We start from the raw sequence: 114,944 nt of genomic DNA on the forward strand, positions 1-114,944 counted from the left end.
GAGGACGCCTTCGAGCAGATCTGGCGCGGCAACGCGGAGAACGACGGCTTCAACCGCCTGGTGCTGGGCGCCAAGCTCAACTGGCGCCAGGTCGCGATGCTGCGCGGCTACTGCAAGTACCTGCTGCAGACCGGCGTGTCCTTCTCGCAGGCCTACATGGAGGATGCGCTGAACCGCTACCCGGGAATCGCCGGGCTGTTCGTAGAGCTGTTCCACGCCAAGTTCGACCCGCGCCGCGAGGCGCTTTCTCCCGGCGAACTCGCCACTGCGCGCGAGCTGCTCGACGCGGAAATGCGCGTGCTCATCCCGGGCAACGTGCAGGCTGCGCAGCCGGGCCTGGTCGAGGGCCTGGTGGGCATGCTGTCGCGTCCGCGCGCCGAGCAGGTAGCGGTGGTCGAGGACGCGATCGCCGCCCTGCTGGAGAACGTGTCCAGCCTGGACGACGACCGCATCCTGCGCAGCTTCCTGGGCGTGATCCGTGCCACCCTGCGCACCAGCTTCTTCCAGCAGTGGGACGGCGCCTACCGGCCGTACATCAGCTACAAGTTCGATTCGCACAAGGTGCCCGACCTGCCCAAGCCGGTGCCGTACCGCGAGATCTTCGTCTACGCCGCGCGCGTGGAGGGCATCCACCTGCGCTTCGGCGCGGTGGCGCGCGGCGGCCTGCGCTGGTCCGACCGCCGCGAGGACTTCCGCACCGAGGTGCTGGGCCTGGTCAAGGCGCAGATGGTGAAGAACACCGTCATCGTGCCGGTCGGCTCCAAGGGCGGCTTCTTCGTCAAGCGTCCGCCCGTCGGCGGCGACCGCGACGCGCAGCTCGCCGAAGGCGTCGCCTGCTACAAGATGTTCATCAACGGCCTGCTCGACATCACCGACAACCTGGTGGAGGGCAAGGTGGTGCCGCCGCATGACGTGGTCCGCCAGGACGCCGACGATCCGTACCTGGTGGTGGCGGCCGACAAGGGCACGGCCACGTTCTCCGACATCGCCAACGCGATCTCGATCGGGCACAACTTCTGGCTCGGCGACGCGTTCGCCTCCGGCGGCTCCAACGGCTACGACCACAAGGGCATGGGCATCACCGCCCGCGGCGCGTGGGAGTCGGTCAAGCGCCACTTCCGCGCGCTCGGCCGCAACTCGCAGACCGAGGACTTCACCTGCGTGGGCATCGGCGACATGTCCGGCGACGTGTTCGGCAACGGCATGCTGCTGTCGGAGCACATCCGGCTGCTCGCGGCGTTCGACCACCGCCACATCTTCCTCGACCCGAATCCCGACGCGGCGCGCTCCTTCGCCGAGCGCCAGCGCATGTTCAAGCTGCCGCGCTCCAGCTGGGAGGACTACGACAAGTCGCTGATCTCCGAGGGCGGCGGCGTCTACCCGCGCAGCGCCAAGTCGATCCCGGTCTCGCCCCAGGTGCGCGAGGCGCTGGGCATCAAGGGCGAGGTCACGCACCTGACGCCCGCCGAGCTGATGAGCGCGATCCTCAAGGCGCCGGTGGACCTGCTGTGGAACGGCGGCATCGGCACCTACGTCAAGGCCGGCAGCGAGACCAACGCCGAGGTCGGTGACCGCGCCAACAACGCGCTGCGCATCAACGGCGCGGAGCTGCGCTGCAAGGTGGTGGGCGAGGGCGGCAACCTGGGCCTGACCCAGAAAGGCCGCATCGAGGCGGCCCAGCACGGCGTGCTGCTCAACACCGACTTCATCGACAACTCCGCGGGCGTGGACACCTCCGATCACGAGGTGAACATCAAGATCCTGCTCAACGACGCGGTGCGCCGCGGCGAGCTGACCGAGGAGGGCCGCAACACGCTGCTCGCCGCGATGACGGACGAAGTGGCGCAGCTGGTGCTGTGGGACAACTACCGCCAGAACCAGGCGATCACGCTGATGGAGCACCAGTCGGTCAAGCGGCTGGGCTCGATGGCGCACTTCATCCGCCAGCTGGAGGCCGAGGGCCTGCTCGACCGCCAGGTCGAGAACCTGCCGTCCGACGCGGAGCTGGCCGAGCGCAAGGCGCGCCACCAGGGCCTGACGCGGCCGGAGCTGGCGGTGCTGCTGTCCTACGACAAGATCAAGCTGTACCAGCAACTGCTCGAGTCGGACGTGCCGGAGGACCCGTACCTCTCCAAGGAGCTGGTGCGCTACTTCCCCGAGCCGCTGCACGAGAAGTACGCGGCCAACATGCAGCGCCACCGCCTCAAGCGCGAGATCATCGCCACCGCGGTGACCAACTCGACGATCAACCGCATGGGCGCCACCTTCATGATGCGCATGCAGGAGGACACCGGGCAGGGGCCCGCGGCGATCGCCAAGGCCTATACCGCCGCGCGCGAGATCCTCGATGCCCGCGAGCTGTGGGCCGAGATCGAGGCGCTCGACGGCAAGGTGGCCGAGGACACCCAGATCGACGCGATCATGCAGATCTGGGCGCAGCTGCGGCACATGACGCGCTGGCTGCTCAACCGCCCCGGCGGCACCCTGGACATCGCCGCCAACGTCGAGCGCTACCAGGCCGGCGTCAGCGCGCTGCGCCAGGCGCTGCCCGACGCGCTCACCGAGACGGGCCGCGCGGATTTCGAACTCAGCTGCGAGAAGTGGGAAGGCCTGGGCGTGCCGACCGAGCTCGCCGTGCGCCTGGCCCGCATGCCGCGCCTGCGTGCGGTGCTCGACATGGTGGAAGTGGCGCGCCAGAGCGACCACTCGGTCGCCACCGTCGCCCAGGTGTTCTACGAACTGGGCGAGGCGCTGGACCTCGAGTGGCTGCGCGGCCAGATCGAGGCGCTGCCGGTCGAGGGCCACTGGCACGCCCAGGCCCGCGGTTCGCTGCTGGACGAGCTCAACCTGCAGCACCGGGCGCTGGCCCAGCAGGTGCTGGCGCTGGCCGGCGGCAACCGGGAGGTTTCGCCGGTACGGGCGTGGCTGGAGCGGGACGACCCCACGCTGCAGTACACCCGCGCCATGCTGTCGGAGATCCTGACCCAGAACGCGGACTACCCGATCGCCTCGGTGGCCGTCCGCCGCCTCGCGCAGCTGGCGCAGGTGCCGGTGTGATGGAAGCGTAGGAACGGCGTCCGGCTGCCGCCGGCGCCGGACCGCCTTGGGAGCGGGCTTGCCCGCGATGCTCCTGGTCCGTGCGGACAGAGGCATCGTGAGCGCTCCTACCTTCGTGGCCAGCCCATCGCGAGCAAGCTCGCTCCTACACGGGGCGTCGGGGCCGTCGCCTCGGTCCGTGCCGGTGGGCTAAGCTGGCCGCCTTCCTCCCTGGGACCGGCCCGACCATGCGCCTCGCCTTCGTCGCCAGTGACACGCCCGTCGCCCAGCAGGCCCGCCGCAAGCTGGCCGAGCGCTACGGCGACCTGCCACCGCTGGAGGCCGAGGTGATCGTGGCGCTCGGCGGCGACGGCTTCATGCTGCGCACCCTGCACGCGCACCGCGCGCTGAACCTGCCGGTGTACGGCATGAAGCTCGGCCGCGTCGGCTTCCTGATGAACAAGCACCACCTGGAGGACCTGCCGGGACGGATCGCGCGTGCCCATGCGGCCGTGCTGTACCCGCTGCAGATGCGTACCACCGATGGCGACGGGCAGGAGCAGTTCGCGCTGGCCTTCAACGAGGTCTCGCTGCTGCGCCAGAGCAACCAGGCCGCGCATCTGGAGGTGAAGCTCAACGGCGAGGTCAAGCTGACCAATCTGGTCTGCGACGGCATCCTGGTGGCCACGCCGGCCGGATCCACCGCGTACAACCTCTCCGCGCACGGCCCGATCCTGCCGCTGGACGCCAACGTGCTGGCGCTCACCCCGATCAGCGCCTTCCGTCCCCGCCGCTGGCGCGGCGCGATCCTGCCGCACCGCACCCAGGTGACCCTGCGCGTGCTCGATCCGGGCAAGCGTCCGGTCAGCGCCACCGCCGATTTCCACGAGGTCCGCGACGTGCGCACCGTGCACGTGTGCCAGGCCGAGGAATGTGGCGTGAAGCTGCTGTTCGACCCGGAGCACAACCTGGAGCAGCGCATCCTGGACGAGCAGTTCGCCGCGGAATAGGGCAGCAGGCGAAGGGCAGGGGTGTGCGGCGAGAGCGTACTCCCCGCACGAGGGCAGCACGCGAGGTCGGTTTGCCCGCGTCATGCGCCCGGCCTCGTCTCGCGACGCCCTCCGCGCTCGCCCCTTTTGCTAGATTTCTCCCATGGACCCGGTCCCGATCAACGCCCACGACCCCCGCGCCAGCACCGACAACCGCCTGGTCGTGGCGATCTCCTCGCGTGCGCTGTTCGACCTCGGCGACAGCCACGCGCTGTTCGAGCGCGAAGGGCTGGATGCCTACCGCGCGTTCCAGATCGAGCACGAGAACGAGATCCTCAAGCCTGGCGTCGCCTTCCCGCTGGTGCAGAAGCTGCTGGGCCTGAACCGTCTCGCGGGCGACGTGCCGCCGGTGGAGGTGATCCTGCTCTCGCGCAATTCCGGCGACACCGGCCTGCGCATCTTCAACGCGATCCAGCACTACGGCCTGGAGATCAGCCGTGCCGCCTTCACCAGCGGCGCGCCGACCTCCGACTACATCGCGCCGTTCAAGGCCGACCTGTTCCTCTCGGCCAATGCCGAGGACGTCGGCCGCGCGCTGGCCGCGGGCGTGGCGGCGGCCACCATCCTGCCGTCCAGCGCCCCGCCGCGCGCCAGCGAGCAGTTGCGTATCGCCTTCGACGGCGATGCGGTGATCTTCGGCGACGAAGGCGAGCGCGTCTCGCGCGAGGAAGGCCTGGACGCTTTCCACCGCAGCGAGGTCGAGCGGGCGCAGGAGCCGCTCTCGGTCGGTCCCTTCCGCGGCTTCCTCACCGCGTTGCACCGCTTGCAGGCCGCTTTCCCGGCGGAGGATTCGCCGATCCGCACCGCCCTGGTCACCGCCCGCTCCGCGCCCGCGCACAAGCGGGTGATCCTCACCCTGCGCCGCTGGGGCGTGCGCATCGACGAGGCGCTGTTCCTGGGCGGACGCGACAAGGGACCGTTCCTCGACGCCTTCGGCGCCGACATTTTCTTCGACGATTCGCCGGCCAACGTCGAGTCGGCGCGCAAGCACGTCGCCACGGGGCACGTGCCGCACGGGGTCAGCAACCGCTGACGCCCGTGCCCGGGTGCTAGGCTGCGGTGGGCAACGCGGAGGGGACGACGGTGGTCAGGCACACGATGGGCACCTGCGCCGTCTGCGGCAAGCCCTTTCCGGCACGGGAACTGGTACCCGGCGAACTGGTGCGTCCGGAGGTCGCCGCGGAGCTGACCAAGCTGGCGCCGGCCTGGCGCCCGGCGCAGCCGGTCTGCCGCGCGGATCTGGCCAAGGCCAGGGCGGCCTACGTGCACGATCTGCTCGAGTCGGAGAAGGGCGAGCTCAGTTCGCTGGAGAACGACGTGCTGCGCAGCCTGCGCGAGCACGAGTTGGTATCGACCGATATCGAGCGGGAGTTCGATCGCCAGTGGAGCTTCGGCGAGCGGCTGGCCGATCGCATCGCGGCTTTCGGCGGCAGCTGGACGTTCCTGGCCTGCTTCGGGCTGTTCCTGCTCGCCTGGGTGGGCATGAACTCGTTCGTGCTCTGGCGCCACCCGCCGGATCCGTACCCCTACATCTTCCTCAACCTGCTGCTTTCGTGCCTGGCCGCCATCCAGGCGCCGGTGATCATGATGAGCCAGAACCGGCAGGAGGCGAAGGACCGCCTGCGCTCGCAGCACGACTACAAGATCAACCTGAAAGCCGAGTTGGAGATCCGCCACCTGCACGAGAAGGTCGACCACCTGTTGTCGCACCAGTGGGAGCGGCTGGTGCGGATCCAGGAACTGCAGGTAGAGCTGCTGTCCGACCTGGGGCGGCGCCGATAGCGCGGTCCCGGCCTCACGGCACCAGCCGGGCCCGCCGCCACCAGGCGGTCACTTGCTCCTCGCGCACCAGCGTGAACAGGCCGGCGCCCAGGATCATCGCGATGCCGACCAGCATCGGCCAGTCCAGCGTATCGCCGAACAGCCAGTAGCCGAAGCCGATCGCCCACAGCATCTGGCTGTACTGGGTCGGCGCAACGCGATTGGCGGGAGCGTTCTGGGTGGCGAGCATCAGCAGCACGCCGGCCAGTGCGGCGAGCAGGCCGTAGCCGGCGAGCAGCCACCACTGCTGCAGCGTCGGCCAGGCAAAGGAGGGCAGCATCAGCGCGCCGCCGACCACCAGCGGACCGATCACGCCGGCGCCGTACAGGCTGACGCGCTTCTCGTGCGCGCCGGCCAGGCGCAGCGCCACGACCGACACCGCCCCCGCCATGCCGCAGGCGATCGCGGCGAAGTGGCCCAGGCCCAGGTGGCGGAAGCCCGGCCGCAGTACCACCAGCACGCCGACGAAGCCGGCGACGACCGCCGACCAGCGCCGCCAGCCCACGTGTTCCTTGAGGAACAGCACCGACAGCACCGTCACGAAGATCGGCATCAGGAAGATCAGTGCGAAGGTCTCGGCCATCGGCAGGTGGGTGAAGGCGACGACCGCCGACAGGTTGCTGGCCGCGCCCGTCACGGCGCGGATCCACCACAGCGACGGCCGCCTGGCCCTGAAGACCTCGTGCCAGCGGTCGCCCGGCTTGCGGATGAAGGGAATCGCCGCCAGCCCCAGCACCGCGCCGAAGAACACCGCCTCGTAGGCCGGCAGCGAGCCGTGCAGCGATTTGACGAAGGCGTCGCTGATCGCATAGGCCGCATAGCAGGCGAAGCCGAGCAATACACCCTTGAGCATGTGTTCTCCCGGGAAGGCGTCGCAGGGTTGGGGCGGGCCCGGCCGATTCAAGCTCGGCCCGGGCGGGCCGGCATGACCGTGCCCCGCCGGCAGCGCTAGAATGCCGGGCTTGTCCCTCCCTACGGAACTTCGCATGGCCGCCCGTCTCGACCCGCTCGACCTGTACGACGTCCGCTCGCTGCTCACCGACGAGGAGCGCATGGTGCAGGACACCGTCGGCCGTTTCGTCGACGAGAAGGTGCTGCCGATCATCGGCGACTGCTTCGACCAGGGCCGGTTCCCGAAGGAGCTGATCCCCGAGATCGCGAACCTCGGCCTGCTCGGCGCGACGATTCCGGAAAAGTACGGCTGTGCCGGTATGAACGGCGTGAGCTACGGCCTGATCTGCCAGGAGCTGGAACGCGGTGACTCGGGCCTGCGCAGCTTCGCCTCGGTGCAAAGCTCGCTGTGCATGTACCCGATCTACGCCTACGGCAGCGAGGAGCAGAAGCTGCACTACCTGCCCAAGATGGCGGCAGGCGAGATCATCGGCTGCTTCGGCCTGACCGAGCCGCACGGCGGCTCCGACCCGGCCAACATGAAGACCAACGCCCGGAAGGACGGCGGCGACTGGGTGCTCAACGGCGCCAAGATGTGGATCACCAACGGCAACATGGCGCACATCGCGATCGTCTGGGCGCAGACCGAGGACGGCATCCAGGGCTTCATCGTGCCGACCGACAGCAGGGGCTTCGCCGCGCAGGAGGTGCACAAGAAGATGAGCCTGCGCGCCTCGGTCACCTCCGCGCTGTTCTTCGACAACGTGCGCGTGCCCGAAGCCAACCGCCTGCCCAACGTGAAGGGCCTGAAGGGGCCGCTGGGCTGCCTCACCCAGGCCCGCTACGGGATCACCTGGGGCCCGATCGGCGCGGCGCAGGCGTGCCTGAAGGAAGTGCTCGACTACACCCAGGAACGGATCCTGTTCGGCCGCCCGCTGGCCGCCAACCAGGCGATCCAGCTGAAGATGGCCGACATGGCCCGGCGCATCACCGCGGCGCAGCTGCTCTCGCTGCAGCTGGGCCGGTTGAAGGACGCCGGCGCCATGCAGCCGACGCAGGTCTCGCTGGCCAAGTGGAACAACGTGCGCATGGCGCTGGACATCGCCCGCGAGTGCCGCGACATCCTGGGCGGCGCCGGGATCACCACCGAGCATGCGGCGATCCGCCATGCGCTGAACCTCGAATCGGTGATCACCTACGAGGGCACCGAGACGGTGCACCAGCTGGTGGTCGGGCGCGAGCTGACCGGCATCAACGCGTTCTGATGTTCCTTCTCCCGCCGGGAGAAGGTGGCGTGAAGCGACGGATGAGGGTTCGGCCGTAGCGCAAGGGCAAGACTTGCGGCAGGCCTCAGGCCCTCGATCCAGCTCTCTCCCGATGGGGGCTTTCAGAGGAGCCAGGCCTTGCACGTTCCGGATATCCGCATCGAAACCGACCGCCTGATCCTGCGCCCGCCGCGAATCGAGGACTTCGATGCCTACGCGGCGAACATGGCCGACCTGGAGGCCGCCCGCTTCATCGGCGGGCAGCAGCCGCGCGCAGTGGCGTGGCGCGGCTTCCTGTCCTCGGCGGGCGCCTGGATGATCCAGGGTTTCTCCATGTTCTCGGTGATCGAGAAGGCCAGCGGCCAGTGGGTCGGCCGGCTCGGCCCCTGGTTTCCGGACGGTTGGCCCGGTACCGAGGTCGGCTGGGGCCTGGCGCGCGCCGCCTGGGGCAAGGGCTATGCGTTGGAAGGCGCCACCGCCGCGATCGACTGGGCGTTCGACAACCTGGGCTGGGACGAGGTCATTCACTCGATCCACCCGGACAACACACCCTCGCAGGCGCTGGCCAGGCGCCTCGGCTCCACCTGCCGCGGCCCGGGCAAGCTGCCGGCGCCCTACGAGGACTCGCCTACCGAGATCTGGGCCCAGACCCGCGAGCAGTGGCGGGCGCGCCGGAAGGCAGGGGCAGCATGATCACGATCTACGGCATGCGCGCTTCGGGCAACTGCTACAAGCTGCAGTTGCTGCTCGACCAGCTCGGTCGCGACTACCGCTGGGTCGAGGTCGACAGCGCGCACGGCGCCACGCGTACGCCCCAGTTCCTGGCCATGAACCCCAACGGCAAGGTACCGCTGCTGGAACTGGAGGACGGCCGCCGCCTGGCCGAGTCCGACGCCATCCTCTGCTTTCTCGCCGAGGGCACGCCGTTCTGGCCGGACGATGCCTGGCTGCGCGCGCAGACGCTGCAGTGGCTGTTCTTCGAGCAGTACAGCCACGAGCCCTGCATCGCGGTGGCGCGCTTCATCCGCGGCTGGCTGCCGCCGGAACACCCGCGCCAGGCCGACGTGCCGGCGCTGATCGAGCGCGGCAAGGGCGTGCTTGCGGTAATGGAGCAGCATCTCGCCGGGCGCGAGTGGTTCGTCGGCGAGCGCTACGGGTTGGCCGACATCGCGCTGTACGCCTACACGCACTGCGCGGGCGAGGGCGGCTTCGATCTGGCCGGCTACCCCAACATCCTGGCCTGGCTGGAGCGCGTGCGCACCCAGCCCGGCCACTCCCCGATGCTGCATTCCCGGTAGGGGCGAGCGTGCTCGCGACGCTTCTGCTCTGGTGGAAGCATCGGAGCCCAAGCGCACCGCGAGCAAGCTCGCTCCTACAATCAACGGGTTCCTACAACCTTCATCGATGCCTTCCATGTCCCTGCCATTCCCGATCACCGCCCGCCACAAGGGCTTCAATCGTGCCGAGATCGTCGACCAGAACTTCAGCGAGTTCGTGAAGCTGTGGGAGGGCGAGGTCCGTAGCGCGCCGCGCGACGACGGGCCGGTGCTTCCGGGCAGTGCGCTCGATGCGCAGGGCTTTCGCGAACTGCTCGAGTCGCAGCTGATCAGCCGCCATCTCGACCTCATGGCGCGCGTGCTGCGTGTACAGAACAAGGTGTTCTACACGATCGGGTCCTCCGGACACGAGGGCAACGCGATGGTGGCGCGGCTGACCCGCCACACCGACCCCGCCTTCCTGCATTACCGTTCCGGCGGCTTCATGGCCGAACGTTTCCGCAAGCTTCCCGGGATGGACCCGGTGATGGATTCGGCGCTTTCCTTCGCCGCCAGCAAGGAAGACCCGGCCTCGGGCGGGCGCCACAAGGTGTGGGGCTCCAAGCCGCTGTGGGTGCTGCCGCAGACCTCGACCATCGCCTCGCACCTGCCCAAGGCGCTGGGCACGGCGATCGCCATCGACCACGCGCGCCGCATCGGCCATGCCCTGCCGGTGCCGGAGGACTCGATCGTCGTCTGCTCCTTCGGCGACGCCTCGTCCAACCATGCCACCGCGCAGACCGCCTTCAACGCCGCGGGGTGGACCGCTTACCAGAAGCTTCCCGCGCCGGTCCTGTTCGTGTGCGAGGACAACGGCATCGGCATCTCCGTGAAAACCCCGGCCGGCTGGGTGGCGAACAACTTCCGCCACCGCGCCGACCTCGATTACTTCTTCGCCGACGGCCTGGATCTGGCCGAAGGCTACGCGCAGGTGCAGCGCGCCGTGGAGCATTGTCGCCACACCCGCCGCCCGACCTTCCTGCACCTGAAGACCACGCGCGTGATGGGCCACGCCGGCACCGACTTCGAGATCGAGTGGCGCAGCATCGAGGAACTGTGTGCGGTGGAGGCGAGCGATCCGCTGCTGCGCTCGGCCGCGATCGCGCTGGAGTCGGGCCTGTACACCAGGGACCAGCTGCTCGGCCTCTACGAGGCGACCCGCAAGCGCTGCTTCGCCGCTGCCGAGGAGGCCGACCGCCGGCCCAAGCTGGAGCGCCTCGAGGACGTGATGGCGCCGCTGGCGCCGTACACCCCGGACAAGGTCAAGGCCGAGGCCGAACGCGCCGACTACGCCGACGCGCGCGTGAAGGCCTTCGGCGGCGAGGACAAGCTGCCCGAGAGGCAGCCGCCCCGCCACCTGGCCATCCAGATCGGCCAGGCGCTGCACGACGTGATGGCGAAGTACCCCGAATCGCTGCTGTTCGGCGAGGACGTGGCACAGAAGGGCGGCGTCTACACCGTCACCAAGGGCCTGTACAAGACCTTCAAGGGCGCGCGCGTGTTCAACACGCTACTGGACGAGACGATCATCCTCGGCCTGGCCCAAGGCTACGCCAACATGGGCATGCTGCCGATCCCGGAGATCCAGTACCTGGCCTACTTCCACAACGCCGGCGACCAGATCCGCGGCGAGGCGGCGAGCCTGCAGTTCTTCTCCAACGACCAGTACCGCAACCCGCTGGTCATGCGCATCGCCTCGCTGGGCTACCAGCGCGGTTTCGGCGGCCACTTCCACAACGACAACTCGATCACCGCGTTGCGCGACATCCCCGGGCTGGTGGTCGGCTGCCCCAGCCGCGGCGACGATGCCGCCACCATGCTGCGCACGCTGACCGCGCTGGCGAAGGTGGACGGGCGCGTCTGCGCCTTCCTCGAGCCGATCGCGCTGTACATGACCAAGGATCTCTACGAGCCCGGCGACGGCCAGTGGCAGTTCGCCTATCCGCCGCCGGGCGAGGCGATGCCGCTGGGCGAGGGCCGGGTCTACGGCGAGGACGCGAACGACCTGGTGGTCTTCACCTTCGGCAACGGCGTGCCGATGGCGTTGCGCGCCGCCCGCACGATCCAGGCGGAGCTCGGCTGGAGGGTGCGCGTGGTCGACCTGCGCTGGCTGGTACCGCTCAACGACGCCTTCATCGCCCGGCAGGCCCGCAGCGCCAGGCGCATCCTGGTGCTGGACGAAGGCCGCAAGAGCGCGGGCGTGGGCGAGGGCGTGATCACCGCGATCGTCGAGGCGGGCCTGGGCGCCACACCGCTGGAGCGCGTGGTGGGCGCCGATACCTTCACGCCGCTGGCCGGAGCGGCCTTCCTGGTGTTGCCGGGCGAGGCCGACGTGGTCGCCGCGGCGCGCCGCCTGGCCGGGTAGGCGCGCGCCACCCGGCAGGTCCTCGGCGGGCCTCCCGGTTTGCCGGCGCTTTACTCGTCCAGTTCGGCGACGCGAGGCCAGGCCTGGGTGGGCAGGTGGCGCTGGCGCTCGAACAGGCGCGCCTGGTTGCGGCCGTTCACCTTGGCCTGGTACATCGCCTGGTCAGCGCGTTCGATCAGCGTCTCGACGGTGTCGCCGGACACCCGCATGGCCACGCCGATGCTCACGCTGAGCATGAACTCGGCGTTGACCGGGATCTCCAGCCGGTGCACGCGCCGGCACAGGCGCGTCGCCACCTGCATGGCCTGCTCCTCCACGACGCCGTCCAGCATGGCGATGAACTCCTCGCCACCGTAGCGGCCGAGCAGGTCGGAGGGGCGCAGTTCAGCGCGCAGGGCCTCGGCCACCTCGACCAGGGCGCGATCGCCGGCGCGGTGGCCCTGCTGGTCGTTGAGCAGCTTGAAGCGATCCAGGTCGAGGAACAGCAAGGCCAGCGGGCGGCCGGCGCTGTCCTCCAGCATGCGCTCCGCCGCTTCGCTCCAGGCGCGGCGGTTGAGCACGCCGGTCAGCGAATCGTTGTCGGCCAACTGGCGGACCAGGTCGCGGTCGCGGCGCATGGTGAGCGCGCGGTCGCCCAGGCCCAGCGACAGCACGATGGCCTCGAACGCGCCGGCGACCACGCTGGCGTCGCTGAGCCAGGGCATGCCCGGCAAGGTGCCGCTGGTCTGGGCGCTGGACAGCGCGGTGAGCGCCAGCAGCGGCGTCCAGCCGATCAGGAAGAACCAGGCGTGCCGCGAACCATGGGCGGCGGCCACCGTCGCCGCCACGAACATCAGCAGCGCCGCCAGGATCAGCAAGGGGTCGACCAGTGCCTGCGCCACCTGCACCAGCAGGCCCACCGGGCTGGTACGCATGAGCACCAGCAGCGGCATGCCGATCGCCAGTGCCAGCACGGGCGCACGCAGCAGCGGGGCGAAACGCTGCAGCTCGCAGAAGCGGGCCATGAACAGCGCCGCGAACGCCACCGACAGCGCGACCGAGGCCGATTCGAGCAGGTCCGCGGAAGGTGCCAGCCAGCCCAGCTCCAGCGGGCTGAACAGGAAACCCGTCTGCAGGCTCTGGATCAGCGCGTAGCAGAAGATGTAGCCGGCATACCAGGAGAACGTGTTGTCGCGCAGCATCAGCGCGAAACACAGCGCCATCAGCGCCATCGTCAGCATCACCGCGAAGCAGGCGCTGAACAGGGTCAGCCAGTGCGCATCGTGGGCGAGGAAGGCGGTGAGTCCTTCGAGATGGAAGCTGACCGGGCGCGACGGGCCCTCGACCGGTTCCAGCTTGAGCAGCATGGGGGCGGCGGCGGGCCGGCTGACCGGGTAGCGGTACGCGAGCCGGCCATGCCCCAGCGTCGCGCCCGGCAGGCTGTCCAGCGCCAGGATGCCCGCCAGGGCCTTGCCGTCGTAGACGGTGATGCGACCCGGCGCCGGCGGGAAGATCGACAGCACCCGCTCCTCCTCCACCCAGGGCGGCTGCGGGCGCAGGACCACCCACGTGCCCAGCCCCCCGCGCGGAAAGCTGTGCGGCAGGCCGGGCTCGAACGGGATCAGGAGTCCCTGGCGGTAGTCCTTGAGCACGCCGGCAGGCGTATCGCCCGGGCGGACCTCGCGCCAGCTGCCGTCCAGCGGTACGGCGGCATGCGCCGCGGACAGGCACAGGCACAGCAAGACCCACGCGACGCCCACCCATGTGCGTGCGCGCAGATTCCTGGTTGTTCCCGCGGCGAGCGCTCGCATCCCCCTGACCCCGCTTGGCGACATGCCGTGTCTAGCACGGCTGCGGCCCCTACCCACCCGGACAGTCTGCCGGCTGTCCGGCCGGTGATCCTGTGCTGTGATGACGATCGTACGCGACCGCCCGGTTGCCCGCTTCCTTTTTTTGGTGTTCCGGGCCGAACGCTTGCCAAGCAGGCTCCGTGCCAACCCGGGGCTCACACGTCCTTTGCGGCGGCTGCGGCAGGCTCGCCGCATCGCGGCCGCCGTTGACCCCGAAGGAGGGTGTGCACCTTCGCATCAGCCCCGGCCTCCATCCCCACATGAATCCGGAGAGCTCCATGAGCATCAAAGTGGCGGTGCTGGTCGGCAGCCTGCGCAAGGACTCGTACAACCGCCGGCTGGCACGGGCGGTCGAAAGGCTCGCGCCGCAGGAACTGGCGTTCGAGCACCTGGAGATCGGCGACCTACCGCCCTACAACCAGGATCTGGACGGCGACTACCCGCCACGCTGGCAGCAACTGAAGCAGCAGATCCAGGCATGCGACGCGCTGCTGTTCGTGACGCCGGAATACAACCGCTCGGTGCCCGGCGTCCTCAAGAACGCCATCGACATTGCCTCGCGCCCGTACGGCACCAACGCCTTCGCCGGCAAGCCGGGCGCGGTGATCGGCGCGTCGGTGGGCGCCACCGGCAGCGCGCTGGCCCAGCAGCACCTGCGCAACACGCTGGCCTACCTGGATGTGCCCTTGCTGGGCCAGCCGGAGGTGTTCGTGCAGTTCAAGGACGACGGCCCGGTGGACGCGCAGGGCGAGATCACCGTCGACAGCACGCGCACCTTCCTGCAGGGCTTCGTCGACCGCTACGTGGCATGGGTCCACACCATCCTCAAGCGCTGAGGGCCCACCCGCACAGGGAGGAGCGAGCTTGCCCGCGATGCCCGGGCCGGCCGCAGAAGCCGCCGGCGTCGCAGACAAGCCCGCCTACCTTGAAGCGTGCAGCCTTGACTCTGGACCTTGGTCCGGGGTCTAGACTCGCTCCATGAACATCCAGGCGCTCCCCCAACTCACCATCGGTGCCGTCGCCAAGCGCGCCGGCGTGGCCATCGACACCATCCGCTACTACGAGCGCGAGGGGCTGCTGCCGGAGCCGCAGCGGCGCCCCTCCGGCTACCGCAGCTACGGCGAAGGCACGGTGGCGCGGCTGCGCTTCATCCGGCGCGCCAAGAACCTGGGCTTCACCCTGGAGGAGATCCGCGACCTGCTGGCGCTCTCCGCCGACGGGCAGCGCGGGGTGAAGGCGGTCAAGCAGCGCGCCCGGCGTCGCCTGGCGGACATCGAGGCGCGCATCGCCGAACTGGAGCGCGTGCGCGCCGGGCTCGCCGAGCTGGTCGAGGCGTGTCCGGGGCACGGGGCGCCCGAAGATTGCCCGATCCTGCGCGCGCTGGGCGGCGAGGAACGGGCATGAGCGGGCGCCACCACCCCGCCACGGCGGGCGCGCGCGACCCGGTTTGCGGCATGGCCGTGGATCCGGCCCGCACGCCGCACCAGGCCGAACGCGACGGGTGGACCTGGTACTTCTGCAGCGCGGGATGCCGGGAGCAATTCCTCGGCTCGCCACGCGAGGACCTCGGCGAGCCGGAACCGAGCGCGGGCGGCTGTTGCCACGGTCCAGCCGCGGCGCCGGCGAACGGGCAGGCGCACACGGTGAAGGATCCGGTCTGCGGCATGGACGTCGATCCACATGCAGCCCGGCATCGCGCCGAGCACGCGGGCCGCACCTGGTATTTCTGCAGCGCGCGGTGCCGGGAGCGCTTTGTCGCCGCGCCGGGGAGCTTCCTCGGCGATCGTCCCGCGCCGCCCGCCGGCCCCGGCGCCATCTACACCTGTCCGATGCACCCGGACGTGCGGCAGGTCGGGCCGGGCGACTGCCCCAAGTGCGGCATGGCGCTGGAGCCGTTGATGCCCGGCACGGAGGACGAGGGCGACGGCGAGGTGCGCGGCCTGGCGCGGCGGTTCGGCTGGCTGGTGGCGGCGACCCTGCCGGTGCTGGTGCTGGCGATGGGGCCGGAGGCGGTGGGCCGTGCCTGGCCGGCCACCTGGGTCGGCGCGACCGGCTGGATCGAGGCACTGCTGGCCAGCGCGGTGGTGCTGTGGGGCGGGGCGCCGTTCTTCCGGCGCGGCTGGCGCTCGCTGAGGCCCTGGTCGCCCAACATGTACACGCTGATCGCGCTCGGTACCGGCGTGGCCTGGTTCTACAGCGTGGTCGCGCTGCTGTTGCCGGGGCTGTTCCCGGCCGGGTTCCGCGCGCACGGGCGGGTCGGCGTGTACTTCGAATCGGCGGCGGTGATCGTCACCCTGGTCACGTTGGGCGACCTGCTGGAGCTGCGTGCGCGGCGGCGTACCGGCGCGGCGCTGAAGGCCCTGCTCGGGCTGGCGCCGAAGACCGCGCATCGCCTGGAACACGGTCACGAACACGACGTGCCGCTGGAGCAGGTGCGCGTGGGCGACCTGCTGCGCGTGCGCCCCGGCGAAAAGGTGCCGGTGGATGGCGTGGCCACCGCAGGGGAAAGCCACGTCGATGAATCCATGCTCACCGGCGAGCCGATGCCGGTCGCCAAGGCGGCGGGCGATCGCCTCACGGCGGGCACGGTCAATCAGGATGGCACGCTGGTGCTGAAGGCGGACAAGGTGGGCGGCGAAACGATGCTGGCGCAGATCGTCGCGCTGGTTGCCCAGGCCCAGCGCAGCCGTGCGCCGCTGCAACGCGTGGCCGATCGCGTGGCCGCCTGGTTCGTGCCGGCGGTGGTGGCGGTGGCGATCCTCGCCTTTGGCGCGTGGATGCTGTTCGGGCCACAGCCGCGGCTGGCGCACGCGGTGATCGCCGCCGTTTCGGTGCTGATCATCGCCTGTCCCTGCGCGCTGGGCCTGGCGACGCCGATCTCGATCATGGTCGCCAGCGGGCGCGGCGCGCAGGCCGGCGTGCTGTTCCGCGACGCCGCGGCGATCGAGGCGCTGCACCGGGTGGACACCCTGGTGCTGGACAAGACCGGCACGCTTACCGAAGGCCGCCCCGCGTTGCGTGGGGTCATGCCCCTCGGCGAGCTGCCGAAGGAGCGCGTGCTGGCGCTCGCCGCGGCGCTGGAGCAGGCCAGCGAGCACCCGCTGGCGCGTGCGATCGTCACCGGGGCGCGAGAGGCCGGCGTGGCGGTGCCGGCAGCCAGCGGCTTCCGGGCACAGGCCGGCGGTGGCGTGCGCGCGCAGGTCGAGGGCAGGGCGCTCGCGCTCGGCAATGCCCGGTGGCTCGAATCGCTCGGCGTCGCGCTGGACGGCGCGGCCGCGTCGCGGGCCGAGCACTTGCGCGCGGGCGGCGCCACCGTGATGTTCCTGGCGGTCGATGGCCTACCGGCCGGCGTGCTGGCGGTCGCCGACCGCATCAAGGCCGACACCCCGGCCGCGCTCGCCACCCTGCGCCGGGAGGGCCTGCGCATCGCCATGCTCACCGGCGACAACGCCACCACCGCGCAGGCGGTCGCGCGCGAGCTGGGCATCGACGAGGTGCACGCGGATGTCTCGCCGACCGACAAGGCTGCCGTGGTCGAGCGCCTCAAGCGCGAGGGTCGTCGCGTGGCCATGGCCGGCGACGGCATCAACGATGCCCCGGCCCTGGCAGCGGCCGACGTCGGCATTGCCATGGGCGGCGGTACCGACGTGGCCATGGAGAGCGCCCAGGTGACCCTGGTCAGGGGCGAACTGTCCGCGATCGCCCGCGCCCGCGCGTTGTCCCAGGCCACCGTGCGCAACATCCGCCAGAACCTGTTCTTCGCCTTCGTCTACAACGCGGTGGGCGTGCCCCTGGCGGCGGGCCTGCTGTACCCGTTCCTCGGCGTGGTGCTGTCGCCCATGGTCGCAGCGGTGGCGATGAGCCTGTCGTCGGTGTCGGTGGTGGGGAACGCGTTGCGGTTGCGCCGCGTGCGTCTCTAGGTGGTTGCTCGCTTACTCGCGCAGCGTTGCGGCTTGGCGCATGTCGGCTGCGGCGGGTGCGCCACTGCCGCAACCCGGGGCTGGCTGGCGCCGTCGGGTTGGTAGGAGCGAGCTCGCTCGCGGCTGCTGCTCTTTTTCGCTCCGCTGGGGGCTTGCTGGGGCGTGTCGTTCTTCTGCGACGCTGCCGCGATCGGCAAGATCATGGAAGAACGACACTCTCCGCGAGCACCCCGGTCGCGGCAAGGCACGGAAGAACGAGACCCTCCGCAAGCAAGCCTTCCGCGAAGCGGGCAAAGAAAGGAGCAAAAGCCTCGCGGGCAAGCGCGCTCCTGCCGAGCATGCGGCGGCGGCAGCGGGCCGTGGCGCGGGAACCCCGCAAGACCGGCCTCGGCGGTAGGCGCACCAGCCACCGCCCCGATGCCTTAAGCTGCGCGCCGCTCCGTCACGAGGGATTTCCATGCCGCGCACGCTCGCCGAATGGCTGGCCTATCAGGAAGGCGTCAATCCACGCAGCATCGAGCTGGGCCTGGAGCGGGTACGCGAGGTGTGGCAGCGAATGGGGGCGCCGGCCCCGGCGCGGCGGGTGATCACCGTCGGCGGCACCAACGGCAAGGGATCGACCGTGGCGCTGCTCGAGGCGATGCTGCGCGCAGGGGGGCGCCGGGTCGGTTGCTACACGTCGCCGCATCTGCTGCGCTACAACGAGCGCGTGCGCATCGAGGGGCGCGAGGCGGACGATGCCGCACTGGTCGCTTCGTTCGAGCGCATCGAGATCGCGCGCGGCGCGCTGCCGTTGACCTATTTCGAGTTCGGCACGCTGGCGGCGCTGGACCTGTTCGCGCGCGCCGACCTGGACGTGGCGGTGCTGGAAGTCGGCCTGGGCGGCCGGCTGGATGCCGTGAACATCGTCGATGCCGATGCCGTGGTCGTCACTACCGTGGACATGGACCACATGGACTGGCTCGGCAACGATCGCGACAGTATCGGTCGCGAGAAAGCGGGCATCGCGCGGCGCGGGCGGCCGGCGATCCTCGGCGAACTTCAGCCGCCCGCCGGCCTGCTCGACGCGCTGGCCACGTGCGGTGCGCAGGTGGAACGGGCGGGGCGCGATTTTCGCGTGGAGCGCCACGCGCAGGGCTGGCGCTGGCAGCACCGCGACGGTACCGCGCTCGACCTGCCCGATCCGGCACTGGCCGCGCCCGTGCAGTACGCCAACGCCGCGGCGGCCGTGGCCGTGCTGCACGCGCTCGACGTCAGCGGCGCGCTGGCGCCCCCGCTCGCCCTCGGGCAGGCGGCCGCGGACGGGCTCGCTACGGTGGCGGTACCCGCACGGTTGCAATCGCTCGGCGGCAACCCGGAGCTGGTGATCGACGTGGGGCACAACCCGCAGGCGGCGCGCGCGCTCGCCGAATGGCTCGCGCAGCGGCGCTACGCGAGGGTGCACGCGGTCTACGGTGCGCTGGCTGACAAGGACGTGGCCGGCGTGTTGCAGGCGCTCGGCCCGCACGTTCACCATTGGCACCTGGCCGGGCTGGATCACGACTCGCCCCGCGGGCTGCCGGTTGGCGCGCTGGCGGCGGCCCTGCGACAGACGCTGCCGCAGGCCGTGTCCGATGCGCACGCAAACGTGGCATTGGCCCTGGCGGCGGCACGGGCGCAGGCGCGGCCCGGTGACGGCATCCTGGCGTTCGGTTCGTTCTTCGTGGCGGGGACGGTGCTGGCTGAACCGCACGCGTGAGCGGACCGTCCGGCCGGGCCGCGCGGTTATAATCCCGGTGTTGCGTGCCGAGCCGCCTTGGAGTTCCCGTCTTGAAAACACGCCTGCTGGGTGCCGCCGTGCTGATCGCACTGGCGGTGCTGTTCGTGCCGATGTTCTTCTCCAGCACGCCGCCCGCCGGCGGCGACCAGGCGGTGAGCCTGGCGATTCCGCCGGCGCCCGATCGCGAACTGCAGACACGCACGATGAGCCTGGATCCCCAGGTGCCCGCGGCCGGCGCCAGCAGCGCGCCGGTGATCCCGGCCCCGGCCCGGTCCGCCGGGGCACCGTCGGACGGGCTGGCCACGGTCGACATCGCGTCGCGCCGGCCGCGTGACGTGGAAACCGAGGCGGCAGCCGCGCCGCCCGTCGCCGAGCCGGCACCAGGCAAGGAACCCACGCCGGCGTCGTCCGCCGCGGCCGCTCCGGACCAGCCCCGGACGCAGGCCGCTGCGGCCACCCCGGTCGAGGGCGCCGGCACCGCTGCGCGCGGCAGCTACACCCTCAACCTCAGCGCGTACTCCAGTGCCGGCGCGCAGCGACTGATCCAGAAGGTGCGCGCGCTCGGCTATCCGGTCGCCGGACAACCGATCAGCCAGGGCGGCAAGACCCTGACCCTGGTCACGGCCGGCCCGTTCGCCTCGCGCACCGCGGCCGAGGCCGCGCGGCTGAAGATCACCCAGAGCATCCCCGGCGCGCCGGCGCACCTTGAAAGCGGCGCCAGCGACCAACATGGTGACGTGGCGGCAGCACCGTCCTCGGCGCGGGCACGCGCCGGCGGCTTCGCTGTGCAGGTGGCGGCGATGGGCAGCCAGGCCGATGCCAACGCGCTGCGCGACAAGCTGCGCGCGGCCGGCTTCGACGGCTTCACCGACTCGGTCAGGGCGAGCGGGCGTACCCTTTGGCGCGTGCGCGCCGGTCCGCAGACGCAGCGCGCCGACGCTGAACGCGTGCGCGACGAAATCAAGGCGAAGCTGGGCCTGGCGGGCAACGTGGTGAACGTGCCGTAAGGCGCGGACGCGAGCGGCAGCAATGAACTGGGTCGACTACACCATCCTCGGCGTGCTGGCCCTGTCCGTCCTGGTCGGGCTGTGGCGTGGGCTGGTGTCGGAGGTGCTGGCGCTGGCCGGCTGGATCGCCGCGTTCTGGGTGGCGTGGACCTTCGGCCCGCTGGTCGCGGCACGGTTCGAGCACAGCGTGTCGCTGCCGGAGGCGCGCATCGTGCTCGGCTACGGCCTGTGCTTCGTGGCGGTGCTGGCGCTGGGCGCGCTGCTGCGGTTCCTCGCGCGGCGGCTGATCTCCGGCATCGGTCTGGGCGGGCTGGACCGGCTGCTGGGCATGCTGTTCGGTTTCGTCCGCGGGGTGCTGCTCGTAACCCTGGTGGTGTTCCTGGCCGGGTTCACCGCGGTCACGCACGAGACCGGCTGGCGGGATTCGGTCCTGCTGCCGCAGTTCCAGGGCGCCGCCGGATGGCTGGGCGAGCGGGTGCCGCAGAGCGTGCGCCGCTACCTGCGTCCGCCGGGCACGCTGCCGCAGCTCCCCGCCGGGCTGCCGGGACTCCCGGCCGGTTCACCGGCACCGGCGCAGACTGTTCCACCGGCCGCGCATGCGGCCACGATCACCTGAACACAGGCAACCATCATGTGCGGAATCATCGGCATCGTCGGTACCACGGAAGTGGCATCGGCCCTTTATGACGGACTCACGGTGCTGCAGCACCGCGGCCAGGACGCGGCCGGCATCGTCACCGTCGATGGTGCGCACCTGCGCCTGCACAAGGGCAACGGCCTGGTGCGCGACGTGTTCGGCCAGGCCTCGATGAGCCGCCTGCGCGGCCGCATCGGGATCGGCCACTGCCGCTACCCGACCGCCGGGTCGGACAACGCCGACGAGGCGCAGCCGTTCTACGTGAACTCGCCCTACGGCATCGCCTTTGCGCACAACGGCAACCTGGTCAACACCGAGGCGCTGCGCCGCGAGATGTTCGAGGACGACCGCCGGCACATCAACACCGATTCGGATTCGGAAGTGCTGCTCAACGTGCTGGCGCACGAGCTGCAGATCCAGGACCGGATGGCACTGACACCCGACCACATCTTCAAGGCGGTGGCCGGCGTGCACGCGCGCGCGCGCGGCGGCTACGCCTGCCTGGCGCTGATCCAGGGCTACGGTCTGGTCGCCTTCCGCGATCCGCACGGGATCCGGCCGCTGGTGCTCGGCGAGCGGGTGACGCCGGAGGGCCGCGAGTACGCGGTCGCCTCGGAGTCGGTGGCGTTCGACGTGCTCGGCTTCAAGCGCATCCGCGATGTCGCGCCGGGCGAGGCGGTATACATCACCGCGGACGGCCAGCTGCACGCGCGCCGCTGCGCCGAGGGCGCGGTGCACGCGCCGTGCATCTTCGAGTACGTGTACCTGGCGCGCCCCGACTCGATGATCGAGGATGTGTCGGTCTACAAGGCGCGCCTGCGCATGGGCGAGAAGCTGGCGCAGAAGATCCTGCGCGAGCGGCCCGACCATGGCATCGACGCGGTCATCCCGATCCCCGACACCGCGCGCACCGCCGCCAGCTCGCTGGCCAACGCGCTCGGCGTGCCGTTCCGCGAGGGCTTCGTCAAGAACCGCTACGTCGGCCGCACCTTCATCATGCCCGGGCAGGGCGACCGCGTGAAATCGGTGCGCCGCAAGCTGAACGCCATCGACCTGGAGTTCCGCAACAAGACCGTGCTGCTGGTCGACGACTCCATCGTGCGCGGCACCACGTCCAAGCAGATCATCCAGATGGCGCGCGATGCGGGGGCGAGGAAGGTGTACTTCGCCTCCGCCGCGCCGCCGGTGCGCTACCCGAACGTCTACGGCATCGACATGCCCTCGGCCAGCGAACTGATCGCCGCCGGCAAGAGCGAAAGGGAAGTCGAGCAACTGCTCGGTGCCGACTGGCTGATCTACCAGGACCTGGACGACCTGGTCTGGGCGGTGCAGGACGGCAACGAGGATCTGAGGCAGTTCGACACCTCCTGCTTCTCGGGCGAATACGTTACCGGCCTGGACCGCGACTACCTGCAGCAGATCGAGATGCTGCGCTCCGACGACGCCAAGGCGGCGCGCCGCAGCGCCTGATGCGTCACCCGATGTTGTGGCCGATGCGCCACAACACGCCGGACGGATCGATCAGGTGGAAGTCGCGCATGCGCCAGGGGCGGTCCGCGGGCGCGGTCATGCGCACGCCGTGATCGCGGTAGCGACCGACGATGTCGAGCGTGGACAGCCGTCGGTGCCAGGCGTCCGCGTCGTCCACGAGCAGGTGCATCATGAAGTTGCCGGCGTGCGCCTCCTGGTAGAACCGCTGCAGCAGGAAGCTGCACTCGCCGAGCGCGAAGTAGGCGATGCCCTCGAAATCCGAGCGCTCCTCGAAACCCAGGTCCGCATAGAAGCGCCGCGACAGGTCATAGTCGCGCGCCGGCACGAACGCCTTGATCTCGATGGCATGCAGTCCGGCCATGTCCGGTCGCTCCCAGGGTGAGGGCGCCACTATGCGCGGCGCCCGTGCCGGCCGCAACGCGGTCGCTCGCCCTCGGGGCGTAGAATCCGCACCATGAACGACCTGCACCATGCGGCCCGGCGCTGTCTGGAGGCCAGCGATCCGGCCGACAAGCTGCGTCTGACCCACGAAACCTGGCAGGCGCTGCAGGCGGGCGAGTTGCGCCCCGACCACGCGGCGCCGCCGCCCGTCCCGATGGGGCCGCCCGGCCGGCCAGCGCGGCCGCGCCTGGTGGAGGCGCGTCAGGTTCCACAGCGAGGGCTCGGCACGCCGGCAGGCCGAGCGGCGCTGGTGCACGCCATCGCGCACATCGAGTTCAACGCGATCAACCTGGCCTGGGATGCGGTGTACCGTTTCCGCGGCTTTCCCGAGGACTACTACCGCGACTGGGCCAGCTGCGCCCACGACGAGGCGCGCCATTTCGCCATGCTGCAGGATCGGCTGGCGGAACTGGGCCACGCCTACGGCGACTTCGACGCCCACAACGGCCTGTGGGAGATGGCCGAGAAGACCGCACACAGCGACCTCGCCCGCATGGCACTGGTGCCACGCGTGCTGGAGGCGCGCGGGCTGGACGTGACCCCGGGCATGATCGAGCGCCTGCGCGGCGTCGGTGACGTGCGCACCGTCGCCATCCTGGAGGTGATCCTGCGCGAGGAGGTCGCCCACGTGGCGGCCGGCACGCGCTGGTTCCGCTGGTGCTGCGAGCGCGACGGGCTGGAACCGCGCGCGACCTTCGTGGGCCTGCTGCGCGACTACATGGGCGGTGGCCTGCGCGGGCCGTTCAACCACCCGGCCAGGCAGGAGGCGGGGTTCGACCCGGAAGAGATGCGGCAGCTGGTGGCATTGGCCGGTTGAAGAGCACCCAAACGAAGAAGGCCACCGCTAGCGGTGGCCTTCTTCGTGTTCTTGGTCGGGGTGACATGATTCGAACATGCGACTTCTACGTCCCGAACGTAGCGCTCTACCAGGCTGAGCTACACCCCGTGGAGCCGCGTATCTTAGTGAGCCGCGGCAGGCTTGGCAACATCCCATCGACAAATTTTCCCGCAAGCGGGCCGGGCGCACGGCGGCCATCTGCTAACCTAGGCGGCTGCCGTCGCGCGGCTCCTCGCCGCCGCTACCGTATACCCCGCAAGCAGAGGATTCCATGGCGCTTACCCCGGCCCGCACCATGCCCGGCGTGCTAGAGCTGCTGCCGCTGGACCAGATCGCGTTCCAGCGCATGCTCGACACCATCCGCCGCAACTTCGAGCGCTTCGGTTTCCTGCCGGTGGAGACGCCGGTGATCGAGTACTCCGACGTGCTGCTGACCAAGACCGGCGGCGAAACCGAACGGCAGGTGTACTTCGTGCAATCCACCGGTGCGCTGGCCAAGGAGGGCACGCCTGAGCTGGCGCTGCGCTTCGACCTCACCGTGCCGCTGGCGCGCTACGTGGCCGAGCACGAGCACGACCTTTCGTTCCCGTTCCGCCGCTACCAGATGCAGCGCGTGTACCGCGGCGAGCGCGCACAGCGCGGGCGCTTCCGCGAGTTCTACCAGTGCGACATCGACGTGATCGGCAAGGACAGCCTGTCGATCCGCTACGACGCCGAACTGCCGGCGGTGATCTACAGCGTGTTCCGCGAGCTGGACATCGGCGCGTTCACCATCCAGCTCAACAACCGCAAGCTGATGCGCGGCTACTTCGAGAGCCTGGGCGTGACCGACCCGGGGCAGCAGATGCTGGTGCTGCGCGAGGTGGACAAGCTCGACAAGCGCGGCGCCGACTACGTGCGCGACACGCTGACCGGCGAGGGCTTCGGCCTGTCCGCCGAGGTGGTCGGCAAGATTCTGGATTTCGTGCAGGTGCGCTCGACCTCGCTGGCCGATGCCTTCGCCAGGCTCGACGCGCTGGGCAGCGGGCCCGAGGCGCTGGAGCAGGGCCGGGCGGAGCTGAAGGAGGTGCTCGGCCTGATCCGCGACTTCGGCGTGCCCGAATCGCACTTCGCGCTGAACCTTTCGATCGCGCGCGGCCTGGACTACTACACCGGCACCGTCTACGAGACCACGCTCAACGACCACCCGCAGATCGGTTCGATCTGCTCCGGTGGACGCTACGAGAACCTGGCCAGCCAGTACACCAAGTCCAAGCTGCCGGGCGTGGGCATCTCGATCGGCCTGACCCGACTGTTCTGGCAGCTGCGCGACGCCGGCCTGCTCGGCGCCGCGTGCAGCACCGTCGACGTGCTCGTGACGCAGATGGATCCGGTGCAGCTGCCAGCCTATCTGGCCATCGCCGGCGAGTTGCGCTCGGCCGGCATCGCCACCGAGGTGGTGCTGGAAAGCGGCAAGCTCGGCAGGCAGTTCAAGTACGCCGACCGCGCCGGCATCCGTTTCGTTCTCGTGCTGGGCGAAGAGGAGCAGGCCAAGGGCGTGGTGACCGTCAAGGACCTGCGTCGCGGCGACCAGTTCGAGGTGGCGCGCGGCGAGCTGGTCAAGGCGCTGCGGGTGGAACTGGAACAGGCGGCGGCGATGGGCTGACCGCCTGCGGGCGGACGGCGAGAGAATCCGGCAAGCGAGGCCAGCGTGAACAAGCAGAATCCCATCGTGCTCGACGGCAACAGCCTCACCCGCGCCCAGCTGGTCGCGGTGGCGCGCCACGGCGCCCAGGTGGCGCTGGACCCCCGGCAGCTCGGCCACGTGCAGCATGCCGCCGACTTCCTGGCCGAGAAGGTCAACTGCGGCGAGCCGACCTACGGCGTCACCACCGGCTTCGGCAGCAACGCGGACAAGCTGCTGGGCGGCCACCGCCTGCGCGACGAGCTGGTCGCCTGCGGCAACGATCCACGGAATCCCCAACGCGGCGGCGCCAGCCTGATGGAGGAGCTGCAGCACAACCTGATCGTCACCCACGCGGTCTGCGTGGGCAAACCGTTCGCGCCGGAAGTGGTGCGGGCGATGCTGGTGATCCGCATCAACACGCTGATGCGTGGCCACTCCGGCATCCGCGTGTCCACGCTCGAGGCGCTCACCGCGATGCTCAACCGCGGCGTGGTGCCGGTGGTGCCGGAAAAGGGTTCGGTGGGCGCCAGCGGCGACCTGGCGCCGCTCTCGCACCTGGCGATCGTGCTGCTGGGCGGCGGCGAGGCCTTCTTCGAAGGCGAGCGCCTGAGCGGTGCCGAGGCGCTCCGGCGCGCGGGCCTGGAGCCGATCCGGCTGTCCTTCAAGGAAGGCCTGGCGCTCAACAACGGCACCGCGCAGATGCTGGCCACCGCGGCGCTGGCGCTGGACGAGCTAGAATACCTGCTGGGCGTGGCCGACCTCGCCGCGGCGATGACGCTGGACGCCTTCGCCGGACGCAGCGGCGCGCTGCGGCCCGAGGTGCACGCGCTGCGCCCGCATCCGGGCCAGGTCGAGACCGCGGGCCACGTGCGCGAACTGCTGGCCGGCTCCTCGCTGCTGGACATCCCCTACCACCTGGTGCCGCGCTTCAAGCCGTGGACCGCCGAGTCCTGGGAGCGGCCCGAAGACCAGGCGCTGTCCTTCGACATCGGCTGGGACTGGGTGCCGGCCAACCAGCGCCACGGCCGCGAAGCGTTCTACCAGCGCTTTCTGCCGTTCAAAGGCGGCAAGAAGCACCAGCCGCAGGACGCCTACTGCCTGCGCTGCATGCCGCAGGTGCACGGCGCGGTGCGCGACGCCTGGGCGCAGGCCTGCCGCGTGATCGACATCGAGCTCAACGCGGTCACCGACAACCCGCTGATCTTCCCGGACGCGGAGACCGCACGGCACATCGAGGAACAGGTGATATCGGCCGGCCACTTCCACGGCATGCCGCTGGCGCTGGCGATGAGCTACGTGAAGGCGGCGATCCCGGTACTGGCCTCGATCTCCGAGCGCCGCCTCAACAAGCTGGTGGATCCGGCGACCAACGACGGCCTGCCGGCCTTCCTCACCGGCAACGAGGACGGCACCGACTCGGGCTTCATGATCGTGCAGTACACCGCCGCGGCGCTGGTCAACGACCTGGCCACCCGCGCGCATCCGGCCAGCGTGTACTCCATCCCGACCAGCGCGAATGCCGAGGACCACGTCTCGATGGGCGCCAACGAGGCGCGCCACGTGCTCGACATGATGGAGGACCTGGCCGACGTGCTGGCGCTGGAGCTCTATACCGCCGCACAGGCGCTGGACTACCGCCGCGAGATGCTCAACGCCGCGCGGCGGCTGGCCGCGCGCGGCGACTGGCAGGCGCTTGCGGCCAAGATCGGCAATGCGCCGCGCGAAGGCCATCCGCACCATGCGCAGTTCGAGCAGGAAGTGCGCCAGCTGATGGCCGCGCTGGCCGCGAGCGACGAATTCCACGCCGGCACCGCCGTGCAGGCCGCCCACGCGCTGCTGCGCGAGCACGTCGCCTTCATGCATCGCGACCGCGCGATGGACGGCGATGTCCGCACCGTCTGCGAGCTGCAGCGCCGGCGCGCCTTCGCCGCCGCCGCGCATCCGTGGCTGGCCGACGTGGTCGATTACCCCTGATTCCCGGAGTCCCCATGAGCCTCATCCAAGTGCCCGTCTCCTACGGCGAGCTGATCGACAAGATCACCATCCTGGAGATCAAGTCGCGCCAGATCAGCGACCCCGCCAAGCTCGCCAACGTGCGCACCGAGCTGGACCTGCTCAACGCCACCTGGTCGAACGATCCGGCCTCGCACACCGACATCGGCGACGAGCGCGCGCGCCTGCTCGCCGTCAACGAGGCGCTGTGGGACATCGAGGACCGCATCCGCCTGAAGGAGAAGGCACAGGCCTTCGACGCCGAGTTCGTCGAACTGGCCCGGTCGGTGTACTTCCGCAACGACGAGCGCGCGGCGGTCAAGCGCGAGATCAACCTCAAGCTCGGCTCGCAGCTGGTCGAGGAGAAGTCGTACCAGGACTATCGCGCGCCGGGCGCGTGAGCCGCGCGCACCAGATCCGCGGCCCCCGTCCTGCAGGGCGCGGCCGTCAGACTCCGGCGTTGCGCGCCTACGTCCAGGACGAACGGTTGCGTGCGGGGCAAACGGTTGCTTGTCGCCGTTCGTGCTGAGCGCAGGCACGGCGAAGTCGAAACGCTTCCTCAGGCTCCACGACCGTAAATCCCCCTCCCTCCGGGTGAGGGTGCGGGGAAAGGCGAGAAGCCGCGGCCATCCGGACCTTCACTCCAACCCTTCTCCGCGGCGAGAGGGCAGCCCCTCAGGCCAGGGTGTGCGACGAGGCGAAGGCCTCGAACCGCTCGATCACGTCGTCGACCGTGATCAGCTCCATCACCCCGGGGCGTTCGATCTTGGTGCCCCAGGGGATCTCGCTGGCCGGCTTGCCCAGGTAGCGCCGGGCCGCCTCGTCGTACCTGTCCACGCACCAGCTGCGGTCCGAGTAGGGGCCGGAGCGTGCCGGATTGCTGGCCGCGTGCAATCCGAGCACCTTGGCGCCGACCGCATTGGCCATGTGCATCGGACCGGAGTCGGGCGTGAGCAGCAGGTCCGCGTGTTCGAGCATCGCCAGCAGGCGCTTGAGCGTGTCCTTGCCGGTGAGGTCCAGCGGCTGGCGCTTGCATGCGGCGAGGACCGCGTCGGCCATGCTGCGCTCGCCGGGCGAGGGGCCGCCGACCAGCGCCACCCGCCAGCCACGCGCCGACGCGTGGTCGATCACCGCGGCGTAGCGTTCCGGTTGCCAGTTGCGCAGCGCATGGCTGGAGGTCGGGCTGACCAGCAGCGTCGGCATGTCGCCCGGCAACTGCGCTGCGGCCCAGGCGTGCGCCTCCTCGGGGATCGGAATGTCCCAGCGCACCTGCGTCTGCTTCAGGCCGAGCGGCTCGCAGAAGCTGCCGATGGCGTCCAGCACGTGCTCGCCGGTGCGCGCGGGAATGCGCTCGTCGACCACCAGGCCGTGCAGGTCCTTGGCGCGGGCGCGATCGTAGCCGACGCGCCGGCGTGCGCGGATGCCCAGGCTCAACAGGTTCGCGCGGAGCGCCACCTGCATCTGCAGCAATGCATCGAAACGCCGACCGCGCAGTGCGTTCCACACCGCGCGCATGCCGGCCCAGCCGGCCGCCTTGTCGAAGGTCACGAACTCCACGCCCGCGATGTCGCCGACCAGCTTGCGCTCGAGCTTGCCCACCACCCACGTCAGCGCGGTTTCCGGCCAGGCCCGCTGCAGGGTGCGCACCAGCGGCACCACGTGAGTCACGTCGCCGATCGCGGAGGTGCGCAGCAGGCACAGCGAGGCGGGGGCGGGCAGGGGGCTTGGGCTAGAATCGTTCGACATGAACCTCTCCTTCGGCCGCCCATGATGAAGCAGGAGCAGATCCGCGAGGAAGCGGGCGGTACCGTGCTGTCCCTCGCCTCGTTGCCGGCGACGGTGGATACGCGCTGGTTCGAGCCCGACTTCTGGCGCGCGCGCGGCGCCTTGCGAGCGCAGGCAGGCGGTCGCGGTGGCGTGGCGGTGGTCGATACGCCGGCGGGCACGGGGGTGCTGCGGCATTACCGTCGCGGCGGGCTGGTGGCCAGGTTCAACCGCGACCGCTACCTGTGGACCGGCGCCTCCCGGACGCGCAGCTTCGCCGAGTTCCGCCTGTTGGCGCACGCCGTGGCGCTCGGCTTGCCGGCCCCGCAGCCGCTGGCGGCGTGCTACCGGCGCCACGGCCTTTTCTACACGGCCGACCTGATCACCCGGCAGATCGCCGGGGCACAGACGCTGGCCCAATGCCTGGCCACGGGGCGGCTGGACGCCGACCTGGCACGCGAGACCGGCGCGCTGGTGGCGCGCTTCCACCGCGAGGGCATCCGGCATGCCGACCTCAACGCGCACAACGTGCTGGTGACGGCCGAGGCGCTGTACCTGATCGATTTCGACCGCGGCGAGCTGCGCGCGCCGGGCGAGGGCTGGCGACTGGCCAACCTGTCGCGCCTGCACCGGTCGCTGCGCAAGCTCGGCGGGGCCGAGCGCATTCCGGACTTCGAGGCGGCGATCTGGCAGCCGCTGCTCTACGGCTACGAACGGACGATGGGCGCATGAGCTGGTCGCTGCATTTCCTCGGTGTCGGCGCCGCGCACGCGGCGGAGCTCGGTTCGTCGGCCGCCGTACTGGAGCGGGACGGCGAGCCGTTGCTGCTGATCGATTGCGGGCCCGACACGCTCGACCGCTATCGCGCCGCCTACGGCGGGCTGCCGCGCGCGATCTACATCACCCACACCCATCTGGACCACGTCGGCGGCATGGAGCGGCTGTTCACGCGGCTGTGGTTCGACGAGGCGCTGCGCGGCACGGTGCGGGTGTTCGTGCATACGACGCTGGTGCCCTGGCTGCACACGCGGGTCGCCGACTATCCAGGGGTGCTGGCCGAGGGCGGGGTCAACTATTGGGAGGCGTTCCGGCTGGTGCCGTGCACGCGTGGGTTCTGGCTGAACGGCTGGTGGTTCGACGTGTTTCCGACCCGCCATCATCGCCCGGAAACTTCCTACGGGATCGCCTTGGCCGGCAGCTTCGCGTTCACCGGCGACACGCGACCCGTTCCCGAAGTGCTGGCGCGCTACGCGGCAACGGACGAGCGCGTGTTCCACGACTGCACGCTGGTCGGCAACCCGTCCCACAGCGGTATCGAAGACATCGAGCGCGAGTACGCGCCCGAGCAGCGTCGGCGCATGGTGCTGTATCACTACGGCAGCGTCGATGACGGCGCAAAGCTCGCCCAGCGAGGCTACGTGATCGCACGATCCGGGGAACGCGTGCCGTTGCCGCCGCCCGCGCCGCCACACCCACACGCCGGGTAGCCCCCGCAGGGACGCCTCCCGCGCGGCTGGCCGTGCCATCGAGCCGGGCGGCCGATTGCACGGCGCACGCCTACGCGACGCGTCCGCTGTTGTGTCCCGGCATGGCTGAGGCTATGCTTCCGCTTCTTTGCCGGCCCGGAGCGGCCTGGCAGGGAAGACCCGGAGAGGTGTCCGAGTGGTTGAAGGAGCACGCCTGGAAAGTGTGTATACGGCTTATCCCCGTATCGCGGGTTCGAATCCCGCCCTCTCCGCCAGTTGAAAGAAGCGTGCCTGGCCCGCAGGTCAGGCAGCTCGAGCAAGTCCATGGTGGCCCCGTCGGTCCCCCCGCGACGATAGTCCGCAAACCCCGCCAGGTCCGGAAGGAAGCAACGGTAGTGGATGATTCGGGTGCCGGGGTGCGGCTGGCGGGGCCGCCGCCATCTGGGACCCGCGATCCGGCATCGGCGCCCGACGCGTTCGCTTCTTCTCCCCGCCGGTGCGAAGCACGGATGAGGAGCCAAGCCCGCGACGGTCCGGCCCCTTTACTGACTTGCCGGCGTCGACTTGGCACAATCGGCCCTCGCCCCTAAGTAGTGCTGACCGAGGGGCTCACGGCCCACGCCCGCACACAGGCTCCAACGCATGTCCTATCAGGTCCTCGCCCGCAAGTGGCGCCCGCGCAAGTTCGTCGAGCTTGTCGGGCAGGAACACGTGGTGCGCGCGCTGACCAACGCGCTCGACACCGGGCGCATGCACCACGCCTACCTGTTCACCGGCACCCGCGGCGTGGGCAAGACCACCATCGCGCGCATCTTCGCCAAGTCGCTCAACTGCGAGCGTGGCGAGTCGGCCGACCCCTGCGGCGAGTGCGCGGTCTGCACGGCGGTGGACGCCGGCCGCTTCGTGGACCTGCTGGAGATCGATGCGGCCAGCAACACCGGCGTGGACGACGTGCGCGAGGTGATCGAGAACGCGCAGTACGCGCCGGCGCGCGGCCGCTTCAAGGTGTACCTGGTGGACGAGGTGCACATGCTCTCCAAGCCGGCCTTCAACGCGCTGCTGAAGACGCTGGAGGAGCCGCCGCCGCACGTGAAGTTCCTGCTCGCGACCACCGACCCGCAGAAGCTGCCGGTGACCGTGCTCTCGCGCTGCCTGAAGTTCAACCTCAAGCGCCTGCTGCCCGAGCAGATCGCCGGGCAGATGCGGCACATCCTGGATGCCGAGCAGATCGCCTACGAGGACGCGGCCATCGCCGAACTGGCCCGGGGCGCCGACGGTTCGCTGCGCGACGGTCTGTCGCTGCTGGATCAGGCGATCGCCTACGGCGGCGGCGTGCTGAAGGCCGACGAGGTACGCGCCATGCTCGGCAGCGTGGCGCGCGGCCAGGTGCTGGGCGTGCTCGACGCGCTGGCCGACGGCGACGGCGCGCGGCTGATGGCCGAGTGCGACCGGATCGCCTCGTTCTCGCCCGACTTCGGCGGCGTGCTCGACGACCTGGCCGCGACCCTGCACCGGGTCCAGCTGATCCAGCTGGTGCCCGGCTACCGCGGCGAGGACGACGGCGACGAGGAGGCGCTGGCTGCGCTGGCCGGACGGCTGCAGCCGGAGGACGTGCAGCTGTACTACCAGATCGCCACCAGCGGCCGCCGCGACCTTGCGCTGGCACCGGATGCGCGCACCGGCTTCGAGATGGCGCTGCTGCGCATGCTGGCGTTCCGCCCGGCCGACGCCGGCGAGGCACCGGCGGAGCGCGTGGCGCGTCCCGTCGCGCCGCCGCGTGCCGCGCCGGCGGCAGTCCAGCAGCCATCGGCACCGACCTCGCCGGCGCCCGCGGCCCCCTCCCGCCCGGCACCCACGACACCGCCCGCGCGCGCGTCCGTGCCGAGCGACGCGCGCGGCCTGCCGCACTGGGAATCGCTGATCGAACAGGCCAACCTGCGCGGCCCGCTGGGCCAGCTCGCGCAGAACGCGGCCTTGCGCGAACGCGACGGTCACACCCTGGTGCTGGCCCTGCAGCCGGCCCACATGCACCTGGCCGTGGAGCCGATGGTCAGCCAGATGGAGGAACGCATCGGCCAGGCGCTGGGCGAGCGCATCAAGCTGCGTTTCGTCAGCGACAGCCAGAGTGCGGCGCAGACGCCGGCCGCGCGGGCCGCATCGGCGCGCGAGAGCGCGCAGGGCGCCGCCGAGCAGGCGATCGAGGAGGACCCGCTGGTGCAGTCCCTCAAGCGCGAATTCGGCGCCCGCGTGGTGCCGCAGTCGGTCAAACCCATCGAACAGTAATCGGAGCAATGCCATGAGAGGCCAGATCGGTCAGCTGATGCAGCAGGCCCAGCGCATGCAGGAAGACATGAAGCGCGCGCAGGAGGAGATCGCCAGGATGGAGGTCACCGGCAGCGCCGGCGGCGGCCTGGTGACGGTGCTGATGACCGGCGCGCACGAGGTGCGCCGCGTGCAGATCGACCGCAAGCTGTTCGCCGACGACCCGGAGATGGCCGAGGACCTCGTCGCCGCCGCGGTCAACGACGCGGTAAACAAGGTCGCGGAGGCGAGCAAGAACAAGCTGGGCGGTCTTACCGCCGGCCTCAACCTGCCGCCCGGCTTCAAGATGCCGTTCTGAAGGAAGGGCGCGGGATGCGCAGCGAGGGCGTGTCGTTGCGAGCCTTCCCTCCGCCGCGTTCGCGCCCTCGCTGTCCGCCATCGCTCGTCCTCCCGATCAAGGCCCCATGACCGGTTCCCCCCTGCTCGCCGACCTCATCGAAGCCCTGCGCTGCCTGCCCGGCGTGGGCGGCAAGAGCGCGCAGCGGATGGCGTTCCACCTGCTCGAACGCGAGCGGACGCGGGGCCTCAAGCTGGCGGGCGTTCTGCGCGAGGCGATGGAGCGCATCGGCAACTGCACGCGTTGCCGCAACTTCAGCGAGGAGCCGGTGTGTTCGCTCTGCGCCAGTCCGGGCCGCGACCGCCACGTGCTGTGCGTAGTGGAGTCGCCCACCGACCTGGCGGCCATCGAGCAGGCCACCGGCTACCGCGGGCAGTACTTCGTGCTGCTGGGGCGGCTGTCGCCGCTGGACGGGCTGGGACCCGAGGAACTGGGGCTGGCGCAACTCAGCGAACGCCTGGCCGAGGGCGAGATCGAGGAGCTGATCATCGCCACCAACCCGACGGTGGAGGGCGAGGCCACCGCCCATTACCTGGCGCAGCTCGCCCACGCCGGGGGCGTACGGCCCACCCGCCTGGCGCACGGCGTGCCGCTGGGTGGCGAGCTCGAGTACGTCGACCGCGGCACCCTGGCGCACGCCTTCGGCAGCCGCCAGGCGCTGGAGTGATCATGGCAGAGCCGCGGCTCGCGCTGGAGCCGTCCACGCCCGCCTAAACCTGAGCTTTGCGGTGGCCGCCGGCCTCGGCGCCACGCACGAGGCCACCGCCGTGACCGGCCTGCCCGCGAGCGGGTGGCCGTCTGCGATCACGAGGAAGCAGGCGTTCCTGCAGGTGGTGGACCGCGGCACGGCCCGACCGCCAGCGGCGCGGACCAGGCCGGGCATCATGGCTGCGTGACGAACAGGCACGCAGGCGGGCGTCCGGCATCGTGATGACCCTGCTGGCCGACGGCGGGCGCACCGGCTCCAGGAACGGCCGGGTTTCCGGCTGAGCGCGCCGCGCGGGTATGCTGCTGCGCTGTGAAACGCGGCAGGAGTCAGGCATGGGCGACACCATCTTCGGCAAGATCATCCGGCGCGAGGTCCCCGCCGACATCGTGTACGAGAACGACGAGGTCCTGGGCTTCCGCGACCTCAATCCGCAGGCGCCGGTGCACGTGCTGTTCGTGCCCAAGAAGGCCCTGCCCACGCTCGACGAGGCCGGGCCCGAGGATGCGGAACTGCTCGGCAAGGTGTTGCTGGCCGCGGCCGACTACGCGCGGCAGCAAGGCCTGGCGGAGCAGGGCTACCGCACCGTGATCAACTGCAACGAGCACGGCGGGCAGACCGTATTCCACCTGCACGTGCACCTGCTGGCCGGACGCCGGATGAGCTGGCCGCCGGGCTGAGCAGACACGGCAGGGCGCGTTTCGGGCGGTGGAAACGGAAACGCCGGCGCGGGGCCGGCGTTCCATGGCGATTACCTGTGGGTCGGCTTGGGTGCCGGTGCGGGCGCGGGGGCCGGCCGCACGATGATCACCCGCGGGCGGTCCCAGAACGGGTCGCCCCAGGGGCCCCAGTACGGACCCCAGCCCGGGCCCCAGAAGGGGTCGTAGAAGCCGGGCGGGTAGCGCACGGTGACCGGACGCTTGGGCCACAGGTAGACCACGTCGGCCTCCACGCGCGGGTACGCGTAGTCGTAGTCGCCCACCTTCTTGGTCACGGTGCCATGCAGGGTGCCGGTGACGGTCAGTTCGCGGCCGCGGGTGAACACTTCAGGATCGTAGAAGCCGTCGTGGCAGGCCACGAAGCGGCCCTCGGTCTCGCCGCTGGTGCCGGTCTCGGGCCGCGCCTGCTTGTCCAGCGGGCGCGAGAGCACGTAGAAGCAGGTCTGCTGCGGACCGGGTTCGGTGCTGATGATCTCGCCGCCCCAGCGTACCTTCGCACCGCCGGCGCCACCCTGCTGGGCGCCGGCCGTGCTGACGTTGGAGTAGTTGCCCTGCAGCGGCTGGGGCACGGTCGCGCAGGCGCTCAGCAGACCGATGGCGGCGGCCAGGGTCAGAGGGCGGTAAGGAAAGGACATGGCGGTTCTCCCGGAAGGACAGCGGCCGCACAAGCGGTCGCGGATGCTCATTTGACCACGCGGCGCGGCCGGAATTCCCGTACCGCCCGCTGGAACCGGCGCGACAGTTCAGGCGCCGGTTCGTCGTGTGCGTAGCGTAAATCGAGATAGCGGTCCATCAGTCGCTCCAGTTCCGCGCGTTGCGCGGGCAGAGCCCGGGCGGCGCGGCGCAGGTAATGTTGCGGCCCCTCGCCGCGACGGCGCGTGACGCCGCAGCGGGCGAGCTTGGCCTCCAGCCGGCGCATCGCCTGGCGCAGCGGGTCGGGCCGCTCGCGGTGCCACAGCGCCCAGCCCACCCCCAGCGCCACGCACAGGCCCATGCCCACCGCCAGCAGCAGGCCCAGCATCGCCGTGCCGGTTTCCTGGATGCCGAACGAGGTCAGCAGGCCGCGCTGGCGCAGCGTGTCGAAACCGATAACGCCCTGGTTCCACCAATGGTTGACCACGTCCCAGCGGTTGCCCAGGGCCTCGATCCAGCCGCGCTGCGTCCAGTCGAGCTGGTCGCCGGCCGCCGCGGTCGCGCCCAGGCTGACGCGCTCCGGGCGCACCGCCGCGGTGGGGTCCACCCGGACCCAGCCGCGCCCCTCCAGCCAGACCTCGCTCCAGGCGTGCGCATCGGACTGGCGCACCAGCAGGTAGCGGCCCATGCCGTTCCAGAAGCCGCCCTGGTAGCCGGTCACCACGCGGGCGGGAATGCCGGCGGCACGCATGAGCACGGTGAAGGCGGACGCGTAGTGCTCGCAGAAGCCTTCGCGGGTGCCGAACAGGAAATCGTCGACGTTGTCGCGGCCCAGCGGTGCGGGCGCCAGCGTGTAGCGGAAGCCGTCGTTGTGAAACAGCGCCAGCGCGGTGCGCACGATGGCGCCGGCGTCGCTCCCGTAGTGCTGGCGCCACGCGCGGCCCTGCGCTACGGCCCGCGGGTTGAAGCCGGCCGGAAGCTGCAGCCAACGGCGGGGTTGCGCATCCGCCTGCGGCTCGAGCCGGTAACGGACCGCCGAATCGAGCGTGTAGTCGAGCAGGTTGTCCACCGGCTTGGCCGCCAGGATCACGTGGTCGCGTCCCATCTGGGCGCCTGCCGGCGCCGCGAGGGGGACGTCCAGCGCGGGCAGGACGTGCCGGTGGGTCGGTTCGAGGGTGACGTGGTAGCGCAGCGCCGCCGCCGGCTCGATCGGGACGGGCGGCTGGCCGGCCGTCTGCGCCGCGTGCCAGGTGAAGCCGTCGAAGTACGACATCACGTAGGCGCGGAAGTAGCGCAGCTGGCGGTCCGGCGGCGCGCCGTCGAAGCTGACCCGCATCGCCGGGCGGTCGTCGGTGAGCAGCTCGGTGAAACGGCCGGGCGACATGGTGTCGCTCAGGCCGGTGCGTGCCTCCGCCTGGTTCGGTGCGCCCCACAGTGGCGAACTCAGCCGCGGTACCAGCACGAAGGCGAGCAGCGCCAGCGGTACCGCGGTGGCGAGCAGCTTCAGCCCGGGAAGCAGGGTCTGCGGCAGGCGGGTGGGGAACTGGGCCGGCTCCAGCGCGCGCAGCGTGGCGAGCGCCGGCAGCAGCCCCAGCGCCACCACGAAGGTGGCGACCAGGCCCTGGTCGAACAGCAGCGCGGCCATCAGGCCGAAGCAGCCGAAGCTGATGCCGACCCGAGCGTCGCGCGCCGTCTCGCTCTCCAGCAGCTTGAGCACCAGCAGTCCTACCGCCAGCGCCGAGCCCGGCTCGCGACCGAAGAGGGTGCCGTAGCGCAGGATGACGGTGGCCGCCAGCAGGCCGATCAGCGGCAGCTTGAGCAGCAGCGGCGCGCGCCTGCCGTCGCGCCGCCGCTGCCACCAGCGCGCCAGCAGCACCAGCGCCAGCAGGAGGGTGAGCCACCACGGCAGGTGCGGCGCGTGCACGCCGAGCACGCAGGCCATGGTGAGGCAGAGCAGGTCGAACGCCCGCGCATCCAGCCGCGTCTCGCCGCCCGCTTGCCGCAGGCCGTTCATGGCAGTGTCGCCAGTGCGCTCATGCAGCGCGCGTAGTGCGCCGGGCCGCTGCCGACCTCGATCGGCTGGCCCGGCAGCCACAGGCTGTGGCGGCGGCCCTGGGCGTGCGCCTCGCCCAGCCAGCGGGCCAGGCGGGCGATGCGGGCCTCGTTGTCCATGCCCTCCAGCTCGCGCCAGTCCAGCCGCCACTCGGGGCGCGACTCCGGCTGCTCGAAATCCTTGCTCAGCAGGTGACCCAGCCGCGCACTGGCCTTCCAGGCGATGTGCTTGCGCGGATCGCCGCTGCGGTAATCGCGCAAGGCGGCCAGGTCCTCGCCGTGGTGCAGGCGCGGGCGCAGGCCTTCGTCGGCCGGCAGGCGCGGCGGCGGGCCGCCGCTCTCCGGTCGTGGCCAGACCAGCACGGACTGCTCCGGATGCAGCCAGCTCCACGCGCGGAACAGCCCCAGCGGCCACGTCGTCCACACGCGCAGCCGCGGCAAGGGCTGCCAGCCCCGCTTGCGGGTGGCCAGCGGCAGGGTGACGTCGGTCTTGCCGGAAGCATCGACGGCGAACGCCTCGGTGTGCTGGCCCAGGTCCACGCGGATCGCGCTGCGTGCGCGCGCCGCCTCGAACTCCAGGGTGAGCGCGAGTGGCTCGCCGGCGATCGCCTGGCCGGCGCGCACACCGGTGAGCGCCAGCCCGTCCAGCGCACGGAAGGCGATCAGCATGCTGGCCGAACCGGCGGCGCCCAGCATGCAGGTGAGCAGCAGCGCGGCGTTGTTGGAATAGTTGAGCGCGCCCACCAGCATCACCAGCAGCAGCACCGTGAAGCCGATGCCGAAGCCGGTCGGCACGATGTAGATGCGCCGGCGGTGCAGGCGGATCGGCAGCGGTTCCGCGCGGCGGAACCGGGTCAGCGCGGGCAGCCGGCGCTCGGCCAGTTGCTGCAGGCGGCGCAGCGCGTCACGCATCAATCGACCGCGGTGTCCGCCAGCAGGGCGCGAGCGAGCGCATCGCCGCTGGCGCCGCGCGAAGGCACCAGCCGGTGCGCCGCCAACGGCACGAACAGGGCCTGGATGTCCTCCGGCAGCACGTGGCCGCGGCCGCTCAGCAAGGCCCAGGCACGCGCGGCGCCGAGCAGGGCGAGGCCCGCGCGGGGCGACAGGCCCACGCGGATGTCGGCATGGCGCCGGCTCGCCATCAGCAGCGCCTGCAGGTAGTCGAGCAGCGCGGCGCTGGCGGTGATGCCCTGCGCCTGCCGATGCAGCGCCTCGAGGCTGGGCGCGTCCAGCTGCGGGGTCAGCTGGGCCAGCAGGTCGCGGCGGTCGCTGCCGGAGAGCAACGCACGCTCCGCAGCGGCGTCGGGGTAGTCCAGCGACACGCGCAGCATGAAGCGGTCCAGTTGCGAGTCCGGCAGCGGGAAGGTGCCGTGCAGGTCGAGCGGATTCTGCGTGGCGACCACGAAGAACGGCTGCGCCAGCGTGTGGGTCTGGCCATCCACGGTCACCTGGCCCTCGGCCATCGCCTCCAGCAGCGCGCTCTGCGTCTTGGGCGTGGCGCGGTTGATCTCGTCGGCCAGCAGCAGGCCGGTGAAGATCGGTCCGGGATGGAAGCGGAACTGGCCCGTCTCGCGCTCGAACACGCTGACCCCGATAATGTCCGAAGGCAGCAGGTCGCTGGTGAACTGCACGCGCTGGAAGTCCAGCGCGAAGGTCGCGGCCAGCGCGTGCGCCAGCGTGGTCTTGCCCACGCCGGGTACGTCCTCCAGCAGCAGGTGGCCGCCGGCGACGAGACAGGTGAAGGCCAGCTTCACCTGGCGTGGCTTGCCGAGCAGCACGCGGTTGACCTGGGCCATCGCCGCTTCCAGGCGCGGGTGGAGGCTTTCTTCGGACAGGGGAGTGGTGGCGGACATGGGTTCCTGGCAGTCGGCACGGGCGGAACGCGGGGAGGGCGGTTCGAGTGTAGCGGCCGGGCTCGCGCGCTGGCGAGGCGCGTTCCTCATCGCTTTCATCGCGCTGCTGGTGCTCAAGGGCATCATCGCCGCCACGCTGTCGCCGTTCGGCGACGAAGCCTTCTACTGGCTGGAAAGCCGTCATCCGGCCTGGGGCTACAGCGACCTGCCGCCGCTCACCGCCTGGCTGATCCGCTTCGGCGAAGCCGTCGCCGGGCACGGCCTGCTCGGCATGCGCTGGCCGTTCCTGTTGCTGGGGAGTCTGCTGCCGTGGGTGGTCGTGGCCTTCGCGCGGCGCGCCTTCGACGCGCGCGCCGGCTGGCAGGCCGGCCTGCTGTGCCTGGCCCTGCCACTGGCCGGCAGCTTCGGGGTGATGGCGATGCCCGACGTGCCGCTGACCCTCGCCATTGCGGTCGCACTGTACGCGCTGCTTCGCGCGATGGAGCAGGACCGCCGGCGCGACTGGCTGCTGCTGGGCGCGGCGCTGGCGGTGGCATGGCTGACCCATTACCGCGCGGCGATGGCGATGCTGGCCGGCCTGCTGCTGCTCGCCTTCGCCCCGCGCGGCCGCGTGCAGTGGCGGCGGCCCGGCCTGTGGCTGGCGCTGGCGGTCGCCGCCCTGGGACTGGTGCCGCTGGCCATCTCGAACTGGCGCCAGCACGGCGCCGGGCTCGCCTTCCAGCTGGTCGAACGCAACCCGTGGCGCTTCCACGCGGACGCGCTGGTGCAGCCGCTGGAACAGGCGCTGGCATGCACGCCGTTGTTGTACGTCGCGCTGCTGTGGGCGCTATGGCGAAGCTGGCGCCGCCGCGGCGAAGGCGCGCCGTGGGACCTGCTGGCGTGGAGCGCGCTGGGCTTCCTGATGCCGTACTTCGTGCTCGGGCTGTTCGCCGATGACGAGCGCTTCCGTGCGCACTGGCCGCTGCCGGGCTACCTGCCCCTGCTGGCGGCGCTGCCGGTGCTGTGCCGGCAGGCCGGTCGCGGCTGGCGCGTCGCCACGCTGGCGGGCGGCGCGCTGGGTGGCGCCGGCACGCTGCTGGGCCTGGCGTATCTCGCGCTGGCGGCGAGCGGGTCCGGGGTCGGCGTGCTGGCGTCGAGCAAGGCGTTCCCGGCGAACTTCGTCGGCTGGCGCGAAAGCGCGACGCAGGCGCAAGCGCTGCTCGCGCGCGAGGACGCGGTGCTGGTCGCGGACAACTTCATGCTGGCCGCCGAACTGGCCTTCCAGCTCGACGGCCGCCGGCCGGTGTATGCCCTGGACAGCACGCTCAACGTCAAGCACGGTCGTGCGCCGCAATTGGCGCTGTGGCGGCTGGACGAGGCCGGCCTGCATGCCTCGCACGCCGGCGCGCCCATGCTGCTGGTGGTGAGCGAGGTGATGCGCGAGCGCGAGAAGCTCGCATGGCTGGGAGCGATCTGCGGACGCATCGAGGCGCCGCGGCTGGTGGCCCGGCAGACCCTGTTCGAGGGTCGCAAGCGGTTCGCCTATTACCGCGGCCGTGTGCCTGCCGTACCGCAGCCGCCGCCGGCCGATCCCGCGCAGTGCCTGTTCTGGCGCAACGCGCAGGCGGCGGCCGCCGCCTCGCCATAGGAGCGCGCATCGCTCACGATGCCCTGTCACCGGGCGCGGGCATCGCGAGCAAGCCCGCACTGACCGGCACCGCTGGGTCAGGGGAGCGCCAGGCCGGCTTCGCGCAGCAGGCGGGCCAGTGCGATCAGCGGCAGGCCGACCAGCGCCGTCGGATCGCTGTTCTCGATACGTTCGAACAGGGCGATGCCCAGGCCCTCGCACTTGAAGCTGCCGGCGCAGTCGAGGGGCCGCTCGCGCTCGACGTAGCGCGCGATTTCCTCGCCGGACAAGGGCCGGAACCACACGCGGGTGACGTCCACGTGCGTGCGTCGCCGGCCGTCACGGGTGTCGAGCAGGCACAGCGCCGTGTGGAAGCACACTTCGCGGCCGGCGCAGGCCGCCAGTTGCACGCGTGCGGCCTCGGCGCTGCCGGGCTTGCCCAGGGCGCGACCGTCGAGCTCGGCGATCTGGTCCGAGCCGATCACCAGCGCGTCGGGCAGGCCCTGCGCGGCCGCGTCGGCCTTGGCGGCGGCCAGGCGCAGCACGCCTTCGGCCGGCGTCTCGCCCGGGCGCAGGGTTTCGTCGGTGCCGGGCGCGCGCTGCTCGAAATCGGCGGTCAGGCGGCGCAGCAGCTCGGCGCGGTAGCGCGAGGTGGAGCCCAGGACCAGGCGGGTCACGTGTCGTGCTCGCGGCGGATGTGTTCGCGCATGGCGTCGTCCAGCTCATGGTGGGCGCGCTCCAGTGCACGCACCAGCGGGCGCAGCCGTGCGCGGGTCTGGCTCATGTCCGCGGCCGCCTCGTCCAGCCCTTCCTGGCTCGCTTCGGGTGCGCAGTCGCGGATCCACAGCCGCTGTTGCAGCAGCGAGCGCAGGCCGGCGTCGATCGCCTGCTTGGCTTCCTTCTCGCCCGCCGCGGGCTGGTCCGGATTGAGCGACATCACCGCATGCGCCTGCTTGAGGCTGCTGCGGCAGGTCTTCAGGTCGGCCTCCAGCTGGTCGGCCAGGTCCAGCAAACGGCGCATGCTGTCGGTACGCCGGTCCAGGCGCCGCCGCCGGCGCAGCAGCACCAGCCAGGTCGCCCCCACCAGCAGCAGGAGCGTCGCAGCGAGGCCGAGGGCGAGGAAAGCGGGCACGAGGGGAACCTGCGGCGGTCGGAAGGGCAGTCTGCCGCAGCACTCTGCGACAGGCAAAGTCGTTGCCGCGCGGTTGACTTGGGTCGCGCGCAACCCTAAGATTTCGCGATTATGTCCGTGACACTGCCAGAGTCCGTGGACGCTTGGCGCATGGTCTCGGCGCGGCGTTCGTTCGCCGGCGCGCTTCCCGTCGCTGCCATGACCCGCCTGAGCGGGGTGCTGGCAGGCAACGAAGGCGCGGCGCAGTACGCGCTGGAATTCGGTCGCGACGAGTTCGGCACGGCCTACCTTCAGGTGCACGTCGAGGCGCCGCTTGCGCTGACCTGTCAGCGTACGCTCGAGCCGTTCGTGCTGCCGCTGACGGTGGACAGCCGGCTCGGCCTGATCCGCAACGAGCGCGAGGAGGCGGCCCTGCCGCCCGGCTGCGAGCCGTTGCTGGTCGACGAGGACGGACGGCTGAGCCCGGCCGACGTGATCGAGGACGAACTGCTGCTGGCATTGCCGCTGGTCCCGGTGAACCCGGACAGCAGCCTGCCGCCCGAAGTGACCGGCGGGGGTTCCCAGGAGCCTTCGCCGGAACGTACCGAAAACCCGTTCGCGGTCCTGCGCGAACTCAAGAAGCGCTGAATTCAAGCTGGAGACACACCCATGGCCGTTGCCAAGAGCCGCAAGACCCCGTCCACCCGCGGCATGCGTCGTTCGCACGACAAGCTCAAGACCGTGCAGCTGGCGACCGACCCGACCAGCGGTGAGGTGCACCTGCGCCACCACGTCACCAAGGACGGTTACTACCGTGGCAAGAAGATGATCGACACCAGCGTGGCCGTCGACGCCGAGTAAGCGTGATCGTCCGGTGGATCACGAAGCGGCGCGGCGACGCGCCGCTTTGCTTTCCGGCGTCCCTGAACGTAACGTTGCGGATTCCGGCATGGCCAGCCATGCCGTTCCGCCCGCTGATGGATAGTCCATGGCAACGACCTACGCCCGCATTATCGGCACCGGCAGCGCGCTGCCCGAGCGCGTGCTGAGCAATTTCGACCTGGAGAAGTTCGTCGAGACCAGCGACGAATGGATCCGCACCCGTACCGGCATCCGCCAGCGCCACGTGGCGGCCGAGGGCGAGACCACCGGCGACCTGGCCTTCCTCGCCGCCGAGCGCGCGCTGGCCGCGGCCGGGGTAAAGGCGTCGGAGCTGGACCTGATCGTGCTGGGCACCACCACGCCCGACCTGATCTTCCCGTCCACCGCCTGCCTGGTGCAGAACCGCCTGGGCGCCAATGGCTGCGCCGCGTTCGACGTCAACGCCGCCTGCTCGGGCTTCGTCTACGCGCTGGGCGTGGCGGACAAGTTCATCCGCAGCGGGCAATCGAAGAAGGCGCTGGTGATCGGCGCCGAAACGCTGACCCGCATGATCGACTGGAAGGAGCGCGAGACCTGCGTGCTGTTCGGCGACGGCGCCGGCGCCGTTGTGCTCGAGGCCAGCGACGAACCCGGCATCTATGCCACCTGCCTGCACGCCGACGGCGGCTACAAGGAGCTGCTGTGGAACCCGGTGGGCGTGTCGGTCGGTTTTCGCGACGAGCCCAACCACGGCGTGCGCATCAAGATGGCCGGCCGCGAGGTGTTCAAGGTGGCGGTCAAGACGCTCGACTCGCTGGTCGAGCAGACCTTGCAGGCCGCCGGAATGGAGGCTTCGCAGCTGGACTGGCTGATCCCGCACCAGGCCAACCTGCGCATCATCGAGGCCACCGCCAAGCGCCTGAACATGTCGATGGATCAGGTCGTGGTGACGGTCGACAAGCACGCCAACACGTCCTCGGGCTCGGTGCCGCTGGCGCTGGACTACGCGGTCCGCTCGGGCAAGGTGCAGCGCGGCCAGAACCTGCTGCTGGAAGCCTTCGGCGGCGGCTTCACCTGGGCCTCCGCGCTGCTGCGCTACTAGGGCGCCGCAGGTCCGACCCGATGCCGCCTGCGGGCGGCATCGTCGTTTCCGGAGACGGAAATACGGCTGCGTACGCCGGCCGCTGCTGGCATCATCGCCTTTTTGCCTTGGATGGACCTACGCCGATGACCGACACCATTGCTTCGCTCGCTTTCGTCTTTCCCGGCCAGGGCTCGCAGTCGGTGGGCATGCTGGCCGAGCTCGCCGCGGCGCATGCCGAGGTGCGGGCCACGTTCGAAGAGGCTTCGCAGGGCGCCGGTGTCGACCTGTGGCAGCTCAGTCAGCAGGGGCCGGAAGAGCAGCTCAACCGCACCGAGCACACCCAGCCGGCGCTGCTGGCGGCGAGCGTGGCGGTGTGGCGCGTGTGGACCAAGCTCGGCGGCGCTCGACCGGCGCGACTGTCGGGCCACAGCCTGGGCGAATACAGCGCGCTGGTCTGCGCCGGCGCACTCTCGCTGCACGATGCCGCCGCGCTGGTCGCCGAGCGTGGCCGCCTGATGCAGGCGGCGGTGCCGCCGGGGGTGGGTGCCATGGCAGCGGTCCTCGGCGGCGACGATGCGCAGATCGCGCAGGTGTGCGAAGAGGTCGCACAGGGCCAGGTCGTCTCTCCCGCCAACTACAACTCGCCGGGCCAGCTGGTGATCGCCGGCAACGCCGAAGCGGTCGACCGCGCGCTGGCGCGGCTCGCCGAGCTGGGCGTCAAGAAGGCGATCAAGCTCGCGGTCTCCGTCCCATCGCACTGCGCGCTGATGCGCGAGGCAGCCGACCGGCTCGGCGAGCGCATGGGCGCGATCGAGTGGCGGCTCCCCGAAGTGCCGGTGATCCAGAACGCCGAGGCGCGCAGCTACGACAGCATCGAGGCGATCCGCGGCGCCCTGCAGCGCCAGCTCTACCTGCCGGTGCGCTGGACCCAGTGCGTGCAGGCGCTCGCCGCCGGCGGCACCACGCGCATGTTCGAGTGCGGCCCGGGCAAGGTGCTCACGGGGCTGGTCAAGCGCATCGACAAGAGCCTCGACGCACGCGCGATCGGCACGCCGGCGGAACTGGAGGCCGCCTTGGCCTGACAGCCGACGGGCAGGAGCGAGCTTGCCCGCAATGCGTTTCGCCTGACCAATCCGGACCGCGCGTCGCGAGCAAGCTCGCTCCTACCTCCTACCGCGCAGGCGTTGGCTCACGAGTTCCCTTTTTGAACGAAGGACACACGACGATGGACAAGATGCTGAAAGGTGAAATCGCGCTGGTCACCGGCGCCAGCCGCGGCATCGGCGCGGCGATCGCCGACGAACTGGCCTCGATGGGCGCCACGGTGATCGGCACGGCGACCAGCGAGGGCGGTGCCAGGGCGATCGGCGAGCGGCTCGCCGCGCAGGGCGGCCACGGTCGCGTGCTGGACGTCACCGACGGGGCCGCGGTGGAGGCGCTGGTCGAGGGCATCGCCAAGGAGTTCGGCGCCGTCTCGATCCTGGTCAACAACGCCGGCATCACCCGCGACCAGTTGCTGATGCGCATGAAGGACGAAGACTGGCAGGCCATCCTGGACACCAACCTCACCTCGGTCTACCGCACCTCCAAGGCGGTGATGCGCGGCATGATGAAGGCGAAGAAGGGACGCATCATCTCGATCGCCTCGGTGATCGGCCTCACTGGCAATCCCGGCCAGGCGAACTACGCCGCGGCCAAGGCGGGCATCATCGCCTTCTCCAAGTCGCTGGCGCGCGAGATCGGCTCGCGCGGCATCACCGTCAACGTGGTGGCGCCGGGCTTCATCGACACCGACATGACCCGCGCGCTGCCGGAAGCCTCGAAAGAAGCGCTGCTCGGCCAGATCGCCCTGGGCCGGCTGGGAGAGGCCTCGGACATCGCCAAGGCGGTCGGTTTCCTGGCCTCGCCGGCGGCGTCCTACATCACCGGCGAAACGCTGCACGTCAATGGCGGCATGTACATGCCCTGACCCGTGATTCCGGTCGCCGGACGGGTAGTCGCCAGCGGTCCCGTTTTAGGCGACAATTGATTCCTTCGCGTCGGTCCCCCAGGGGCTTGGCGTTTCCAACAGCCGGCGAAGCATGGCAGCCGTGCGGATTAGCCACTACAATCCGCCGGCCTTTGCCGGACAGCTTCACCGGCGTCGACAAGCAAAAATTTCTCCTTGGGAGGTTTGGCAACATGAGCACCATCGAAGAGCGCGTCAAGAAGATCGTCATCGAGCAGCTGGGCGTGAAGGAAGACGAGGTCACGGCGAACGCTTCGTTCGTGGACGATCTGGGCGCCGATTCGCTGGACACGGTGGAACTGGTGATGGCGCTCGAGGAAGAGTTCGAGACCGAGATTCCCGACGAGGAAGCCGAGAAGATCACCACCGTGCAGCAGGCCGTCGATTACATCAAGGCCCACACCAAGGACTGATCGTCCGTGGAGGCCGCGACAGGCGTGCCTCCGCTACACGGCGATACCGAGAGCTGCGCCAGATTGGCGCAGTTTTCGTTTACGCGTTTTGAAACGTCCGATGCCGTATGGTTGGCGGACGCAGGCCGTTGCCCGGCAACGTGCCGAGAGAACAGCTAAGGACTCCATTCCATGAGCGAACGACCCATGAGCAAACGACGCGTCGTGGTGACCGGCATGGGCATCATCTCGCCCGTCGGCAACGACATCGCCACCGCCTGGGACAACATCCTCAACGGCGTCAGCGGCATCGGCCCGGTGACCCACTTCGACGCCAGCGGCTATGCCACCCGCATCGCGGGCCAGGTGCGCGATTTCGATCCGACGCAGTGGATGCCGCCGAAGGACGTCAAGAAGATGGACCCCTTCATCCACTACGGCATCGCGGCCGGCACGCAGGCGCTGCGCGATTCCGGGCTGGAGGTGACCGCCGAGAACGCGCCGCGCATCGGCGTGGCGGTGGGCGCCGGCATCGGCGGCCTCAACACCATCGAGGACACCTCGATCGAGCTGCACGAGAAGGGTCCGCGCCGCGTGTCGCCGTTCTTCGTGCCCAGCTCGATCATCAACATGGTTTCGGGCCACCTGTCGATCATGTTCGGCCTGAAGGGACCGAACATCGCCTGCGTCACCGCCTGCACCACGGCCACGCACAACATCGGCCTGGCCATGCGCATGATCCAGTACGGCGACGCCGACGCGATGCTCGCCGGAGGTGCCGAGTTCGCCACCACCGGCACGGCGATGGCGGGTTTCTGCTCGGCCAAGGCCATGTCCACCCGCAACGACGAGCCGACCAAGGCGAGCCGTCCGTGGGACAAGGACCGCGACGGCTTCGTGCTGTCCGACGGCGCCGGCGTGCTGATGCTGGAGGAGTACGAGCACGCCAGGGCGCGCGGCGCGCGGATCTACGTGGAGCTGGTCGGCTTCGGCATGAGCGGCGACGCCTACCACATCACCGCGCCCAGCGAGGGCGGCGAAGGTGCCGCGCGCTGCATGCAGGCGGCGCTGGACGATGCGGGCCTCGAGCCCACCGACGTGCAGTACATCAACGCGCACGGCACCTCCACGCCGCTGGGCGACCTGGGCGAGGTGATGGCGGCCAAGACGGTGTTCGGCGAGCACGCCTACAAGCTGGCGATGAGCTCGACCAAGTCGACCACCGGCCACCTGCTCGGTGCCGCCGGCGGCGTCGAGGCGATCTTCACCATCCTGGCGCTGCGCGACCAGGTGCTGCCGCCGACGATCAACCTGGACCAGCCGGGCGAGGGCTGCGACCTCGACTTCGTGCCGCATACGGCGCGCAAGGCCGAGCTGAGCGTGGCGATCTCCAACTCGTTCGGTTTCGGCGGCACCAACGGCACGCTGGCGTTCCGGCGCGTTTGAGCCGGAGCCACGCACGCACCCTCGGCGGCCGGCGCGATCTGCTCGCGCCGGCCGCCGCCTTTCCGGGGCGTTACCCCTGCCTGTTGCAGAGCGTGGTGCGGGGTACCGCGCAGTCGCGCTACGACATCCTGTTCGCGTTCCCGCAGGAGGAGCTTGCGCTGCAGCGGGATGGCACCCTGCGCAAGGCGTCGCTGACGGAAAGCGCTCCGGGCGACGAGCTGCGGCAGCAACCGACGGGACGTTTCCTCGATGCCCTCGACGCCGCCTGGCGGGCCGAGCGGCGGCCGCCCGAGGACGATGGCCTGCCGTTCCACGGCGGCTGGGTGCTCATGCTGGCCTACGAGCTGGCCGGCGAGATCGAGCCGCGGCTGCGCCTGCGTCCGCCGACGGCGCTGCCGCTGGCGCTGGCGCTGCGCTGCCCGGCGGCGATCGTCGTGGACCACGCGCGCGAATGCACCGTGCTGGTCGCCGAGGACGGGCACGCGCACCTGCTCGATGCGCTGGAAGCCGACCTGGCCGACTCCGCGGACATCGCCCCCCTGCCGGCGCCGGCGTCGGTCGAGGAGGATCCGCCGCAGCACTTCCTCGACGGCGTCGCCCGCATCCACGAGCACCTGCACGCCGGCGACATCTTCCAGGTCAATCTGTCCCGTGCCTGGCGCGCAAGCTACGCGCGGGCGCCGTCGCCGGCCTCGCTCTACGCGGCGCTGCGCACGGCCAACCCGGCGCCGTTCGCCGGCCTGCTGCAGCGGCCCGGCTGGGCGGTGGCGAGTTCCTCGCCGGAGCGGCTGGTCGAGGTCCGCGGCGGCGTGGCACAGACCCGGCCGATCGCCGGCACGCGGCCGCGCCTGGCCGGCGACGACGAGCCGGCACGCATCCGCGAACTGACCGCGCATCCCAAGGAACGGGCCGAGCACGTCATGCTGATCGACCTGGAGCGCAACGACCTCGGCCGCGTCTGCGTGCCCGGCACGGTCGAGGTCGACGAGCTGATGGTGGTGGAGAGCTACGCGCACGTGCACCACATCGTGTCGAACGTGCGCGGGCGCCTGCGCGCCGGCGTCACGCCGGGGCAGGTGATCGCCGCGACCTTTCCCGGAGGCACCATCACCGGCTGCCCCAAGGTGCGCTGCATGGAGATCATCGCGGCGCTGGAGGACGCCCCGCGCGGCGCCTACACCGGCGCCCTGGGCTACCTCGACCGCAGCGGCGAGCTGGACCTCAACATCCTCATCCGCACGCTGACCCAGGTCGGCCGCGATGTCGGCCTGCGCGCCGGGGCCGGCATCGTGGCCGACTCGGTGGCCGAACGGGAGCTGGAGGAGACCCGCGCCAAGGCGCGCGGCCTGCTGCGCGCGCTGGGAGTGCCCGGCTGATGGCCCGCCTGCTGGTGGATGGCCGGGCGGGGGAGACGGTCAGCGCGCTCGACCGCGGGCTCGGCTACGGCGACGGCCTGTTCGAGACCATCCGTTTCGTCGGTGCCGATGCGCCGCTGTGGCCGCGGCACATGCAGCGCCTGCGTGCCGGCTGCGAGCGCCTGCATCTGCCGCCGCCCGACCCGGCGCTGTTGCTGGCCGAGGCGCGCGAGGCCGCCTCCGGCCTGGACCAGGCCGTGGTGCGCATCACCTGGACCCGCGGCGTGGGTGCGCGCGGCTACGCGCCGCCCGCCGCGGTGCGGCCGACCCGCATCGTCGCCGCCTTCGAGCCGCCGCCGGCGGACCCCGCGGCCCAGGCGGACGGCGTGCGCGTGCGGCTTTGCGCGCTGCGCCTGGCCGAGCAGCCGCGACTGGCCGGCCTCAAGCACCTCAACCGGCTGGAACAGGTACTGGCGCGGGCCGAGTGGGACGATCCGGCGATCGGGGAGGGGCTGCTGTGCGACATGGCGGACCGGGCGATCTGCGCCACCGCCGCCAACCTCTTCGCGGTGTTCGACGGCGTGCTCGCCACGCCGGCACTGCACCGGTGCGGCGTGGCGGGCGTGGCGCGGGCCGAGATCCTGGCGGCGCGGCCGGCGACGCAGGTGCTCGACATCCCGCTGGCGGAACTCGCCGGCGCGGACGAACTCTTCCTATCGTCGAGCGTGCGCGGCATCCTGCCGGTTCGCGAACTGGACGGACGCCGCCTCGCGGTGGGGCCGGTCACGCGCGCGATGCAGGCGCATTGGCGCGCCTTGGGTTTCTGAAGGAGTTTCGATGGGGCGCAAGAAAAGGCAGGGCGGCAGGATCCGTCGTACCCTGGCGTGGCTCGTGCTGCTGGCGCTGCTGGCCGCACTTGCCTGGGGCTGGTACGGCTTCGAGCGCTTCGCCCGCACGCCGCTGGCGGTCGGTCCGCAGCGCCAGCTGGTCGAGGTCGAGCGCGGCAGCAGCCTGCGCGGCATCGTGGCCCAGCTGCGCGCCCGCGGCTTCACCGGCGCGCCCGAGCTTTACTGGCGCGCGCTGGCCGAGCGCATGCGCGTGGCCGACCGCCTGCACGCGGGCGAGTACGCGCTCGATCCCGGCGTCACGCCCACCGGACTGCTCACCAGGATGGCGGAGGGCCGCGTGCTGCAGCGCGACTTCACCATCGTGGACGGCTGGACCTTCCGCCAGCTGCGCGAGGCATTGGCCCAGGTGCCCACGCTGCGCCACGACGGCGCGGCGCTGGACGACGCCGAGCTGATGCGCCGCATCAGCGCGCCCGGCGAGGCGCCGGAAGGCCGCTTCCTGCCGGAGACCTACGCCTACGTGAAGGGCGACAGCGACCTGGACATCCTCAAGCGCGCGCACCAGGCGATGGAGCGCACGCTGGCCGAGCTGTGGCCCGGACGCGACAAGGACCTGCCGCTGGCTTCGCCCTACGAGGCGCTGATCCTCGCCTCGATCGTGGAAAAGGAAACCGGCCGTGCCGACGAGCGCGCGCGCATCGCCGGCGTGTTCGTGCGGCGGCTGCAGCACCACATGCTGCTGCAGACCGATCCCAGCGTGATCTACGGCATGGGCCAGGCCTATGCCGGCAACATCCGCAAGCGCGACCTGGTCGCCGACACGCCCTACAACACCTACCTGCGTCCGGGCTTGCCGCCCACGCCGATCGCCCTGCCGGGACGGCCGGCGATCGAGGCGGCATTGCACCCGGCGCCGGGCGACGCGCTCTACTTCGTGGCCCGCGGCGACGGCAGCCACGTGTTCGCCAGCTCGCTGGCCGAGCACAATCGCAACGTCGCCTGCTACCAGCTGAAGCATTGCCATGACTGAAACGCGCACGCGCGGACGGTTCATCACGCTCGAAGGCGGCGAGGGCGCCGGCAAGAGCACGCTGCTGGCCGGGCTGCACCGGCACATCGCCGGCCGCGGTGTCGCGCTGGTGCAGACGCGCGAGCCCGGCGGCACGGTGGTGGGGGAGGCGGTCCGCGCGATCGTGCTCGACCCGGCAGCGCGCGGCCTGGCGGCGGAGACCGAGCTGCTGCTGATGTTCGCCTCGCGCGCGCAACTGGTGCGCGAGGTGATCGGGCCGGCGCTCGCCGCCGGGCAGTGGGTGCTGTGCGACCGCTACGTCGACGCCAGCTACGCCTACCAGGGCGGCGGCCGCGGCCAGCCGGCCGCGCGCATCGCCGAGCTGGAGCGCTGGGCCTGTGCCGGGCTGGTACCGGATCTGACCCTGCTGCTCGACCTGCCGGTCGCCACCGGACGCGCGCGCGCAGCCGGGCGGGGCGAGGCCGACCGCATCGAGATCGAAGCCGATGCCTTCTTCGAGCGCGTGCGGTCGAGCTACCGCGCCCGCGCCGCGGCCGAACCGGGCCGGTTCCGCGTGCTCGACGCGGCCCGCCCGCCCGAGGAGGTGCTGCGCTCGGCCATCGCCGCGCTGGCACCGCTGTTCGCGGAGTCGGCGGCATGAGCACCTGTCCCTGGCACGCCGGACACTGGCAGCGCCTGGAGGCGCGCCGGGCGCGCGGTGCGCTGCCGCATGCGCTGCTGCTGTGCGGCCCGGCCGGGCTGGGCAAGCGGGCGTTCCTGCAGCGCTTCGTCCGTGGCCTGCTGTGCGAGCGGGCGCAGGATGGCGAGGCCTGCGGGCAATGCCGCGCCTGCCAGCTGCTGCAGGCCGGTACCCATCCGGACCTGGTCACCCTCGGCTACGGCATGCGCAAGGACGGTGCGCAGCGCACCGAGATCGTGATCGACCAGGTGCGCGAGCTGTCGGCGCGGCTGGCGATGGCCAGCCAGTTCGGTGGCTGGCAGGTGGTGGTGATCGACCCGGCCGACGCGATGAACGCGGCCGCGGCCAACGCCCTGCTGAAGACGCTGGAAGAACCCACGCCGCAGACCCTGCTGGCGCTGCTGGCCGACGCTCCCTGGCGCCTGCCGCAGACCATCCGCAGCCGCTGCCAGCGGATCGACTTCGTGTTGCCGGCGCACGACGAGGCGCTGGCCTGGCTGCGTGCGCAGGGCGTCGAGGCCGCCGAGGCGGCACTGGAGGCCGCGGGTGGCAACCCCGGTCTGGCCCGGGCCTGGGCCGAGCAGGGCGCGCTGGCGCGGCGGCAGGCGGTACGCAAGGACCTGGCGGCGTTGGCCGCCGGCCGCGGCGAGGCGACGGAAGTCGCGCGCCGCTGGCTCGACGGCGAGCCGGAGCAGTGCCTGTGGTTCGCCGCGCAGGCGGTTGCCGACGAGGTCCGCGCCCGCGCCGCAGGCACGCCCGCGCCGCTCGCCAGTACGCTGGACGACGAGGCCCTGGCCGGCTGGTACGCGTTCGCCAACCGTACGCGCGACGCCGTGCGCGGCCCGCTGCGCGGCGACCTGCTGTTGCTCGAACTGCTGGCCGGCTGGCGCTGAGCCATGCGGACCGGTGCGCCCCGCCTGCCAACCGGACCCGACTACACACCGCGCGAACGTGCGCCGACGCATGCTTCCGGCGACGTCCACCGGCGGCCGAGGCCAAGGTGGTTTCCCCACGCCGGCGCGGGAGGCGCCACGACATGCCGTTGAGCCCGGAGCTGTACAGCCCCGACGCGCGGACCCGCCTGCTGGTGGTGGCGCCGCATCCGGACGACGAAACCATCGGCACCGGCGAGCTGGTGCAACTGGTGCGCGCAGCAGGCGGCGAGGTGCGGGTGCTGCTGCTGACCGACGGCGACGACAACCCGTGGCCGCAACGCTGGCTGGAGCGGCGGATCCGCATCGGCGCGGCCGAGCGGATGCGCTGGGGCCGTCGTCGGCGCCAGGAGGTCGGCGAGGCGCTCGAGCGCCTCGGTCTGCCGCCCTCGGCGTTGCATGCGCTGGGCTGGCCCGACATGGGCCTCACCGCCGGCTTGCGCGAGCGGCCCGAAGCCATGGGTGCGGCGCTGCGCGGGCAGATCGCGGCGTTCGGCCCGACCGTGGTGGCGCTGCCGGCGCTGGCCGACCGCCATCCCGACCACGGCAGCGCGCACGTGCTCGTGCGCCTGGCGCTCGCTGCGTTGCAGTTCCCCGAGTCGCCGCTGCTGCTGGGCTACCTCGTGCACGGGCGGGACGAGCGCCATCCGCCGGGCGTGGCCCTGGCCGCCTCCGCCACCATGCACGCCGCCAAGCTGGCGGCGCTGACGGCGCACCGCAGCCAGATGGCCCTGAGCGCCGGCCGCATGCGCCGCCTGACCGACCGGCCGGAACGCTACCAGCGGATCGCGCCGCGTGCCGGGGAGCCGCGCGGGGTGCTGCCCTGGCGCCCGCGGGCCTGGCGCTCGCAATTGCGCCTGACGCTTGCCGACGCTCATGGCGTGCGCAGCTGGTCATGGGCGCGCGCGCCGCTCGAGCGGGACGGGCAGGGCGGCTATCGCCTGCGCGAGCCGCTCGCCGCCCCGTGCTTCGCGCGGCTGGACATGGACGTGCCAACGCCATGGATCTTCGATCGCTGGGGCTGGTGCGAGCTGTGACCGGGCGCTTTGCGCAGCCGCCTGCGGCTCGCTAGGATGCGCGGGTGCGCCGGCTTTGCGCCGGTGCCAGGAGCAGGCATGACCCCCACCGCCGCCCGCCAGGGCATCATCTCGCTGAAGATCAAGGATGCCGCGTCGCTGTACAACGCGTACATGCCGTTCCTGAAGAACGGCGGCCTGTTCGCTCCCACGGCGCAGCGCTATGCCCTCGGCGACGAGGTGGTGCTGCTGATCACCCTGACCGACGAGACCGAGCGCCTGTCGGTGGTCGGCAAGGTCGCCTGGATCAGCCCGCTCGGTGCGCAAGGCAACCGTACGGCCGGCATCGGCGTGCATTTCAACGAGTCCAGCGATGCCGAGGTGGCGCGCCAGCGCATCGAGAACATCCTCGCCGGCGTGCTCGGTTCGGAGCGTCCCACCCACACGATGTGATCGCGCGCCCCTCGCGGACGCCCCCGGAGAGGTCTCTGCGCGGGCCCGCGGATGCGATCGGCGCGGCGTCGCGCCCGCGTACGTCCCCATCCGCCAGCCACCCGCGCCTTTGCCTGATACCTGTCGCGTTCGCAACCCTTGGCGTTGCCCCCGCACGCGCTGATACAATGCGGCGGTTACACGAACGGATTTCGTGGAATCGGGCGCCCGCGACCCCACACGCGTGCGATCGTGGCCGGATGGCCCCCTGCCGCGCGCGGCCTGCCGAATCGAACTAGCCGGTCGCCTCCGTGGCGATCACTGATGCGCCTATGGCGCGGAGGTACGTTGCATCGTGCTCGCTCAATACTGGCCCATCCTGTTGTTCATCGGCGTCGCCGCCGGCCTGGGCGTGGTGCTCCTGGCCATCGGCATGCTCGCCGGCCCGCGCCGGCCCGAGGCGGTGAAGCTCTCCCCCTACGAGTGCGGCTTCGAGGCCTTCGAGGACGCGCGCATGCGGTTCGACGTCCGCTACTACCTGCTCGCGATCCTGTTCATCATCTTCGACCTGGAAATCGCCTTCCTGTTCCCCTGGGCGGTGGTGTTCCAGCACATCGGCATCGTCGCGCTCGTCGAGATGGCGCTGTTCCTGCTGCTGCTGGTGATCGGTTTCGCGTACGTGTGGAAGAAGGGAGCACTGGAATGGGAGTGATGTCTTCCCTCGACCGGGTGATGCACAACCCGGAGCCGCTGAACCTGGTCGACGACATCCTGCGGCCGGCCGAGGACAATCCGGTCGTGCAGCGCGGCTTCGCCACCACCTCGGTCGACGCGCTGATGAACTGGGCGCGCACCGGCTCCATGTGGCCGATGACCTTCGGCCTCGCCTGCTGCGCGGTGGAAATGATGCACGCCGGCGCGGCGCGCCTGGACCTGGACCGCTACGGCGTAATCTTCCGCCCCAGCCCGCGCCAGTCGGACGTGATGATCGTGGCCGGTACCCTGGTCAACAAGATGGCGCCGGCGCTGCGCCGCGTGTACGACCAGATGCCCGACCCGAAGTGGGTGATCTCGATGGGCAGCTGCGCCAACGGCGGCGGCTACTACCACTACTCCTACTCGGTGGTGCGCGGCTGCGACCGCATCGTGCCGGTGGACATCTACGTGCCCGGTTGTCCGCCGACCGCCGAGGCGCTGATCCACGGCATCCTGCAGCTGCAGAAGAAGATCCGCCGCACCAGCACCATCGCCCGCGGCTAAGGCCTGAGCCATGACCGATACCCAAAACACCTCGCTGGCCGCGCGCCTCGCGGCACGGTTCGGCGACATGCTGTCGCTGGCCGAGTACCACGGCGAGACCACCGCCGAACTCGCCCCCGGCGACCTGCTCAACGTCGCGCTCGCGCTGCGCGACGAGCCCGAGTTCCGCTTCGAACAGCTGATCGACGTCTGCGGCGTCGACTACCTCGGCTACGGCCAGGACGAGTGGGATACCGAGACCGTCAGCGGCACCGGCTTCTCCCGCGGTGTCGAGGGGCAGGCCGTGGGCCGCTTCAACTGGGCCGAGCGCCCGCGCGACGCCAGTATGCCGCGCCGCTTCGCGGTGGTGGTGCACCTGCTGTCGCTCAGCCACAACCGGCGCCTGCGCCTGCGCGTGTTCTGCGACGACGACGCGATGCCGATGGTGCCTTCGCTCACCGGCGTATGGCCGGTGGCCAACTGGTTCGAGCGCGAGACGTTCGACCTGTTCGGCATCCTGTTCGACGGCCATCCTGACCTGCGCCGCATCCTCACCGACTACGGCTTCGTCGGCCATCCGTTCCGCAAGGACTTCCCGCTGATCGGCAACGTCGAGGTGCGTTACGACCCCGAGCAGAAGCGCGTGGTCTACCAGCCGGTGACCATCGAACCGCGCGTGCTGGTGCCGCGCGTGATCCGCGACGATGCCGACCTGGTGCAGGCCAAGGCCGAGGCCGCCGACGACTGGCGGAGGAACTGACATGCAGGAAATCCGCAACTACACGATGAACTTCGGCCCGCAGCACCCGGCCGCGCACGGTGTGCTGCGCCTGGTGCTGGAAATGGACGGCGAGACCGTCGTCCGCGTCGATCCACACATCGGCCTGCTCCATCGCGGCACCGAGAAGCTGGCCGAGTCCAAGCCGTTCAACCAGTCGATCGGTTACATGGATCGCCTGGACTACGTGTCGATGATGTGCAACGAGCACGGCTACGTGCGCGCGATCGAGACCCTGCTGGGGATCGAGGCGCCGGTGCGGGCGCAGTACATCCGCACGATGTTCGACGAGATCACGCGCATCCTGAACCATTTGATGTGGATCGGCTCGAACGCGCTCGACCTCGGTGCGATGGCGGTGTTCCTGTACGCGTTCCGCGAACGCGAGGAACTGATGGACGTCTACGAGGCAGTCTCGGGCGCGCGCATGCACGCGACCTACTACCGTCCGGGCGGCGTCTACCGCGACCTGCCCGACCGCATGCCGCAGTACAAGGAGTCGCCCTGGCACAAGGGCTCCGACCTCAAGCGCATCAACGCCGCGCGCGAGGGCTCGATGCTGGACTTCATCGACGAGTTCACCCGCGTCTTCCCGAGCCGCGTGGACGAGTACGAGGAACTGCTCACCAACAACCGCATCTGGAAGCAGCGCACCGTCGGCATCGGCGTGGTCAGTCCGGAGATGGCGCGCGCCTGGGGCATGACCGGGCCGATGCTGCGCGGCTCGGGCGTGGAGTGGGACCTGCGCAAGAAGCAGCCCTACGCCGCCTACGCGGAGATGGACTTCGACATCCCGGTCGGCGTCAACGGCGACTGCTACGACCGCTACCTGGTGCGGGTCGAGGAGATGCGCCAGTCCAACCGCATCATCAAGCAGTGCGTCGACTGGCTGCGCGCCAATCCCGGCCCGGTGATGGTGAAGAACTTCAAGGTGGCGCCGCCCTCGCGCGCCGAGATGAAGGAGAGCATGGAAGCGCTCATCCATCACTTCAAGCTGTTCACCGAGGGCTACGGCGTACCGGCGGGCGAAGCCTACTGCGCGGTCGAGGCGCCGAAGGGCGAGTTCGGCGTGTACCTGGTGTCCGACGGCGCCAACAAGCCGTTCCGCGTGCACGTGCGCGCGCCGGATTTCGCGCATCTGTCCTCGATGGACGCGGTCGCGAAGGGCCACATGCTGGCCGACGTCGTCGCGATCATCGGTACCTATGACATCGTGCTCGGCGACATCGACCGCTGAGGTCACGGAGATTCCCATGAAGGCCACCGGAAATTACGAGCAGGTCAAGCACGTCGATCCGCTCGTCGTGCTGAGCGAGCACACTCGCCACCACATCGACGAGTGGGTCGCCAAGTTCCCGCCGGACCGCAAGCGCTCGGCGCTGATCCAGGCGCTGTTCGCCGCGCAGGAGCAGAACCAGGGCTTCCTCACCGACGAGCTGATCACGGCGGTCGCCAAGTATCTGGGCCTGCCCGCGGTGTGGGCGTACGAGGTGGCGAGCTTCTACTCCATGCTCGAGACCAGGCCGGTCGGCCGCAACAACGTGGCGATCTGCACCAATATCTCCTGCTGGCTCAACGGCGCCGAGGGGCTGGTGCGCCACTGCGAGGAGAAGCTCGGCATCAAGCTCGGCGAGAGCACGCCGGACGGTCGCGTGTACCTCAAGAAGGAAGAGGAATGCATCGCCGCCTGCGTATATGCGCCGGCGATGACGGTCAATGGCCACTACCACGAGCGGCTCACCCCGGAGAAGCTCGACGAAATCCTGGATGGACTGGAGTAAGCGCATGGCAGTCGGTTCCGCACCCCAGGAGCACCAGGTCGTCTACACCACGCTGCACTTCGACACGCCGTGGTCGATGGACAGCTACGAGAAGGTCGACGGCTACAAGGCGTGGCGCAAGATCCTCGCCGAGAAGCCCGATCCGGCCGCACTGATCGAAGAGGTCAAGAAGTCGAGCCTGCGCGGCCGCGGCGGCGCCGGCTTCCCCACGGGCCTCAAGTGGTCGTTCATGCCCAAGGGCGCGATGCAGAAGTACATCCTCTGCAACTCGGACGAGTCCGAGCCCGGTACGGCCAAGGACCGCGACATCCTGCGCTACAACCCGCATGCGGTCATCGAGGGCCTGGCGATCGCCTGCTACTGCACCGGCTCGACCGTCGCCTACAACTACCTGCGCGGCGAGTTCCACCACGAGCCGTACGAGCACTTCGAGGCGGCGCTGAAGGAAGCCTACGCGGCCGGCCTGCTGGGCAAGAACATCGGCGGCAGCGGCATCGACGTGGACATCTACACCGCGCTGGGCGCCGGCGCCTACATCTGCGGCGAGGAAACCGCGCTGATGGAGTCGCTCGAGGGCAAGAAGGGCCAGCCGCGGTTCAAGCCGCCGTTCCCGGCCAACTTCGGCCTGTACGGCAAGCCGACCACGATCAACAACACCGAGACCTACGCTTCGGTGCCGGCGATCATCCGCAACGGCGCCGACTGGTTCCTCAACCTCGGCAAGCCCAACAACGGCGGCCCGAAGATCTTCTCGGTCTCCGGCCACGTCAACAACCCGGGCAACTTCGAGATCCGCCTGGGTACGCCGTTCAAGGACCTGCTGGCGCTGGCCGGCGGGGTGCGCAACGGCCACCAGCTCAAGGCGGTGATTCCCGGCGGCTCGTCGATGAAGGTCCTGCCCGCGGCCACCATCATGGAATGCACGATGGACTACGACAGCCTGCAGAAGGCCGGCTCCGGCCTGGGCTCGGGCGCGGTCATCGTGATGGACGACACCACCTGCATGGTGCGCGCCTGCCACCGCATCGCGCGCTTCTACATGGCCGAGTCCTGCGGCCAGTGCACGCCGTGCCGCGAAGGCACCGGCTGGATGTACCGCGTGCTCAGCCGCATCGTGGAAGGGAAGGGCACCGAGGACGACCTGCATCGCCTGAAGGCGGTGGCCGGCCAGATCGAAGGCCACACCATCTGCGCCTTCGGCGAGGCCGCCGCCTGGCCGGTGCAGGGCTTCCTGCACCATTTCTGGGACGAGTTCGAATACTTCGTGCGCAACGGCCGCTCGATGACCGACGACAAGCTTGGAGTTGCCGCCTGATGAGTGTGCAGCCGACCACTACCGCTCCCGATCTGCTGAACATCGAGATCGACGGCAAGCCCACGCAGATCCGCAAGGGCGCGATGATCATCGAGGCCGCCGATGCCATCGGCGTCGCCATTCCGCGTTTCTGCTACCACCGCAAGCTCCCGATCGCCGCCAACTGCCGCATGTGCCTGGTCGACGTGGAGATGGGCGGCAAGCTGATGCCCAAGCCGCAGCCGGCCTGCGCCACCCCGGTGGCCGAGGGCATGAAGGTGATGACGCGCTCGGACAAGGCGCTGAAGTTCCAGAAGGACGTGATGGAGTTCCTTCTGATCAACCACCCGCTGGATTGCCCGATCTGCGACCAGGGCGGCGAGTGCGAGCTGCAGGACGTGGCGCTGGGCTACGGCCGCAGCGTGTCGCGCTACACCGAGCGCAAGCGCGTGGTGGCCGACGAGAACATCGGGCCGCTGGTCAACACCGACATGACGCGCTGCATCCAGTGCACGCGCTGCGTCCGCTTCACCAACGAGATCGCCGGTACCTACGAACTGGGCGGCATGTTCCGCGGCGAGAACCTGCAGATCGGCACCTACATCGGCAAGACGGTGGAGACCGAGCTGTCCGGCAACATCATCGACGTCTGCCCGGTCGGCGCGCTCACCAACAAGCCGTTCCAGTTCAAGGCGCGCGCCTGGGAACTCATCGCGCGCCCCTCGATCGCCTACCACGACGCGCTCGGCTCCAACCTGTGGCTGCACACCCGCCGCGGCGAGGTGATGCGCACGGTGCCGCGCGACAACGAGGCGATCAACGAATGCTGGCTGTCCGACCGTGACCGCTTCAGCCACCAGGGCCTGTACGCCGCCGACCGCCTGCACGCGCCGCAGATCAAGCGCAATGGCCAGTGGCAGGGCGCGAGCTGGGAAGAGGCGCTCTCCGTCGCCGCCGAGGCGCTGAAGTCGGTGCCGGGCAGCGAGCTGGGCATCCTGGCCTCGCCGGCGGCCACCAACGAGGAAGGCGACCTGCTGCTGCGCCTCGCCCGCGGCCTGGGCAGCGCGCACGTGGACCATCGCCTGCGCCAGCTGGACCTGTCCGACCGCCCGGTCGCCGTGCGCTTCGAGGTGCCCGTGGCGGAGGTCAGCCAGGTCAAGGCGGCGCTGCTGGTCGGCTCCAACCTGCGCTACGAGATGCCGTTGCTCAACCACCGCCTGCACCAGGCGGTCAAGCGCGGCGCCGAGGTGTATGCGGTCAACCCCGCGCGCTTCAGCTTCAACTATGCGCTGGCCGGCGAGGCGATCGTGTCGCCCGCCGGGCTGGTGGACGCGCTGCTGGCGCTGGCCAAGGCCGTGGTCGCCGACGGCGCTGTGGCACCCGCCGCACTGGCCGATGCCATCGACGGCGCGCAGAGCGACCAGGGCGACCGCGATGCCGTCGCGGCGCTCAAGGCCGGCAAGGCGGTGGTGATCCTCGGCGAGGCCGCCGCCACGCATCCGCAGGCCTCCTGGCTGCGGGCGGTCGCGCGCTTCGTCGCGCAGGCCACCGGTGCGGGCTACGACGAGCTGCCGGTCGGTGCCAACGCGCTCGGCCTGGGGCTGGGCGGCGTGCTGCCGGGCAACGGCGGCCTCGACGCCCAGGCGATGCTGGCGCAGCCGCGCAAGGCGTATCTGCTGTACGGCGTGGAGCCGCCATACGACTTCGCCGATGGTGCGGCCGCGCTGGATGCGCTGCGCGCCGCGCAGGCCGTGGTCGCGTTCAGCCCCTACGCCAGCGATGCGCTGCGCGAGGTGGCCGACGTGATCCTGCCGATCGCGCTGCTGCCCGAGGCCGACGGCACGCTGGTGAACGTGGACGGCCTGGCGCAGAGCGTGGTCGCGGGGGCCAAGGCACCCGGCGAGACGCGCGCGGGCTGGAAGGTACTGCGTGCACTGGGCGGCCTGCTGCAGCTGGCCGGCTTCGAGTTCGACGACCTCGCAGGCCTGCGTGCCGGCATCGCCGAGCGCCCGCTGCCCGCTCCCACGACGGCCCTGGCTCCGCGGCAGCCGGCAGCCGGCGCCCTGGTGCGCCTGGCGACCTGGCCGATCTACCGCAGCGATGCCGTTGTGCGCCGCGCCACCGCGCTCAACGCCCATCCGATCAATCGCCCGCCGGCGGTGCGCCTGAACCCGAACGAGGCGATGCGCCAGGGCGTGACCGGAGGCGCGCAGGTGCGCGTCGGCGACGCACTGCTGCCGGTGGCGATCGATGCCGCGGTGCCGGACGGCGCGGCGTGGATCGAGGCTGCGCACGACCTGACCGCCACGCTGCCTCCGTACGGCGCGGCCATCACCCTGAGCAAGGCGTAACACGATGCTGGATCAACTCATCCATCAAGTGGGACTGCCGGTCCTGTACATCCTGTGCATCGCGGTGCCGCTGATCCTGGCGGTGGCCATGTTCGTGTACTGGGAGCGCAAGGTCATCGGCTGGATGCACGTGCGCATGGGGCCGAACAAGGTGGGCCCCTGGGGCCTGCTGCAGGCCTTCGCCGACGTGGTGAAGCTGCTGCTGAAGGAAGTGATCCTGCCGTCCAGCGCCAACCGCTTCCTGTACTACCTCGCCCCGCTGCTGGCGCTGGTGCCGGCGTTCGCCGCCTGGGCGGTGGTGCCCTTCGGCGAAAGGATGGTGCTGGCCAACGTCAACGCGGGCCTCTTGTACCTGCTGGCGATGACCTCGCTGGGCGTGTACGGCATCATCCTGGCCGGCTGGGCGTCCAATTCGCGCTACGCGCTGCTGGGTGCCATGCGTTCGGCGGCGCAGGTGATCTCCTACGAGCTCGCCATGGGCCTTTCGCTGGTCTGCGTGCTGGTGCTGGCCGGTTCGTTGAACCTGACCGACATCGTGCATGCGCAGGTCGGCGGCAAGGGCCTGTTCGACTGGTTCTGGCTGCCGCTGCTGCCGGTGTTCGTCATCTATTTCGTGTCGGGCGTGGCGGAAACCAACCGTGCGCCGTTCGACGTGGCCGAGGGCGAATCGGAGATCGTCGCGGGCTTCCACGTGGAGTATTCGGGCTCGGCTTTCGCGATCTTCTTCCTGGCCGAATACGCCAACATGATCCTGGTGAGCTTCCTCGCCTCGGTACTCTTCCTGGGTGGCTGGCTCAGCCCGCTGCAGGGCTGGATCCACGCCGACGTGTCGCCGTGGGTGAACTGGATCTGGACCGGCGGCTTCATCTGGCTGTTCATCAAGGCGTTCGTGATGGCGTTCCTGTTCCTGTGGTTCCGCGCCAGCTTCCCGCGCTACCGCTATGACCAGATCATGCGCCTGGGCTGGAAGGTGTTCATTCCCATCACCATCGTGTGGGTCCTCGTCGCCGGCTGCCTGAAGTACTTCGGCTGGGTCGTCATCGGCACGGGGGCATAAGGCAAAGCCATGAATCGCGTCGTCCACTATTTCAAGAGCCTGCTGCTCATCGAGCTGTTCAAGGGCATGGGCCTGACCCTGGGCTACATGTTCAAGCCCAAGTACACGGTGCGCTTCCCGATGGAGCACATCCCGCGCTCGAACCGCTTCCGCGGGTTGCACGCGCTGCGCCGCTACCCCAACGGCGAGGAGCGCTGCATCGCGTGCAAGCTGTGCGAGGCGGTATGCCCGGCGCTTGCCATAACCATCGACTCGGCGCCGCGCGAGAGCGACGGGCAGCGACGCACCACGCGCTACGACATCGACCTGTTCAAGTGCATCTTCTGCGGTTTCTGCGAGGAGAGCTGCCCGGTCGACTCGATCGTGGAGACCTCGGTCATGGAGTACCACTTCGAACAGCGCGGCCAGAACGTCGTGACGAAGGCCCAGCTGCTCGCCATCGGCGACCGCTTCGAGCCCGAGATCGCCGCGGCTCGCGCGCAGGACGCGGCGTACCGCTGAGGGCAGGGACATGAACGATACCAACCTTTTCCAGCTGATCTGCTTCTACGGCTTCGCCGCCGTCACCGTGGCCGCCGCGCTGGCGGTGATCAGCCTGCGCAACTCGGTGCACGCGGTGCTTTCGCTGGTGCTGACCTTCTTCAGCTGCGCCTGCATCTGGCTGCTGGCCGAGGCGGAGTTCCTGGCCATCGCGTTGATCGTGGTCTACGTCGGCGCGGTGATGGTGCTGTTCCTGTTCGTGGTGATGATGCTCGACATCAAGATGGAGCAGGTGCGCGAAGGCTTCATCCGCTACCTGCCGGTCGGGATCATCGTGGCGCTGGTCATGCTGGCGGAGATGCTGGCGCTGATCGGCGTGCGCGCGATGCACGGGCACATGATGGGCGCGGACCCCGCCGCGGCGGCGGGCCTGTCCAACACCGGCTGGCTGGGCCAGGCGCTCTACACGCAGTACCTGCTGCCGTTCGAGATCGCCGCGCTGATCCTGACGGTCGGCGTGGTGGCAGCGGTGGCGCTGACCCTGCGCCACCGCGGCGACCGCCGGCGCGAGTCGGCCAGCGAGCAGGTGCGGGTCAATCCGCGCGACCGCATCCGCGTGGTCAAGATGGCGCCGTCGCGTCCGGACGCCACCGCACAGCAGCCCGGCTCCGAGGAGGCACGCCCGTGATCACCCTGTCGCATTTCATCGTGCTGGGCGCGGTGCTGTTCTGCATCGCCGTGGCCGGCCTGTTCATCAACCGCAAGAACGTGATCGTGCTGCTGATGGCGATCGAGCTGATGCTGCTTGCGGTGAACATGAACTTCGTGGCGTTCTCGCGCTTCCTGGGCGACGTGTCCGGCCAGGTGTTCGTGTTCTTCATCCTCACCGTCGCGGCCGCCGAGTCCGCGATCGGCCTGGCGATCCTGGTGCTGCTGTTCCGCAACCGCAGCACGGTCAACGTCGCCGAAATCGACTCGATGAAGGGCTGAGCCGATGCCATTGTCCACTTCCATCCTGCTGACCATCGCGCTGGCGCCGCTGGCCGGCTGCCTGCTTGCCGGCTTCCTCGGCAAGCCCATTGGCCGCGCCGGCGCACACAGCGTGACCATCCTGGGGCTGCTGGTCTCCTGCGCGCTGTCGTTCTACGTGCTGTACCAGCTCACCGCCGGCGGCGCCCCGGTCTACAACCAGAACGTCTACACCTGGTTCGAGATCGCCCGGCTCAACGTCAGCGTCGGCTTCCTGGTCGACCGGCTCACCGCCATGATGATGGTGGTGGTCACCTTCGTGTCGCTGCTGGTGCACGTGTACACCATCGGCTACATGGCGGAGGACCCGGGCTACCAGCGTTTCTTCAGCTACATCTCGCTGTTCACCTTCGCCATGTTGATGCTCGTGATGAGCAACAACTTCATGCAGCTGTTCTTCGGCTGGGAAGGCGTAGGCCTGGTGTCGTACCTGCTGATCGGCTTCTGGTACAAGCGGCCGACCGCGATCTTCGCCAACCTCAAGGCATTCCTGGTCAACCGCGTGGGCGATTTCGGCTTCCTGCTCGGCATCGCCGCGGTGCTGTACTTCCTCGGCACGCTGGACTACGCCACGGCCTTCGCCGGTGCGCCCAGCCTGGTCGGCAAGACGCTCGCGCTGACCACGCACGTGCGCTGGGATGCGGCGACGGTGATCTGCGTGCTGCTGTTCGTGGGCGCCATGGGCAAGTCGGCGCAGGTGCCGCTGCACGTGTGGCTGCCCGACTCGATGGAAGGCCCCACGCCGATCTCCGCGCTGATCCACGCCGCGACGATGGTCACCGCGGGCATCTTCATGGTCGCGCGCATGTCGCCGATCTTCGAGCTGTCCCAGGGCGCGCTCAGCTTCGTGATGGTGATCGGCGCCACAGGCGCGCTGTTCACCGGCCTGATCGGCATCGTGCAGAATGACATCAAGCGCGTGGTGGCCTACTCGACGCTGTCGCAGCTGGGCTACATGACCGTGGCGCTGGGCGTGTCGGCGTACGCCGGTGCGGTGTTCCACCTGATGACCCACGCGTTCTTCAAGGCGCTGCTGTTCCTGGGGGCGGGCTCGGTGATCATCGCCATGCACCACGAGCAGGACATGCGCTACATGGGCGGCCTGCGCAAGTACATGCCGATCACCTGGATCACCATGTGGATCGGTTCGCTGGCGCTGGTGGCGATCCCGTTCACTTCGGGCTTCTACTCGAAGGACGCGATCATCGAGGCGGTCGGCGAGTCGCACCGCTGGGGCTCGGGCTACGCCTACTTCTGCGTGCTGGCCGGTGCTTTCGTCACCGCGCTGTACACCTTCCGGCAGATGTACCTGACCTTCCACGGCAAGGAGCGCTTCACGGTCGTGCACGACCATGGCCACCATCCGGAACACCGCGACGACCACGGCCACCACGAGGCGGGCGTCATGCACCAGACGCCGCACGAGTCGCCCTGGGTGGTGACGCTGCCGCTGATCCTGCTGGCGATCCCTTCCTTGCTCGTCGGCTTCTTCACGATCGGGCCGATGCTGTTCGGCGACTGGTTCGGCCCGGCCATCCACGTCGAGGAAGCGAACAACGTGCTCGGCGAGATGGGCCACGAGTTCCACGGGGCAGCGGCGATGGCGTTGCACGGGTTCCTGAGCTGGCCGTTCGCGCTGGTCGTGCTGGCCTTCGTCATCCAGACCTACATCTACCTGTTCAATCCGGGCATGGCCGGGCGCATCAGGAACGCCCTGCAGCCGCTGTACCAGGTGCTCAACCACAAGTACTGGTTCGACGCCGTCTACTACGTGGTGTTCGCGCGCGGCGGCGTCGCCCTGGGCCGGCTGTTCTGGAAGGCCGGCGACGCGGCGGTGATCGACGGCGCGCTGGTCAACGGCTCGGCCGGGCTGGTGCAGCGCATCGCCGGCGGCGTGCGCCGCCTGCAGTCGGGCTACCTCTACCACTATGCCTTCGCGATGATCCTCGGCCTGATCCTGCTGCTGGGCGGATTCTGGCTGGCTGGGCAATAAGGAAGACGCTCCATGTTCAATCATCTGCTCAGCCTGCTGATCTGGCTGCCCATCGTCGGCGCGGTGCCCGTGCTGCTGGCCGGTTCCGGACGTCCGGGCCTGGCCCGCTGGATCTCGCTGCTGGTGGCCGTGCTGACCTTCGCCGCGAGCCTGTGCCTGCTGCCGGCGTACAACGCCGCCGACAGCGCCATGCAGCTCACCGAGAGCCACGTCTGGATCGCCTCGCTCGGGGTGCACTACGGCCTTGCCGTGGACGGCATCTCGGTGGCGCTGATCCTGCTCACCACCTTCGTCGGCATCCTGGTGATCGTCGGCGCCTGGGAGGTGATCCAGGACAAGCCGCACCAGTACATGGCCGCGATGCTGGTGCTCGAGGGGCTGATGATCGGCGTGTTCTGCGCCACCGACGCCCTGCTGTTCTACGTGTTCTTCGAGGCGATGCTGATCCCGATGTTCATCCTGATCGGCATCTGGGGCGGCCCGCGGCGCGTCTACGCCACGCTGAAGTTCTTCATCTACACCTTTCTCGGCTCGATCTTCATGCTGATCGGGCTGATCTACCTGTATCTGAAAGCCGGTACTTTCGACCTGCACACGCTGGCGGCGCTGCCGCTGACCATGCGCGAGCAGAGCTGGCTGTTCTTCGCCTTCCTCGCCGCCTTCGCGGTCAAGGTGCCGATGGTGCCGGTGCACACCTGGCTGCCGGACGCCCACGTGGAGGCGCCGACCGGCGGCTCGGTGGTGCTGGCGGCGGTGATGCTGAAGATCGGCGGATACGGTTTCCTGCGCTTCTCGCTGCCGATCGTGCCCGATGCCTCCGAGCACTTCGCCTGGCTGGTGATCCTGCTCAGCCTGATCGCGGTGGTCTACATCGGCTACGTCGCGCTGGTGCAGGACGACATGAAGAAGCTGGTGGCGTATTCGTCCGTGGCGCACATGGGCTTCGTCACCCTGGGCATCTTCATCGCCTTCATGCTGGTGCGCGAGGCGAACAACCCGGATGCCGCCAGGCTCGGCATGCAGGGCGCGATGGTGCAGATGATCTCGCACGGCTTCGTCTCGGGCGCGATGTTCTCGTGCATCGGCGTGATGTACGACCGCCTGCACACGCGCCTGATCAAGGACTACGGCGGCGTGATCAACGTGATGCCGTGGTTCGGCTTCTTCTACGTGCTGTTCGCCATGGCCAATTCGGGCCTGCCGGGCACCAGCGGTTTCGTGGGCGAGTTCATGGTGATCCTGGCCAGCTTCGCCGCCAATCCGTGGATCGCGCTGTTCGCCGCGTTTACCCTGATCATCGGCGCGGCCTACACGCTGTGGATGGTCAAGCGCGTGCTGTGGGGCGACATCACCAATCCGCACGTGGCCGAGATGAAGGAGATCAACGGGCGCGAGACGTTCGTGCTGGCCGCCTTCGCCGCCGCCGTGCTGGCGCTGGGCATCTGGCCGCAGCCGCTGCTCCACCTGATGGACGCCTCGGTGTCGCAGCTGGTGCAGCAGCTGGCCGTTCACAAGATCTAAGCGGGACGCAACGATGAACCTCAACGACATTCTTGTCCTGCTGCCGGAGCTCTACCTGACCGCCGCGGCGTGCTTGCTCCTGCTGCTGGATGCATGGATGAAGCCGGAGCAGCGCAACGTGCTGCACTGGGTCGCGATCCTGGTGCTGCTGGTCGGCATCTACCTGGTGGCGGCGGTACCGGACGTGGCCATGACCGCCTTCGACGGCATGTTCGTGCGCGACGGCGTGGCGAAGGTGCTCAAGGTGTTCGCGCTGCTGTGCACGGCGCTGATCTTCGTCTTCTCGCGGCCCTACCTGGTCGACCGCAAGCTGTTCCAGGGCGAGTTCTACACGCTGATGATCTTCGCGGTGCTCGGCGCCATGCTGCTGGTCTCCGCCGGCAACCTGGTGATGGTGTACCTGGGCCTGGAGCTGATGACGCTGTCCTCGTACGCGCTGGTCGCGCTCAACCGCGATTCGCGGCTGTCGTCCGAGGCGGCGATCAAGTACTTCGTGCTCGGCGCGCTGTCCTCGGGCATGCTGCTGTACGGCATGTCGATGGTCTACGGCGCCACCGGCACGCTGGCGCTGGCGCAGTTGCACGGCGCGGTGGCGCAGGCGGGCATGTCCAACCTCATGCTGTTCGGGCTGATCTTCATGATCGTGGGCATCAGCTTCAAGCTGGGCGTGGCGCCGTTCCACATGTGGATCCCCGACGTCTACCAGGGTTCGCCCACGGCGGTGACCGTGTTCATCGGCTCGACCTCCAAGCTGGCCGCCTTCGGCATGGCCTACCGCCTGCTCGAGGCGGGCATGGGCGGGATGGCGCACCAGTGGCAGCTGATCCTGGCCGTGCTGACGGTGGTGTCGCTGGCGATCGGCAACCTGGTCGCGATCGTGCAGACCAACCTCAAGCGCCTGCTCGGCTATTCGACCATCTCGCACATGGGCTACCTGCTGCTGGGCCTGGTCAACGCCGGCCCGGAAGGCTACGCCTCGGCGCTGTTCTACGCGGTCAGCTACGCGCTGATGAGCACCGCGGCGTTCGGCGTGATCCTCGCGCTGGCCCGGGCCGGCTTCGAATGCGAGGAGATCGACGACTTCAAGGGCCTGAACCAGCGCTCGCCGTGGATGGCCTTCCTGATGCTGCTGGCGATGTTCTCGCTGGCTGGCGTCCCGCCGATGTTCGGCTTCTTCGCCAAGTTGCTGGTGCTGCAGGCGGCGATCCACGCCGGGATGATGTGGCTGGCCATCGTCGGTGCGGTGGCCGCCATCGTCGGCCTGTACTACTACCTGCGCGTGGTCAAGGTGATGTACTTCGACAAGCCGCGCGAAGGCCTGGAACTCAGGCCGCAGGCGGACTGGTCGCTGCGCACCATGCTCTCGCTCAATGCACTGGTGCTGCTCGCGCTCGGCCTCTACTGGGGGCCGCTGCTGGGCTGGTGCCAGCAGGCGTTCGCAGGCTGACCCCGGCGCGGGAACTGTAGGAGCGAGCGTGCTCGCGATGCTTTTCGTCCATCGGAGCCCCGAGCATCGCGAGCAGGCGCGCTGCTACGGAGATCCGAAAAAGGCTTGCAAGAAATCGGCCATGCCGCTATAGTTTGCGGACTCTGATGCGGGGTGGAGCAGTCTGGCAGCTCGTCGGGCTCATAACCCGAAGGTCGCAGGTTCGAATCCTGCCCCCGCTACCAGATCTTTCTTAGAACAAGAAAGCCTCCTCGTGAGGCTTTTTTGTTGGGCGCAAGGATGCGTCGCGCGGCCCGGGCCGGTATGGTGCCCGGTGGCGTGCGGGAAAGAGCCTGGACGAGTCGGCACATCGTCGGGGTGAAGGGAATGGGCCGCTCGAGCCCATTTTTTGTTTCCGCAGCAGGCAGACGGCAACCATGGATACGCAGGCACTGGCACAACGCTTCACCGGGGCCCTGGCCGATCTGGGGCTGGAATGCCTCGGCGTGGAGTTCTCCCCGTCGCAGGGGCAGAGTACCCTGCGCGTCTACCTGGACGTGCTGGACCGTGCCGACGGCCGCGAGGTCACGCTGGACGACTGCGAAGCCGCCAGTCGCGAGCTGTCCGCGCTGCTGGACGTCGAGGATCCGATTCCCGGGCACTACGTGCTCGAGGTGTCCTCGCCGGGGATCGACAGGCCGCTGTTCGCCCCGGCGCAGTTCGCGAAGGTCGTGGGGCAGGAAGTGAAGGTGCTGCTCAAGGCGCCGATCGAGGGGCGCCGGCGCCTGCGCGGCAAGCTGGCCGCAGTGGACGGCGAGCGGCTCACCTTCGAGGCCGAAGGCAAGACGCTCGAATTCGAACACGCCGCCATCGAAAGCGCGCGCGTGGTGCCGGACTGGGCAGCGCTCGGCTACGTGCCGCAGCCCAAGCCGGGCGGCAGGAAGCCGGCCAAGAAAGCCGGCAAGTAAAGAAAAACATGGAGTGCGGCACGGATGGCCGCTTCTGATCCCCGATGCATGGACGAGTATCCAAATGAAGAGTGCGGCCACGGACGGCTGCTTTTCGACTCTCGCATTCACGGATGAATGCAAAAACGGCGGAGTTGCTGCAATGAGCAAAGAACTGTTGCTGGTCGTCGACGCGGTCGCCAACGAGAAGGGCGTGCCGCGCGAAGTCATCTTCGAGGCGATGGAGGCCGCGCTGGCCTCGGCCGCGAAGAAGCGCTATCCGGACGAGGATCCGGACATCCGCGTGGCGATCGACCGCCAGAGCGGCGACTACGAGACCTTCCGTCGCTGGGAAGTGATCGCGGACGACGGCGAGATGGAATCGCCCTTCCACCAGCTGCGCCTGATGGACGCGGTGGACGAGAAGCCGGACGCCCAGGTCGGCGACTTCATCGAACAGCAGATCGAAAATGCCGAGTTCGGCCGCATCGCGGCCCAGGCCGCCAAGCAGGTGATCGTGCAGCGCGTGCGCGAGGCCGAGCGCCAGCAGGTGGTGGATGCCTACAAGGACCGCGTGGGCGAGCTGATCACCGGCATCGTCAAGCGCGTGGAACGCGGCAACGTGTACCTGGACCTGGGCGGCAATGCCGAGGCGTTCATCCCGCGCGACAAGACCATTCCGCGCGAGTCGCACCGCGTCGGCGACCGCGTGCGCGGCTACCTGTACGAGGTGCGCTCGGAAGTGCGCGGCCCGCAGTTGTTCGTCTCGCGCGCCGCGCCGGAGTTCATGATCGAGCTGTTCAAGCTCGAGGTGCCGGAGGTCGGCCAGGGCCTGGTCGAGATCAAGGGCTGCGCCCGCGACCCCGGCGATCGCGCCAAGATCGCGGTGATCGCGCACGACAGTCGTACCGATCCGATCGGCGCCTGCATCGGCATGCGCGGTTCGCGCGTGCAGGCGGTCTCCAACGAGCTCAACGGCGAGCGCGTGGATATCATCCTCTGGCACGAGAACCAGGCGCAGTACGTCATCAACGCGATGGCGCCGGCCGAGGTGCAGTCCATCATCATGGACGAGGAGAAGCACTCGATGGACATCGCGGTGGCCGAGGACAAGCTCTCGCAGGCCATCGGCCGCGGCGGCCAGAACGTGCGGCTGGCCAGCAAGCTCACCGGCTGGCAGCTCAACGTGATGACCCAGGACCAGGTCACCGCCAAGAGCGAGGCCGAGCAGCAGGCCGCCCGCCAGCTGTTCATGGACAAGCTGGAAGTGGACGAGGAGATCGCCAACATCCTGGTGCAGGAGGGCTTCTCCAGCGTCGAGGAGATCGCCTACGTGCCCAGCGCCGAGCTGCTGGCGGTGGAAGGCTTCGACGAGGACATTGTCGAGGAGCTGCGTGCCCGCGCCCGCGATGCGCTGCTGACCGAGGCGCTGGCGGTGGAGGAGGGCATCGACGAGCATCAGCCGTCGGAAGAGCTGCTCGCCCTGCCGGGCATGGACGAGGCGACCGCCTATGCGCTGGCTGCACGGGAAATCAGTACGGTGGACGATCTGGCCGACCTCGCGGTCGACGACCTGATCGACATCGAGGGGATGGACGAAGAGCGCGCTGCGGCGCTGATCATGGCGGCGCGTGCCCCGATGATCGAGCGGCTGGAGAAGGGCGGCTGACCGCGGACGGCGGCGCCTTCGGACGGGCGCGCCGAGGAAGGCTCCCTGTGGGCCTTTCGCCAGGGACGGAGGTGGACGTGCAGGCGGTGCCGCACGGACGTGAGCGCGGGAACGGCGGAGAAAGAACACGATGTCGGATGTAACGATCAAACAACTCGCCCAGGTATTGGGTATGCCGGTCACCAAGCTGCTCGGGCAGCTGGGTGAGGCGGGCATGAATTTCTCCGATCCGGAGCAGGTCATCAGCAGCACCGAGAAGGTGAAGCTGCTGGGCTTCCTGCGCCGCACGCACGGCAAGAGCGATGCCGCCGCAGAGGTCGACGACAGTGCGCCGCGGCAGATCACCCTCAAGCGCCGCAAGGTCAGCGAGCTGAAGGTCGCCTCGCCCGGCGGGCGCGGTGCCGCCAGCAGCGCCAAGACGGTCAACGTGGAAGTGCGTGCCAAGCGCACCTACGTCAAGCGTAGCGTGATCGCCGAAGAAGCCGGTGCCGACACCGAGCGCGAGGAGGCCGCGCGCAAGCTGGCCGAGTCGCAGCAGCAACGCGAGCACGAGGAGCGCGAGCGCCTGGCTGCCGAGCAGCGCCGCCAGGAAGAAGCCCGGCGCGCGCAGGAGGAGCAGCAGCGCCAGGCCGAAGAGGCCCGGCGCCAGGCCGACGAGGCCGCGCGCGCGGAGCGTGCCGAAGCCGAAGCGCCGGTATCCGGGGCCGTCGAGGCGCCGGTCGCCGAGCAGGCCAGGGCGGCTGCACCGGCGCCCGCGCCGGCGGCCGGTGGCGTCACCGACTACAGCGCGTTCGGCATGATCGTTCCGCGCATCCACGAGCCGCGCAAGCGCGAGAAGAAGGTCGTCGCCCCGGCGCCGGCCCCCGCGCCGGCCCCTGCGCCCGCGCCGGCCGAGGCTGCTCGCGGCAAGGCCCGCTACGGCCGTGACCGCGACGAGGGCCCGGGCGGCAAGCGTTTCGCCGGCGGCGAACTGCACCTGTCCGATGCCGACCGTGCACGCCGGTCCAGCAAGCGCGGCAAGCCCGGCAAGGGCGGCCGCGAAGTCGTCCGCAGCGGCGCCGGTTCCGGCGGCGCGCACGGCTTCTCGCGTCCCACCGCGCCGGTGGTGCGTGAAGTGGTGGTCGGCGAGGCCAACGTGGTGGCCGACCTGGCGCAGAAGATGGCGGTCAAGGGTTCGGAGGTGGTCAAGGCGCTCTTCAAGATGGGCGTGATGGCCACCATCAACCAGACCATCGATCGGGACACCGCCACGCTGGTGGTCGAGGAACTGGGCCACACGCCGGTCGAGGCCACCGAGAACAACGCCGAGGCCGCGCTGGCCGCGCACACGCAGAGCGCCGAGCTGGAAGGCGAGAAGACGCCGCGTCCGCCGGTGGTCACCATCATGGGCCACGTCGACCACGGCAAGACCTCGCTGCTGGACTACATCCGCCGCACCAAGGTCGCCGCAGGCGAGGCCGGCGGCATCACCCAGCACATTGGCGCGTACCACGTGGAAACGCCCAAGGGCGTGATCACCTTCCTCGACACCCCGGGCCACGCCGCGTTCACCGCGATGCGCGCCCGCGGCGCGCAGTCCACCGACATCGTGGTGCTGGTGGTGGCCGCCGACGACGGCGTGATGCCGCAGACGGCCGAGGCCGTGCAGCACGCGCGCGCCGCCAAGGTGCCGCTGATCGTGGCACTCAACAAGATGGACAAGTCCGACGCCAACCCGGATCACGTCAAGCAGGGCCTGGCCAATCTAGAAGTCATCCCGGAAGACTGGGGCGGCGACACCATGTTCGTGCCGGTCTCGGCGAAGACCGGCATGGGCATCGACGAGCTGCTCGACGCGGTCTCGGTGCAGGCCGAGGTGATGGAGTTGACCGCCGTGCATGACGGCCCGGCCTCGGGCGTGGTGATCGAATCCAGCCTCGACAAGGGCCGCGGCCCGGTCGCCACCGTGCTGGTGCAGCAGGGTACGTTGAAGCGCGGCGACTTCGTGGTCTGCGGCGTGGAATACGGCCGCATGCGTGCGCTGGTCGACGAGAGCGGCAAGACCGTGCAGGAAGCGGGCCCGTCGATCCCCGTGCAGGTGCTCGGCCTCTCCGGCGTGCCGGAGGCGGGCGACGACTTCGTGGTGGTGGCCGACGAGCGCCTCGCCCGCGAGGTGGCTGCCGAGCGCCAGCAGAAGCGCCGCGAGACGCGCATGGTCAGCAAGGCCAACCGTCTCGAGGACATCATGGCGCAGATGGGCCAGGGGGCCGAGCAGCAGACGCTCAACATCCTGGTCAAGGCCGACGTGCAGGGTTCGGTGCAGGCGCTGCGCGACTCGCTGAGCCAGATCGGCAACGAGAACGTGAAGGTCAACGTGATCGCGGCCGGTGTCGGCGGTATCACCGAGTCCGACGCGACGCTCGCGGCGGCCTCCAAGGCGCTGATCATCGGCTTCAACGTGCGTGCCGACGCCTCGGCGCGCAAGGTGATCGACACGGCCGGTCTGGACGTGCGCTACTTCTCGATCATCTACGACGTCATCGACCAGGTGAAGCAGGCCGCGTCCGGTCTGCTGGGCATGGAGGTGCGCGAGGAGATCATCGGTGTGGCGCAGGTGCGCGAGGTCTTCCGCAGCTCCAAGTTCGGCGCGGTGGCCGGCTGCATGGTCACCGAGGGCACGGTCAAGCGGAACAAGCCGATCCGCGTGCTGCGCGACAACACGGTGATCTTCCAGGGCGAACTGGAATCGCTGCGCCGCTTCAAGGACCTCGTGGACGAGGTGCGCAACGGCATGGAGTGCGGTATCGCGGTGAAGCAGTACAACGACGTCAAGGTCGGCGACCAGATCGAGTGCTTCGAGCGTATCGAAGTGGCCCGCACGCTGTAAGTTGCTTTGCTCCCTCTCCCCTCCGGGGAGAGGGTTTGGATGAGGGGCGCTCTGGCCCCGGCGTTTGCTGTCCTGAGGCGAGCCCGCCCCTCACCCATCCCTCTTCCCGGAGGGGAGAGATGACAACGAGACCGCCGCTGCGCGGCAGCAGCGCTATCTGATTGGAGCCCCATGCCCTCACGCGACTTCAAACGTACCGACCGCGTAGGCGCCGAGCTCCGCCGCGAGCTCGGCCTGCTGGTGCACGCCGCCGTGCGCGACCATGCGCTGCCTTCGGTGAGCGTGTCCGACGTGGAGGTCACCCGCGATCTCGACTGGGCCACGGTGTGGGTCACGGCCTTACAGGCCGAGCGGGCCGCCGAGGCCGTGAAGGCGCTGAACGAACTGGCGGTGGAGTTCCGTCGCGCCCTGTCCCGCAGCATGCGCATCCGGCGCGTGCCGGAGCTGCGCTTCAAGTACGACGACTCGGTCGACAAGAGCGAACGGATCGAGCGTTTGCTGCGCGAGAGCGGGAACCCGCGGGGCGGCGCCACGGAGCGCTGATCCGTGGCCGCAGCGGCCCACCCCGGCTTACCGTCTTCCGTCCCGCACTCGACCATGGCCCGCTTCCGCGACCTGCACGGCATCCTCCTGCTCGACAAGCCGCTGGGCATGAGTTCCAACCAGGCCCTGCAGGCGGCCAGGCGCCTGCTGCGCGCCGCCAAGGGCGGACATACCGGCGCGCTCGATCCGCTGGCGACCGGCCTGCTGCCGCTGTGTTTCGGCGAGGCGACCAAGATCGCCGGCATGCTGCTGGGCTCGCGCAAGGCCTACGAGGCCGAGTGCCGCCTGGGCGCGACCACCCGCACGGCGGACCTCGAGGGCGACGTCGTACAGCGGCGGCCGGTGCCGGCGCTGGACCCGCCGGCCCTCGAGCAGGCGCTCGCCACCCTGCGCGGGTGCATCGTGCAGGTACCGCCTGCGTACTCGGCCCTCAAGCAGGGCGGCGAGCCGCTCTACCTGAAGGCGCGCCGTGGCGAGGCGGTGCAGGTGCCTCCGCGCGAGGTGGAGATCCACCGGCTGGAACTGCTGGAGCATGCGGGCGACCGCCTGCGGCTGCACGTCGAATGCGGCTCGGGCACCTACATCCGCAGCCTGGTGGCCGACCTGGGCGAGCGCCTGGGATGCGGCGCGCACCTGACCGCGCTGCGCCGGCTGTGGGTGGAGCCTTTCCGCGCGCCGGCGATGGTCTCCCTGCATCGGCTGGAGCAGGCCGCGGAGCAGGGTGACACCGCCCTGGACGCGCTGCTGCTGCCGCTGGCGGCCGGCGTGGCCGATCTGCCGGCGTTGCCGCTGGACGGGGCGGCCGCACTGGCGGTGGCGCGGGGACAGCAGATCCCCTGGCCCGGCGCGCCGGGCCAGGGTCGCAGCGCCGCCTTTGCGCCCGACGGGCGCCTGCTGGCCCTGATCGAACCGGACCCGCTGGGCCGCCTGCGCATCGTGCGCGGCTTCAATCTGCCGGCCGCTGGCGCAGCGGCTGGCTGAAAACGCCTCGGAGGCGGGAAACGACCGCCCGATGGCGCTCTTGTTGCCAAGCGGCCCGCATCGCTACAATAGCGAGCTTGTTCCGGAGCTTTACATCCAACCAGCGGAGCTTGTGCGACCTCATCCGAGGGTGAGGTCGCACAAGTTCCGCATCCGCTTTTTCGAAGGAAGAGATACATGTCCCTTACCGCAGAACAGACCAGCAAGATCATTGCTGAATACGGCCGCGTGCCGAACGACACCGGTTCGCCGGAAGTCCAGGTGGCCCTGCTGTCGGCCCGCATCGACCACCTGACCGACCACTTCAAGGAACACAAGCAGGACCACCACTCGCGCCGTGGCCTGCTCAAGCTGGTCAACCAGCGCAAGCGCCTGCTCGGTTACCTCAAGGACCGCGACCTGGCTCGCTACCAGAGCCTGATCGAACGTCTCGGCCTCCGCCGTTAATCCACGAGGAGACCCAACGTGGCGAAAGTAACCAAGTCATTCCAGTACGGTAATCACGAAGTCACACTGGAGACGGGCGAAATCGCCCGCCAGGCGTCCGGTGCCGTCATGGTCAGCATGGGCGGCACCGTGGTGCTGGTCACCGCCGTGGCTGCCCCCAAGGCGCGCGAAGGGCAGGATTTCTTCCCGCTCACCGTCGACTACGTCGAGAAGTTCTACTCCGCCGGCCGCATCCCCGGCGGTTTCTTCAAGCGCGAGGGCCGTCCGACCGAGAAGGAGACGCTGACCTCGCGCCTGATCGACCGCCCGGTCCGCCCGCTGTTCCCGGAAGACTTCAAGAACGAAGTCCAGGTGATCGCCCAGGTCGTCTCGCTCGATCCGGAGATCGACGGTGACATCCCGGCCATGCTCGGCGCCTCCGCCGCGTTGACCCTCGCCGGCATCCCGTTCAAGGGCCCGATCGGCGCCGCGCGTGTCGGCTACGCCAACGGCAAGTACCTGCTCAACCCGACTGCCTCGGAGTTGAAGCAGTCGGACCTCGACCTGGTCGTCGCCGGCACCTCCGGTGCGGTACTGATGGTCGAGTCCGAGGCGAAACTGTTGTCCGAGGACGTGATGCTCGGCGCGGTGATGTTCGGCCACAAGCAGATGCAGGTGGCGATCAACGCCATCGCCGAGCTCGCCACCCAGGCGGCCAGGCCGTCGTGGGACTGGCAGCCGCCGGCCCGCAACGAGCAGCTGATCGCAGCCCTCAAGGGCGCCGTGGGCGACCGCCTCGAGAAGGCCTTCCAGGTGCGCGACAAGCTGCAGCGCCGCGATGCCATCGCTGCCATCAAGGCGGAGGTGATCGAGTCGCTGCAGCCGCAGGCCGAGCAGCATGGCTGGTCCGCGGCCGAGCTGGCCAAGGAGTTCGGCGAGCTCGAGTACCGCACCATGCGCGACAGCGTGCTCAAGACCAAGGTGCGCATCGACGGCCGCCAGCTCGACGATATCCGCCCGATCACCGTGCGCGTGGGCGTGCTGCCGCGTACGCACGGCTCGGCGCTGTTCACCCGCGGCGAGACCCAGGCGCTGGTGGTCACCACGCTGGGCACCACCCGCGACGCGCAGATCATCGACGCGCCCGAAGGCGAGTCGAAGGACACCTTCCTGTTCCACTACAACTTCCCGCCGTTCTCGGTGGGCGAGGCCGGCCGCTTCGGCGCGCCCAAGCGCCGCGAGATCGGCCACGGCCGCCTCGCCAAGCGCGGCGTGCAGGCGGTGAAGCCCTCGATCGAGGAATTCCCGTACGTGCTGCGCGTGGTCTCGGAGATCACCGAGTCCAACGGTTCGTCCTCGATGGCCTCGGTGTGCGGTTCCTCGCTGGCCATGATGGACGCCGGCGTGCCGCTGAAGGCGCCGGTGGCCGGCATCGCGATGGGCCTGGTCAAGGAAGGCGACGACTTCGTCGTGCTGTCGGACATCCTGGGCGACGAGGATCATCTGGGCGACATGGACTTCAAGGTGGCCGGCAGTGCCGACGGCATCTCCGCGCTGCAGATGGACATCAAGATCGACGGCATCACCGAGGAGATCATGCGCGTGGCGCTGGAGCAGGCCAAGCGTGGTCGCCTGCACATCCTCGGCGAGATGAACAAGGTCATCAGCCAGCCGCGTTCGGAGATGAGCGAGTACGCGCCGCGCCTGCTCACCATCAAGATCCACCCGGACAAGATCCGCGAGGTCATCGGCAAGGGCGGCGCCACCATCCGCTCGATCACCGAGGAAACCGGCACCACCATCGACATCAGCGACGACGGCACCGTGGTGATCGCCTCGGTCAACCGCCTCGCCGCCGACGAGGCGAAGAAGCGCATCGAGCAGATCGTCTCCGATGTCGAGCCGGGCCGCATCTACGAGGGCAAGGTCGCCAAGCTGATGGACTTCGGCGCGTTCGTGACCATCATGCCGGGCAAGGACGGCCTGGTGCACGTCTCGCAGATCTCCTCCGAGCGCGTGGAGAAGGTGTCCGACAAGCTCAAGGAAGGCGACATCGTGAAGGTCAAGGTGCTGGAAGTGGACAAGCAGGGCCGCATCCGCCTGTCCATGAAGGCCGTGGCCGAAGACGAAGCCGCCAACGGCTGAGCCCTCGATCCCCCTCTCCCTGCCGGGAGAGGGTCGGGGTGAGGGCTGGGAGCTCGCGACGAGCGTCCCGACCATACGGAAAAGCGGGCCATCGGCCCGCTTTTTTGTTCTTCGCGGATTCGCGGGAAAGAGCGCCTTGACAGGCAAGAGGCTGGAGCGAGGGCGGCAGAGGCTGGACCCAAGCGCTGTCGCCCATGCAGTGGCTGCTGCGCCTGGAGCCCGATGAGCGGTTGGACCCATGCTGCGGACGGTGCCTGGCGCCCTGTGGTTTGATCCACGATCGCTCGCTCGGTGCGCCGGGTGCACGAGCGCGATTTGTTCGACCGGCAGGTGTGGCTGGAGGTGCCCTTGCGGCGCGTGGTGTGCCTGGCCTGCGGGGTGTCCACCGAGCATGTGCCGTGGCTGCCTTCGCGCAGCCGAGTGACGGCCCGGCTGATCGCCCACGTCGAAGCGTTGCTGCGACTGTTGCCCATCCGCCATATCAGCCAACTGATGGGGCCGCACTGGCACACCGTCCGCGCGATCGACGCCCGCCGGCTGGCGCGGGAGGTGCAACCGCCGGACACCGCCGCCACGCCTGCGGTCGAAGCCGATCCCGCGGGTTTTGCTACGATTCCGGCGATTCCCCCGCAAGGCACGCCCGTGACCGCGCAAAACCCCGCCACCGATTTCGAGACCCTGGGCCGACAGGTGTGGGAGGCCTGGAGCCGCCAGTGGACCGGCGCGGCCGCCATGCCCGCGGCCACGTCGTCCGTGCCGGGCATGGATGGCCTCGGAAGCTACCTCGACTGGATGCAGCAGGCCGCCGCCGCCATGGCCGGGCAGGGCGGCCAGGTGCCCCAGCCGGCGCCGTTCTCCGGCTGGACCATGCCCGGCGCAGGCGCGGTCCCGCCGATCGGCCTGGAGGGGCTTCGCGGACTGCTGAACACGCCTGCCTTCGGCTACACCCGCGAGCAGCAGGCCGAGCAGCAGGCGCTGCTGCGGGCGATGCTCGACCACCAGCAGGCCAGCGCGCGCTATCAGCAACTGCTCGCCCGGGCGCAGGCCGAGGGCGCCGAGCGCCTGCAGCGCAAGCTCGCCGAGCCGGGCTTCCAGGCGGGCTCCCTCAAGGCCATGTACGACCTCTGGGTGGATGCGGCCGAGGAAGCCTATGCCGAGATCGCGTTGTCGGACGAGTTCCGCGAGGCCTACGCCGCGCAGGCCAACACGCAGATGCGCCTGCGGCAGCTGCAGCAGCGCCAGGTCGAGCAATGGTGCCGCGAGATGGGGCTGCCCACGCGCAGCGAAGTCGCCACGCTCGGCCAGCGCCTGCAGGAGCTGCGGCGCGAGCTGCGCCGCACGCAAGCGGCCGAGGGTGGCGCAGCAGAGCGCCCGGGCGCAGCCGTAAAGACGGCCGCCCGACGCGCCGCTCCCGCCAAGCCGGCAGCCAAAGCCCCGCCCGCGGCCAAGAATGGCGCCGCCAAGGCCCGCTCCACGGCCAAGGCCCCGCCTGCCGCCAAGGCAACTACCCGTCGCGCACCGCGCCGGTCGCGTTGAGGAACGTCATGCAGAACCCGTGGCCGCTGGATCCCGCCCGGATCCTCGAAGAGATCACCACCTTCCAGCGCAAGCTCGCGGCGGGCGCCGCGAACCTGCAGGGCCTGGCCGAACCCGGCTATGCCGAGACCCCGCGCGAGCTGATCTACCGCGAGGACAAGCTCACGCTCTGGCGCATGCGCGGCGAACACGCGCCGACCTCGAAGACACCGCTGCTGATCGTCTACGCCCTGGTCAACACGGTGTGGATGACCGACCTGCAAAGCGACCGCTCGCTGGTGCGCAACCTGCTCGCGCAGGGCGAGGACGTCTACCTGATCGACTGGGGCTACCCGGACGGCGCCGACCGCTGGCTGACCCTGGAGGACTACATCGACGGCTACCTCGATCGTTGCGTGGACGCCGTCCGCGCACGGGCGGGCGTGGCGGCCATCGACCTGCTCGGCATCTGCCAGGGCGGCGCGTTCTCGCTGTGCTACACGACGCTGCACGCGGCCAAGGTGCGCAACCTGGTCACCATGGTCACGCCGGTGGACTACCACACGCCCGACAACATGCTCTCGCACTGGGCGCGGAACATCGACGTGGACCTGTTCGTCGACACGCTCGGCAACGTCCCGGCGGCGCTGATGAACTGGGTCTATCTCACGCTCAAGCCGGTGCGCCTGCTGCAGCAGAAGTACGTCAATCTGGTCGAGATCCTGGACAACCCGCGGGAGCTCGAGAACTTCCTGCGCATGGAGCGCTGGATCTTCGATTCGCCGGACCAGGCCGGCGAGGCGTTCCGCGAATTCGTCAGGGATTTCTTCCAGGCCAACAAGCTGGTCAGGGGCGGCCTGACGATCGGCGGCAAGCCGGTGGAACTGGGACGTATCACCCAGCCGGTCCTCAATATCTACGCCGAGCAGGACCACCTGGTTCCGCCCGATGCCTCCCGTGCGCTCGGCCACCACGTCGGCAGCGACGACTACACCGAGCTGGCGTTCAAGGGTGGGCACATCGGCATCTACGTGTCCGGTCGCGCGCAGCGCGAAGTGCCGCCGGCGATCCACCGCTGGCTGCGCGAGCACCCGTAGGCCGCCATGCCCAGGTGGGAGCGAGCTCGATCGCGAAGCTTGTCGCTTCCCGCACCTGCGAGGGAAGAGCTTCGCGAGCAAGCTCGCTCCTACCGACGGTCCTCGCGTCCACGCCGCAGGCGGGCGCCGTGCTAGGCTCCGGTTTTTTTCAGACGTACCGCCGATGAACGCCTCCACCGAAGCCTTCCGCGAGCACGACACCATCCGCGCCGTGCAGTGGCGCGGCGACCGCCTGTGCCTGCTCGACCAACGCCTGCTGCCGGCCGAGGAACGCTGGATCGAATGCCGCGACGCGGACCAGGTGACCCAGGCGATCCGCGACCTGGCGGTGCGCGGTGCGCCGGCGATCGGCATCGCCGCCGCATGGGGCGTGGTCCTGGCCGCGCAGCGGGGCGTGCCGATGGAGCCGGTGCTGGCGACGCTGCGTGCGGCCCGCCCGACGGCGGTGAACCTGATGTGGGCGCTGGACCGCATGAAGGCGCGCCTGGCTGCCGGCGCCGATGCCGCCGTCCTCGAGCGCGAGGCGCAGGCGATCCAGGACGAGGACCTGGCCGCCAACCGCCGCATGGGCGAGCTGGGTGCCGCGCTGATCGCGCCGGGTGCCGGCGTGCTCACCCATTGCAACACCGGCTCGCTGGCCACGGCCGGCTACGGCACGGCGCTCGGCGTGATCCGCGCCGGCGTGGCCGCCGGCCGCATCGACGAGGTGTTCGCCGGCGAGACGCGCCCGTGGCAGCAGGGCGCGCGGCTGACCATGTACGAGCTGGTGCGCGACGGCATCCCGGCGCACCTGATCGCCGACTCGGCCGCCGCCCACCTGATGCGCTCGGGCCGGGTGCAGTGGGTCATCGTGGGGGCCGATCGCATCGCCGCCAACGGCGATACCGCCAACAAGATCGGCACCTACCAGCTGGCCATCGCCGCCCGCCACCACGGCGTGAAGTTCATGGTCGTGGCGCCGTCCTCCACCGTCGACATGGCCACGCCCGACGGCGAGGCGATCGAGATCGAGCTGCGCGACGCCACCGAACTCCTTGCCACCGGCGGACGCCGCACGGTGGTCGAGGGCGCGCAGGCCTGGAATCCCGTCTTCGACGTGACGCCGGCCGGGTTGATCGACGCCATCGTCACCGAGCGCGGCGTGATCGAGCGGCCGGGCCCGGTCGCGATGCAGGCGGTGTTCGGACGGTGAGGCTGCGGCGCGAGGCCGCGCTGTTCGCCGTCGGCGGGCTGATCGGCCTGGCGGTCGATGCCGCAGTGGTGCAGGCGCTGGTCAGCGGCGCGCGGTGGAACCCCTACCTGGCACGCGTGCTCTCCTTCCTGCTCGCCGCCACGGTGACCTGGTGGTGGAACCGCCGACGGACCTTCGCCCACCGCGACAGCGGACGCTCGGCACCGGCCGAATGGCTGCACTGGCTGGCGCTGATGGCCGGCGGCGCGGCGGTGAACTACACCGTGTACGTGGCGCTGCTGGTGCAGTTTCCCCTGCTGCACCGCTGGCCGGCCGCAGCCGCCGCGGCCGGTTCGGCGGTCGCGGCGCTGGTCAATTTTTCGGCAGCGCGCGGCGTGCTTTTCCGCCGCGCCAAAACCACGATGTAAGCCATTGATTCGGAAGCCATAAATACGGGCTTTCCGGGCGCGTTCGTGGTACACTTTCACGGTTTCTTGCGGGCCGCGCAAACGCGCGCATCGAGCAGGTGCGCGCACGGCCTTTTTCGTTCCAGGGATACCGATCGGGAAGCCTGATTCATGGCAGAACTCGCCAAAGAGATCATCCGCGTCAACATCGAAGACGAGATGCGCCAGAGCTACCTCGATTACGCCATGAGCGTGATCGTAGGGCGCGCCTTGCCGGATGCGCGCGACGGTTTGAAGCCGGTGCACCGGCGCGTACTGTACGCGATGAACGAACTGGGCAATGCCTGGAACAAGCCGTACAAGAAGTCGGCCCGCGTGGTCGGTGACGTGATCGGTAAGTACCACCCGCACGGTGATGCGTCGGTGTACGACGCGATCGTGCGCATGGCCCAGCCGTTCTCGCTGCGCTACCTGCTGGTCGACGGCCAGGGCAACTTCGGCTCGGTCGACGGCGACAACGCCGCGGCCATGCGATACACCGAGGTGCGCATGTCGCGCCTCACGCACGAGCTGCTGGCGGACATCGACAAGGAAACGGTCGACTTCGGGCCGAACTACGACGAGTCCGAGCAGGAGCCGCTGGTCCTGCCCACGCGCGTGCCGAACCTGCTGATCAACGGCTCGGCCGGCATCGCGGTCGGCATGGCCACCAACGTGCCGCCCCACAACCTCAACGAGGTGATCGCGGCGACCATCGCGCTGATCGACGAGCCGTCGCTGTCGGTCGACGAGCTGATGCAGCACATCCCCGGGCCGGACTTCCCGACTGCCGGCATCATCAACGGCGCCGCCGGCATCGTCGAGGCCTACCGCACCGGTCGCGGCCGTATCCTGGTGCGCGCGCGCACCGAGATCGAGACCGAGGCCAACGGCCGCGAGACGATCATCGTCCACGAGCTGCCGTACCAGGTGAACAAGGCGCGGCTGATCGAGAAGATCGCCGAGCTGGTCAAGGAAAAGAAGATCGAGGGCATCAGCGAGCTGCGCGACGAATCCGACAAGGACGGCATGCGCATCGTGATCGAGGTGCGCCGCGACGCCATGGCCGACGTGGTGCTCAACAACCTGTTCCTGCAGACGCAGCTGCAGGTCACCTTCGGCATCAACATGGTCGCGCTGCTGGATGGCCAGCCGCGCCTGCTGAACCTCAAGGAGATCCTCGAGGCCTTCATCCGCCACCGCCGCGAGGTGGTGACCCGCCGCACCATTTTCGAACTGCGCAAGGCGCGCGCCCGCGCCCACATCCTGGAAGGCCTCACCGTCGCGCTGGCCAACATCGACGAGATGATCGAGCTGATCCGCAGCTCCGCCTCGCCCGCCGAGGCACGCGAGCGCATGCTGGCGCGCAAGTGGCAGCCCGGCATGGTCAGCACGCTGCTGGCCGCCGCCGGTGCCGACGCCTCGCGGCCGGAGGACATGGACCCGCGCGACGGCCTCAAGAGCGACGGCTATCAGCTCTCCGAGGTGCAGGCGCAGGAAATCCTGGCGATGCGCCTGCACCGCCTGACCGGCCTGGAGCAGGAGAAGCTTTCCGACGAGTACCGGCAGATCCTCGACACCATCCGCGGCCTGATCGAGATTCTCGAGAACCCGGAGGTGCTGCTCAAGGTGATCCGCGAGGAGCTGGAGGTCATCAAGGCCGAGTACGGCGACGCGCGTCGCACCGAGATCCAGCATTCGATGGAGGACCTCAACGTCCTCGACCTGATCGCGCCGGAGGACGTGGTCGTCACGTTGTCGCACGCCGGCTACATCAAGCGCCAGCCGGCGAGCACCTACCGTGCGCAGCGGCGCGGCGGCAAGGGGCGCTCGGCCTCGGCACTGAAGGACGAGGATTTCGTCGAGCAGCTGTGGGTGGTCAACACCCACGACACGCTGCTGACCTTCACCAGTACCGGCCGCGTCTACTGGCTCAAGGTCTACCAGATGCCGGAGGCCGGTCCCGGCGCGCGCGGCAAGCCGATCGTCAACCTGCTGCCGCTGGCCGAAGGCGAGAAGGTGCAGGCGGTGCTGCCGGTGCGCGAGTACGACGGTGACCGCTACGTGTTCTTCGCCACGCGCTGCGGCACGGTGAAGAAGACGCCGCTGACCGAGTTTGCCTTCCAGCTGCAGCGCGGCAAGATCGCGATCAACCTGGAGGACGGCGACGCGCTGGTCGGCGTCGCGCTCACCGACGGCAACAGCGACGTGCTGCTGTTCGCCTCCAACGGCAAGGCGGTGCGCTTCGACGAGAGCGAGGTGCGCTCGATGGGCCGCACCGCCACCGGCGTGCGCGGCATGCGGCTGGCCGACGGGGCCGAGGTGGTCTCCATGATCGTCGCCGCCGAGGGCGACATCCTCACCGCGACCGCGCGCGGCTACGGCAAGCGCACGGTGCTGGAGGAGTTCCCCAAGAAGGGCCGAGGCACCCAGGGCGTGATCGGCATCCAGTGCTCCGAGCGCAACGGTCCGCTGGTCGCCGCGGTGCAGGTCACCGAGGCGCACGAGCTGATGCTGATCTCCAACCAGGGCACGCTGGTGCGCACCCGCGTCGCCGAGGTGTCGCAGCTGGGTCGCAACACCCAGGGCGTGACCCTGATCCGCCTGCCCGCCGACGAGACGCTGGTCAGCGTGGTGCGGCTGGACGCGGAGGAGGGCAACGGCGAGGAGGCCGAGGCTGCCGACGGCACCGCGCCGGACGCGAGCGAGGCTGGCGCGGCCTGATTCCCGACCGGCGCGTCGAGAAAGCCCCGGCCAGCGCCGGGGCTTTTCTTTTTCTGGCGCGCCGGAGGGCGGATCACCTGCGGTCGAGCGAATACCTGCCCGGACCGGTCACGCACAACAGCAGCAGGCCGCCGATGATCGAGACGTTCTTGTAGAAGTTGGTCATGTTGGCCATCCGCTCGCCCCCGGCCATGGTCCAGAAGTGGTGGCCGATCAGCGCCGTGCCGAGCGTGTACAGGGCCAGCAGCAGGGCGAGCGGGCGTGTCCAGAAGCCGAGCACGATCGCCAGGCCCACGAAGAACTCCATCAGGATCACCACGGCCGCCGCGAGCGTGGGGAGCGGCAGGCCTTCGGCGGCCATGTAACCCACCGTGCCGGGAAAATCGGTCAGTTTGCTCCAGCCGAACAGTACGAACAGCAGCACCAGCAGGACCCGCGCCACGAGCAGCAGCTCGTTCACCACCTTGTCGAACAGGGTATATCGCATGGCAGCCTCCTTATCGGGGGCATCGCGGCAGAGAGCCTCGGGGCCGTGCCCCCGGGGCTGCATGCTAGGGCTTCCGGCCGCGACCCGCGCGGGAAGGAAGCAAGCCGGGATCTCAGCCGGCGGCCGCGGGGGCGCCGGTTTCCCGTGCCTGCAGGGCCTGCAGCATCGATTCGGCGGTGGAGACGCGGAATTCGCCCGGGGCCTCCACGTGCAGCTGACGCACCACCCCGTCCTCCGCGTACAGCGCGAAACGACGGGCGCGCAACCCCATGCCATAGGCGCTGCCGTCGAACTCCAGGCCCAGCGCCCGGGTGAAGCCGGCGTTGCCGTCGGCCAGCATCTTCAGGCCTGCGGGCACCTGCTGGGCGATCGCCCAGGCCTGCATCACGTAGGCATCGTTCACCGCCAGGCACATCACCTCGACGCCGTGCTCGCGGAAGTCCCGGAAATGCTTGACGTAGCCGGGCAGGTGGCGGTCCGAGCAGGTCGGGGTGAAGGCACCGGGGACGGCGAACAGCACCACCCGGTGGCCGGCAAAGAGGCTGGCGGTGCGAACGCGCCGGATCTCCGAGGCGCCTTCGATGACGGCGACCTCGACGTCGGGCAGGGGCTGGCCGATCTGGATGCTCATGGGGCTCGTCCTTGGTGAGGGGAGGGCATCCTAAACCCGCTGCGGCATCGCTGTCGCCTTGAATCTCGGGTGTCCGTACCTACTTCAGCAGCAAGCGGAGCCTGCCGCGACCCTTTCGGAGGAGGAGGACAGCCATGAGTTCGAACCGCAACCCGATGTGGAACGCCGCCAATGCGTTTCCCGAGGAGATCCGCCACGTCTTCGACCGCTTCTTCCAGCAGGACGAGGCCGATGCCTCCAACGTCGTCACCAGCCAGTGGGCGCCGCGGGTGGATATCAAGGAAGAGGACAAGCGCTTCGTGATCTTCGTGGACGTGCCCGGCGTCGACCCGGCCAACATCGAAGTGAGCATGGAAAAGGGCATCCTCACCATCAAGGGCGAGCGCACCATGGAAAACCGCGAGCAGAACGGCCGCTTCACGCGGATCGAGCGCTCCCATGGCACGTTCCACCGCCGCTTCGCCCTGCCGGACAGCGCCGACCCGGACGGCGTGACCGCGGTCGGCCGCCACGGCGTGCTCGAGATCGTCATTCCCAAGCGCGCGGAAACCACGCCACGGCGCATCTCGATCTCCACCGACCACGGCACGGGCGGCGGCTCGACCGGCACCGGCGGCAACCCGACCACCAGCCACTGAGTCTGCGTCGCGGCTCGTCCCGGGCGGCCTGCGGCGCTGATCCGCCGCGGGCCGCCCGTCCGTGCAGTGTTGCCGAGGAAGGGCAGTGGAATTCAAAGACTATTACGACATCCTCGGGGTGAGGCCCGACGCCAGCGAGGCCGAGATCAAGGCCGCCTATCGCAAGCTGGCGCGGCAGTACCACCCCGACAAGAACAAGGAAGCGGGCGCCGAGGAGCGCTTCAAGGCAATCAACGAGGCCAACGAGGTGTTGCGCGACCCGGAGAAGCGCCGCGCCTACGACCAGCTGCGCGCGGGCGGCTACCGCGGCGGCGAACAGTTCCGTCCGCCGCCGGGCTGGGGCCAGGGCGGCGGCTTCGATTTCGGCGACGTCGGCGACGGCGATTTCAGCGATTTCTTCGAGAGCCTGTTCGGCCGTGCGGCCGGCGGCCACCGCGGGCCGCGGCCGCGTCGCGGGCGCGACGTGCAGGCACAGGTGCAGATCGACCTGCAGACCGCGTTCGAGGGCGGACGCACGCGCCTGGCCCTGCACGACAGCAGCGGTCACGAACGCGTGCTGGAGGTGAAGATCCCGGCCGGCATCCTCTCCGGGCAGGTGATCCGCCTGGCCGGGCAGGGGCAGGCGGGCGTGGCCGGCGGGCCCGGCGGCGACCTGCTGCTCGAGGTGACCATCCGCGAGGACCCGCGGTTCAAGCTGGAAGGCCGCAACGTGCTGCACGTGCTGCCGCTGGCGCCCTGGGAGGCGGCGCTGGGCGCGACCGTGCCGGTGCCGACCCTGGCCGGCACGGTGGACATGCGCATCCCGCCCGGCTCGCAGTCGGGGCGCAAGCTGCGGCTCAAGGGACGGGGGTTGCCCGGAAACCCGGCAGGCGACCAGCTGGTGGAACTGTCGATCCGCACCCCGGCCGCGGAAAACGAGGCGCAACGCGAGGCCTATCAGGCGCTGCGCGGGCAGTTCGAAGGGTACGACCCGCGCGCCTGAGCGGGTCTGGGCAGGTCTCGCGAGGGGGAGCTCGGGCGGGTGAGGCCGGAGGCGCGTGCTCGCCGGGGATGCCCGCCGCCGACCCTCTCCACGCGGGAGAGGGCTTCGATGCAGCTCAGGCCGGCAGCAGCGGCTTGATCGTGGCGACCAGTTCGTCTTCCTTGATCGGCTTGGTGACGTAGGCCTTGGCGCCCTGGCGCATGCCCCAGACGCGATCGGTCTCCTGGTCCTTGGTGGTGACCAGCACCACGGGGATGTGCGCGGTGTCCGGGTCCTTGCTGATGATGCGGGTGGCCTGGAAGCCGTTGAGGTTGGGCATCACCACGTCCATGAGGATCAGGTCGGGACGTTCGCGCTTGGCAGCCTCGACGCCGGCGGCGCCGTCTTCGGCCGTCAGCGATTCATGGCCGAGTTTCTCGACGATGCGCTTGAGGCCCAGTAGCTGCGACGGGGAATCGTCGACGATCAGGATTCGTGCCATGAGGTTGGGGGTTCCCTAGTAGTTGTCGTGGATTCTATGCCGCGCGGGAGGCGCTTCCAAGCGCAGGCTTCACGCCGCGCCTACGCGCACCAGCGTGCGCCCGAAGGAGTCGCCGGCGAGCATCCGGCCGAACACGGCCGGCAGTTCGTCCAGCGTGACCTCGCGGGTGGCGATGCGGTCCAGGTGGCGCGGCTTCCAGTCGTCGGCCAGGTGCTGCCAGATCCGCTCGCGCAGGTCGCGCGCGGTGCCGGCCGAGGCGATGCCGAGCAGGCTGACGCCGCGGATGATGAAGGGCATGACGGTGCCGTCGAAGGCGATGCCGCCGGCGTTGCCGCACAGCGCCACGTTGCCGTAGGGCGCGACCAGCGGCAGCAGTCCGGCCAGCATCGGCCCGCCGACGTTGTCCAGTGCGCCGCCGAAGCGGGCCGAGTCCATCGGCTTGCCGCTGAAGGCGAGCCGGTGGCGGTCGATGCATTCGCGGGCGCCGAGCCCGCGCAGGAAGTCGAAGTGGTCGGCCTTGCCGCTGATCGCGTGCACTTCGTAGCCGGCGCGGCTGAAGATGTCGATCGCGAGCTGGCCGACGCCGCCGCTGGCGCCGGTGACCGCAATGGGCCCGAGGTCCGGCGTCTGCCGGTTGTCCTGCATGCGCAGCAGGGCCAGCGCCGCGGTGAAGCCGGCGGTCCCCAGGATCATGCTCTCGCGCAGGGACAGGCCGGCGGGCAACGGGATGGTCCAGCGCGCCTCCAGCCGGGCGTACTCGGCGTAGCCGCCGTCGCGCGTCTCGGACAGGCCGCTGCCGGTGCACAGCACGGCATCGCCCTCCCTGAACGCGGGGTTGGTCGAGGCGACCACGTGCCCGGCCAGGTCGATGCCGCCGTTGAGCGGGTACCGGCGCAGGATCTTGCCCTTGCCGGTGCCGGCCAGCGCGTCCTTGTAGTTGACCGAGGACCACACCACCTTGACCAGCACCTCGCCCGGGGTCAGCGCGGCAGCGTCCATGCGCTCGATGCCGGCGCGGTAACCGGCCTGGTCGTTGTGGATGCGCATGGCGCGGAACGCGGTGGACGGGCTCATGCTTGCCTCCTTGCCTGCGGTCAGGCGTCGATGCTGCGGTCGTCCACCCACTTGGGCAGGTAGCGACCCTGGTAGCTTGCCATCCAGTCGAACAGCGCGCCCATGTCCTGGCCGAACCAGACGTCCTCGCGCTGTTCGGGGCGAACGAAGCGTTCGGCCACCATGTGGTCCATCATCGCGCGCAACTGCGTGTAGTAGCCGCGTACGTCGAGAAAGGCGCACGGGTAGCGATGCAGACCCAGCTGCGCCCAGGTCAGCATCTCGAACATCTCGTCCATCGTGCCGAAGCCGCCGGGCAACGCGGCGAAGGCGTCGGAGAGCTCGTACATGCGGGTCTTGCGCTGGTGCATGGTCTCGACCACGACCAGCTCGGTCAGCCCCGGGTGGGCGACCTCCAGATCGACCAGTTGGCGCGGGATCACGCCGATCGCCTGGCCACCGGCCGCCAGTACGGCGTCGGCGACCGTGCCCATCAGCCCGACCTTGCCGCCGCCGTAGACCAGCGCGATGCCGCGGCGCGCCATCTCGGTGCCGAAGGCGCGGGCCTGTTCGACGTACTCGGGGTGGCTGCCGCTGCTGGAGCCGCAGTAGACGCAGAGGGCGGTGGGTTGGGGCATGGGTTTCCTGGAAGCAGGGACGGGGTAGGAACGAGCTTGCTCGCGAAGCCGTCGCGCCGAAACGGATATCGACCAGGCAAGCGCGGGCAAGCTCGCGCCTGCATCAGCGGAGAAACGGAAACGGCCCGCCCATGTCGCCACGAGCGGGCCGCGTCGGCCTTGCCAGAGGCGGTCAGTTGCCCTTGTGGATGGCGCGCTTGTCCACCGACAGCGCGGCCTCGTGCACGGCTTCGGACAGCGTCGGATGCGCGTGGACGATGCGTGCCAGGTCCTCGGAGGAACCCTTGAACTCCATCGCCACCACGCACTCGGCGATCAGCTCGGACACGCCCGGGCCGACCATGTGCACGCCGAGGATGCGATCGGTCTCGGCGTGGGCGATCACCTTCACCTGGCCGATGGCCTCGTTCATCGCGACGGCGCGGCCGATCGCGGCGAATGGGAAGGTGCCGACCTTGTACGGCACGCCTTCGTCCTTGAGCTGCTTCTCGGTCTTGCCGGCCCAGGCGATCTCCGGCTCGGTGTAGATCACCCACGGCACGGTGTCGAGGTTGACGTGGCCGGCCTTGCCGGCGATCCACTCGGCCACCGCCACGCCTTCCTCGGAGCCCTTGTGCGCCAGCATCGGGCCGCGCACGGCGTCGCCGATCGCCCACACGCCGTCGACGCCGGTGTGGTTGTGCTCGTCGACCACGATGCGGCCGCGCTCGTCCAGCCGGACGCCGGTGTCCTCGGCCAGCAGGCCGTCGGTGTAGGCGCGACGGCCCACGGCGACCAGCAGCTTGTCGACCACCAGCGACTGCTCGCCCTCCTTGTCGGTGTAGCTCAGGTACACGCCGTCCTTCTTTACCTCGGCCTTGGAGACCTTGGCGCCGAGCTTGATCTGCAGGCCCTGCTTGGTGAATTCCTTCAGCGCGATCTTGGCGATGTCGGCGTCGGCGGCGCCCAGGAAATCGGGCAGCGCCTCGAGCACGGTCACCTCGGCGCCCATGCGCTTCCACACGCTGCCGAGCTCCAGGCCGATCACGCCGGCGCCGATCACGCCCAGGCGCCTGGGCACTTCGGTGAAGTCCAGGGCGCCGGCGTTGTCGACGATGGCCTTGCCGTCGAACTTGGCGAACGGCAGCTCGATCGGTACCGAGCCGGAGGCCAGGATCACATTGGTGGCGGCGAGCGTCTGCTTGGAGCCATCCTTGCCGGTGACTTCGACCTGGTTGCCCTTGAGCAGCTTGCCCTTGCCATAGAAGGCGGTGACCTTGTTGGCCTTGAACAGCTGCGCGATGCCGCCGGTGAACTGCTTGACGATCTTGTCCTTGCGGCCGATGAAGGTGCCCATGTCGACCTTGGCACCTTCCACGCTGATGCCGTGGACGGGGAAGTTGTGCGAGATGTTCCAGAACTGGCGCGAGGAATCGAGCAGCGCCTTGGACGGGATGCAGCCCACGTTGAGGCAGGTGCCGCCCAGCGCCTGCTTGCCGTCCTTGCCGGTGAAGTCGTCGACACAGGCGGTCTTCAGGCCCAGCTGCGCGGCGCGGATCGCGGCCACGTAGCCGGCCGGGCCGGCGCCGATGACGATGACGTCGAATTGTTGGTCACTCATGCGAGGTTCCTTGCTGGCGAGCCCTGCTCGCTGGTGAAGCGAAAGATGGGCGCTGGTGCGCCGGAAACAACCAGGCGGGCGTGCTTTCAGTCGAGTCCGGGCACCAGAGCTTCGTTACCTATTTTCCGATCGCCGGGGCGGCGATCAGAGGCCGAGCAGCATGCGCTGCGGGTTCTCCAGCTGGTCCTTGATGTCGACCAGGAACAGCACCGCGTCCTTGCCGTCGATGATGCGGTGGTCGTAGGAGATCGCGATGTACATCATCGGCGCGGCTTGAACCAAGCCGTTCTCGACGATGGCGCGCTCCTTGATCGTGTGCATGCCGAGGATCGCGCTCTGCGGCGGGTTGACGATCGGCGTGGAGAGCAGCGAGCCGAAGGTGCCGCCGTTGGTGATGGTGAAGGTGCCGCCCTGCAGGTCCTCCAGCGAGAGCTTGCCGTCGCGCGCCTTCTTGGCATAGTCGGCGATGCCCTTCTCGATGTCGGCGAAGCTCATGTCCTGTACGTCGCGCAACACAGGCGTCACCAGGCCCTTGTCGGTGGACACCGCGATCGAGATGTCCTGGTAGCCGTGATAGATGATGTCGTTGCCGTCGACCGAGGCGTTGATGATCGGATGGCGCTTGAGCGCCTCGGCGGTGGCCTTCACGAAGAAGCTCATGAAGCCGAGCTTGATGCCGTGGGTCTTCTGGAACTGCTCGCCCAGGCTCTTGCGCATCTTCACCACTTCGGCGAGGTTCACCTCGTTGAACGAGGTCAGCATCGCGATCGAGTTCTTCGACTGCATCAGGCGCTCGGCGATGCGGGCACGCATGCGGGTCATCGGCACGCGCTCTTCCGGACGGGCACCCGGCGTCGGCCTGGCGGGCGGCGCGGCAGCGGGCGCCGGCGCGGCGCCGCCCTTGCCGTAGTTGACCAGGTCTTCCTTGGTCACCCGGCCGTCGCGGCCGGTGCCGGCGACCTTGGACGGATCGATGTGTTCCTCGGTGGCGACGCGGCGACCGGCCGGGGACAGCTCGTCCATGCCTTTGCCGGCTTGCGGCGCCTCGGCCTTGGCCGGCGCAGGGGCGGCGGCGGCCTTCGGCTCTTCCTTCGCGGCGGGCGCGGGAGCCGGCGCGGCGGCGCCCTCCTCGAGGATCGCGATCACCTGCTGGCTGTTCACCGTGTCGCCGGCCTGGTGCTTGATCTCCTTCAGTACGCCGTCGACCGGCGAGGGCACTTCCAGCACCACCTTGTCGGTTTCAAGGTCGACCAGGTTCTCGTCGCGCTTGACCGCGTCGCCGACCTTCTTGTGCCAGCTGGCGATGGTGGCGTCGGAGACCGACTCGGGAAGGACGGGGACTTTGACTTCGATGGACATGACGGGTCCTTAGGTTTTGGGCGCTCGTCCGTGAGCGCGGCAACTCGCGGCCATCCCGGCCGCGCGATCCGGAAAAGCTTACTCCGCCGAGTGGTCGTCGCCGACCGGCGCGACCAGCGCCTGCTCGACGAGCGCCGTCTGCTCGGCGGTGTGGGTGTTCAAATGGCCGGCGGCCGGGGCGGGCGAGCGCCCGCGGCCGGCATAGGAGAGGCTGTGCTTGGGACCGACGCAGGCCTGCAGGTGGTGGCGGATCTGGAACCAGGCGCCCTGGTTCATCGGCTCCTCCTGGCACCAGACCACTTCCTTGGCGGCCGGGTACCTGGCCAGTTCCTCGACCACCTGCGGACGCGGGAATGGGTAGAGCTGCTCGACGCGGACGATGGCCACGTCGGCGATCCCGCGCTTCTCGGCTTCCTCCAGCAGGTCGTAGTAGACCTTGCCCGAGCACAGCACCACGCGCCTGACCTTCTTGGCGGCGAGGTCGCGATGCTCGCCGATCACCAGCTGGAAGCTGCCTGCAGCCAGCTCGTCCAGCGAGGACACCGCCAGCTTGTGGCGCAACAGCGACTTGGGCGTCATCACGATCAGCGGCTTGCGCACCGGGCGCACCATCTGCCGGCGGATCATGTGAAAGGCCTGCGCCGGGGTGGTCGGCACGCAGACCTGCATGTTGTCCAGCGCGCACAGCTGCAGGAAGCGCTCGAGGCGGGCGGAGGAGTGCTCCGGGCCCTGGCCCTCGTAGCCGTGCGGCAGGAACAGCGCCAGGCCGCACAGGCGGTTCCACTTGGCCTCGCCCGAGCTGATGAACTGGTCGATGACCACCTGCGCGCCGTTGGCGAAGTCGCCGAACTGCGCTTCCCAGATGTCCAGCGTGTACGGGTCGGTGGTGGCGTGGCCGTACTCGAAGGCCATCACCGCCTCTTCGGACAGCAGCGAGTCGATCACCTCGACGTTGGCGCCGGCGCGCACCGCGGCGAGGGGCATGTAGGTGTGGCCGTCCTTCTGGTCGTGCAGCACCGCGTGGCGGTGGAAGAAGGTGCCGCGGCCGGAATCCTGGCCGACCAGGCGCAGGTTGTAGTTCTCGTCGATCAGCGTGGCGTAGGCCAGGTTCTCGGCGAAGCCCCAGTCGGCCGGGTGCTCGCCGCTGGCCATCTTACGGCGGTCGTCGTAGATCTTGGCCACGCGCGGCTGCAGGGTGAGGTCTGCCGGCAGTTCCAGGATGCGGTTGGCCAGTTCGATCAGCTTGGGCTTGGCCACGCCGGTGTCGACGGCGGTGGACAGCTTGCCGCCGACGAAGCGGCTCCAGTCGACGTGCACGTCGCGCTGCGGGCTCGGGTCCAGCGCAGTCATCGAGCCACCGGCCTCGAGGCGGTCGCGGTAGGCGTCCAGCTCCTTCTGCGCCTCGCCCTCGGCCAGCACGCCTTCCTTCACCAGCCGCTGCGCATAGAGGTCGCGCGTGGTCGGGCGCTTCTTGATGATCTGGTACATCACCGGCTGCGTGGCGGACGGCTCGTCCGCCTCGTTGTGGCCGTGGCGGCGGTAGCAGACCAGGTCGATCACCACGTCCTTGCGGAACTGCTTGCGGAACTCGTGGGCCAGGCGGGTGACCTCGATCACCGCCTCGGGGTCGTCGCCGTTCACGTGGAACACGGGGGCGTTGACCATCTTGGCCAGGTCGGTGCAGTACAGCGTGGAACGCGCGTCCTGCGGGTTGGAGGTGGTGAAGCCGACCTGGTTGTTGATCACGATGTGCAGCGAGCCGCCGATGCGGAAGCCGCGCGCCTGCGACATCTGGAACAGCTCCATGTTGACGCCCTGGCCGGCGAAGGCCGCGTCGCCATGGATCAGCACCGCCATCGACTGCGTGCGCTCGCCGTCCTGCCGGCGCACCTGGCGCGCGCGCACGGAACCGGCGACCACCGGATTGACGATCTCCAGATGCGAGGGGTTGAACGCCAGCGCTACGTGCACGCCGCCGCCCCTGGGCGTGCGCACGTCGGCGGAGAAGCCCATGTGGTACTTCACGTCGCCCGAATGCGCCGGGTCGTCCGGGTGCTCGAACTTGCCCTCGAATTCGTTGAACAGGGTCTTGGGCGGCTTGCCCAGGATGTTGACCAGGACATTCAGGCGGCCGCGATGGGCCATGCCGATGACCAGGTCCTTGATGCCGTTGTCGCCGGCCGAGGTGACGATGTCGTCGACCATCGGGATCAGGCTGTCGCCGCCTTCCAGAGAAAAGCGCTTCTGGCCGACGTACTTGGTGTGCAGGTAGCGCTCCAGCCCTTCGGCGGCGGTCAGGCCCGCCAGCACGCGCTTCTTGCCGGCGGCATCCAGCCCGGCGCTGCCGTTGGCCTGCTCCAGCCGGGTATAGATCCAGGCGCGCTGCGCGTGGTCGGAGATGTACATGAACTCCGCGCCGATGGTGCTGGCGTAGATCTTCTTCAGGCGCGCGAGCAGCTCGCGCAGCTTCATGCGCTGGCCGCCGCCGGCGAAGGTGCCGCAGTCGAACTCGGTGTCCAGGTCCGCGTCGGACAGGCCGTGGAAGGCCAGCCCCAGGTCCGGCGCCTCCATCTTGTGGGCCAGGCCCAGCGGGTCGAGATCGGCAGCGAGGTGGCCGCGCGAGCGGTAGGCGGTCAGCAGGCGCAGCACGCCGGCCTGCTTGCGGGCATGGGCATCGTCGACCGGGGCGCCGGCCGCGCGGCGCTGCTTCTGGGCGGCCTCGATGCGGGCAATGGCTGCCGAATGCGGGGTGTCGTTGCCGCGACCCTTGAAGGATTCGAAGTAGCGAGCCCAGTCGGCCGTCACTGCGGACGGATCGGCCAGCCAGGCCTCGTACAGCTGCTCGACGTAGTCGGCGTTGCCGCCGGCGAGTTGGGAGGACTCGGAAAACTCGCGAATCAGGTTCGTGCTCACGTCACCACCGGCAGGGAAGGGAGGCTTGCGGCCATCCGTCGGGGGAAGGGCGAAGGGCCGTATGCAATCTTAACGATTATACGCCGGGCCTGCTGCGCCGCGGCAAGCCGGGCTGTGCCCGAGGAAGTCGCGATGGCGGGCCGGATTTCAAGGGTGCCGGGCCGCCACGCCGCACGGCACGGCGGCTGCCGGGGGCTGCCGCCGGAAGCCGCAGTCGAACCCGCGATCCAGCCGACGTTCAGTTCGCGGCCGGGCGTGCGGGCTGGGCGGGGTACGAGGCCGTGGCGGCCGCAGCGGCGATGGCGTCCTGCAACTGGCCGGGGGTGAACGGCTTGGAGACGACGACGACGCCTTCGGGGGCACCGGAGATCGCGTCCGTATCCGCATAACCGCTGATCAGGACGCCGGGCAGGCCGGGCTTGATCGCGCGCAACTTGCGGATGACCTCCGAGCCGGAGACCAGCGGCATGGCGTAGTCGCTGATGACGAAGTCGATGCCATCCAGCCCGTCCGTGCGGATCAGTTGACCGACGTGCTCGCCGTCGGCGGCGGTGGTGACCTGGTGCCCCAGGTCCTCGAGCATCGCCGCGGTGGTGGCGCGGACGCCCTCGTGGTCGTCCACCAGCAGGATGTTGCGCGCCAGGCCGCGACCGGTCGGGCTGTCCGCGGCCGGGTCGTGCGGCAGGCCGCGCGCCGCCTCGGGCGCGCGCGGCAGCCAGATCTCCACCGTGGTGCCGTGGTCCAGCCGGCTCTCGATGCGCATGGTGCCGCCGGACTGCTGGGCGAAGCCGTAGACCATGCTGAGGCCCAGGCCGGTCCCCTTGCCCACCGCCTTGGTGGTGAAGAACGGCTCGGTGACGCGCTCGAGCATGTCCGGCGGTATGCCGCAACCGGTGTCCGATACGGCGAGCACCACGTAGTCGCCCGGCGCGTCCTCGGTGCCCTCGGGAATGCTGGCATTGCGGCAGGCGATGCAGACCCGGCCGCCCGCAGGCATGGCGTCGCGGGCGTTGATCGCCAGGTTCATCAGCGCCAGCTCGAGCTGCGTCTCGTCCGCGTAGGGCGACCACAGCCCTTCGTCCAGCCGCCACTCGAGCGCCACCAGCCCGCCCAGCGTGTGGGTCAGCAGCTGGGTGACGGTGGCGGAAAGGTTGCGCATGTCGATGCGCGCCGGCTCCAGCTTCTGCTTGCGCGCGAAGGCGAGCAGGCGCGAGACCAGCTCGGCGCCCTGCTGCGCGGCGTGTCGGGTCATTTCCAGCACCTTGCGCTGGTCGTCGGCCAGCGCCACGCGCCGCTCGATCAGGCCCAGGCCGCCCAGCACGGCGGCGAGCAGGTTGTTGAAGTCGTGCGCGATGCCGCCGGTGAGCTGGCCGAGCGCGTCCATCTTGCGCACGTGCAGGAGCTGCGACTCCAGCTCCTTGCGGTCGGTGACGTCCAGCACGGTGCCGGCGTACTCCAGCGGTTGCCCGTCGGCGTCGCGCAGCAGCACGGTCTGGTCGAGGAAGTGCTTGTACTGCCCGTCGGCGCACTGCCAGCGGTACTCGACCGCGTGGACGCGCCCGCTGCGGCGCGCGCGCAGCGCCTGGGCGAGCCGCTCGCGGTCGTCGGGGTGCACCCGGTCCAGCCACAGGGTGGGGGAGGCGACCAGTTCCTCGGCGTCGAAGCCGGTGACCGCCTTGAAGTTGCCGCCGACGAACTTGGGCACGCGTGGCGTCGCGTCGCGCTCTTCCAGGTAGAGGATGATCGGCAGCGACTGGATGATCGCCGCCTGCCGCTGCTCGGCCAGGCGCAGCTCCTGCTCCGCGCGCAGGCGCTCGGCATTGGCGCGCAGGTTGGCGTCGAGCAGCTGCTGCTCCTGCTGCGCCTTGCGGCGCACCTCGCGGGTCATCAGGTAGAGATCGACGAACACCGCGGCCTTGGAGCGCAGCACCACCGGCTCGACCGGCTTGAACACGTAGTCCACCGCGCCCATCGAGTAGCCGCGGATGAGGTGCTCGGTCTCCTTGTTCACCGCCGACAGGAAGATGATCGGGATGCGCTTGGTCTGCTCGCGGGCGCGGATGATCTGCGCGGTCTCGTAGCCGTCCATGCCGGGCATGTAGACGTCCAGCAGGATCACCGCGAACTCGCTCTTGAGCAGATGCCGCAGCGCCTCCTCGCCGGACTTGGCCAGCACCACGTCGGCGATGTCCTCCAGGACCGTGCGGATCGCCAGCAGGTTGCGCTCGTCGTCGTCGACGATGAGGATCCGCGCCCGTTCGGCCGGCTGCACCGGCACGCGCGGGCGACCGGATCGGCCGGAGGCAGGACGGGGATGAGTGATCGGTACGTTCATGGGGGGCGCTCCGCTACTGTGCGACGGCGGGCGTGGTGGGCCGGTCCGGCGAGGTCCGTTCGCGCGCGCGTGCGATCCAGACCCGCAGCAACGCGAGCAGCAGCTCGATGTCCACCGGCTTGGCGATGTAGTCGGAGGCGCCGGCATCCAGGCATTTCTGGCGATCGCCCTTCATCGCCTTGGCGGTCACCGCGATCAGCGGCACGTCCGCCAGCTGCGGCCTGGCGCGGATCTGCTGCATGGTCTCGTAGCCGTCCATCTCCGGCATCATGATGTCGATCAGCGCCAGGTCGATGCCGGGCGTCTGTTCCAGGATCAGGATGCCCTCCCGGCCGCCCTCGGCGTGCAGCACCTCGACGTCGTGGCTTTCCAGCACGCTGGTCAGCGAATAGATGTTGCGGATGTCGTCGTCGACGATGAGGATCTTCGCGCCCGCCAGCTCGGGCACGGTACGCAGGCCGACAGCCGGCTCGACCGGAGGACGCGTGTGCGGCACCTGGGCGATGTGTTCGGCCAGGCGCCTGAACACGGCGGCGAGGGTTTCCGGTGCCGCCGGCTTCTCGGTGACGCCGAACGCGCCCAGCGACAGGGCGGAGCCCAGCTTGTCCGTGCCGGAGATCACCTGGATCGGCATGTGCATGGTCTGCGGGTCGTGCTTGAGCAGGTCCAGCAGCACGAAGCCGTCGATGTCGGAGAGGCCCAGATCCAGGGTGATCGCGTGCGGCTGCAGCTTGCGCGCCAGGGCCAGCGTGCCGGCGCCGGCGGTGGAGACCACGCCCTTGAGGCCCGCCTCGCGGGCGATGTCCAGCAGGATCGAGGCGAAGGTCGGGTCGTCCTCGACGATCAGCACGAAGGGCGAGTCGCCCAGGGCGTCGCGGTCGTCGGTGACCTCCAGCTGCGCCGGCAGCGCGCCCGGCACGTTGGCGCCGCTGTTGTCGTAGCGCGCGGTCACGCCGCCGGGGGGCAGGGCGGCCGGCGGGACGGCCTCCATCGGCACGAACAGGGTGAAGGTGGAGCCTTCGCCGGGGGTCGAGCTCACCTGCAGCTCGCCGCCGATCAGGCGCGCGATCTCGCGGCTGATCGAAAGGCCCAGGCCGGTGCCACCGTACTTGCGGCTGGTAGTGCCGTCGGCCTGCTGGAAGGCCTCGAAGATCAACTTCTGCTTGTCCTTGGGAATGCCGATGCCGGTGTCGGTCACCGCGATCTCGATGGCGCGCTCGGCGTAGCGCAACACCGGATGGTTGGTGCTCCAGCCGCTCGAAGCCGGGCGCACCGCCAGCGTGACGCTGCCTTCGGACGTGAACTTGAAGGCGTTGGACAGCAGGTTCAGCACGATCTGCTGCAGCCGCTTCTCGTCGGTGCGGATCGATGCCGGCAGGCGCGGGTCGAACTCCACCTTGAAGTCGAGGTTCTTGTCCGAGGCGAGCTGGCGGAAGGTGCGCTCCATGTGCTGCTTCAGGCCGCTCAGCGGCATGTCGCCGATCTCGATCGAGACCGTGCCGGACTCGATCTTGGACAGGTCCAGGATGTCGTTGATCAGGCTGAGCAGGTCCGAGCCTGCCGAATGGATGGTGCGGGCGAACTCGGTCTGCTTCTCGCTCAGGTTGCCCTGCGGGTTGTCGGCGAGCAGGCGCGAGAGGATCAGCAGCGAGTTGAGCGGCGTGCGCAGCTCGTGGCTCATGTTGGCCAGGAACTCGGACTTGTACTTGGAGGTGAGCGCCAGCTGCTCGGCCTTTTCCTCCACCGCGCGGCGGGCCATCTCGATCTCGAAGTTCTTGGCCTCCACCTGCTTCTTCTCGTTCTCCAGCAGCTGCGCCTTTTCCTGCAGCTCCTCGTTGGTGGCGTGCAGCTCCTCCTGCTTGGTGGTGAGCTCGGTCTGGCGCGCCTGCAGCTCCTGGGTGAGCAGCTGCGACTGCTTGAGCAGGCCCTCGGTACGCATGGTCGCGGCGATCGTGTTGAGCACGATGCCGACCGACTCCATCAGCTGGTCGAGGAAGTTCTGGTGGGTCTCGTTGAAGCGGTTGAACGAGGCCAGCTCGATCACCGCCTTGACCTCGTCCTCGAACAGCGCCGGCAGGATCGCCACGTTGGCCGGCGGCGCGTGGCCCAGACCGGAGCCGATGCGGATGAAGTTGTCCGGGATGTCGGTCAGCAGCATCGCGCGCTTGTCGGCGGCGCACTGGCCGACCAGGCCCTCGCGCAGCTTGAAGGTGGGCTTGAGCTGGTCGCGGCTTTCGGCGCCGTAGCTGGCGACCAGGTCGAGCACGGTCTCGTTGTCCTCGCGGCGGGCGACGTAGAACACGCCGTACTGCGCGTTCACCAGCGGCGCGAGCTCGGACATGATCAGGTTGGACACCGTGGCCAGGTCGCGCACGCCCTGCAGCATGCGCGAGAAGCGCGCCAGGTTGGTCTTGAGCCAGTCCTGCTCCGCGTTCTTCAAGGTCTGTTCCTTGAGGTTGCGGATCATCTCGTTGATGTTGTCCTTGAGCGCGGCCATCTCGCCCGAGGCTTCCACCGCGATCGAGCGGGAGAGGTCGCCCTTGGTCACCGCGGTGGCCACGTCGGCGATCGAGCGCACCTGGTTGGTGAGGTTGGCGGCGAGCTGGTTCACGTTGTCGGTGAGGTCGCGCCACAGGCCGGCGGCGCCCGGCACGCGCGCCTGGCCGCCGAGCTTGCCCTCGATGCCCACCTCGCGCGCCATGTTGGTCACCTGGTCGGCGAAGGTGGCGAGCGTCTCGATCATGCCGTTGATGGTGTCGGCCAGCGCGGCGATCTCGCCCTTGGCGTCCACAGACAGCTTGCGCTTGAGGTTGCCCTGCGCCACCGCGGTCACCACGTCGGCGATGCCGCGCACCTGGTTGGTCAGGTTGGTGGCCATCAGGTTGACGTTGTCGGTGAGGTCCTTCCAGGTGCCGCCCACGCCGGGCACCTGCGCCTGGCCGCCGAGCTTGCCCTCGGTACCCACCTCGCGCGCCACGCGGGTCACCTCGGAGGCGAAGGAGTTCAGCTGGTCCACCATCACGTTGATGGTGTTCTTGAGCTCGAGGATCTCGCCCTTGACGTCCACCGTGATCTTCTTGGACAGGTCGCCGCGGGCGACCGCGGTGGTGACGTCCGCGATGTTGCGCACCTGGCCGGTGAGGTTCTCCGCCATCAGGTTGACGTTGTCGGTGAGGTCCTTCCAGGTGCCGGCCACGCCACGCACCTGCGCCTGGCCGCCGAGCTTGCCCTCGGTGCCCACCTCGCGCGCCACGCGGGTCACCTCGGAGGCGAACGAATTGAGCTGGTCCACCATGGTGTTGATGGTGTTCTTGAGCTCGAGGATCTCGCCCTTGACGTCCACCGTGATCTTCTTGGACAGGTCGCCCGAGGCCACCGCGGTGGTCACTTCGGCGATGTTGCGCACCTGGCCGGTGAGGTTGGCCGCCATGGCGTTGACGTTGTCGGTGAGGTCCTTCCAGGTGCCGCCCACGCCGGGCACCTGCGCCTGGCCGCCGAGCTTGCCCTCCGAACCCACCTCGCGCGCCACGCGGGTCACCTCGGAGGCGAAAGAGTTGAGCTGGTCCACCATCACGTTGATGGTGTTCTTGAGCTCGAGAATCTCGCCCTTGACGTCGACGGTGATCTTCTTGGACAGGTCGCCACGCGCGACCGCGGTGGTCACTTCGGCGATGTTTCGCACCTGGCCGGTGAGGTTGCCGGCCATCAGGTTGACGTTGTCGGTGAGGTCCTTCCAGGTGCCGCCCACGCCCTCCACGCGCGCCTGGCCGCCGAGCTTGCCCTCCGAGCCCACCTCGCGGGCCACGCGGGTCACCTCGGAGGCGAAGGAGTTCAACTGGTCCACCATCACGTTGATGGTGTTCTTGAGCTCGAGGATCTCGCCCTTGACATCCACGGTGATCTTCTTGGACAGGTCGCCGCGGGCGACCGCGGTGGTGACCTCGGCGATGTTGCGCACCTGGCCGGTGAGGTTGCCGGCCATCAGGTTCACGTTGTCGGTGAGGTCCTTCCAGGTGCCGGCCACGCCGGGCACCTGCGCCTGGCCGCCGAGCTTGCCCTCCGAGCCCACCTCGCGGGCCACGCGGGTCACCTCGGAGGCGAACGCGTTCAACTGGTCCACCATCACGTTGATGGTGTTCTTGAGCTCGAGGATCTCGCCCTTGACGTCCACCGTGATCTTCTTGGACAGGTCGCCCGAGGCCACGGCGGTGGTCACCTCGGCAATGTTGCGTACCTGGCCGGTGAGGTTGGCGGCCATCAGGTTCACGTTGTCGGTGAGGTCCTTCCAGGTGCCTGCCACGCCGGGCACCTGCGCCTGGCCGCCGAGCTTGCCCTCGGTACCCACCTCGCGCGCCACGCGGGTCACCTCGGAGGCGAAGGAGTTCAGCTGGTCCACCATCACGTTGATGGTGTTCTTGAGCTCGAGGATCTCGCCCTTGACGTCCACCGTGATCTTCTTGGACAGGTCGCCCGAGGCCACCGCGGTGGTGACCTCGGCGATGTTGCGCACCTGGCCGGTGAGATTGGCGGCCATCAGGTTGACGTTGTCGGTGAGGTCCTTCCAGGTGCCACCCACGCCCTCCACGCGCGCCTGGCCGCCGAGCTTGCCCTCGGTACCCACCTCGCGCGCCACGCGGGTCACCTCGGAGGCGAAGGAGTTCAACTGGTCCACCATCGTGTTGATGGTGTTCTTGAGCTCGAGGATCTCGCCCTTGACCTCCACCGTGATCTTCTTGGACAGGTCGCCGGAGGCCACCGCCGTGGTCACCTCGGCGATGTTGCGCACCTGGCCGGTGAGGTTGGTGGCCATGGCGTTGACGTTGTCGGTGAGGTCCTTCCAGGTGCCGGCCACGCCCTTCACGGTCGCCTGGCCGCCCAGCTTGCCTTCGGTACCCACCTCGCGCGCCACGCGGGTCACCTCGGAGGCGAACGAGGCGAGCTGCGCCACCATCGTGTTCACCACCTTGCCGATGCGCAGGAATTCGCCGCGCAGCGGGCGCCCGTCGATCTCCACGGTCATCGTCTGCGACAGGTCGCCCTTGGCCACGGCGCCGATCACGCGCGCCACTTCGGCGGTGGGTTGCACCATGTCCTCGATCAGCTCGTTGACCGAACGGATCGCGCTCTCCCAGCCGCCGGTCGCCGCCTTCACCCGGCCGCGCTGGTTGATGCGGCCCTCCTTGCCGACCACGATCGAGAGCCGGGCCAGTTCCTCGGTCAACTGCCGATTGAGGCCGACCACGTCGTTGAAGAGCCGGGCCACCTCGCTGTCGGCGCCGGGCACGTTCTCGGGGAGGCGCACGCTGAAGTCGCCGCTGCGCAGGCTGCGCAGGGCATCGATGAGCTGCGGACGATCCAGCACTTCCTGGCGATTCTCGGCGTTCACATGAATCTCCTGTCGCGACAGTACGCCTTGCTCAGGTCGAATCATGGGTCCCGCTGCAGGTGACTGTCGCTCGGTACGATCGAGGCGAAGCCACCGAGCGTGCGCTTTCCAGGCTGAACCCATGCTTCAAACGCGCCGCGTGGGCGGCAACCGGCAGAGGGGTGATGGTGGGATGGGAAACCGGTGCCGCGCTGCCGGCACGATGCGCAGAGCACCCGGATCGGTGCCTGCGTTCACGCCCCCGGCCGACCTGTCCGGCCCCCGATGCGCACCCGCCCCCCGCGCCGCGCGCACCATAGCACGGTGTCGGGTTGGCTTCGTAGACGAGAGCCCATAGAATCGGACACGCTGATTGCACGCAGTCGCTCCGCTTCCGGAGCGACTTTTTCGTGAGGGGAGGGGGAACCCGCACGGTGTATCCAGACGAGGGGCTGTTCCCGGAATGCCATTGGAGAAGGACGTAGCCGGCTTCCTGCGCTCGACATTCCGTTCCATCTGGTCGATGGAGCTGTTGTTCCTGCTGCTGCGCGATCCCGAGCGCTGCTGGTCGTCTACCGAACTTGTCACCGCGCTGCGCGCCAGCGAGTTGGTGGTCAGTCAGGCGGTGGAGTCGCTCCATGCCGCGGGGCTGATCGTGCGCGAGAGCGACGACCTGGTGCGCTACGGCCCGGCCTCCGACGATCTGCACGAACTGGTGATGGCCTCGCAGGCACTTTATGTGAAGTCGCCGGATGCCGTACTTCGCCTGATCATGCGTTCCCGCTCCGACAACCTGGTCGCCTTTGCCGACGCTTTCCGATTCCGCAAGGATTAGCGCGTGTCCCAATACTTCGCTCCCGCGGTCTACCTGTTGTGCTTCCTCACCAGCACGATCTGCGCGGTGATGCTGGGGCGCAGTTTCCATCGCACGCGGACCAAGCTGCTGTTCTGGAGCGCGCTGTGCTTCCTGCTGCTGGCGATCAACAACCTGCTGCTGGTGCTGGACCTGGTGGTCTTCCCGACCGCCGACCTGGCGCTGCCGCGCGGTCTGGTTTCGCTCGCGGCGGTGGTCACGCTGCTGTTCGGCTTCATCTGGGACGCGGAGGAATAAGATGCTGTACTTCCTCGGCGGCGCCATCGCCTTCGGTTTCTTCATCTCCGGGCTGTTCTTCCTGCGCTTCTGGCGGCGCACGGGCGACACGCTGTTCCTGGCCTTTTCGGCGGCCTTCGGCCTGCTCGGCCTGGCCCAGCTGATCATCGCCACCATCAACATCTACTTCGAGGACAGCAGCGCCGCCTACCTGATCCGGCTGGCCGCGTTCGCGCTCATCATCACGGCGATCGGCCGCAAGAACCGCAAGATCCTGTAGCGGCCGCGGCCCGTTGCGCGGCTACAGGTCGAGCGGCTGCAGCATGCCCGCGCGCTCGGCGCGTTCCCACATCTCGTCGAAACGCTGCCGCAGCGGTGCCCAGCCGGGGCGGTCGGCCAGTGCGGCGCGGCCCTGCGCACGATCGGCATCGGGCTGGAACAGGTAGCCACCGGTGTCGGTGAGCAGGCAGGACGAGGGGTTGCCCAGGTCCACCTCGTCCACCGGCGTGCGTACCCGGATCACGCTGGGCAGCCGCTGCATCAGCAGGATCATCCGGTGGCCGTCGCGCAAGGCGGTGGCCGGGTCGTGCAGCAGCAGGCGGATCTGCGCACCGCGCCCGGCGATGGCCAGCCGGCGCAACTCGGCCAGTTCCCCGGCGCTGGCGTAGATCGTGTCGTCCAGGCGTGGCAGCAGGATGTCCACCTGCCGCCGTGCCGCGGCCAGCAGCGCCAGCCGGGCCGCGGCCAGCGCTTCGGGCGTGCCGGTGGGCAGGTGCTCCGGGTTCATCGCCGCCGCCGCGGTACGGCCAGATGGCCGTCATTGACCAGCGCCAGCAGCAGCGCGAGTTCCGTCCCGGCGGGGGGCGCTCCCAAGGTCAGCGTCCGCTCGGCGCACAGACGCCGCGCCAAGGCGGGCGGGGCAGGGTAGGCCTGGCCGTTGGCGAACACGGTCGCGCCACGCCCCCGGCGGCTCCAGGCCAGCCGCGACCAGGGGTGGCGCAGCAGGGCACCGCCACCCTCCAGGTGCCTGCCCAGCGCGGCCGCGCCCAGCGGCTTGTCCGGCGGCGCCGGCGTCTGCGCATTGCGATAGCGGGTGATGAAGCGTCCGAACCAGTCGCGCAAGGTGTCCTCGTCCAGCGCCGCGGCGAACGGCAGGGCCGCCCGCAGGCGCTGCAGTGCGGCCGCGTCGATCTCGCCGGCGTCGCGCGCGGGGACGAGATCGGGGTCGGTGTAGCGCTGCGACTCGTCCATGCGCTCGGCGAGGTAGTCCGCCAGGTCGCCGGTGAGCTCCGCCTGCGAGGGTGCGCGCATGCCCACCGAGAAGGTCATGCACGGACCGCCGAACGCGACGCCGTCGTGCGGCACGCCGGGCGGCAGGTAGAGCACGTCGCCCGGATCGAGCAGCCATTCGTGCGTGGGCTCGAACTGCACCAGCTGCTTGAGTTCCACGTCGTCACGGACATCCTTCGGCGCGTCCGGGTCGGTGCTGATCGCCCAGTGGCGCCGGCCCAGTCCCTGCACCAGGAACACGTCGTACTGGTCCACGTGCGCGCCGACCCCGCCGCCCGGCTCGGCGTAGGAGACCATCACGTCGTCCACGCGCCAGCTCGGCAGGAAGCGGAAGTGCTCGAGCAGGCGGGCCACGTCCGCGTCCCACTTGTCCACGTCCTGCACCAGCAGGGTCCAGTTGGCGTCCGGCGTGCGCGCGAAATCGGCCTCCTCCAGCGGGCCGGTCTTCACCGACCAGCGGTCGCGCCTCTCGTCGTGCACGATCAGCCGCGACAGCGCGCCGTCTTCGCAGGCCAGCCCGGCCAGGTCGTCCGGCTGCAATGGGGGCTCGAAGCCGGGAAAGGCGTTGCGGATCAGCAGCGGGCGCTTCTGCCAGTAGTCGCGCAGGAATTGCGCCGGCGTCATGCCCAGCGGCTGCCTGGCGGAGCCGCGGATCTCGATGGGAAGGGTAGCAGTCATCCGCGCATTGTACGGCCCGACGGGGTCCCGCCGCGGCGGCGACGATCAGCCGAACGCCTTCACCACGTTGTTCACGCCCAGCCCGAGCACAGCAATCGCCGCGAGCATGGTGGCGACCCGCGCGGGCATGCGCCGTGCGCACACGGCACCGACCGGCGCGGCGAGGACGCCGCCGGCGATCAGCCCCAGCACCGCGCCGCCGTGCTGCAGGCCGATCAGCCACAGGAAGCTCACGCTGGCGGCGACGCTCACCACGCACTTGGCCAGATGGACCGTACCGATCACCAACCGCGGGGTACTGCCGCGCGCGACCAGGGTGGTGACGGTCAGCGCGCTCCAGCCGCCGCCGGCCACGGCGTCGGCGAAGCCCGCGCCCAGGCCCAGCACGGGCGTCCCGCGCGGCACGTCGGGTCCGGGCGGCCGGCCCGCCGCGCCGCGCAGCAGCAGGAACACGCCCATGCCCAGGAGGTACGGCGTGAGCGCCAGCCGCATCCACTCCGGCGGCACGTGCACGACCACCGCGGCGCCGATCACCGCGCCGGTCACGCCGGGAATCGCCAGGGCCCAGAACAGCGGCCAGCGCACGTTGCCGGCCACCAGGTGACTGAGCCCCGAAGCGCCACAGGTGAACGCCTCGGCCTGATGCACGCTCGCGGTGGCGGTCACCGGCGGCACGCCAAGACCAAGGAGCATCGCCGCGGAGGCGACGCCATAGGCCATGCCGAGCGCGCCGTCGACCAGCTGCGCGAGCGCGCCGACGGCGGCGAAGGTGAGGAATTCGACGGTAGGGGTCATCGATGCGTGAAGTCAGGGGGTGGGATCGAGTATCGGGAGCACCTCTCGCGCGCGGAAATAAGGGCTGGGCATATCCACATGCCGAGCCGTCCTTTCCCTGCGCAGGACATGCCCTCTAGCTTGTCCGGACCCACATTTGGACGTCCAAAAGGACAAGACGACGTGAACGCCCTGGTTGCACCGGCACCCCTGCCCGTGACGCTCAGCCCAGAGAAGACCGCCTTGCTCGCGCGGTTGGCCGACGGCCTCGGCCCGCAGGAGCTGTACTGGGTGGCGGCATGGAGCGCCGCCCGTGCCAGTCAGGCGCAGCCGGGCGGGGGATCGTCCGCGCCCGCCACCGCACCGGATGCCGTCCGGCTCACCATCCTCTACGGCAGCCAGACCGGGAATGCCAAGCGGCTGGCCGGGCGGCTCGCGACGCGCAGCCAGGCGGACGGCCTGCCGGTGCGCCTGGTCCGTGCCGATGCCTATCCGCTGCGCGAGCTGACGAAGGAAAGCCATCTGCTGATCGTGATCAGCACGCAGGGCGACGGCGAGCCGCCGGACGATGCGCGTGGCTTGGTCGAGTTCCTGGTCGGCCGCCGCGCACCGCGGTTGCCCGGTCTGCACTACGCGGTGCTCGGCCTGGGCGACTCGAGCTATCCCCAGTTCTGCGCGATCGGGCGCCAGCTCGACGCGCGCCTGGCCGAACTGGGCGCGCATCGCTTCGCGCCGCTGGGTGAAGCCGACGTGGATGTCGATGCGGTCGCCGTGCCGTGGTCGACGCAGGCGCTGGAGCAGGCCCGCAAGGCGCTGGGCCGCCCCGAGCCGGTCCTCGCGCACACTGCCACCGTGCATGCGCTGCCGACGCGCAGCCATTCGCGCGAACAGCCGTTCGCCGCCACCGTGCTGGCCAACCAGCGCATCGTCGCGCGCGATTGCGAGCGTGCCGTGCACCACCTGGAGCTGTCGTTGCAAGGCTCCGGGTTGCGTTATGCGGCGGGCGACGCTCTCGGCGTGTGGCCGGCCAATCCGCCGGCACTGGTCGCGCAGTGGCTGCAGACGTTGCGTCTGGACGGCGCGCAGGAGGTCGCCCACGACGGACGCCGCCTGCCGTTGGCGCAATGGCTGGGGCGCGAGCGCGAACTGACCCGGCTCACCCGCGCCTTTGTCGCGGCCCATGCGGCCGCCGGCGGCGATGTCGAGCTGATGCGGGTACTGCGGGCGGAAAACGCCGCGACCTTCGCCCAACTGCTGGCCAGCCACCAGCCGCTGGACCTGCTGCGCCGCCATCCGGCCGCCTGGTCCGCCGAGGATCTGGTGGCCGCGCTGCGCCCGCTGGCGCCGCGGCTGTACTCGATCGCCTCCAGCCCGCTGGCCGTGGGCGAGGACGAAGTGCACCTCACCGTGGCGCGGGTGCAGTACGAGGCGTTCGGCGTGCCGCACTGGGGCGCTGCCTCGACCTTTCTCTCGGCTCTGGAGGAGGATGCCATCGTGCCGGTGTTCGTCGAGCCGAACGAGCGCTTCCGCCTGCCCGCCGACGGCGCGCGAGACGTGATCATGATCGGCCCGGGCACCGGTGTCGCACCGTTCCGCGCGTTCGTGCAGGAGCGGCGCGAGAGCGGCGCGCGCGGCCGCAACTGGCTGGTCTTCGGCAACCGCCATTTCACCCGCGACTTCCTCTACCAGGTGGAATGGCAGGAGGCGCTGAAGAAAGGCGTGCTGCATCGCCTGGATCTCGCCCTCTCGCGCGATGGCGAACGCAAGGTCTACGTGCAGGACCGCCTGCGTGAACGGGGCCGGGAGCTCTACGCCTGGCTGCAGGACGGCGCGCACCTGTACGTATGCGGCGACGCGAACCACATGGCCAAGGACGTCCACGCGGCGTTGTGCGACATCGCGGTCGCGCACGGCGGCCATTCCCCCGACGCGGCCAGGGCATGGCTGGCCGGCCTCCTCACCCAGGGGCGCTACGCCCGCGACGTGTACTGAACATCTATGCCTGCGCTCTCCGAACTCGAACTCATCAAAGACCGCAGCCGCCAGCTGCGCGGCGGCATCGCCGAGGGACTGGCCGATCCGGTCACCGGCGCCATCGGCGAGGACGACACCAAGCTGCTCAAGTTCCACGGCAGCTACCAGCAGGACGACCGCGACCTGCGCGAGGAGCGCCGCCGCCAGAAGCTGGAGCCGCTCTACAGCTTCATGCTGCGCGCGCGCCTCCCCGGGGGCGTGGTCACGCCGGCGCAATGGCGGGTGTTCGACCGGCTCGCCCGCGACTACGCCAGCAGCGGCCTGCGCATCACCACGCGCCAGACCTTCCAGTGGCACGGCATCCTCAAGCGCGACCTCAAGCCGACCATCGCGGCGATCAACCGCGCGATGGCCAGCACCATCGCCGCCTGCGGCGACGTGCTGCGCAACGTGGTGAGCACGCCGCTGCCGGTGCAGTCGACAGCGCACGCCGAGGCCTACGCCTGGGCGGCCAGGCTGTCCGAGGAACTGGCGCCGAAGACCACCGCCTACCACGAGCTTTGGCTGGACGGCGAAAAGCTGGTCGGCGAGCCGGAGCCCGAACCGCTCTACGGCCGCACCTACCTGCCGCGCAAGTTCAAGATCGGGCTGGCCATTCCGCCGCTCAACGACGTCGACGTGTTCGCGCAGGACCTCGGCCTGATCGCGATCGACGAGGACGGCAAGCTCGCGGGCTTCGACCTCGCCATCGGCGGTGGCATGGGCGTCACCCATGGCGATCCGACGACGTACCCGCGGCTGGCCGAGGTGATCGGCTTCGTGGCGCCCGAGCAGCTGCGCGCCGCGGCCGAGCAGATCATCTCGATCCAGCGCGACTGGGGCGACCGCGGCGAGCGCAAGCACGCGCGGCTCAAGTACACGCTGGACCGGCGCGGCACCGACGCGTTCAAGGCCGAGCTGGAAAGGCGCCTGGGCTTCGCCCTGCAGCCGGCCCGGCCGTACCGCTTCGAGCACAACGGCGACCGCTACGGCTGGATCGAGGGCGCGGACGGACGCTGGCACCTGACCCTGCACATCGAATCCGGGCGCCTGCTGGACCGCGGCGAGCAGCGGCTGCTCACCGGCATGCGCGAACTGGCGAACGTGCACACCGGCGATTTCCGTCTCACCTGCAACCAGAACGTGATCGTCGCCAATGTCGAGGCGGCCGACCGCGAACGCATCGATGGGATCGTCGCCGCCCACGGCCTGGACGGCTATCGCCGTCAGAGTGCGATCCGGCGCCACGCGGTCGCCTGCGTGGCGCTGCCCACCTGCGGCCTGGCCATGGCCGAGAGCGAGCGTTACCTCCCGACCATCCTCGACAAGCTCGAGGCGCAACTGGCGCGCTACGGTCTGCTCGACGCGCCCATCCTGCTGCGCCTGTCCGGTTGCCCCAACGGTTGCTCGCGGCCCTACCTGGGTGAGATCGCGCTGGTCGGCCGTGCCCCCGGCCGCTACGACCTGCGCCTGGGCGCGGACTTCAGCGGCCAGCGGCTCAACCGCCTCTACCGCGAGAACGTGGGCGAGGCGGCCATCCTGGAGGCGCTGGAACCGCTGTTCGCGCGCTACGCGGCCGAGCGTTCGACGGGCGAAGGCTTCGGCGATTTCCTGCTGCGCGCCGGCCTGCTCGCGCCCCCGCCGCCCGCGCGCCGCATCCCGGCGGAGGTGCAGGCATGAGCGCGGTAGGGTTGCAGGAGGCGGCACGCGAGCCGCAGGCGCTGGCCGAGATCAACGCCCGGCTGGCGCGTCTGGACGCCGCGGACCGCGTGGCCTGGGCGCTGGAGCACGTGCCGGGCGAGCACGTGCTGTCCTCCAGCTTCGGTGCGCAGGCGGCGGTTTCGCTGCACCTGGTGACGCGCCAGCGGCCCCGCATACCGGTAGTGCTGATCGACACCGGCTACCTGTTTCCCGAGACCTACCGCTTCGCCGACGAATTGGCCGAACGGCTCGCGCTGAACCTCGTGGTGTACCAGGCGCCGCTCAGTCCAGCCTGGATGGAGGCGCGCCACGGTCGCCTGTGGGAGCAGGGCGTGGAGGGCATTGACCGCTACAACCGCATGCGCAAGGTCGAGCCGATGCAGCGCGCGCTGGCGGAGCTCGGCGCGGTCGGCTGGTTCGCCGGTCTGCGCCGCAGCCAGGCGCGCACCCGTGCCGCGGTGGAGTTCGCCGAACGCCGCAACGGCCGCTGGAAGTTCCATCCGCTGGCGGACTGGAGCGACCGCGACGTGGGCCTGTACCTCAAGCGCCACGGGCTGCCCTACCACCCGCTGTGGAAGCAGGGCTACACCTCGATCGGCGACGTCCACACCAGCCACCGCTGGGAGCCGGGCATGGCCCCGGAAGACACCCGCTTCTTCGGCCTCAAACGTGAATGCGGCCTGCACAGCAACGTCTGAGGTTTGCACTAGCCTTTAGGGGATGAACGACATGAGCCTGACCGCACCCGCCGCCGACGCCGGCGCCGCCGACCTGCTGATCGCCCCGCACGGCGGCGTGCTGAAGGAGCTGCACCTGCCGCCGCAGGAGGCCGAGGCGCTCAAGCAGCGCAGCGGCAGCCTGCCCGCGCTGGACCTGGATACCCGCCAGCTGTGCGACCTGGAACTGCTGCTCTCGGGCGCGTTCTCGCCGCTGGAGGGCTTCCTCTGCCGCGCCGACTACAACCGCGTGGTGGAGGAGATGCGCCTGGCCGACGGCACCTTGTGGCCCATGCCGATCACGCTGGACGTGAGCGAGGCGTTCTCGGCGGGGCTCTCCCCGGGCAGCGAGGTCGTGCTGCGCGACGGCCAGGGCGTGCCGCTGGCCGTGCTGGAGGTGCAGGACATCTACTGGCCCGACCGCCTGCACGAGGCGCAGCGCGTGTTCGGCACCAGCGACCGCACGCACCCGGGCGTGGCCGAGCTGCTCGACCGCACCGGCCCGGTCTACCTGGGTGGCCGCGTGCGGGGCATCCAGCCGCCGGCGCACTACGACTTCACCGAACTGCGCGACACCCCGCGCAGCCTGCGCGCCTGGTTCGCGGCCAACGGCTGGAGCCGCATCGTCGCCTTCCAGACGCGCAACCCGATGCACCGGGCGCACCGCGAACTGACCCTGCGGGCGGCACGGCAGGTCGGCGCCAAGCTGCTGATCCAGCCCTCGGTCGGCCGCACCAAGCCGGGCGACGTCGACCACTACACCCGCGTGCGCTGCTATCGCGCGCTGCTGCCGCAGTACCCCGAGGGAAGCGCCAGGCTGTCGCTGCTGCCGCTGGCGATGCGCATGGGCGGGCCGCGCGAGGCGCTGTGGCACGCGATCATCCGCAAGAACTACGGCGCCAGCCATTTCATCGTCGGCCGCGACCATGCCGGTCCGGGCAAGGATGCGCAGGGCAGGCCCTTCTACGGTCCGTTCGAGGCGCAGCAACTGCTGGAGCGGCACCAGGCGGAGCTCGGCATCCGCATCGTGCCGTTCCCGGCGATGGTCTACGTGGTCAACCGCGACGCCTACCTGCCGGCGGACGAGGTCGGGCTGGACGACCAGGTGCGCGACATCTCCGGTACCGAGCTGCGGCGGCACCTGCACGAAGGCACCGAGATCCCCGCCTGGTTCAGCTTCCCCGAAGTGGTGAAGATCCTGCGCGAGCGCCATCCCGCCCATGCGCCGCGCGGCTTCGCGCTGTTCTTCACCGGCCTCTCCGGCGCGGGCAAGTCCACCCTGGCCCAGGCCGTGGTCGCGCAGTTGCTCGAGCACAGCAGCCGGCCGGTGACGGTGCTCGACGGCGACGAAGTGCGCCGGCACCTCTCGCGCGGCCTGGGCTTCTCGCGCGAGGATCGCGACGCCAACGTCACCCGGATCGGCTATGTGGCCAGCGAGATCGTCCGCCACGGCGGTATTGCCGTGTGCGCGCCGATCGCACCGTACGCCTCGGCCCGCCGGGAAGCGCGCGCCCTGGTCGAGGCGCACGGCGCGTTCGTCGAGATCCACGTGGCCACGCCGCTGGAGGTGTGCGAGGCGCGCGACCGCAAGGGCCTGTACGCGCAGGCGCGTGCCGGTCGCATCGCGCACTTCACGGGAATCAGCGACCCGTACGAGGTCCCGGAGAACCCGGAGCTGCGGCTGGACGGCAGCGCCGCCGATCCGGTGGCGCTGGCGCGACAGATCCTCGCGCTGCTGCGCAACCGGGGGTTGATCGGCGGCTGACACCGCGGGCGTCGGTGGGGCCGGTCGCCTCGCGTGGGGGCGGCGTGTGCCATGTGCTTCCGCCTGTCGCTGGCCGGTCTGCCGGGTTGCTGCCGTGGGCTGGCTGCCGCTGCTTGCTCGAGAGGCCGTACAAGAACAAAACGTCCCATCAAGCACCCTAGCGGAGCGAAAAAAGCAAGCGCATCACGAGCAAGCTCGCTCCTGCACGAGCGCGAGAATGCGTTGCGGCAAACAGGCCGCGGGTGAGTCGCGCCGCTCACCCCGGCGGGGGGAGCCAGCGGCTCGATCAGTGCGACATTCGTGAACAGGCAGCACGCCCATCTCGGGCGAACCCGCTCACGGCAGCGGCGCGGATAGCGCGCCCCATGCCGAGTGCAGCAAAAGTGAACGCGCCGGGCTAGGCGGCATCCGGCAACGCGACCGGCCGCTCCCGCCAGTGCGGCACGTGTGCCCACGCTGGCGGCGGCGCGTCCATGGCCAGTGCGCGTACGACCTCGCGCCGGTCCAGGTGCGGCGCGAACCGGGCGATGAATTCGAGCACGTATTCGCGCAGCACCGTCTCCCGTCGCAGCACGATCCAGGTAGTGCACTGCGGGAACAGGTGGTCGGCCGGCAGTACCTGCAGATCGGCATCCGTGCCGAGTATGGCCATCTCGGCCAGTACGCCGATGCCCAGGCCCGCGCGCACGTAGGTCTTGATCAGGTCGGCGTCGCCGGCGGTCATGGCGATGAGGGGCTGCAGGCCGGCGGTTTCGAAGGCGTGGCGCAGCGAGGATTCGGGGCGCAGCGAGGAGTCGTAGCTGATCAGCGGCTGCGCGGCCAGCTCGGCGAGCGTCGGCGGCAGGCCCCGGCGGGCCAGGGCGTGGCCGGCCGGGGCCACCACCACGCGATGCCAGCGATAGGCGGGCAGGGCGATGCCGGTGGCCGGGGGCGCCCCGGCGGTGCTGATCACCGCCAGGTCCACGCGGCCGGCCTCCAACT

General features: G+C 69.8%; 99 protein-coding genes, 3 tRNA genes and 1 other RNA gene (2 of these 103 cut by a window edge). 78 read left to right on the forward strand and 25 right to left on the reverse strand.

Annotation, left to right across the window (positions count from 1 at the left end; genetic code table 11):
- The 4 genes from WAT24_RS09220 to WAT24_RS09235 all read left to right on the forward strand — a co-directional run.
- Positions 1-3,057, forward strand: the 3' portion of a protein-coding gene (locus WAT24_RS09220) for an NAD-glutamate dehydrogenase (protein ID WP_336807561.1). It extends 1,872 nt beyond the left edge of the window; the window shows 3,057 of its 4,929 coding nt (coding positions 1,873-4,929); its start codon lies off the left edge, out of view; its stop codon occupies positions 3,055-3,057.
- A 227-nt stretch (positions 3,058-3,284) separates the two neighbouring features.
- Positions 3,285-4,046, forward strand: a complete 762-nt coding sequence (locus WAT24_RS09225; protein WP_336807562.1) for an NAD kinase — start codon at positions 3,285-3,287, stop codon at positions 4,044-4,046.
- Positions 4,047-4,188: 142 nt separating this feature from the next.
- On the forward strand, positions 4,189-5,118 hold the full coding sequence (locus tag WAT24_RS09230; RefSeq protein ID WP_336807563.1) for a 5'-nucleotidase: 930 nt from the start codon (positions 4,189-4,191) through the stop codon (positions 5,116-5,118).
- Positions 5,119-5,168: 50 nt separating this feature from the next.
- The gene (locus WAT24_RS09235; protein WP_336807564.1) at positions 5,169-5,867 is read left to right on the forward strand and encodes a DUF1003 domain-containing protein; all 699 of its coding nucleotides are present in this window, start codon (positions 5,169-5,171) and stop codon (positions 5,865-5,867) included.
- Positions 5,868-5,880: 13 nt separating this feature from the next.
- Here the strand turns inward: WAT24_RS09235 and WAT24_RS09240 are convergent, their stop codons facing one another.
- Positions 5,881-6,759, reverse strand: a complete 879-nt coding sequence (locus WAT24_RS09240) for a DMT family transporter (protein WP_336807565.1) — start codon at positions 6,757-6,759, stop codon at positions 5,881-5,883.
- A 133-nt stretch (positions 6,760-6,892) separates the two neighbouring features.
- Between WAT24_RS09240 and WAT24_RS09245 the strand changes: the two genes are divergently transcribed.
- The 4 genes from WAT24_RS09245 to WAT24_RS09260 all read left to right on the forward strand — a co-directional run bounded on the left by WAT24_RS09245 (position 6,893) and on the right by WAT24_RS09260 (position 11,743).
- Positions 6,893-8,062, forward strand: a complete 1,170-nt coding sequence (locus WAT24_RS09245) for an acyl-CoA dehydrogenase family protein (RefSeq protein WP_336807566.1) — start codon at positions 6,893-6,895, stop codon at positions 8,060-8,062.
- Between the two features lie 138 nt (positions 8,063-8,200).
- On the forward strand, positions 8,201-8,755 hold the full coding sequence (locus WAT24_RS09250) for a GNAT family N-acetyltransferase (RefSeq protein WP_336807567.1): 555 nt from the start codon (positions 8,201-8,203) through the stop codon (positions 8,753-8,755).
- On the forward strand, positions 8,752-9,360 hold the full coding sequence (locus WAT24_RS09255) for a glutathione S-transferase family protein (RefSeq protein ID WP_336807568.1): 609 nt from the start codon (positions 8,752-8,754) through the stop codon (positions 9,358-9,360). The genes WAT24_RS09250 and WAT24_RS09255 overlap by 4 nt, the downstream gene beginning before the upstream one ends.
- 106 nt (positions 9,361-9,466) lie before the next feature.
- Entirely contained in the window at positions 9,467-11,743 is a 2,277-nt protein-coding gene (locus WAT24_RS09260; protein ID WP_425605287.1) for a thiamine pyrophosphate-dependent enzyme, read from the forward strand.
- A gap of 50 nt (positions 11,744-11,793) precedes the next feature.
- Here WAT24_RS09260 and WAT24_RS09265 read toward each other — a convergent pair whose 3' ends face one another.
- Positions 11,794-13,482 (reverse strand): GGDEF domain-containing protein, encoded by a 1,689-nt coding sequence (locus WAT24_RS09265; RefSeq protein WP_336807570.1) that lies wholly within the window; start codon positions 13,480-13,482, stop codon positions 11,794-11,796.
- 368 nt (positions 13,483-13,850) lie between these two features.
- Here WAT24_RS09265 and WAT24_RS09270 point away from each other — a divergent pair, with 368 nt between their 5' ends.
- The 7 genes from WAT24_RS09270 (at position 13,851) to purF (ending at position 22,365) form a co-directional block, all read left to right on the forward strand.
- Positions 13,851-14,408: an NADPH-dependent FMN reductase gene (locus WAT24_RS09270; protein ID WP_336807571.1), complete on the forward strand. Its 558-nt coding sequence runs from the start codon at positions 13,851-13,853 to the stop codon at positions 14,406-14,408.
- A gap of 142 nt (positions 14,409-14,550) precedes the next feature.
- Positions 14,551-14,976 (forward strand): heavy metal-responsive transcriptional regulator, encoded by a 426-nt coding sequence (locus WAT24_RS09275; protein WP_336807572.1) that lies wholly within the window; start codon positions 14,551-14,553, stop codon positions 14,974-14,976.
- Positions 14,973-17,492, forward strand: coding sequence for a heavy metal translocating P-type ATPase (locus WAT24_RS09280; protein ID WP_336807573.1), 2,520 nt, complete (start codon positions 14,973-14,975; stop codon positions 17,490-17,492). Before WAT24_RS09275 ends, WAT24_RS09280 begins: the two co-directional genes overlap by 4 nt.
- 457 nt (positions 17,493-17,949) lie before the next feature.
- A complete protein-coding gene (gene folC, locus WAT24_RS09285) occupies positions 17,950-19,230 on the forward strand; it encodes a bifunctional tetrahydrofolate synthase/dihydrofolate synthase (RefSeq protein ID WP_336807574.1) in 1,281 nt (426 codons plus the stop codon).
- 71 nt (positions 19,231-19,301) lie between these two features.
- Positions 19,302-20,258 carry an SPOR domain-containing protein gene (locus WAT24_RS09290; protein ID WP_336807575.1) on the forward strand — a complete coding sequence of 319 codons (957 nt, stop codon included), beginning with the start codon at positions 19,302-19,304 and terminating at the stop codon, positions 20,256-20,258.
- A gap of 22 nt (positions 20,259-20,280) precedes the next feature.
- A complete protein-coding gene (locus WAT24_RS09295) occupies positions 20,281-20,874 on the forward strand; it encodes a CvpA family protein (RefSeq protein ID WP_336807576.1) in 594 nt (197 codons plus the stop codon).
- Positions 20,875-20,889: 15 nt separating this feature from the next.
- Positions 20,890-22,365: an amidophosphoribosyltransferase gene (gene purF, locus WAT24_RS09300; RefSeq protein WP_336807577.1), complete on the forward strand. Its 1,476-nt coding sequence runs from the start codon at positions 20,890-20,892 to the stop codon at positions 22,363-22,365.
- A gap of 4 nt (positions 22,366-22,369) precedes the next feature.
- Here the strand turns inward: purF and WAT24_RS09305 are convergent, their stop codons facing one another.
- Complete coding sequence (locus tag WAT24_RS09305) at positions 22,370-22,747, reverse strand: VOC family protein (RefSeq protein WP_336807578.1); 378 nt, start codon at positions 22,745-22,747, stop codon at positions 22,370-22,372.
- A 93-nt stretch (positions 22,748-22,840) separates the two neighbouring features.
- Here WAT24_RS09305 and WAT24_RS09310 point away from each other — a divergent pair, with 93 nt between their 5' ends.
- Positions 22,841-23,644 carry a ferritin-like domain-containing protein gene (locus WAT24_RS09310; RefSeq protein ID WP_336807579.1) on the forward strand — a complete coding sequence of 268 codons (804 nt, stop codon included), beginning with the start codon at positions 22,841-22,843 and terminating at the stop codon, positions 23,642-23,644.
- Between the two features lie 52 nt (positions 23,645-23,696).
- Here WAT24_RS09310 and WAT24_RS09315 read toward each other — a convergent pair.
- Positions 23,697-23,773: transfer RNA gene (locus tag WAT24_RS09315), tRNA-Pro, on the reverse strand.
- A 163-nt stretch (positions 23,774-23,936) separates the two neighbouring features.
- Between WAT24_RS09315 and hisS the strand changes: the two genes are divergently transcribed.
- From hisS to WAT24_RS09330, 3 genes are read left to right on the forward strand one after another with little or no spacing between them, the layout of a single operon-like run.
- A complete protein-coding gene (gene hisS, locus WAT24_RS09320) occupies positions 23,937-25,310 on the forward strand; it encodes a histidine--tRNA ligase (RefSeq protein WP_336807580.1) in 1,374 nt (457 codons plus the stop codon).
- Between the two features lie 45 nt (positions 25,311-25,355).
- Positions 25,356-27,305, forward strand: a complete 1,950-nt coding sequence (locus tag WAT24_RS09325) for an HAL/PAL/TAL family ammonia-lyase (protein ID WP_336807581.1) — start codon at positions 25,356-25,358, stop codon at positions 27,303-27,305.
- A 14-nt stretch (positions 27,306-27,319) separates the two neighbouring features.
- Complete coding sequence (locus WAT24_RS09330) at positions 27,320-27,724, forward strand: DUF6165 family protein (RefSeq protein ID WP_336807582.1); 405 nt, start codon at positions 27,320-27,322, stop codon at positions 27,722-27,724.
- A 274-nt stretch (positions 27,725-27,998) separates the two neighbouring features.
- Here the strand turns inward: WAT24_RS09330 and WAT24_RS09335 are convergent, their stop codons facing one another.
- Complete coding sequence (locus WAT24_RS09335) at positions 27,999-29,069, reverse strand: glycosyltransferase family 9 protein (protein ID WP_425605288.1); 1,071 nt, start codon at positions 29,067-29,069, stop codon at positions 27,999-28,001.
- A 21-nt stretch (positions 29,070-29,090) separates the two neighbouring features.
- On the opposite strand from WAT24_RS09335, the gene WAT24_RS09340 reads away from it, so the two are divergent.
- From WAT24_RS09340 to WAT24_RS09375, 8 genes are all read left to right on the forward strand, one after another.
- Complete coding sequence (locus WAT24_RS09340) at positions 29,091-29,819, forward strand: 3-deoxy-D-manno-octulosonic acid kinase (RefSeq protein ID WP_336807583.1); 729 nt, start codon at positions 29,091-29,093, stop codon at positions 29,817-29,819.
- Positions 29,816-30,574, forward strand: a complete 759-nt coding sequence (locus tag WAT24_RS09345; protein ID WP_336807584.1) for an MBL fold metallo-hydrolase — start codon at positions 29,816-29,818, stop codon at positions 30,572-30,574. The genes WAT24_RS09340 and WAT24_RS09345 overlap by 4 nt, the downstream gene beginning before the upstream one ends.
- Before the next feature lie 161 nt (positions 30,575-30,735).
- A tRNA-Ser gene (locus tag WAT24_RS09350) sits at positions 30,736-30,828 on the forward strand.
- Positions 30,829-30,887: 59 nt separating this feature from the next.
- Positions 30,888-30,984: signal recognition particle sRNA small type (gene ffs, locus WAT24_RS09355), an RNA gene on the forward strand.
- A gap of 211 nt (positions 30,985-31,195) precedes the next feature.
- Positions 31,196-32,836, forward strand: a complete 1,641-nt coding sequence (dnaX, locus tag WAT24_RS09360; RefSeq protein ID WP_336807585.1) for a DNA polymerase III subunit gamma/tau — start codon at positions 31,196-31,198, stop codon at positions 32,834-32,836.
- Positions 32,837-32,849: 13 nt separating this feature from the next.
- On the forward strand, positions 32,850-33,173 hold the full coding sequence (locus tag WAT24_RS09365) for a YbaB/EbfC family nucleoid-associated protein (RefSeq protein ID WP_336807586.1): 324 nt from the start codon (positions 32,850-32,852) through the stop codon (positions 33,171-33,173).
- 106 nt (positions 33,174-33,279) lie between these two features.
- Entirely contained in the window at positions 33,280-33,879 is a 600-nt protein-coding gene (gene recR, locus WAT24_RS09370; protein ID WP_336807587.1) for a recombination mediator RecR, read from the forward strand.
- 374 nt (positions 33,880-34,253) lie between these two features.
- Positions 34,254-34,598 carry a histidine triad nucleotide-binding protein gene (locus tag WAT24_RS09375; RefSeq protein WP_336807588.1) on the forward strand — a complete coding sequence of 115 codons (345 nt, stop codon included), beginning with the start codon at positions 34,254-34,256 and terminating at the stop codon, positions 34,596-34,598.
- A 71-nt stretch (positions 34,599-34,669) separates the two neighbouring features.
- Here WAT24_RS09375 and WAT24_RS09380 read toward each other — a convergent pair whose 3' ends face one another.
- Genes WAT24_RS09380 through WAT24_RS09395 form a run of 4 tightly spaced genes read right to left on the reverse strand, consistent with a single transcriptional unit; the run spans position 34,670 to position 39,175 of the window.
- Positions 34,670-35,272, reverse strand: coding sequence for a Slp family lipoprotein (locus WAT24_RS09380; protein ID WP_336807589.1), 603 nt, complete (start codon positions 35,270-35,272; stop codon positions 34,670-34,672).
- A gap of 47 nt (positions 35,273-35,319) precedes the next feature.
- On the reverse strand, positions 35,320-37,284 hold the full coding sequence (locus tag WAT24_RS09385; RefSeq protein WP_336807590.1) for a transglutaminase TgpA family protein: 1,965 nt from the start codon (positions 37,282-37,284) through the stop codon (positions 35,320-35,322).
- Positions 37,281-38,234, reverse strand: a complete 954-nt coding sequence (locus WAT24_RS09390) for a DUF58 domain-containing protein (protein ID WP_336807591.1) — start codon at positions 38,232-38,234, stop codon at positions 37,281-37,283. Before WAT24_RS09390 ends, WAT24_RS09385 begins: the two co-directional genes overlap by 4 nt.
- Complete coding sequence (locus WAT24_RS09395; RefSeq protein WP_336807592.1) at positions 38,234-39,175, reverse strand: AAA family ATPase; 942 nt, start codon at positions 39,173-39,175, stop codon at positions 38,234-38,236. The genes WAT24_RS09390 and WAT24_RS09395 overlap by 1 nt, the downstream gene beginning before the upstream one ends.
- Between WAT24_RS09395 and WAT24_RS09400 the strand changes: the two genes are divergently transcribed.
- Entirely contained in the window at positions 39,174-40,802 is a 1,629-nt protein-coding gene (locus tag WAT24_RS09400; protein WP_336807593.1) for a glycosyltransferase family 39 protein, read from the forward strand. The genes WAT24_RS09395 and WAT24_RS09400 overlap by 2 nt on opposite strands.
- Before the next feature lie 77 nt (positions 40,803-40,879).
- Here the strand turns inward: WAT24_RS09400 and WAT24_RS09405 are convergent, their stop codons facing one another.
- Together WAT24_RS09405 and WAT24_RS09410 are read right to left on the reverse strand one after the other, a co-directional pair.
- A complete protein-coding gene (locus WAT24_RS09405) occupies positions 40,880-41,458 on the reverse strand; it encodes a Maf family protein (protein ID WP_336807594.1) in 579 nt (192 codons plus the stop codon).
- Complete coding sequence (locus WAT24_RS09410; protein WP_336807595.1) at positions 41,455-41,913, reverse strand: hypothetical protein; 459 nt, start codon at positions 41,911-41,913, stop codon at positions 41,455-41,457. Before WAT24_RS09410 ends, WAT24_RS09405 begins: the two co-directional genes overlap by 4 nt.
- Before the next feature lie 150 nt (positions 41,914-42,063).
- On the opposite strand from WAT24_RS09410, the gene WAT24_RS09415 reads away from it, so the two are divergent.
- From WAT24_RS09415 to gyrA, 41 genes are all read left to right on the forward strand, one after another.
- Positions 42,064-42,540 carry a YceD family protein gene (locus WAT24_RS09415; protein WP_425605290.1) on the forward strand — a complete coding sequence of 159 codons (477 nt, stop codon included), beginning with the start codon at positions 42,064-42,066 and terminating at the stop codon, positions 42,538-42,540.
- Between the two features lie 21 nt (positions 42,541-42,561).
- A complete protein-coding gene (gene rpmF / locus WAT24_RS09420; protein WP_336807597.1) occupies positions 42,562-42,753 on the forward strand; it encodes a 50S ribosomal protein L32 in 192 nt (63 codons plus the stop codon).
- Between the two features lie 127 nt (positions 42,754-42,880).
- Positions 42,881-43,855, forward strand: a complete 975-nt coding sequence (locus WAT24_RS09425) for a beta-ketoacyl-ACP synthase III (RefSeq protein ID WP_336807598.1) — start codon at positions 42,881-42,883, stop codon at positions 43,853-43,855.
- 125 nt (positions 43,856-43,980) lie between these two features.
- Positions 43,981-44,919 carry an ACP S-malonyltransferase gene (gene fabD, locus WAT24_RS09430; protein WP_336807599.1) on the forward strand — a complete coding sequence of 313 codons (939 nt, stop codon included), beginning with the start codon at positions 43,981-43,983 and terminating at the stop codon, positions 44,917-44,919.
- A gap of 143 nt (positions 44,920-45,062) precedes the next feature.
- Positions 45,063-45,806 carry a 3-oxoacyl-ACP reductase FabG gene (gene fabG / locus WAT24_RS09435; RefSeq protein ID WP_336807600.1) on the forward strand — a complete coding sequence of 248 codons (744 nt, stop codon included), beginning with the start codon at positions 45,063-45,065 and terminating at the stop codon, positions 45,804-45,806.
- 212 nt (positions 45,807-46,018) lie between these two features.
- A complete protein-coding gene (acpP, locus tag WAT24_RS09440; RefSeq protein WP_091336635.1) occupies positions 46,019-46,258 on the forward strand; it encodes an acyl carrier protein in 240 nt (79 codons plus the stop codon).
- A 186-nt stretch (positions 46,259-46,444) separates the two neighbouring features.
- On the forward strand, positions 46,445-47,683 hold the full coding sequence (fabF, locus tag WAT24_RS09445; RefSeq protein WP_336807601.1) for a beta-ketoacyl-ACP synthase II: 1,239 nt from the start codon (positions 46,445-46,447) through the stop codon (positions 47,681-47,683).
- Positions 47,680-49,059 carry an aminodeoxychorismate synthase component I gene (locus WAT24_RS09450; protein ID WP_336807602.1) on the forward strand — a complete coding sequence of 460 codons (1,380 nt, stop codon included), beginning with the start codon at positions 47,680-47,682 and terminating at the stop codon, positions 49,057-49,059. Before fabF ends, WAT24_RS09450 begins: the two co-directional genes overlap by 4 nt.
- Complete coding sequence (gene pabC / locus WAT24_RS09455) at positions 49,056-49,865, forward strand: aminodeoxychorismate lyase (RefSeq protein WP_336807670.1); 810 nt, start codon at positions 49,056-49,058, stop codon at positions 49,863-49,865. Before WAT24_RS09450 ends, pabC begins: the two co-directional genes overlap by 4 nt.
- 10 nt (positions 49,866-49,875) lie before the next feature.
- Positions 49,876-50,916 (forward strand): endolytic transglycosylase MltG, encoded by a 1,041-nt coding sequence (mltG, locus tag WAT24_RS09460; RefSeq protein WP_336807603.1) that lies wholly within the window; start codon positions 49,876-49,878, stop codon positions 50,914-50,916.
- A complete protein-coding gene (tmk, locus tag WAT24_RS09465) occupies positions 50,909-51,556 on the forward strand; it encodes a dTMP kinase (protein WP_336807604.1) in 648 nt (215 codons plus the stop codon). The genes mltG and tmk overlap by 8 nt, the downstream gene beginning before the upstream one ends.
- Positions 51,553-52,488, forward strand: coding sequence for a DNA polymerase III subunit delta' (gene holB / locus WAT24_RS09470; protein ID WP_336807605.1), 936 nt, complete (start codon positions 51,553-51,555; stop codon positions 52,486-52,488). Before tmk ends, holB begins: the two co-directional genes overlap by 4 nt.
- 143 nt (positions 52,489-52,631) lie before the next feature.
- Positions 52,632-53,564 (forward strand): PIG-L deacetylase family protein, encoded by a 933-nt coding sequence (locus WAT24_RS09475; protein ID WP_336807607.1) that lies wholly within the window; start codon positions 52,632-52,634, stop codon positions 53,562-53,564.
- Between the two features lie 78 nt (positions 53,565-53,642).
- Complete coding sequence (locus WAT24_RS09480; protein WP_336807608.1) at positions 53,643-53,996, forward strand: PilZ domain-containing protein; 354 nt, start codon at positions 53,643-53,645, stop codon at positions 53,994-53,996.
- Positions 53,997-54,330: 334 nt separating this feature from the next.
- Positions 54,331-54,687, forward strand: coding sequence for an NADH-quinone oxidoreductase subunit A (locus WAT24_RS09485; protein ID WP_336807609.1), 357 nt, complete (start codon positions 54,331-54,333; stop codon positions 54,685-54,687).
- Positions 54,678-55,235, forward strand: coding sequence for a NuoB/complex I 20 kDa subunit family protein (locus WAT24_RS09490; protein WP_336807610.1), 558 nt, complete (start codon positions 54,678-54,680; stop codon positions 55,233-55,235). The genes WAT24_RS09485 and WAT24_RS09490 overlap by 10 nt, the downstream gene beginning before the upstream one ends.
- A 10-nt stretch (positions 55,236-55,245) precedes the next feature.
- Entirely contained in the window at positions 55,246-55,974 is a 729-nt protein-coding gene (locus WAT24_RS09495) for an NADH-quinone oxidoreductase subunit C (protein ID WP_336807611.1), read from the forward strand.
- Position 55,975: 1 nt separating this feature from the next.
- Positions 55,976-57,229: an NADH-quinone oxidoreductase subunit D gene (locus WAT24_RS09500; protein ID WP_336807612.1), complete on the forward strand. Its 1,254-nt coding sequence runs from the start codon at positions 55,976-55,978 to the stop codon at positions 57,227-57,229.
- 16 nt (positions 57,230-57,245) lie between these two features.
- The gene (nuoE, locus tag WAT24_RS09505; RefSeq protein ID WP_336807613.1) at positions 57,246-57,773 is read left to right on the forward strand and encodes an NADH-quinone oxidoreductase subunit NuoE; all 528 of its coding nucleotides are present in this window, start codon (positions 57,246-57,248) and stop codon (positions 57,771-57,773) included.
- A gap of 4 nt (positions 57,774-57,777) precedes the next feature.
- On the forward strand, positions 57,778-59,088 hold the full coding sequence (gene nuoF / locus WAT24_RS09510) for an NADH-quinone oxidoreductase subunit NuoF (protein ID WP_336807614.1): 1,311 nt from the start codon (positions 57,778-57,780) through the stop codon (positions 59,086-59,088).
- Positions 59,088-61,418, forward strand: coding sequence for an NADH-quinone oxidoreductase subunit NuoG (gene nuoG, locus WAT24_RS09515; protein WP_336807615.1), 2,331 nt, complete (start codon positions 59,088-59,090; stop codon positions 61,416-61,418). The genes nuoF and nuoG overlap by 1 nt, the downstream gene beginning before the upstream one ends.
- A 4-nt stretch (positions 61,419-61,422) precedes the next feature.
- Positions 61,423-62,475, forward strand: coding sequence for an NADH-quinone oxidoreductase subunit NuoH (gene nuoH, locus WAT24_RS09520; protein WP_336807616.1), 1,053 nt, complete (start codon positions 61,423-61,425; stop codon positions 62,473-62,475).
- 9 nt (positions 62,476-62,484) lie between these two features.
- The gene (gene nuoI / locus WAT24_RS09525) at positions 62,485-62,976 is read left to right on the forward strand and encodes an NADH-quinone oxidoreductase subunit NuoI (protein WP_336807617.1); all 492 of its coding nucleotides are present in this window, start codon (positions 62,485-62,487) and stop codon (positions 62,974-62,976) included.
- A 10-nt stretch (positions 62,977-62,986) separates the two neighbouring features.
- Positions 62,987-63,643, forward strand: a complete 657-nt coding sequence (locus tag WAT24_RS09530; protein ID WP_336807618.1) for an NADH-quinone oxidoreductase subunit J — start codon at positions 62,987-62,989, stop codon at positions 63,641-63,643.
- Complete coding sequence (gene nuoK / locus WAT24_RS09535; RefSeq protein WP_091336603.1) at positions 63,640-63,945, forward strand: NADH-quinone oxidoreductase subunit NuoK; 306 nt, start codon at positions 63,640-63,642, stop codon at positions 63,943-63,945. Before WAT24_RS09530 ends, nuoK begins: the two co-directional genes overlap by 4 nt.
- Before the next feature lie 4 nt (positions 63,946-63,949).
- Entirely contained in the window at positions 63,950-65,977 is a 2,028-nt protein-coding gene (gene nuoL / locus WAT24_RS09540) for an NADH-quinone oxidoreductase subunit L (RefSeq protein WP_336807619.1), read from the forward strand.
- 12 nt (positions 65,978-65,989) lie between these two features.
- Positions 65,990-67,498 (forward strand): NADH-quinone oxidoreductase subunit M, encoded by a 1,509-nt coding sequence (locus WAT24_RS09545; protein ID WP_336807620.1) that lies wholly within the window; start codon positions 65,990-65,992, stop codon positions 67,496-67,498.
- A 13-nt stretch (positions 67,499-67,511) separates the two neighbouring features.
- On the forward strand, positions 67,512-68,945 hold the full coding sequence (gene nuoN / locus WAT24_RS09550; RefSeq protein WP_336807621.1) for an NADH-quinone oxidoreductase subunit NuoN: 1,434 nt from the start codon (positions 67,512-67,514) through the stop codon (positions 68,943-68,945).
- A 147-nt stretch (positions 68,946-69,092) separates the two neighbouring features.
- A tRNA-Met gene (locus WAT24_RS09555) sits at positions 69,093-69,169 on the forward strand.
- A gap of 192 nt (positions 69,170-69,361) precedes the next feature.
- A complete protein-coding gene (locus WAT24_RS09560) occupies positions 69,362-69,892 on the forward strand; it encodes a ribosome maturation factor RimP (RefSeq protein ID WP_336807622.1) in 531 nt (176 codons plus the stop codon).
- A 142-nt stretch (positions 69,893-70,034) separates the two neighbouring features.
- Positions 70,035-71,540 carry a transcription termination factor NusA gene (gene nusA / locus WAT24_RS09565; RefSeq protein WP_336807623.1) on the forward strand — a complete coding sequence of 502 codons (1,506 nt, stop codon included), beginning with the start codon at positions 70,035-70,037 and terminating at the stop codon, positions 71,538-71,540.
- 130 nt (positions 71,541-71,670) lie between these two features.
- The gene (infB, locus tag WAT24_RS09570) at positions 71,671-74,406 is read left to right on the forward strand and encodes a translation initiation factor IF-2 (protein WP_336807625.1); all 2,736 of its coding nucleotides are present in this window, start codon (positions 71,671-71,673) and stop codon (positions 74,404-74,406) included.
- A 171-nt stretch (positions 74,407-74,577) separates the two neighbouring features.
- Entirely contained in the window at positions 74,578-74,949 is a 372-nt protein-coding gene (rbfA, locus tag WAT24_RS09575; RefSeq protein WP_336807626.1) for a 30S ribosome-binding factor RbfA, read from the forward strand.
- A 54-nt stretch (positions 74,950-75,003) separates the two neighbouring features.
- Positions 75,004-75,930 (forward strand): tRNA pseudouridine(55) synthase TruB, encoded by a 927-nt coding sequence (truB, locus tag WAT24_RS09580; RefSeq protein ID WP_336807627.1) that lies wholly within the window; start codon positions 75,004-75,006, stop codon positions 75,928-75,930.
- Between the two features lie 177 nt (positions 75,931-76,107).
- A complete protein-coding gene (gene rpsO, locus WAT24_RS09585) occupies positions 76,108-76,377 on the forward strand; it encodes a 30S ribosomal protein S15 (protein WP_336807628.1) in 270 nt (89 codons plus the stop codon).
- Between the two features lie 18 nt (positions 76,378-76,395).
- Positions 76,396-78,501 (forward strand): polyribonucleotide nucleotidyltransferase, encoded by a 2,106-nt coding sequence (gene pnp / locus WAT24_RS09590; RefSeq protein WP_336807629.1) that lies wholly within the window; start codon positions 76,396-76,398, stop codon positions 78,499-78,501.
- A 300-nt stretch (positions 78,502-78,801) separates the two neighbouring features.
- Positions 78,802-80,037, forward strand: coding sequence for a poly(R)-hydroxyalkanoic acid synthase subunit PhaE (locus WAT24_RS09600; RefSeq protein ID WP_425605289.1), 1,236 nt, complete (start codon positions 78,802-78,804; stop codon positions 80,035-80,037).
- A gap of 8 nt (positions 80,038-80,045) precedes the next feature.
- Entirely contained in the window at positions 80,046-81,113 is a 1,068-nt protein-coding gene (gene phaC / locus WAT24_RS09605) for a class III poly(R)-hydroxyalkanoic acid synthase subunit PhaC (RefSeq protein ID WP_336807630.1), read from the forward strand.
- Between the two features lie 163 nt (positions 81,114-81,276).
- Positions 81,277-82,305, forward strand: a complete 1,029-nt coding sequence (gene mtnA / locus WAT24_RS09610; protein ID WP_336807631.1) for an S-methyl-5-thioribose-1-phosphate isomerase — start codon at positions 81,277-81,279, stop codon at positions 82,303-82,305.
- Positions 82,302-82,712: a GtrA family protein gene (locus tag WAT24_RS09615; protein WP_336807632.1), complete on the forward strand. Its 411-nt coding sequence runs from the start codon at positions 82,302-82,304 to the stop codon at positions 82,710-82,712. Before mtnA ends, WAT24_RS09615 begins: the two co-directional genes overlap by 4 nt.
- A gap of 150 nt (positions 82,713-82,862) precedes the next feature.
- Complete coding sequence (gene gyrA / locus WAT24_RS09620; protein ID WP_336807633.1) at positions 82,863-85,454, forward strand: DNA gyrase subunit A; 2,592 nt, start codon at positions 82,863-82,865, stop codon at positions 85,452-85,454.
- A gap of 73 nt (positions 85,455-85,527) precedes the next feature.
- On the opposite strand, the gene WAT24_RS09625 is transcribed toward gyrA, so the two are convergent.
- Together WAT24_RS09625 and WAT24_RS09630 are read right to left on the reverse strand one after the other, a co-directional pair.
- Entirely contained in the window at positions 85,528-85,941 is a 414-nt protein-coding gene (locus WAT24_RS09625; RefSeq protein WP_336807634.1) for a DoxX family protein, read from the reverse strand.
- Between the two features lie 112 nt (positions 85,942-86,053).
- Positions 86,054-86,572 (reverse strand): peroxiredoxin, encoded by a 519-nt coding sequence (locus WAT24_RS09630; protein ID WP_336807635.1) that lies wholly within the window; start codon positions 86,570-86,572, stop codon positions 86,054-86,056.
- A gap of 134 nt (positions 86,573-86,706) precedes the next feature.
- Between WAT24_RS09630 and WAT24_RS09635 the strand changes: the two genes are divergently transcribed.
- Both WAT24_RS09635 and WAT24_RS09640 read left to right on the forward strand, forming a co-directional pair.
- Positions 86,707-87,210 (forward strand): Hsp20/alpha crystallin family protein, encoded by a 504-nt coding sequence (locus WAT24_RS09635; protein ID WP_336807636.1) that lies wholly within the window; start codon positions 86,707-86,709, stop codon positions 87,208-87,210.
- A gap of 85 nt (positions 87,211-87,295) precedes the next feature.
- Entirely contained in the window at positions 87,296-88,192 is an 897-nt protein-coding gene (locus WAT24_RS09640) for a DnaJ C-terminal domain-containing protein (RefSeq protein ID WP_336807637.1), read from the forward strand.
- A gap of 115 nt (positions 88,193-88,307) precedes the next feature.
- On the opposite strand, the gene pilH is transcribed toward WAT24_RS09640, so the two are convergent.
- The 8 genes from pilH to WAT24_RS09680 all read right to left on the reverse strand — a co-directional run bounded on the left by pilH (position 88,308) and on the right by WAT24_RS09680 (position 103,957).
- Positions 88,308-88,673, reverse strand: coding sequence for a twitching motility response regulator PilH (pilH, locus tag WAT24_RS09645; protein ID WP_209614798.1), 366 nt, complete (start codon positions 88,671-88,673; stop codon positions 88,308-88,310).
- Between the two features lie 69 nt (positions 88,674-88,742).
- Positions 88,743-89,747, reverse strand: a complete 1,005-nt coding sequence (locus tag WAT24_RS09650; protein ID WP_336807639.1) for a YhdH/YhfP family quinone oxidoreductase — start codon at positions 89,745-89,747, stop codon at positions 88,743-88,745.
- Positions 89,748-89,767: 20 nt separating this feature from the next.
- On the reverse strand, positions 89,768-90,364 hold the full coding sequence (locus WAT24_RS09655; protein ID WP_336807640.1) for an LOG family protein: 597 nt from the start codon (positions 90,362-90,364) through the stop codon (positions 89,768-89,770).
- Positions 90,365-90,536: 172 nt separating this feature from the next.
- Positions 90,537-91,964: a dihydrolipoyl dehydrogenase gene (gene lpdA / locus WAT24_RS09660; protein WP_336807641.1), complete on the reverse strand. Its 1,428-nt coding sequence runs from the start codon at positions 91,962-91,964 to the stop codon at positions 90,537-90,539.
- A gap of 144 nt (positions 91,965-92,108) precedes the next feature.
- Complete coding sequence (gene odhB, locus WAT24_RS09665) at positions 92,109-93,323, reverse strand: 2-oxoglutarate dehydrogenase complex dihydrolipoyllysine-residue succinyltransferase (protein ID WP_336807642.1); 1,215 nt, start codon at positions 93,321-93,323, stop codon at positions 92,109-92,111.
- Between the two features lie 78 nt (positions 93,324-93,401).
- Positions 93,402-96,236 carry a 2-oxoglutarate dehydrogenase E1 component gene (locus tag WAT24_RS09670; protein WP_336807643.1) on the reverse strand — a complete coding sequence of 945 codons (2,835 nt, stop codon included), beginning with the start codon at positions 96,234-96,236 and terminating at the stop codon, positions 93,402-93,404.
- A gap of 238 nt (positions 96,237-96,474) precedes the next feature.
- Positions 96,475-98,571, reverse strand: a complete 2,097-nt coding sequence (locus WAT24_RS09675) for a response regulator (protein ID WP_336807644.1) — start codon at positions 98,569-98,571, stop codon at positions 96,475-96,477.
- 13 nt (positions 98,572-98,584) lie between these two features.
- A complete protein-coding gene (locus WAT24_RS09680; protein WP_336807645.1) occupies positions 98,585-103,957 on the reverse strand; it encodes a HAMP domain-containing protein in 5,373 nt (1,790 codons plus the stop codon).
- 442 nt (positions 103,958-104,399) lie between these two features.
- Between WAT24_RS09680 and WAT24_RS09685 the strand changes: the two genes are divergently transcribed.
- Genes WAT24_RS09685 through WAT24_RS09695 form a run of 3 tightly spaced genes read left to right on the forward strand, consistent with a single transcriptional unit; the run spans position 104,400 to position 105,306 of the window.
- Entirely contained in the window at positions 104,400-104,771 is a 372-nt protein-coding gene (locus WAT24_RS09685; protein WP_336807646.1) for a hypothetical protein, read from the forward strand.
- Between the two features lie 3 nt (positions 104,772-104,774).
- Positions 104,775-105,047 (forward strand): DUF5985 family protein, encoded by a 273-nt coding sequence (locus WAT24_RS09690; RefSeq protein ID WP_336807647.1) that lies wholly within the window; start codon positions 104,775-104,777, stop codon positions 105,045-105,047.
- A gap of 1 nt (position 105,048) precedes the next feature.
- On the forward strand, positions 105,049-105,306 hold the full coding sequence (locus WAT24_RS09695) for a DUF5985 family protein (protein WP_336807648.1): 258 nt from the start codon (positions 105,049-105,051) through the stop codon (positions 105,304-105,306).
- 21 nt (positions 105,307-105,327) lie between these two features.
- Here the strand turns inward: WAT24_RS09695 and WAT24_RS09700 are convergent, their stop codons facing one another.
- Genes WAT24_RS09700 through WAT24_RS09710 form a run of 3 tightly spaced genes read right to left on the reverse strand, consistent with a single transcriptional unit; the run spans position 105,328 to position 107,789 of the window.
- Positions 105,328-105,813: a DUF7931 domain-containing protein gene (locus WAT24_RS09700; protein WP_336807649.1), complete on the reverse strand. Its 486-nt coding sequence runs from the start codon at positions 105,811-105,813 to the stop codon at positions 105,328-105,330.
- Positions 105,810-106,994: a ribosomal protein uL16 3-hydroxylase gene (locus tag WAT24_RS09705; protein ID WP_336807650.1), complete on the reverse strand. Its 1,185-nt coding sequence runs from the start codon at positions 106,992-106,994 to the stop codon at positions 105,810-105,812. Before WAT24_RS09705 ends, WAT24_RS09700 begins: the two co-directional genes overlap by 4 nt.
- A 45-nt stretch (positions 106,995-107,039) precedes the next feature.
- Positions 107,040-107,789, reverse strand: coding sequence for a sulfite exporter TauE/SafE family protein (locus WAT24_RS09710; RefSeq protein ID WP_336807651.1), 750 nt, complete (start codon positions 107,787-107,789; stop codon positions 107,040-107,042).
- 108 nt (positions 107,790-107,897) lie between these two features.
- Between WAT24_RS09710 and WAT24_RS09715 the strand changes: the two genes are divergently transcribed.
- The 4 genes from WAT24_RS09715 to WAT24_RS09730 are packed head-to-tail and all read left to right on the forward strand — an operon-like array spanning position 107,898 to position 113,963.
- Positions 107,898-109,760: an assimilatory sulfite reductase (NADPH) flavoprotein subunit gene (locus tag WAT24_RS09715; protein ID WP_336807652.1), complete on the forward strand. Its 1,863-nt coding sequence runs from the start codon at positions 107,898-107,900 to the stop codon at positions 109,758-109,760.
- 6 nt (positions 109,761-109,766) lie between these two features.
- Positions 109,767-111,461 carry an assimilatory sulfite reductase (NADPH) hemoprotein subunit gene (gene cysI, locus WAT24_RS09720; protein WP_336807654.1) on the forward strand — a complete coding sequence of 565 codons (1,695 nt, stop codon included), beginning with the start codon at positions 109,767-109,769 and terminating at the stop codon, positions 111,459-111,461.
- A complete protein-coding gene (locus WAT24_RS09725) occupies positions 111,458-112,180 on the forward strand; it encodes a phosphoadenylyl-sulfate reductase (protein ID WP_336807655.1) in 723 nt (240 codons plus the stop codon). Before cysI ends, WAT24_RS09725 begins: the two co-directional genes overlap by 4 nt.
- Positions 112,181-112,211: 31 nt before the next feature.
- Entirely contained in the window at positions 112,212-113,963 is a 1,752-nt protein-coding gene (locus tag WAT24_RS09730; RefSeq protein WP_336807656.1) for a bifunctional sulfate adenylyltransferase/adenylylsulfate kinase, read from the forward strand.
- Positions 113,964-114,360: 397 nt separating this feature from the next.
- On the opposite strand, the gene WAT24_RS09735 is transcribed toward WAT24_RS09730, so the two are convergent.
- On the reverse strand, positions 114,361-114,944 hold the 3' portion of the coding sequence (locus WAT24_RS09735; RefSeq protein ID WP_336807657.1) for a LysR substrate-binding domain-containing protein. Its footprint extends 409 nt past the window's final position; 584 of the gene's 993 nt are visible here — the last part of the coding sequence; the start codon falls outside the window, past its right edge; the stop codon is at positions 114,361-114,363.

The organism is Fulvimonas yonginensis (assembly GCF_037137055.1).
Taxonomy (GTDB): domain Bacteria; phylum Pseudomonadota; class Gammaproteobacteria; order Xanthomonadales; family Rhodanobacteraceae; genus Frateuria_A; species Frateuria_A yonginensis.

Excerpts from the sequence above, each read along its gene's own strand:
- WAT24_RS09245 (WP_336807566.1), top strand. The coding sequence starts at position 6,893 with ATGGCCGCCCGTCTCGACCCGCTCGACCTGTACGACGTCCGCTCGCTG.
- WAT24_RS09685 (WP_336807646.1), top strand. The coding sequence starts at position 104,400 with ATGCCATTGGAGAAGGACGTAGCCGGCTTCCTGCGCTCGACATTCCGT.
- WAT24_RS09255 (WP_336807568.1), top strand. The coding sequence starts at position 8,752 with ATGATCACGATCTACGGCATGCGCGCTTCGGGCAACTGCTACAAGCTG.
- WAT24_RS09305 (WP_336807578.1), bottom strand. The coding sequence starts at position 22,747 with ATGGCCGGACTGCATGCCATCGAGATCAAGGCGTTCGTGCCGGCGCGC.
- WAT24_RS09380 (WP_336807589.1), bottom strand. The coding sequence starts at position 35,272 with ATGTCCTTTCCTTACCGCCCTCTGACCCTGGCCGCCGCCATCGGTCTG.
- WAT24_RS09390 (WP_336807591.1), bottom strand. The coding sequence starts at position 38,234 with ATGCGTGACGCGCTGCGCCGCCTGCAGCAACTGGCCGAGCGCCGGCTG.
- recR (WP_336807587.1), top strand. The coding sequence starts at position 33,280 with ATGACCGGTTCCCCCCTGCTCGCCGACCTCATCGAAGCCCTGCGCTGC.
- WAT24_RS09710 (WP_336807651.1), bottom strand. The coding sequence starts at position 107,789 with ATGACCCCTACCGTCGAATTCCTCACCTTCGCCGCCGTCGGCGCGCTC.
- cysI (WP_336807654.1), top strand. The coding sequence starts at position 109,767 with ATGCCTGCGCTCTCCGAACTCGAACTCATCAAAGACCGCAGCCGCCAG.
- WAT24_RS09495 (WP_336807611.1), top strand. The coding sequence starts at position 55,246 with ATGACCGATACCCAAAACACCTCGCTGGCCGCGCGCCTCGCGGCACGG.
- phaC (WP_336807630.1), top strand. The coding sequence starts at position 80,046 with ATGCAGAACCCGTGGCCGCTGGATCCCGCCCGGATCCTCGAAGAGATC.
- odhB (WP_336807642.1), bottom strand. The coding sequence starts at position 93,323 with ATGTCCATCGAAGTCAAAGTCCCCGTCCTTCCCGAGTCGGTCTCCGAC.
- nuoN (WP_336807621.1), top strand. The coding sequence starts at position 67,512 with ATGAACCTCAACGACATTCTTGTCCTGCTGCCGGAGCTCTACCTGACC.
- WAT24_RS09425 (WP_336807598.1), top strand. The coding sequence starts at position 42,881 with ATGGCAACGACCTACGCCCGCATTATCGGCACCGGCAGCGCGCTGCCC.
- nuoE (WP_336807613.1), top strand. The coding sequence starts at position 57,246 with ATGAAGGCCACCGGAAATTACGAGCAGGTCAAGCACGTCGATCCGCTC.
- WAT24_RS09475 (WP_336807607.1), top strand. The coding sequence starts at position 52,632 with ATGCCGTTGAGCCCGGAGCTGTACAGCCCCGACGCGCGGACCCGCCTG.
- WAT24_RS09490 (WP_336807610.1), top strand. The coding sequence starts at position 54,678 with ATGGGAGTGATGTCTTCCCTCGACCGGGTGATGCACAACCCGGAGCCG.
- folC (WP_336807574.1), top strand. The coding sequence starts at position 17,950 with ATGCCGCGCACGCTCGCCGAATGGCTGGCCTATCAGGAAGGCGTCAAT.
- mtnA (WP_336807631.1), top strand. The coding sequence starts at position 81,277 with ATGAACGCCTCCACCGAAGCCTTCCGCGAGCACGACACCATCCGCGCC.
- fabG (WP_336807600.1), top strand. The coding sequence starts at position 45,063 with ATGGACAAGATGCTGAAAGGTGAAATCGCGCTGGTCACCGGCGCCAGC.
- holB (WP_336807605.1), top strand. The coding sequence starts at position 51,553 with ATGAGCACCTGTCCCTGGCACGCCGGACACTGGCAGCGCCTGGAGGCG.
- WAT24_RS09700 (WP_336807649.1), bottom strand. The coding sequence starts at position 105,813 with ATGAACCCGGAGCACCTGCCCACCGGCACGCCCGAAGCGCTGGCCGCG.
- WAT24_RS09230 (WP_336807563.1), top strand. The coding sequence starts at position 4,189 with ATGGACCCGGTCCCGATCAACGCCCACGACCCCCGCGCCAGCACCGAC.
- WAT24_RS09625 (WP_336807634.1), bottom strand. The coding sequence starts at position 85,941 with ATGCGATATACCCTGTTCGACAAGGTGGTGAACGAGCTGCTGCTCGTG.
- WAT24_RS09275 (WP_336807572.1), top strand. The coding sequence starts at position 14,551 with ATGAACATCCAGGCGCTCCCCCAACTCACCATCGGTGCCGTCGCCAAG.
- nuoH (WP_336807616.1), top strand. The coding sequence starts at position 61,423 with ATGCTGGATCAACTCATCCATCAAGTGGGACTGCCGGTCCTGTACATC.
- WAT24_RS09675 (WP_336807644.1), bottom strand. The coding sequence starts at position 98,571 with ATGAACGTACCGATCACTCATCCCCGTCCTGCCTCCGGCCGATCCGGT.
- hisS (WP_336807580.1), top strand. The coding sequence starts at position 23,937 with ATGGCGCTTACCCCGGCCCGCACCATGCCCGGCGTGCTAGAGCTGCTG.
- WAT24_RS09655 (WP_336807640.1), bottom strand. The coding sequence starts at position 90,364 with ATGCCCCAACCCACCGCCCTCTGCGTCTACTGCGGCTCCAGCAGCGGC.
- WAT24_RS09340 (WP_336807583.1), top strand. The coding sequence starts at position 29,091 with ATGATGAAGCAGGAGCAGATCCGCGAGGAAGCGGGCGGTACCGTGCTG.
- WAT24_RS09400 (WP_336807593.1), top strand. The coding sequence starts at position 39,174 with ATGGGTTCCTGGCAGTCGGCACGGGCGGAACGCGGGGAGGGCGGTTCG.
- WAT24_RS09270 (WP_336807571.1), top strand. The coding sequence starts at position 13,851 with ATGAGCATCAAAGTGGCGGTGCTGGTCGGCAGCCTGCGCAAGGACTCG.
- WAT24_RS09345 (WP_336807584.1), top strand. The coding sequence starts at position 29,816 with ATGAGCTGGTCGCTGCATTTCCTCGGTGTCGGCGCCGCGCACGCGGCG.
- WAT24_RS09730 (WP_336807656.1), top strand. The coding sequence starts at position 112,212 with ATGAGCCTGACCGCACCCGCCGCCGACGCCGGCGCCGCCGACCTGCTG.
- nuoL (WP_336807619.1), top strand. The coding sequence starts at position 63,950 with ATGCCATTGTCCACTTCCATCCTGCTGACCATCGCGCTGGCGCCGCTG.
- tmk (WP_336807604.1), top strand. The coding sequence starts at position 50,909 with ATGACTGAAACGCGCACGCGCGGACGGTTCATCACGCTCGAAGGCGGC.
- rpsO (WP_336807628.1), top strand. The coding sequence starts at position 76,108 with ATGTCCCTTACCGCAGAACAGACCAGCAAGATCATTGCTGAATACGGC.
- WAT24_RS09635 (WP_336807636.1), top strand. The coding sequence starts at position 86,707 with ATGAGTTCGAACCGCAACCCGATGTGGAACGCCGCCAATGCGTTTCCC.
- WAT24_RS09545 (WP_336807620.1), top strand. The coding sequence starts at position 65,990 with ATGTTCAATCATCTGCTCAGCCTGCTGATCTGGCTGCCCATCGTCGGC.
- mltG (WP_336807603.1), top strand. The coding sequence starts at position 49,876 with ATGGGGCGCAAGAAAAGGCAGGGCGGCAGGATCCGTCGTACCCTGGCG.
- fabD (WP_336807599.1), top strand. The coding sequence starts at position 43,981 with ATGACCGACACCATTGCTTCGCTCGCTTTCGTCTTTCCCGGCCAGGGC.
- WAT24_RS09630 (WP_336807635.1), bottom strand. The coding sequence starts at position 86,572 with ATGAGCATCCAGATCGGCCAGCCCCTGCCCGACGTCGAGGTCGCCGTC.
- pilH (WP_209614798.1), bottom strand. The coding sequence starts at position 88,673 with ATGGCACGAATCCTGATCGTCGACGATTCCCCGTCGCAGCTACTGGGC.
- WAT24_RS09695 (WP_336807648.1), top strand. The coding sequence starts at position 105,049 with ATGCTGTACTTCCTCGGCGGCGCCATCGCCTTCGGTTTCTTCATCTCC.
- WAT24_RS09500 (WP_336807612.1), top strand. The coding sequence starts at position 55,976 with ATGCAGGAAATCCGCAACTACACGATGAACTTCGGCCCGCAGCACCCG.
- purF (WP_336807577.1), top strand. The coding sequence starts at position 20,890 with ATGTGCGGAATCATCGGCATCGTCGGTACCACGGAAGTGGCATCGGCC.
- WAT24_RS09365 (WP_336807586.1), top strand. The coding sequence starts at position 32,850 with ATGAGAGGCCAGATCGGTCAGCTGATGCAGCAGGCCCAGCGCATGCAG.
- WAT24_RS09225 (WP_336807562.1), top strand. The coding sequence starts at position 3,285 with ATGCGCCTCGCCTTCGTCGCCAGTGACACGCCCGTCGCCCAGCAGGCC.
- lpdA (WP_336807641.1), bottom strand. The coding sequence starts at position 91,964 with ATGAGTGACCAACAATTCGACGTCATCGTCATCGGCGCCGGCCCGGCC.
- rbfA (WP_336807626.1), top strand. The coding sequence starts at position 74,578 with ATGCCCTCACGCGACTTCAAACGTACCGACCGCGTAGGCGCCGAGCTC.
- WAT24_RS09715 (WP_336807652.1), top strand. The coding sequence starts at position 107,898 with ATGCCCTCTAGCTTGTCCGGACCCACATTTGGACGTCCAAAAGGACAA.
- WAT24_RS09725 (WP_336807655.1), top strand. The coding sequence starts at position 111,458 with ATGAGCGCGGTAGGGTTGCAGGAGGCGGCACGCGAGCCGCAGGCGCTG.
- WAT24_RS09385 (WP_336807590.1), bottom strand. The coding sequence starts at position 37,284 with ATGAACGGCCTGCGGCAAGCGGGCGGCGAGACGCGGCTGGATGCGCGG.
- nusA (WP_336807623.1), top strand. The coding sequence starts at position 70,035 with ATGAGCAAAGAACTGTTGCTGGTCGTCGACGCGGTCGCCAACGAGAAG.
- fabF (WP_336807601.1), top strand. The coding sequence starts at position 46,445 with ATGAGCAAACGACGCGTCGTGGTGACCGGCATGGGCATCATCTCGCCC.
- nuoF (WP_336807614.1), top strand. The coding sequence starts at position 57,778 with ATGGCAGTCGGTTCCGCACCCCAGGAGCACCAGGTCGTCTACACCACG.
- nuoI (WP_336807617.1), top strand. The coding sequence starts at position 62,485 with ATGAATCGCGTCGTCCACTATTTCAAGAGCCTGCTGCTCATCGAGCTG.
- WAT24_RS09395 (WP_336807592.1), bottom strand. The coding sequence starts at position 39,175 with ATGTCCGCCACCACTCCCCTGTCCGAAGAAAGCCTCCACCCGCGCCTG.
- WAT24_RS09240 (WP_336807565.1), bottom strand. The coding sequence starts at position 6,759 with ATGCTCAAGGGTGTATTGCTCGGCTTCGCCTGCTATGCGGCCTATGCG.
- WAT24_RS09650 (WP_336807639.1), bottom strand. The coding sequence starts at position 89,747 with ATGAGCCCGTCCACCGCGTTCCGCGCCATGCGCATCCACAACGACCAG.
- WAT24_RS09295 (WP_336807576.1), top strand. The coding sequence starts at position 20,281 with ATGAACTGGGTCGACTACACCATCCTCGGCGTGCTGGCCCTGTCCGTC.
- WAT24_RS09310 (WP_336807579.1), top strand. The coding sequence starts at position 22,841 with ATGAACGACCTGCACCATGCGGCCCGGCGCTGTCTGGAGGCCAGCGAT.
- WAT24_RS09415 (WP_425605290.1), top strand. The coding sequence starts at position 42,064 with ATGGTCTCGGCGCGGCGTTCGTTCGCCGGCGCGCTTCCCGTCGCTGCC.
- WAT24_RS09260 (WP_425605287.1), top strand. The coding sequence starts at position 9,467 with ATGCCTTCCATGTCCCTGCCATTCCCGATCACCGCCCGCCACAAGGGC.
- acpP (WP_091336635.1), top strand. The coding sequence starts at position 46,019 with ATGAGCACCATCGAAGAGCGCGTCAAGAAGATCGTCATCGAGCAGCTG.
- nuoG (WP_336807615.1), top strand. The coding sequence starts at position 59,088 with ATGAGTGTGCAGCCGACCACTACCGCTCCCGATCTGCTGAACATCGAG.
- dnaX (WP_336807585.1), top strand. The coding sequence starts at position 31,196 with ATGTCCTATCAGGTCCTCGCCCGCAAGTGGCGCCCGCGCAAGTTCGTC.
- truB (WP_336807627.1), top strand. The coding sequence starts at position 75,004 with ATGGCCCGCTTCCGCGACCTGCACGGCATCCTCCTGCTCGACAAGCCG.
- rpmF (WP_336807597.1), top strand. The coding sequence starts at position 42,562 with ATGGCCGTTGCCAAGAGCCGCAAGACCCCGTCCACCCGCGGCATGCGT.
- WAT24_RS09335 (WP_425605288.1), bottom strand. The coding sequence starts at position 29,069 with ATGTCGAACGATTCTAGCCCAAGCCCCCTGCCCGCCCCCGCCTCGCTG.
- WAT24_RS09330 (WP_336807582.1), top strand. The coding sequence starts at position 27,320 with ATGAGCCTCATCCAAGTGCCCGTCTCCTACGGCGAGCTGATCGACAAG.
- WAT24_RS09560 (WP_336807622.1), top strand. The coding sequence starts at position 69,362 with ATGGATACGCAGGCACTGGCACAACGCTTCACCGGGGCCCTGGCCGAT.
- WAT24_RS09705 (WP_336807650.1), bottom strand. The coding sequence starts at position 106,994 with ATGACTGCTACCCTTCCCATCGAGATCCGCGGCTCCGCCAGGCAGCCG.
- infB (WP_336807625.1), top strand. The coding sequence starts at position 71,671 with ATGTCGGATGTAACGATCAAACAACTCGCCCAGGTATTGGGTATGCCG.
- WAT24_RS09375 (WP_336807588.1), top strand. The coding sequence starts at position 34,254 with ATGGGCGACACCATCTTCGGCAAGATCATCCGGCGCGAGGTCCCCGCC.
- gyrA (WP_336807633.1), top strand. The coding sequence starts at position 82,863 with ATGGCAGAACTCGCCAAAGAGATCATCCGCGTCAACATCGAAGACGAG.
- WAT24_RS09530 (WP_336807618.1), top strand. The coding sequence starts at position 62,987 with ATGAACGATACCAACCTTTTCCAGCTGATCTGCTTCTACGGCTTCGCC.
- WAT24_RS09280 (WP_336807573.1), top strand. The coding sequence starts at position 14,973 with ATGAGCGGGCGCCACCACCCCGCCACGGCGGGCGCGCGCGACCCGGTT.
- WAT24_RS09480 (WP_336807608.1), top strand. The coding sequence starts at position 53,643 with ATGACCCCCACCGCCGCCCGCCAGGGCATCATCTCGCTGAAGATCAAG.